This window comes from Mycobacterium heidelbergense, assembly GCF_050205645.1.
GTDB lineage: Bacteria > Actinomycetota > Actinomycetes > Mycobacteriales > Mycobacteriaceae > Mycobacterium > Mycobacterium heidelbergense_A.
The window spans coordinates 110,789-207,658 of record NZ_JBNMQT010000010.1 but is presented as its reverse complement, the minus strand read 5'-3'; the positions used below and the strand labels follow the sequence as shown (position 1 = coordinate 207,658).

At 66.7% G+C, this 96,870-nt stretch carries 93 protein-coding genes, 1 tRNA gene, 1 other RNA gene and 2 pseudogenes (1 of these 97 running past the window's edge); 49 read left to right on the top strand and 48 right to left on the bottom strand.

Going from position 1 to position 96,870, the window contains the following annotated elements; genetic code table 11:
* The 5 genes from sucB to ACQI5H_RS14255 form a co-directional block, all read left to right on the top strand.
* Positions 1-809: 2-oxoglutarate dehydrogenase, E2 component, dihydrolipoamide succinyltransferase (gene sucB / locus ACQI5H_RS14275; protein ID WP_427079995.1), on the top strand; the 809-nt coding region annotated here is incomplete at its 5' end.
* Between the two features lie 4 nt (positions 810-813).
* On the top strand, positions 814-1,737 hold the full coding sequence (locus ACQI5H_RS14270; RefSeq protein ID WP_427079994.1) for a TIGR01777 family oxidoreductase: 924 nt from the start codon (positions 814-816) through the stop codon (positions 1,735-1,737).
* A gap of 61 nt (positions 1,738-1,798) precedes the next feature.
* Complete coding sequence (lipB, locus tag ACQI5H_RS14265) at positions 1,799-2,503, top strand: lipoyl(octanoyl) transferase LipB (RefSeq protein WP_427080013.1); 705 nt, start codon at positions 1,799-1,801, stop codon at positions 2,501-2,503.
* A complete protein-coding gene (lipA, locus tag ACQI5H_RS14260) occupies positions 2,503-3,456 on the top strand; it encodes a lipoyl synthase (protein WP_427079993.1) in 954 nt (317 codons plus the stop codon). The genes lipB and lipA overlap by 1 nt, the downstream gene beginning before the upstream one ends.
* Positions 3,457-3,487: 31 nt before the next feature.
* Complete coding sequence (locus tag ACQI5H_RS14255) at positions 3,488-4,240, top strand: DUF4191 domain-containing protein (RefSeq protein ID WP_427079992.1); 753 nt, start codon at positions 3,488-3,490, stop codon at positions 4,238-4,240.
* Between the two features lie 15 nt (positions 4,241-4,255).
* On the opposite strand, the gene ACQI5H_RS14250 is transcribed toward ACQI5H_RS14255, so the two are convergent.
* The gene (locus ACQI5H_RS14250; protein ID WP_427079991.1) at positions 4,256-4,681 is read right to left on the bottom strand and encodes an RDD family protein; all 426 of its coding nucleotides are present in this window, start codon (positions 4,679-4,681) and stop codon (positions 4,256-4,258) included.
* A gap of 226 nt (positions 4,682-4,907) precedes the next feature.
* Between ACQI5H_RS14250 and glnA (ACQI5H_RS14245) the strand changes: the two genes are divergently transcribed.
* On the top strand, positions 4,908-6,344 hold the full coding sequence (gene glnA / locus ACQI5H_RS14245) for a type I glutamate--ammonia ligase (RefSeq protein ID WP_427079990.1): 1,437 nt from the start codon (positions 4,908-4,910) through the stop codon (positions 6,342-6,344).
* A gap of 143 nt (positions 6,345-6,487) precedes the next feature.
* Positions 6,488-6,895 carry a hypothetical protein gene (locus tag ACQI5H_RS14240; protein ID WP_427079989.1) on the top strand — a complete coding sequence of 136 codons (408 nt, stop codon included), beginning with the start codon at positions 6,488-6,490 and terminating at the stop codon, positions 6,893-6,895.
* A 16-nt stretch (positions 6,896-6,911) separates the two neighbouring features.
* On the opposite strand, the gene ACQI5H_RS14235 is transcribed toward ACQI5H_RS14240, so the two are convergent.
* The 12 genes from ACQI5H_RS14235 to ACQI5H_RS14180 all read right to left on the bottom strand — a co-directional run bounded on the left by ACQI5H_RS14235 (position 6,912) and on the right by ACQI5H_RS14180 (position 20,972).
* On the bottom strand, positions 6,912-7,127 hold the full coding sequence (locus ACQI5H_RS14235) for a hypothetical protein (RefSeq protein WP_427079988.1): 216 nt from the start codon (positions 7,125-7,127) through the stop codon (positions 6,912-6,914).
* A 24-nt stretch (positions 7,128-7,151) separates the two neighbouring features.
* Positions 7,152-8,009 (bottom strand): phytanoyl-CoA dioxygenase family protein, encoded by an 858-nt coding sequence (locus ACQI5H_RS14230; RefSeq protein ID WP_427079987.1) that lies wholly within the window; start codon positions 8,007-8,009, stop codon positions 7,152-7,154.
* A gap of 19 nt (positions 8,010-8,028) precedes the next feature.
* Positions 8,029-9,297, bottom strand: coding sequence for a hypothetical protein (locus ACQI5H_RS14225; protein ID WP_427079986.1), 1,269 nt, complete (start codon positions 9,295-9,297; stop codon positions 8,029-8,031).
* 164 nt (positions 9,298-9,461) lie between these two features.
* Positions 9,462-9,953 (bottom strand): hypothetical protein, encoded by a 492-nt coding sequence (locus ACQI5H_RS14220; RefSeq protein ID WP_427079985.1) that lies wholly within the window; start codon positions 9,951-9,953, stop codon positions 9,462-9,464.
* A 52-nt stretch (positions 9,954-10,005) separates the two neighbouring features.
* Positions 10,006-10,224 (bottom strand): hypothetical protein, encoded by a 219-nt coding sequence (locus ACQI5H_RS14215; RefSeq protein ID WP_076062269.1) that lies wholly within the window; start codon positions 10,222-10,224, stop codon positions 10,006-10,008.
* 33 nt (positions 10,225-10,257) lie between these two features.
* Positions 10,258-11,118, bottom strand: a complete 861-nt coding sequence (locus ACQI5H_RS14210) for a TIGR03619 family F420-dependent LLM class oxidoreductase (RefSeq protein ID WP_427079984.1) — start codon at positions 11,116-11,118, stop codon at positions 10,258-10,260.
* Positions 11,115-11,729: a PaaI family thioesterase gene (locus ACQI5H_RS14205; RefSeq protein ID WP_427080012.1), complete on the bottom strand. Its 615-nt coding sequence runs from the start codon at positions 11,727-11,729 to the stop codon at positions 11,115-11,117. The genes ACQI5H_RS14210 and ACQI5H_RS14205 overlap by 4 nt, the downstream gene beginning before the upstream one ends.
* A gap of 35 nt (positions 11,730-11,764) precedes the next feature.
* Positions 11,765-14,761: a bifunctional [glutamine synthetase] adenylyltransferase/[glutamine synthetase]-adenylyl-L-tyrosine phosphorylase gene (locus ACQI5H_RS14200; protein WP_427079983.1), complete on the bottom strand. Its 2,997-nt coding sequence runs from the start codon at positions 14,759-14,761 to the stop codon at positions 11,765-11,767.
* A gap of 51 nt (positions 14,762-14,812) precedes the next feature.
* Positions 14,813-16,153 carry a type I glutamate--ammonia ligase gene (glnA, locus tag ACQI5H_RS14195; protein WP_076062263.1) on the bottom strand — a complete coding sequence of 447 codons (1,341 nt, stop codon included), beginning with the start codon at positions 16,151-16,153 and terminating at the stop codon, positions 14,813-14,815.
* 105 nt (positions 16,154-16,258) lie between these two features.
* Positions 16,259-17,824, bottom strand: coding sequence for an alpha/beta hydrolase (locus tag ACQI5H_RS14190; RefSeq protein WP_427079982.1), 1,566 nt, complete (start codon positions 17,822-17,824; stop codon positions 16,259-16,261).
* Positions 17,825-17,964: 140 nt separating this feature from the next.
* Positions 17,965-19,521: an alpha/beta hydrolase gene (locus tag ACQI5H_RS14185; RefSeq protein ID WP_427079981.1), complete on the bottom strand. Its 1,557-nt coding sequence runs from the start codon at positions 19,519-19,521 to the stop codon at positions 17,965-17,967.
* Positions 19,522-19,580: 59 nt separating this feature from the next.
* Positions 19,581-20,972 carry a WS/DGAT/MGAT family O-acyltransferase gene (locus ACQI5H_RS14180; protein WP_427079980.1) on the bottom strand — a complete coding sequence of 464 codons (1,392 nt, stop codon included), beginning with the start codon at positions 20,970-20,972 and terminating at the stop codon, positions 19,581-19,583.
* Positions 20,973-21,103: 131 nt separating this feature from the next.
* On the opposite strand from ACQI5H_RS14180, the gene panB reads away from it, so the two are divergent.
* The 3 genes from panB to ACQI5H_RS14165 all read left to right on the top strand — a co-directional run bounded on the left by panB (position 21,104) and on the right by ACQI5H_RS14165 (position 24,940).
* Positions 21,104-21,961, top strand: coding sequence for a 3-methyl-2-oxobutanoate hydroxymethyltransferase (gene panB, locus ACQI5H_RS14175; RefSeq protein ID WP_427079979.1), 858 nt, complete (start codon positions 21,104-21,106; stop codon positions 21,959-21,961).
* Between the two features lie 165 nt (positions 21,962-22,126).
* Complete coding sequence (locus ACQI5H_RS14170; protein ID WP_427079978.1) at positions 22,127-23,290, top strand: 1,4-beta-xylanase; 1,164 nt, start codon at positions 22,127-22,129, stop codon at positions 23,288-23,290.
* A gap of 99 nt (positions 23,291-23,389) precedes the next feature.
* The gene (locus tag ACQI5H_RS14165; protein WP_427079977.1) at positions 23,390-24,940 is read left to right on the top strand and encodes a CHAD domain-containing protein; all 1,551 of its coding nucleotides are present in this window, start codon (positions 23,390-23,392) and stop codon (positions 24,938-24,940) included.
* A 19-nt stretch (positions 24,941-24,959) separates the two neighbouring features.
* Here ACQI5H_RS14165 and ACQI5H_RS14160 read toward each other — a convergent pair whose 3' ends face one another.
* Positions 24,960-25,469, bottom strand: a complete 510-nt coding sequence (locus ACQI5H_RS14160) for a nuclear transport factor 2 family protein (RefSeq protein WP_427079976.1) — start codon at positions 25,467-25,469, stop codon at positions 24,960-24,962.
* Positions 25,470-25,520: 51 nt separating this feature from the next.
* On the opposite strand from ACQI5H_RS14160, the gene ACQI5H_RS14155 reads away from it, so the two are divergent.
* From ACQI5H_RS14155 to ACQI5H_RS14125, 7 genes are all read left to right on the top strand, one after another.
* On the top strand, positions 25,521-26,168 hold the full coding sequence (locus ACQI5H_RS14155) for a winged helix-turn-helix transcriptional regulator (protein ID WP_427079975.1): 648 nt from the start codon (positions 25,521-25,523) through the stop codon (positions 26,166-26,168).
* Positions 26,165-26,896, top strand: a complete 732-nt coding sequence (locus ACQI5H_RS14150; protein ID WP_427079974.1) for a hypothetical protein — start codon at positions 26,165-26,167, stop codon at positions 26,894-26,896. Before ACQI5H_RS14155 ends, ACQI5H_RS14150 begins: the two co-directional genes overlap by 4 nt.
* Before the next feature lie 399 nt (positions 26,897-27,295).
* On the top strand, positions 27,296-27,574 hold the full coding sequence (locus tag ACQI5H_RS14145) for a hypothetical protein (RefSeq protein WP_427079973.1): 279 nt from the start codon (positions 27,296-27,298) through the stop codon (positions 27,572-27,574).
* A gap of 293 nt (positions 27,575-27,867) precedes the next feature.
* On the top strand, positions 27,868-28,602 hold the full coding sequence (locus ACQI5H_RS14140; RefSeq protein WP_427079972.1) for a hypothetical protein: 735 nt from the start codon (positions 27,868-27,870) through the stop codon (positions 28,600-28,602).
* 237 nt (positions 28,603-28,839) lie between these two features.
* Positions 28,840-29,442 carry a recombinase family protein gene (locus ACQI5H_RS14135; RefSeq protein ID WP_427080011.1) on the top strand — a complete coding sequence of 201 codons (603 nt, stop codon included), beginning with the start codon at positions 28,840-28,842 and terminating at the stop codon, positions 29,440-29,442.
* A gap of 37 nt (positions 29,443-29,479) precedes the next feature.
* Positions 29,480-30,187, top strand: coding sequence for a hypothetical protein (locus ACQI5H_RS14130; RefSeq protein ID WP_427079971.1), 708 nt, complete (start codon positions 29,480-29,482; stop codon positions 30,185-30,187).
* Between the two features lie 156 nt (positions 30,188-30,343).
* Entirely contained in the window at positions 30,344-31,507 is a 1,164-nt protein-coding gene (locus ACQI5H_RS14125) for an AlbA family DNA-binding domain-containing protein (RefSeq protein WP_427079970.1), read from the top strand.
* Positions 31,508-31,718: 211 nt separating this feature from the next.
* On the opposite strand, the gene ACQI5H_RS14120 is transcribed toward ACQI5H_RS14125, so the two are convergent.
* The 3 genes from ACQI5H_RS14120 to rnpB form a co-directional block, all read right to left on the bottom strand.
* Complete coding sequence (locus tag ACQI5H_RS14120; RefSeq protein ID WP_427079969.1) at positions 31,719-33,002, bottom strand: hypothetical protein; 1,284 nt, start codon at positions 33,000-33,002, stop codon at positions 31,719-31,721.
* A 611-nt stretch (positions 33,003-33,613) separates the two neighbouring features.
* Positions 33,614-34,861: a tyrosine-type recombinase/integrase gene (locus ACQI5H_RS14115; protein WP_427079968.1), complete on the bottom strand. Its 1,248-nt coding sequence runs from the start codon at positions 34,859-34,861 to the stop codon at positions 33,614-33,616.
* Positions 34,862-34,946: 85 nt separating this feature from the next.
* Positions 34,947-35,347: RNase P RNA component class A (gene rnpB, locus ACQI5H_RS14110), an RNA gene on the bottom strand.
* A gap of 110 nt (positions 35,348-35,457) precedes the next feature.
* On the opposite strand from rnpB, the gene ACQI5H_RS14105 reads away from it, so the two are divergent.
* Positions 35,458-36,627 (top strand): cytochrome P450, encoded by a 1,170-nt coding sequence (locus ACQI5H_RS14105; RefSeq protein ID WP_427079967.1) that lies wholly within the window; start codon positions 35,458-35,460, stop codon positions 36,625-36,627.
* Positions 36,628-36,685: 58 nt separating this feature from the next.
* On the opposite strand, the gene ACQI5H_RS14100 is transcribed toward ACQI5H_RS14105, so the two are convergent.
* Positions 36,686-37,591 carry a hypothetical protein gene (locus ACQI5H_RS14100; RefSeq protein WP_427079966.1) on the bottom strand — a complete coding sequence of 302 codons (906 nt, stop codon included), beginning with the start codon at positions 37,589-37,591 and terminating at the stop codon, positions 36,686-36,688.
* Between the two features lie 176 nt (positions 37,592-37,767).
* Here ACQI5H_RS14100 and tpx point away from each other — a divergent pair, with 176 nt between their 5' ends.
* Positions 37,768-38,262, top strand: a complete 495-nt coding sequence (gene tpx, locus ACQI5H_RS14095; protein ID WP_427079965.1) for a thiol peroxidase — start codon at positions 37,768-37,770, stop codon at positions 38,260-38,262.
* A 331-nt stretch (positions 38,263-38,593) separates the two neighbouring features.
* Positions 38,594-38,788: a ferredoxin gene (locus ACQI5H_RS14090; protein WP_427079964.1), complete on the top strand. Its 195-nt coding sequence runs from the start codon at positions 38,594-38,596 to the stop codon at positions 38,786-38,788.
* Between the two features lie 4 nt (positions 38,789-38,792).
* Here the strand turns inward: ACQI5H_RS14090 and ACQI5H_RS14085 are convergent, their stop codons facing one another.
* Complete coding sequence (locus ACQI5H_RS14085) at positions 38,793-39,875, bottom strand: Zn-dependent alcohol dehydrogenase (protein WP_427079963.1); 1,083 nt, start codon at positions 39,873-39,875, stop codon at positions 38,793-38,795.
* 91 nt (positions 39,876-39,966) lie between these two features.
* On the opposite strand from ACQI5H_RS14085, the gene ACQI5H_RS14080 reads away from it, so the two are divergent.
* A complete protein-coding gene (locus tag ACQI5H_RS14080) occupies positions 39,967-41,460 on the top strand; it encodes an aldehyde dehydrogenase family protein (protein WP_427079962.1) in 1,494 nt (497 codons plus the stop codon).
* 215 nt (positions 41,461-41,675) lie between these two features.
* Here the strand turns inward: ACQI5H_RS14080 and ACQI5H_RS14075 are convergent, their stop codons facing one another.
* Positions 41,676-44,342, bottom strand: coding sequence for an ATP-binding protein (locus tag ACQI5H_RS14075; RefSeq protein WP_427079961.1), 2,667 nt, complete (start codon positions 44,340-44,342; stop codon positions 41,676-41,678).
* Positions 44,343-44,570: 228 nt separating this feature from the next.
* Between ACQI5H_RS14075 and ACQI5H_RS14070 the strand changes: the two genes are divergently transcribed.
* Positions 44,571-46,073 carry a molybdopterin-dependent oxidoreductase gene (locus ACQI5H_RS14070; protein WP_427080010.1) on the top strand — a complete coding sequence of 501 codons (1,503 nt, stop codon included), beginning with the start codon at positions 44,571-44,573 and terminating at the stop codon, positions 46,071-46,073.
* A 3-nt stretch (positions 46,074-46,076) separates the two neighbouring features.
* Here the strand turns inward: ACQI5H_RS14070 and ACQI5H_RS14065 are convergent, their stop codons facing one another.
* The 3 genes from ACQI5H_RS14065 to ACQI5H_RS14055 form a co-directional block, all read right to left on the bottom strand.
* Positions 46,077-46,277 (bottom strand): hypothetical protein, encoded by a 201-nt coding sequence (locus ACQI5H_RS14065; RefSeq protein WP_427079960.1) that lies wholly within the window; start codon positions 46,275-46,277, stop codon positions 46,077-46,079.
* Between the two features lie 22 nt (positions 46,278-46,299).
* Positions 46,300-46,776, bottom strand: a complete 477-nt coding sequence (locus ACQI5H_RS14060) for a CAP domain-containing protein (RefSeq protein WP_427079959.1) — start codon at positions 46,774-46,776, stop codon at positions 46,300-46,302.
* Between the two features lie 93 nt (positions 46,777-46,869).
* On the bottom strand, positions 46,870-47,430 hold the full coding sequence (locus tag ACQI5H_RS14055; protein WP_427079958.1) for a nuclear transport factor 2 family protein: 561 nt from the start codon (positions 47,428-47,430) through the stop codon (positions 46,870-46,872).
* Positions 47,431-47,710: 280 nt separating this feature from the next.
* Here ACQI5H_RS14055 and ACQI5H_RS14050 point away from each other — a divergent pair, with 280 nt between their 5' ends.
* The gene (locus ACQI5H_RS14050) at positions 47,711-48,472 is read left to right on the top strand and encodes an RNA polymerase sigma factor (protein ID WP_427079957.1); all 762 of its coding nucleotides are present in this window, start codon (positions 47,711-47,713) and stop codon (positions 48,470-48,472) included.
* Positions 48,473-48,507: 35 nt separating this feature from the next.
* Here ACQI5H_RS14050 and ACQI5H_RS14045 read toward each other — a convergent pair whose 3' ends face one another.
* Positions 48,508-49,131, bottom strand: a complete 624-nt coding sequence (locus ACQI5H_RS14045; protein WP_427079956.1) for an FHA domain-containing protein — start codon at positions 49,129-49,131, stop codon at positions 48,508-48,510.
* 186 nt (positions 49,132-49,317) lie between these two features.
* Between ACQI5H_RS14045 and ACQI5H_RS14040 the strand changes: the two genes are divergently transcribed.
* The 4 genes from ACQI5H_RS14040 to ACQI5H_RS14025 are packed head-to-tail and all read left to right on the top strand — an operon-like array spanning position 49,318 to position 53,453.
* On the top strand, positions 49,318-50,511 hold the full coding sequence (locus ACQI5H_RS14040) for an amidohydrolase family protein (protein ID WP_427079955.1): 1,194 nt from the start codon (positions 49,318-49,320) through the stop codon (positions 50,509-50,511).
* A gap of 10 nt (positions 50,512-50,521) precedes the next feature.
* Positions 50,522-52,243, top strand: coding sequence for an N-acyl-D-amino-acid deacylase family protein (locus ACQI5H_RS14035; protein ID WP_427079954.1), 1,722 nt, complete (start codon positions 50,522-50,524; stop codon positions 52,241-52,243).
* On the top strand, positions 52,240-53,265 hold the full coding sequence (locus tag ACQI5H_RS14030) for a cytochrome P450 (protein ID WP_427079953.1): 1,026 nt from the start codon (positions 52,240-52,242) through the stop codon (positions 53,263-53,265). The genes ACQI5H_RS14035 and ACQI5H_RS14030 overlap by 4 nt, the downstream gene beginning before the upstream one ends.
* On the top strand, positions 53,154-53,453 hold the full coding sequence (locus ACQI5H_RS14025) for a cytochrome P450 (RefSeq protein WP_427080009.1): 300 nt from the start codon (positions 53,154-53,156) through the stop codon (positions 53,451-53,453). Before ACQI5H_RS14030 ends, ACQI5H_RS14025 begins: the two co-directional genes overlap by 112 nt.
* Positions 53,454-53,459: 6 nt before the next feature.
* Here ACQI5H_RS14025 and ACQI5H_RS14020 read toward each other — a convergent pair whose 3' ends face one another.
* From ACQI5H_RS14020 to cobC, 5 genes are read right to left on the bottom strand one after another with little or no spacing between them, the layout of a single operon-like run.
* Positions 53,460-54,041: a TetR/AcrR family transcriptional regulator C-terminal ligand-binding domain-containing protein gene (locus ACQI5H_RS14020; protein WP_427079952.1), complete on the bottom strand. Its 582-nt coding sequence runs from the start codon at positions 54,039-54,041 to the stop codon at positions 53,460-53,462.
* Between the two features lie 17 nt (positions 54,042-54,058).
* Complete coding sequence (locus ACQI5H_RS14015; RefSeq protein WP_427079951.1) at positions 54,059-55,162, bottom strand: bifunctional RNase H/acid phosphatase; 1,104 nt, start codon at positions 55,160-55,162, stop codon at positions 54,059-54,061.
* Positions 55,159-55,896, bottom strand: a complete 738-nt coding sequence (locus ACQI5H_RS14010) for a zinc ribbon domain-containing protein (RefSeq protein WP_427079950.1) — start codon at positions 55,894-55,896, stop codon at positions 55,159-55,161. Before ACQI5H_RS14010 ends, ACQI5H_RS14015 begins: the two co-directional genes overlap by 4 nt.
* Positions 55,893-57,020: a Nif3-like dinuclear metal center hexameric protein gene (locus ACQI5H_RS14005; RefSeq protein WP_427079949.1), complete on the bottom strand. Its 1,128-nt coding sequence runs from the start codon at positions 57,018-57,020 to the stop codon at positions 55,893-55,895. Before ACQI5H_RS14005 ends, ACQI5H_RS14010 begins: the two co-directional genes overlap by 4 nt.
* Positions 57,017-58,048 (bottom strand): Rv2231c family pyridoxal phosphate-dependent protein CobC, encoded by a 1,032-nt coding sequence (gene cobC, locus ACQI5H_RS14000; protein WP_427079948.1) that lies wholly within the window; start codon positions 58,046-58,048, stop codon positions 57,017-57,019. The genes ACQI5H_RS14005 and cobC overlap by 4 nt, the downstream gene beginning before the upstream one ends.
* 82 nt (positions 58,049-58,130) lie before the next feature.
* On the opposite strand from cobC, the gene ACQI5H_RS13995 reads away from it, so the two are divergent.
* From ACQI5H_RS13995 to ACQI5H_RS13985, 3 genes are read left to right on the top strand one after another with little or no spacing between them, the layout of a single operon-like run.
* Positions 58,131-58,808, top strand: a complete 678-nt coding sequence (locus ACQI5H_RS13995) for an HAD-IA family hydrolase (protein WP_427079947.1) — start codon at positions 58,131-58,133, stop codon at positions 58,806-58,808.
* The gene (locus ACQI5H_RS13990) at positions 58,801-59,292 is read left to right on the top strand and encodes a low molecular weight protein-tyrosine-phosphatase (protein WP_427079946.1); all 492 of its coding nucleotides are present in this window, start codon (positions 58,801-58,803) and stop codon (positions 59,290-59,292) included. The genes ACQI5H_RS13995 and ACQI5H_RS13990 overlap by 8 nt, the downstream gene beginning before the upstream one ends.
* Positions 59,292-60,128, top strand: a complete 837-nt coding sequence (locus ACQI5H_RS13985; protein WP_427079945.1) for an SURF1 family protein — start codon at positions 59,292-59,294, stop codon at positions 60,126-60,128. The genes ACQI5H_RS13990 and ACQI5H_RS13985 overlap by 1 nt, the downstream gene beginning before the upstream one ends.
* On the opposite strand, the gene ACQI5H_RS13980 is transcribed toward ACQI5H_RS13985, so the two are convergent.
* A complete protein-coding gene (locus ACQI5H_RS13980; RefSeq protein WP_427079944.1) occupies positions 60,110-61,120 on the bottom strand; it encodes a cobalamin biosynthesis protein in 1,011 nt (336 codons plus the stop codon). The genes ACQI5H_RS13985 and ACQI5H_RS13980 overlap by 19 nt on opposite strands.
* 52 nt (positions 61,121-61,172) lie before the next feature.
* On the opposite strand from ACQI5H_RS13980, the gene ACQI5H_RS13975 reads away from it, so the two are divergent.
* Both ACQI5H_RS13975 and ACQI5H_RS13970 read left to right on the top strand, forming a co-directional pair.
* Positions 61,173-61,988: an oxygenase MpaB family protein gene (locus tag ACQI5H_RS13975; RefSeq protein ID WP_427079943.1), complete on the top strand. Its 816-nt coding sequence runs from the start codon at positions 61,173-61,175 to the stop codon at positions 61,986-61,988.
* Positions 61,989-62,003: 15 nt separating this feature from the next.
* Positions 62,004-62,400 (top strand): annotated as a pseudogene (locus tag ACQI5H_RS13970) (VOC family protein).
* A gap of 3 nt (positions 62,401-62,403) precedes the next feature.
* Here the strand turns inward: ACQI5H_RS13970 and ACQI5H_RS13965 are convergent.
* The 5 genes from ACQI5H_RS13965 to ACQI5H_RS13945 all read right to left on the bottom strand — a co-directional run bounded on the left by ACQI5H_RS13965 (position 62,404) and on the right by ACQI5H_RS13945 (position 65,242).
* Positions 62,404-63,522 carry an epoxide hydrolase family protein gene (locus ACQI5H_RS13965; RefSeq protein ID WP_427079942.1) on the bottom strand — a complete coding sequence of 373 codons (1,119 nt, stop codon included), beginning with the start codon at positions 63,520-63,522 and terminating at the stop codon, positions 62,404-62,406.
* Between the two features lie 34 nt (positions 63,523-63,556).
* A tRNA-Val gene (locus ACQI5H_RS13960) sits at positions 63,557-63,628 on the bottom strand.
* Between the two features lie 58 nt (positions 63,629-63,686).
* Entirely contained in the window at positions 63,687-64,148 is a 462-nt protein-coding gene (locus ACQI5H_RS13955) for a peroxiredoxin (protein ID WP_076115170.1), read from the bottom strand.
* The gene (locus ACQI5H_RS13950; RefSeq protein ID WP_427079941.1) at positions 64,148-64,570 is read right to left on the bottom strand and encodes a DUF3052 domain-containing protein; all 423 of its coding nucleotides are present in this window, start codon (positions 64,568-64,570) and stop codon (positions 64,148-64,150) included. Before ACQI5H_RS13950 ends, ACQI5H_RS13955 begins: the two co-directional genes overlap by 1 nt.
* Positions 64,571-64,660: 90 nt before the next feature.
* The gene (locus tag ACQI5H_RS13945) at positions 64,661-65,242 is read right to left on the bottom strand and encodes a hypothetical protein (RefSeq protein ID WP_427079940.1); all 582 of its coding nucleotides are present in this window, start codon (positions 65,240-65,242) and stop codon (positions 64,661-64,663) included.
* Between the two features lie 127 nt (positions 65,243-65,369).
* Here ACQI5H_RS13945 and aceE point away from each other — a divergent pair, with 127 nt between their 5' ends.
* The 7 genes from aceE (at position 65,370) to ACQI5H_RS13910 (ending at position 75,085) form a co-directional block, all read left to right on the top strand.
* Positions 65,370-68,159, top strand: a complete 2,790-nt coding sequence (gene aceE / locus ACQI5H_RS13940; RefSeq protein ID WP_427079939.1) for a pyruvate dehydrogenase (acetyl-transferring), homodimeric type — start codon at positions 65,370-65,372, stop codon at positions 68,157-68,159.
* A 128-nt stretch (positions 68,160-68,287) separates the two neighbouring features.
* Positions 68,288-69,613, top strand: coding sequence for a PucR family transcriptional regulator (locus ACQI5H_RS13935; RefSeq protein ID WP_427079938.1), 1,326 nt, complete (start codon positions 68,288-68,290; stop codon positions 69,611-69,613).
* Positions 69,614-69,753: 140 nt separating this feature from the next.
* A complete protein-coding gene (locus ACQI5H_RS13930) occupies positions 69,754-70,662 on the top strand; it encodes an ACP S-malonyltransferase (RefSeq protein ID WP_427079937.1) in 909 nt (302 codons plus the stop codon).
* A gap of 77 nt (positions 70,663-70,739) precedes the next feature.
* Complete coding sequence (gene acpM, locus ACQI5H_RS13925; protein WP_076061171.1) at positions 70,740-71,087, top strand: meromycolate extension acyl carrier protein AcpM; 348 nt, start codon at positions 70,740-70,742, stop codon at positions 71,085-71,087.
* Entirely contained in the window at positions 71,084-72,334 is a 1,251-nt protein-coding gene (gene kasA / locus ACQI5H_RS13920) for a 3-oxoacyl-ACP synthase KasA (RefSeq protein WP_427079936.1), read from the top strand. Before acpM ends, kasA begins: the two co-directional genes overlap by 4 nt.
* 27 nt (positions 72,335-72,361) lie before the next feature.
* Positions 72,362-73,615 (top strand): 3-oxoacyl-ACP synthase KasB, encoded by a 1,254-nt coding sequence (kasB, locus tag ACQI5H_RS13915; RefSeq protein WP_427079935.1) that lies wholly within the window; start codon positions 72,362-72,364, stop codon positions 73,613-73,615.
* Positions 73,616-73,663: 48 nt separating this feature from the next.
* Positions 73,664-75,085, top strand: a complete 1,422-nt coding sequence (locus ACQI5H_RS13910; RefSeq protein ID WP_076115174.1) for an acyl-CoA carboxylase subunit beta — start codon at positions 73,664-73,666, stop codon at positions 75,083-75,085.
* Between the two features lie 40 nt (positions 75,086-75,125).
* Here the strand turns inward: ACQI5H_RS13910 and ACQI5H_RS13905 are convergent, their stop codons facing one another.
* Positions 75,126-76,676 (bottom strand): FAD-dependent monooxygenase, encoded by a 1,551-nt coding sequence (locus ACQI5H_RS13905; protein WP_427079934.1) that lies wholly within the window; start codon positions 76,674-76,676, stop codon positions 75,126-75,128.
* Positions 76,677-76,851: 175 nt separating this feature from the next.
* Here ACQI5H_RS13905 and ACQI5H_RS13900 point away from each other — a divergent pair, with 175 nt between their 5' ends.
* Positions 76,852-77,229 carry a hypothetical protein gene (locus ACQI5H_RS13900; protein ID WP_427079933.1) on the top strand — a complete coding sequence of 126 codons (378 nt, stop codon included), beginning with the start codon at positions 76,852-76,854 and terminating at the stop codon, positions 77,227-77,229.
* Between the two features lie 9 nt (positions 77,230-77,238).
* On the opposite strand, the gene ACQI5H_RS13895 is transcribed toward ACQI5H_RS13900, so the two are convergent.
* Together ACQI5H_RS13895 and ACQI5H_RS13890 are read right to left on the bottom strand one after the other, a co-directional pair.
* Positions 77,239-78,783: a glycerol-3-phosphate dehydrogenase/oxidase gene (locus ACQI5H_RS13895; RefSeq protein ID WP_427080008.1), complete on the bottom strand. Its 1,545-nt coding sequence runs from the start codon at positions 78,781-78,783 to the stop codon at positions 77,239-77,241.
* The gene (locus tag ACQI5H_RS13890) at positions 78,771-79,340 is read right to left on the bottom strand and encodes a TetR/AcrR family transcriptional regulator (protein WP_427079932.1); all 570 of its coding nucleotides are present in this window, start codon (positions 79,338-79,340) and stop codon (positions 78,771-78,773) included. Before ACQI5H_RS13890 ends, ACQI5H_RS13895 begins: the two co-directional genes overlap by 13 nt.
* 47 nt (positions 79,341-79,387) lie before the next feature.
* Here ACQI5H_RS13890 and ACQI5H_RS13885 point away from each other — a divergent pair, with 47 nt between their 5' ends.
* Both ACQI5H_RS13885 and ACQI5H_RS13880 read left to right on the top strand, forming a co-directional pair.
* Positions 79,388-80,965, top strand: a complete 1,578-nt coding sequence (locus tag ACQI5H_RS13885; protein ID WP_427080007.1) for an FAD-binding oxidoreductase — start codon at positions 79,388-79,390, stop codon at positions 80,963-80,965.
* A complete protein-coding gene (locus tag ACQI5H_RS13880; protein WP_427079931.1) occupies positions 80,962-81,879 on the top strand; it encodes a diacylglycerol kinase in 918 nt (305 codons plus the stop codon). The genes ACQI5H_RS13885 and ACQI5H_RS13880 overlap by 4 nt, the downstream gene beginning before the upstream one ends.
* Positions 81,880-81,900: 21 nt before the next feature.
* Here ACQI5H_RS13880 and ACQI5H_RS13875 read toward each other — a convergent pair whose 3' ends face one another.
* Positions 81,901-82,200, bottom strand: coding sequence for a hypothetical protein (locus ACQI5H_RS13875; RefSeq protein WP_427079930.1), 300 nt, complete (start codon positions 82,198-82,200; stop codon positions 81,901-81,903).
* Between the two features lie 21 nt (positions 82,201-82,221).
* Entirely contained in the window at positions 82,222-84,003 is a 1,782-nt protein-coding gene (locus tag ACQI5H_RS13870) for a molybdopterin-dependent oxidoreductase (RefSeq protein ID WP_427079929.1), read from the bottom strand.
* A 211-nt stretch (positions 84,004-84,214) separates the two neighbouring features.
* Here ACQI5H_RS13870 and ACQI5H_RS13865 point away from each other — a divergent pair, with 211 nt between their 5' ends.
* Entirely contained in the window at positions 84,215-84,733 is a 519-nt protein-coding gene (locus tag ACQI5H_RS13865) for a hypothetical protein (protein WP_427079928.1), read from the top strand.
* A gap of 9 nt (positions 84,734-84,742) precedes the next feature.
* Here the strand turns inward: ACQI5H_RS13865 and ACQI5H_RS13860 are convergent, their stop codons facing one another.
* The 3 genes from ACQI5H_RS13860 to ACQI5H_RS13850 form a co-directional block, all read right to left on the bottom strand.
* Positions 84,743-85,255, bottom strand: a complete 513-nt coding sequence (locus ACQI5H_RS13860) for a DUF3145 domain-containing protein (protein ID WP_076122429.1) — start codon at positions 85,253-85,255, stop codon at positions 84,743-84,745.
* Positions 85,256-85,392: 137 nt separating this feature from the next.
* Positions 85,393-86,223: a serine hydrolase domain-containing protein gene (locus ACQI5H_RS13855; protein ID WP_427079927.1), complete on the bottom strand. Its 831-nt coding sequence runs from the start codon at positions 86,221-86,223 to the stop codon at positions 85,393-85,395.
* The gene (locus tag ACQI5H_RS13850; RefSeq protein ID WP_427079926.1) at positions 86,223-87,281 is read right to left on the bottom strand and encodes a class I SAM-dependent methyltransferase; all 1,059 of its coding nucleotides are present in this window, start codon (positions 87,279-87,281) and stop codon (positions 86,223-86,225) included. The genes ACQI5H_RS13855 and ACQI5H_RS13850 overlap by 1 nt, the downstream gene beginning before the upstream one ends.
* A gap of 32 nt (positions 87,282-87,313) precedes the next feature.
* Here ACQI5H_RS13850 and ACQI5H_RS13845 point away from each other — a divergent pair, with 32 nt between their 5' ends.
* Positions 87,314-88,399, top strand: coding sequence for an S-(hydroxymethyl)mycothiol dehydrogenase (locus tag ACQI5H_RS13845; RefSeq protein WP_427079925.1), 1,086 nt, complete (start codon positions 87,314-87,316; stop codon positions 88,397-88,399).
* A complete protein-coding gene (locus ACQI5H_RS13840) occupies positions 88,399-89,022 on the top strand; it encodes an MBL fold metallo-hydrolase (protein WP_427079924.1) in 624 nt (207 codons plus the stop codon). Before ACQI5H_RS13845 ends, ACQI5H_RS13840 begins: the two co-directional genes overlap by 1 nt.
* A 149-nt stretch (positions 89,023-89,171) precedes the next feature.
* On the opposite strand, the gene ACQI5H_RS13835 is transcribed toward ACQI5H_RS13840, so the two are convergent.
* The 3 genes from ACQI5H_RS13835 to lnt are packed head-to-tail and all read right to left on the bottom strand — an operon-like array spanning position 89,172 to position 91,950.
* The gene (locus ACQI5H_RS13835; protein WP_427079923.1) at positions 89,172-89,687 is read right to left on the bottom strand and encodes a methyltransferase family protein; all 516 of its coding nucleotides are present in this window, start codon (positions 89,685-89,687) and stop codon (positions 89,172-89,174) included.
* A gap of 50 nt (positions 89,688-89,737) precedes the next feature.
* Positions 89,738-90,466 carry an SHOCT domain-containing protein gene (locus ACQI5H_RS13830; RefSeq protein WP_427079922.1) on the bottom strand — a complete coding sequence of 243 codons (729 nt, stop codon included), beginning with the start codon at positions 90,464-90,466 and terminating at the stop codon, positions 89,738-89,740.
* Positions 90,463-91,950 (bottom strand): apolipoprotein N-acyltransferase, encoded by a 1,488-nt coding sequence (gene lnt / locus ACQI5H_RS13825; RefSeq protein ID WP_427079921.1) that lies wholly within the window; start codon positions 91,948-91,950, stop codon positions 90,463-90,465. Before lnt ends, ACQI5H_RS13830 begins: the two co-directional genes overlap by 4 nt.
* A 47-nt stretch (positions 91,951-91,997) precedes the next feature.
* Between lnt and ACQI5H_RS13820 the strand changes: the two genes are divergently transcribed.
* The gene (locus ACQI5H_RS13820) at positions 91,998-92,954 is read left to right on the top strand and encodes an SDR family oxidoreductase (RefSeq protein WP_427079920.1); all 957 of its coding nucleotides are present in this window, start codon (positions 91,998-92,000) and stop codon (positions 92,952-92,954) included.
* A gap of 159 nt (positions 92,955-93,113) precedes the next feature.
* Complete coding sequence (locus ACQI5H_RS13815) at positions 93,114-93,563, top strand: hypothetical protein (RefSeq protein ID WP_427079919.1); 450 nt, start codon at positions 93,114-93,116, stop codon at positions 93,561-93,563.
* Between the two features lie 22 nt (positions 93,564-93,585).
* Here the strand turns inward: ACQI5H_RS13815 and ACQI5H_RS13810 are convergent.
* Positions 93,586-94,602 (bottom strand): annotated as a pseudogene (locus ACQI5H_RS13810) (Hsp70 family protein); the annotation flags it as partial.
* Positions 94,599-95,678: a dihydrodipicolinate reductase gene (locus tag ACQI5H_RS13805; RefSeq protein WP_427079918.1), complete on the bottom strand. Its 1,080-nt coding sequence runs from the start codon at positions 95,676-95,678 to the stop codon at positions 94,599-94,601. The gene ACQI5H_RS13805 and the pseudogene ACQI5H_RS13810, both read right to left, overlap by 4 nt.
* 73 nt (positions 95,679-95,751) lie before the next feature.
* On the opposite strand from ACQI5H_RS13805, the gene ACQI5H_RS13800 reads away from it, so the two are divergent.
* Complete coding sequence (locus tag ACQI5H_RS13800; RefSeq protein WP_170874475.1) at positions 95,752-96,099, top strand: MmpS family transport accessory protein; 348 nt, start codon at positions 95,752-95,754, stop codon at positions 96,097-96,099.
* 52 nt (positions 96,100-96,151) lie between these two features.
* Positions 96,152-96,870 carry the 5' portion of a cytochrome P450 gene (locus ACQI5H_RS13795; RefSeq protein WP_427079917.1) on the top strand. The gene runs 592 nt beyond the window's last position, so the window shows 719 of its 1,311 coding nt (coding positions 1-719); its start codon is at positions 96,152-96,154; its stop codon lies beyond the right edge, outside the window.

The following is a 96,870-nucleotide window of genomic DNA, read 5'->3' as shown; positions in this document are numbered from 1 at the left end:
GTACGGCGGCGGGGGCGGCCGCGGCCGCCCCCGCCGCCGTACCGGCCGCGCCGGCCGCACCCACCCCGGCGCCCACGCTGGCACACCTGCGCGGCACTACGCAAAAGGCCAGCCGGATCCGCCAGCTCACCGCCGCCAAGACCCGCGAATCTCTGCAGGCCACAGCGCAACTCACGCAGACCCACGAGGTCGACATGACCAGGATCGTCGGGTTGCGGGCCAGGGCCAAGGCCGCGTTCGCCGAGCGCGAGGGGGTGAACCTGACCTTCCTGCCGTTCATCGCCAAGGCCGTGATCGATGCGCTGAAGATTCACCCCAACATCAACGCCAGCTACAACGAGGACACCAAGGAGATCACCTATTACGACGCCGAGCATTTGGGCTTCGCCGTCGACACCGATCAGGGTCTGCTCTCCCCCGTGATCCACAACGCCGGTGACCTGTCCCTGGCCGGACTGGCGCGGGCGATCGCCGACATCGCCGCGCGCGCCCGGTCGAGCAACCTGAAACCCGACGAGTTGTCCGGTGGCACCTTCACGATCACGAACATCGGCAGCCAGGGCGCCTTATTCGACACCCCGATCCTGGTCCCGCCGCAGGCCGCCATGCTGGGCACCGGCGCCATCGTCAAGCGGCCGCGGGTGGTCGTCGACGAAAGCGGCAACGAGTCGATCGGCGTGCGCTCGGTGTGCTATCTCCCGTTGACCTATGACCACCGGCTGATCGACGGCGCGGATGCCGGACGTTTCCTCACCACGATCAAACACCGGCTCGAAGAGGGAGCGTTCGAGGCAGACCTCGGGTTGTGACGACGTGTCCCGCGCTGGTCATCACGCCGTCATCGCGATAGCGGGTTCTTCCGGCCTGATCGGCTCGGCCCTGGCGGCGGCACTGCGTGCGGCCGATCACACGGTGCTGCGCATCGTGCGCCGGACACCGGCGAATTCCGAGGAACTGCACTGGAATCCGGAAAGCGGCGAGTTCGACGTCGACGCCCTGACCAACGTCGACGCCGTCGTCAACCTCTGCGGCGTCAACGTCGGCCAGCGTCGGTGGTCAGGCGCCTTCAAGCAGAGCCTGCGCGACAGCCGGATCGCCCCCACCGAGGTGCTGGCAAACGCGGTGGTCGACGCCGGGGTCGAAACGCTGATCAACGCCAGCGCGGTCGGTTTCTACGGCGACACCAAAGACCGAGTGGTCGACGAAAACGACCGTGCCGGAAGGGGTTTCCTGGCCCAGCTGTGCGAAGACTGGGAGGCCGCCACGCTGCCGGCCCAATACGGCGGGGTCCGGGTCGTGCTGGCCCGCACCGGCCTGGTGCTGGCCCGCGCGGGCGGTGCGCTGCGCCGGATGCGGCCCCTGTTTTCGGCCGGGCTCGGCGCCCGGCTGGGCAGCGGCCGCCAATACATGTCGTGGATCAGCCTCGAGGACGAGGTGCGGGCGCTGCTGTTCGCACTCTCAAACCCGACCCTGTCCGGCCCGGTGAACATGACCGGGCCGGCGCCCGTCACCAACGCCGAATTCACTACCGCCTTCGGTCGCGCGGTCAACCGCCCAACACCGTTGCAGTTGCCCGGTTTCGCGGTGCGGGCCGCGCTCGGCGAATTCGCCGACGAGGGACTGCTGATCGGCCAGCGGGCCATCCCGTCCGCGCTGGAGCGCGCCGGTTTCCAGTTCCACCACAACACCATCGGCGAAGCGCTCGGCTACGCCACCGCCCGGCGTGAGCGCGATTGAACCGCATCACCCGACCGTCGCGTCGCAAACCGCACCGGGTCCGAGTACCGTCACGAGCGTGATGGATTCCATCCGGTCGACTCCGACCGCGATCGACGTCCGCCAGCTGGGCACGGTCGACTACCGGACCGCGTGGCAACTGCAGCGCGACCTGGCCGACGCCAGGGTCGCCGGCGGGCCGGACACGCTGCTGCTGCTCGAGCACCCGTCCGTCTACACCGCCGGGCGGCGCACCGAACCACATGAACGACCGGTCAGCGACGCTCGCGTCGCAGATGTCATAGATACCGACCGCGGCGGCAAGATCACCTGGCATGGCCCGGGACAGTTGGTCGGCTACCCGATCATCAGGCTGGCCGAACCACTCGACGTCGTCAATTACGTTCGGCGCCTTGAGGAATCGCTCATCATGGTGTGCGGCAACCTCGGTCTGGACACGAACCGAATCGAGGGCAGGTCCGGGGTGTGGGTGCCCGCCGGCGCCGGCCGGCCCGCACGCAAGGTCGCCGCGATCGGGGTACGGGTGGCGCGCGCGACCACCCTGCACGGGTTCGCGCTCAACTGCGATTGCGATCTGAACGCGTTCAAGGCCATCGTGCCGTGCGGCATCAGCGATGCCGGGGTGACGTCATTGTCGGCCGAACTCGGACGCACGATCACCGTCGACGACGTCCGTGCCGCGGTCGCCGAAGCCGTCTGCCACGCGCTGGACGGGCGCCTCGCCCTTACCTGGCGACCGACCCCCGCCCGCGTAGCATCGACATAGTGAGCTCGCCTAACTCTGTGGCGCCCGAAGGGCGCAAGTTGCTGCGCCTCGAAGTGCGCAACGCGCAGACCCCGATCGAGCGCAAACCGCCGTGGATCAAGACCCGGGCCCGGATGGGGCCGGAGTACACCGAGCTGAAGAGCCTGGTCCGGCGGGAGGGCCTGCACACGGTCTGCGAAGAGGCCGGCTGCCCCAACATCTTCGAATGCTGGGAGGACCGCGAGGCCACGTTCCTGATCGGCGGTGACCAGTGCACCCGCCGGTGTGACTTTTGCCAGATCGACACCGGAAAGCCCGCGCCGCTGGACCGCGACGAGCCCCGCCGGGTCGCGGAAAGCGTGCACACCATGGGGCTGCGCTACGCAACCGTCACCGGTGTCGCCCGTGACGACCTGGACGACGGCGGGGCGTGGCTCTACGCCGAGACCGTGCGCGCCATCAAGGAACTCAACCCGTCGACCGGCGTCGAGCTGTTGATCCCGGACTTCAACGGCGAGCCCGCGCGACTCGCGGAGGTCTTCGCGTCGCGCCCAGAAGTGTTGGCGCACAACGTCGAAACCGTGCCCCGAATCTTCAAACGGATTCGGCCCGCCTTCACTTACCAGCGCAGCCTTTCGGTGATCACCACGGCGCGCGATGCCGGCCTGGTCACCAAGAGCAACCTCATCCTCGGCCTCGGCGAAACACCCGACGAGGTGCGCACCGCCCTTGCCGACCTGCGTGACGCCGGCTGCGACATCGTCACCATCACCCAGTACCTGCGGCCGTCGACGCGTCACCATCCGGTCGAGCGCTGGGTGCGGCCCGAGGAGTTCGTCGAGTTCGCCGGGCACGCCGAGGGCCTGGGATTCTCCGGGGTACTGGCCGGGCCGCTGGTGCGGTCGTCGTACCGGGCGGGCCGGCTCTACGAGCAGGCCGCACGCACCCGGGCCTCGGGCGCCTCGGCACGCTAGCCGGCTCCGCACGTACGTATCCTTGGTGACTATGGCTAAACCCCGCACTGCCGCCGAGAACAAGGCCGCCAGGGCGCAGGCGCAGGCCGCGCGCAAAGCGGCCGCGCGGGAGCGCCGGGCCCAGTTGTGGCAGGCGTTCAACATTCAGCGCAAAGAGGACAAGCGCCTGCTGCCGTACATGATCGGCGCGTTCGTGCTGATCGTGGGCGCGTCGGTGGCGGCGGGCATCCTGGTCGGCGGCTTCACCATGATCAGCCTGATCCTGCTCGGCGTCGTGCTGGGCGGCTTGGTCACCTTCATCATCTTCAGCCGCCGCGCGCAGCGGTCGATCTACCGCAAAGCCGAAGGTCAGACCGGCGCCGCGGCGTGGGTACTGGACAATCTGCGCGGCAAGTGGCGAGTGACCCCGGGCGTCGCCGCGACGGGTCACTTCGACGCCGTGCACCGGGTTCTCGGCCGGCCCGGCGTCATCTTGGTCGGCGAGGGAGCGGCGGCCCGGGTCAAACCGCTCGTGGCCCAGGAGAAAAAGCGCACCGCTCGGCTGGTCGGCGACGTGCCGATCTACGACATCATCGTCGGCACCGGCGACGGCGAGATTCCGCTGGGCAAGCTGGAGCGCCACCTGACCCGGCTTCCGGCCAACATCACCGTCAAACAGATGGACAACCTGGAGTCGCGGTTGGCCGCGCTGGGAACGCGGGCCGGTGCCGCCGTCATGCCGAAGGGGCCACTGCCGAACGCCGGCAAGATGCGCGGCGTGCAGCGCACCGTGCGCCGCAAGTAGCGGCCAACATCCAATTCAGCGACGTACGACGGCCGTGCCGGTCAGTCGATCCTGCAGCCCGCGCCCGTCCCAGTCGGTGAACAACGGCGGGACCACCAGCCCGACGAGCAGCCCGCGCACCGCCAGCCGGCCCAGCCCGAGCCGTCCGTCGAGCGCCACCACGCCCAGCCCCAGCACCAACTGTCCGGGTGTGAAACCGAACAGGCGGACGGCGACCACGCCCAGCACCCACCACACGACCAGCACCGAGGTCGCCAACATCTCCGTGGAGATGACACCGAAACCCATCGCCAGGGCCGCCAGGCCGTAGGAGATCAGCCAGTCGATGAGCAGCGCCACCAACCGACGTCCCATCGGCGCCAGCGATCCCGGCCCGCGTTCGGGCAGCCCGAGCGCCTCGCCGGGATAGGCCGGGCGCGATCCCGGTGTCCCCGCCGTCATCGGCCCGCCGTCTCGGTCGGAAAAGGGGACGGCCCAACGCTGCGCTCCGGGGCGAGACCAGTTACGATCTTGCGGTCCATGGGCCCCACAATAGAACCCGACCGGTGCTCCGCTCTCTGTCGTGGGACGCGTGGTCACGTAACCTCCGCGCAACACGTGGTTGACGGGTGAGCAATATCGTCTCCATAGCGTCAGGCCGCGGATTACCAAGGTAAAGGAGCATTCAGTGACGGAAAAGACGCCCGACGACGTCTTCAAGCTCGCCAAGGACGAGAAGGTCGAATACATCGACGTACGGTTCTGTGACCTGCCGGGCATCATGCAGCACTTCACGATTCCGGCGTCGGCATTCGACGAGAAACTCTTCGAGGAGGGCGTCGCCTTCGACGGTTCGTCGATTCGCGGGTTCCAGTCGATCCACGAGTCCGACATGCTGCTGGTTCCGGATGCGGGTACCGCCGTCATCGACCCGTTCCGCGAAGCCAAGACGCTGAACCTGAACTTCTTCGTGCACGACCCGTTCACGCTCGAGCCGTACTCGCGCGACCCCCGCAACATCGCCCGCAAGGCCGAGAACTATCTGATCAGCACCGGCGTCGCCGACACCGCGTACTTCGGCGCCGAGGCCGAGTTCTACATCTTCGACTCGGTGAGCTTCGACTCGCGGGCCAACGGCTCGTTCTACGAGGTGGACGCGATCTCTGGCTGGTGGAACACCGCCGCCGCGACCGAGGCCGACGGCGGACCCAACCGCGGCTACAAGGTCCGCCACAAGGGCGGCTACTTCCCAGTCGCGCCCAACGACCACTACGTCGACCTGCGCGACAAGATGCTCACCCACCTGATCAACGCCGGTTTCATCTTGGAGAAGGGCCACCACGAGGTGGGCTCCGGCGGCCAGGCCGAGATCAACTACCAGTTCAACACGCTGCTGCACGCCGCCGACGACATGCAGCTGTACAAGTACATCGTCAAGAACACGGCGTGGCAGAACGGCAAGACCGTGACGTTCATGCCCAAGCCGCTGTTCGGCGACAACGGCTCCGGCATGCACACCCACCAGTCGCTGTGGAAGGACGGCACCCCGCTGATGTACGACGAGACCGGGTATGCCGGTCTGTCGGACACGGCCCGCCACTACATCGGCGGCCTGCTGCACCACGCGCCGTCACTGCTGGCGTTCACCAACCCGACGGTGAACTCCTACAAGCGGCTGGTTCCCGGCTACGAGGCCCCGATCAACCTGGTGTACAGCCAGCGCAACCGGTCGGCATGCGTGCGTATCCCGATCACCGGCAGCAACCCGAAGGCCAAGCGCCTCGAGTTCCGTTGCCCGGACTCGTCGGGCAACCCGTACCTGGCGTTCTCAGCGATGCTGATGGCAGGCCTGGACGGCATCAAGAACAAGATCGAGCCGCAGGCACCGGTCGACAAGGACCTCTACGAGCTGCCGCCGGAAGAGGCCGCCAACATCCCGCAGGCCCCGACCCAGTTGTCCGCGGTGATCGACCGTCTCGAGGCCGACCACGAATACCTCACCGAGGGAGGCGTCTTCACGCCGGACCTGATCGAGACGTGGATCAGCTTCAAGCGCGAGCAGGAGATCGACCCGGTCAACGTCCGGCCGCATCCCTACGAGTTCGCGCTGTACTACGACGTCTAAAGACGTTTGAGCCCACCCAGCCCCCTGACCCGCGGCCCAGCCACGGGTCAGGGGTGCGCGAGAGCTTGGGATCGGTAGCAGCGCGGGCGGTGTTCACTTGCTTCGAGTCCGACTACGGGCCGATACGAAGCAAAGGGACCACCATGAAGACCGGCGCGGAGAATAATCCCAGGTTTGTGAGGCGAGCCATCGTCGGCCTATCAACGACCGTGCTGCTGTGGGGCGGCGTCGCGGGCGTGGTGGGGATGGGCGCTGGCACCGCCCAGGCCAAGCCTGGCCCTGTGCCGCTGGACAACCATGCCTGGCCGGGCTGCCCCGATGACCACCCCGCGGGGCCATGCCGCTGGTGCCCCGGGATGGCACCGGTGCACACCGGAAATCAGCGCGTGAACCCAGTTATTTGGGACAACAACGTCTGCCACACCTACTGGTATGTCACGCCTGGGCAGGGAAATGTTGCTCAAAACATTTTCGAGGGCGACAGTCCGCCACCACCGCCGCCGGCACCACCGGGCCTCAAGTTCTGCCCGATCCCGCCTTGGTGTCCGTGATCTGGCACGAACCCTGCTAGCCGCAAAGTTGGCCCAGCTGGCCGTGATTGGGGCTCGCATCGCACTGGGTCTGTTCGCGTCTGTTGATGAAGTCGTTGATGCAATCCTGATGGGCAACGGGATCGGTGATGCCGTCACAGGGGTCGCCGGCGTGCGCTTGGGCGGGTGGACTGCAGAGGGGTGCCAGCGCTATCGCCGCTGCCGCCAACACGCGCAATATTGCCCTCGTCATCGGTTCTTCCTTTTCTGACCGGGCCTAAGGGTCCTGTTCTAACAGGCGAAGCGGGTGCAGACCGTCGACCGCGCCGACGAAGGGCGGGTGGATGCTGTAGCCCAGCATGCGCCGAATGTCATCGGATACGTTGCGAGCGATTTCGCGCGATATGGACAACGTGAAGGCCTCCATCGGCCGCAGCCACGGTTGGCAGTACTGCGCGGTGACCGCGAGGCGCTCCCGATCACTGTTGTTGGCGCCCCCGCCGTGCCACAGGGTGCCCACGAAAAAGACGCACGACCCCGCGGGCATGACGACCGGTAGCGCGTGATCGCGCGGGCCGGGCCGGCGCTTACCCCAGCGGTGGCTGCCGGGGTACAGGACCGTCGCGCCATTGTCGGCGGTGAAATCGTCGATCGCCCAAATCGTCGCCGCCGCCAGCGGTTCCCGTGGCCGCGGAATCGGGTAGAAGCCGTCGTCATGGTGAGCCAGCTGCGCGGCCTCGCCGGGCTGAATGTTGATGGCCTGCAAGGCCGAAAGCAGGTAGTTGGGCATCAGCAGCCGGTCGAGCACGGCGAGCACCCGGGGATGATCGACGAGACGATCGCATGCCCGGGTCCTGCTCAGCACGCTGTAGATGCGCTGGGTGCGACGGCCCTCGAACGAGTTGCGTCCGGTGTGCCCGAGCCACGGGCGCACGACCTCCCGGATCTGTGCGCACTGCTCGGCACTGAGCAGCTTCTCCCAGATGACGTAGCCGTCGCGCTCGAGTGCGGCCATGTCGGCATCGGCGATCGAGCCGTCGACCGAGCTCCCGCCGGTCGGTGTCCGCTTGTACCGTTGCGCCAGATCTCCCCGGAGATCCTCCAGCGTGGTCACGGAGTCGTCGTCGAGGTTCATCGGTCCTGGCCCTTCTTCCCTAGGGGCCGGCGGTCGGCTCCGCGTTGCGCCTGCGGCGATTGATCACCCAGGCGACGAGGCCCACGACCAACGCGAAGCCCCCGAACCGCAGCGGAATGGGCCACCACGGTTCGCTGGGCTGGGCGGGGGCATCGTGTTGAGCGGTCAGCGCCACCAGATAGCTGCCGTTGTCGGTCGGACCGACGCCCGGCACTGACTGGGTCTTGGTCACCTTGATCTGGGCGCTGCTGCCAGGATCGTTGATCTGACCCCAGGCCAACGTGGTGTCGTCGAGCAGGAAGGTGTCCTGGCTGCCCGCGGGTTGGCTGGCGTCGTGCCCTACCAGCCCCACCTGGCCGACCTGCACGGTCTGGGCGGCGGCGGGGACCGCTACCGAGACGTCCTGGTACGCCTCCGGCGCCGGGGGCGTGTAGCTCGCCGGCGGCGGACCGCCCCAGCCGTCCGGTGGTATCCAGGCCCCGCCGTAGAAACTGCCCGACGCGACATAGCTGTCGCCGACCGCGGTGAACGGGAACAGGCCCGCGGTGGCGATGTCGAGCACGACGCGGCCGCCGGCCGGCACGTACGCCTCCCGGGCGGCGCCGTTGTAGGTGAAACGGAAGGTCATCGCCTGGTTGAGCGGGTTGTACAGGCTCGGGCGGTGGTAGCTGTCGTAGTCGAGGTAGTCCCAGTGCCGGGGGCGCGCCAGCGTCTGGTTGTCGGCCTTGACGACGTCAACGTTGCCGCCGTGGGCGTTGACCACGTTTTGCACCTGCCGATTGAAGTCCACCAGCTGTTGCATCTGGTGCGCGGTACCGGGATTGACCCTGGTCGCCGGGGCATTCTTGGCGGCGGCGATCGCCTGCGGCGACGCGTCCAGCCCCTTGGGCGGTGTCACCACCGCCGCGCCTCCCGGCACGCCGGTGTTGGGCGGGATCTTCGGGGTCTGCACGGCAACCGTGGTCGGGGACGGCGGACTTGGCGGAACGACCTCCGGGGTAGGCACGGCCGGCACATTCACCGGCACGGGCGGCGCCGGGGCCGCGGGAAGCGGGACCGGCACCCTGCTCGGCGGCGCCTGGGCCGGGCGGGGCGCCGGGTCCTCGCTGCACACACCCCCGTTCGACGTGTGGTACGCGCCAACCAAAAACTGGCAGTACTGGCAGCGTCCGGGGTCAGCCCCGGCGCCGGCACACGGTGCCGCCAGCGCCACACCTGGCGCGGTCGTTATCACCGAGAACGGGGCGAACGCCAGGACGGCTGCCACCGCAATCCCGAGTGCTTTCATCGTGTGACCTTCCGGGAACCGCACCGGCTGGGAGGGCTGCTACCACCGAGAGTTGTGGTGCGGACGGGTAGCGGCGGTTTTACCGCTACTTCAACCAGTGTCGCACTTTTGTTTTCCGGAACTGATCTGGACCACGCCGATGGTCGGGATTCCGTCTCCTCAGATTACCGGCCGCCGCGGCCGCAGTCGGTGTTGGTGGGCTGTGATGGCCATGCGCAGGCGTCGACGTCGGTGGTGCCACCGTAGCCACCGCCGGTGAACACGCCGTAGTTGTTGCCGTTGATGCCGGTCATGCTCGCGCCACCGCCTCCGCCGCTGCCACCCGCACTCTGGACGGACACTGACCACTGCATGCCTTCTAGCGCAGCCTTGTACACACTCATCACATCGCGCGGCGATCCATTGACGAAGAAATGCAGATGGATGCCGTTGTCGTGTATCGAGTCGGGACCGTCGGTCCTCGTCGCGTTGGCAGGTGTGGGTATCAGCGATTTCAGATCCCCGCCCGTGTTCGCGGTCGTCGTAGCCTGTGACACTGACGCCGTGGCCGTCTTGGACGCCGTCGTAGTCGTGGCCGTGTTCGAGTTCGGCGAACTGCTACACCCCGCCACGACCAAGCCCACGGCGATCGTCGCGGCACCGCTTCGGTATTTCATGTTTCCTCCGACCGTCCTTGGACGACACCGACTAGGTTGTGGCGCAAGGTAATTAGGGGTTTTGGCAACCCATTATCCCGCGTGACATTTTGACGGGCTGTCCTTCGGCCATCTCGACGACCTCTAGCCAACCGCCGGGAGCTACATAGTGCCTGCTGACATCCTGGCGCTGCATGCGGATCAGCAAGACGCCCGCGTCGGTGATCTCGAAGCTGTCGAACACGCCATAGTCCCGCGGCACACCGTTTTTGAACACCACCGTGAATGACATGGGTCCGAGTATGGCGTGGTCGAAACTTCGCGTCTAGCCGTCCAGCGCCAAATCCTTACGGAAACGTTGCATCCCGTCGATCTTGTCGGCCAGGGTCGCGTCCGGGCCGGCGTAAAACATCCACGGCATGGTGATGATGCCGGTGATACCGGCATCGGCGGCGCGCCGGTAGTCGGCGGTGGTGAATGCGTCGGTGAGCGGCGTCAGGATGGTGAAATCGTCCAGGGACAAGCCGTTTTCGAGCCGCAGTTCGCGCAGCCGGCCCACCGCCTCGATGGCGCGATCGGTCTTGATCAGGTCCCCGATCCAGCCGTCGTTGCGGGCGGCGCGGCGCAACGCCGCCTCGCTGAGCCCGCCAACATAGACCGGTATCGGCGGTGGCGTGGGCTGCATCTCCAGTCGCGGTGTCGGGTAGAACTGACCCTCGAACTCGGTCCAGCCCGGCTGCCACAGCGCCCGCATCAGATCGATGATTTCGTCGGTGCGTTTGCCTCGGGCGGCGAACTGCTCACCCATCAAAGCGAATTCCTCTTTGCACCAGCCGACCCCGATGCCGAGCTCCACCCGCCCGGCCGCTAAAACCGCCGCCGTGCCAATGGCTTTCGCCGCCGAGTACGGATTGCGCATCGCGGGGATGTACACGGTGGTGACGAACCGCAGCCGGTTGGTGACCTGCGCCAGCGCTCCGACGAGGACCCATGGATCGGGCCAGTCGGTGAAGGGCTGCCAACGCCGTTGGCCGTCTTTGGTGTACGGGTACGGGGTCTCCAGGGTCTCCAGGTTGACGACGTGGTCGGGGATGCCGATGCCGTCGTAGCCGAGTTCGTCGGCGGCCTTGGCGATCTCGACGATCTCCCGGGTGTTCAAAAAGGCACTGCTGATATAGAACTTCATTCGGTTCCCCGTGCCCACGCCGGTTCGATGAAGATGCCTTCGGCCTCCACGGTTACCCCTTCCGCGTCCGAAATGGTGCCGCGCGCAAAGACTTTGACGCCCTCGCTGCGGTCGATCCACGCGTCGCAGCGAAGCGGGCCCAGCGGCGTGCCGCGCAGGTACTTGACGGTGATGGTTCCGGTGAAACGCGCCTTGGACAAGCCGTCGCTGGCCGCCTCGCCGAGCATGTGGTCGAGCACCAGGGCGCTGACGCCGCCGTGCACCCGGCCGGGCGGACCCTCGTACGCGGACCCGAGGACGAACTCGCTCCAGCAGCGCCCGTTGCCGTCGTGACGGACGACGATCGGCGGCGCGATCGGGTTGCACACGCCGACGGCGGCGTTACCCAAGGGCAGCGGGCGATCCTCGACGCGGTAGCTCACGCCGACCGCTCGCGTTCGTTGCCGCAGCGACCGGGTGACGGCCTCGATCGCGGTCCGCGCGCTGGCGACGACGTCGTCGTCGGCCTCGGTCCGGATGGTGGCGTCGACGAGTTCGCGCACGGCGTCGGCCAGCGGCGCGTACAGGCCCGTCACCCGGTCGGCCTCCGCCGCGCTGAGCACCTCGAACATCGCGTCGAAGTTGCCCCCGAACGCACCGGCCTCGCTCAACTCCCGAACACCTTGCGTACCACGGCTTTTGCGCGCCTCGTCACCCTCAGGTAGTTGTCCAGGAACTCACTGCCGTCGTCGGTTCCCCAGCCCGCGGCGACCGCGACCGCGTTGAGCTGGCGTCCGGGCCCGGGCAACTGGTCGGTGGGCTTGCCGCGGACCAGCACCAGCGCGTTGCGGGCCCGGGTCGCGGTCAGCCAGGCGTGGCGCAGCAGCTCCACATCCTCCTCGGGCATCAGATCGGCCGCCGCGGCGGCGTCCAGGGATTCCAGCGTCGAGGTGTTGTGCAGCGCCGGAACCTCGTGCGCGTGCTGCAGTTGGAGCAGCTGCACCGTCCATTCGATGTCGGCCAGTCCCCCGCGGCCCAGCTTGGTGTGCGTGTTGGGATCGGCGCCGCGGGGCAGCCGCTCGGAGTCCACCCGGGCCTTGATGCGGCGGATCTCCCGCACCGCCTCGGCCGACACCCCGTCGGACGGATACCGCGTCCGGTCGGCCATCAGCATGAAGCGCTGGCCCAGGTCCGCGTCGCCGGCGACGGCGTGCGCGCGAAGCAGCGCCTGGATTTCCCACGGCTGCGCCCACTGCTCGTAATAGGCGGCATACGACCCCAACGTGCGGACCAGCGGGCCGTTGCGGCCCTCGGGCCGCAGGTTGGCATCGACTTCCAGCGGCGGGTCGACGCTGGGGGTCCCCAGCAGCGCCCGGATCTGCTCGGCGACTGACGTCGACCATTTCACGGCCTCGGAATCCTCGACACCGTCGGCCGGTTCGCAGACGAACATCACGTCGGCATCCGACCCATAACCCAGCTCGGCACCGCCCAGCCGGCCCATCCCGATCACCGCGATGGCCGCTGGCGCCTTTCCTTTCTGGGAGCCGTCGTCGGGGAGGTTGGCCTTGATCATCGCGTCCAACGCGGCCTGCAGCACGGCCACCCAGACCGACGTGAGGCCCTTGCACACGTCGATGACATCGAGCAGGCCGAGCAAGTCCGCGGAACCGATGCGGGCCAGCTCCCGGCGGCGCAGCGAACGCGCGGCGGCGATCGCCCGCACCGGGTCGGGGTGACGCGCCGCCGAGGCGACCAGCGCGCGGGCCACGGTGTCGGCGTCGGTCTCGAGCAGTTTCGGGCCGGCCGGCCCGTCGCTGTATTCCTGGATCACTCGCGGGGCACGCATCAGCAGGTCGGGCACATACGCGGACGTTCCCAGCACATGCATGAGCCGCCTGGCCACCGCGGGCTTGTCCCGCAGCGTGGACAGGTACCAAGTCTCGGCGGCCAGCGCGTCGGACAGGCGGCGGTAGGCCAACAACCCGCCGTCGGGGTCGGGCGCGTACGACATCCAGTTCAGCAGCCGGGGCAGCAGCACCGACTGCACCCGGCCGCGTCGGCCGCTCTGGTTGACCAACGCCGACATGTGCTTCAGCGCGGTCTGCGGTCCCTCGTAGCCCAGCGCGGCCAGCTGGCGCTCCGCGGCCTCCGGCGTCATGCCGTGCGAGATCTCCAGGCCGGCCGGCCCGACCGACTCCAGCAGCGGCTGATAGAAGAGCTTGGCGTGTAGCTGCGACACCCGCACGTTCTGGTGCTTGAGCTCCTCGCGCAGCACCCCCGCGGCGTCGTGGCGGCCGTCCGGGCGGATGTGCGCCGCGCGGGCCAGCCAGCGCACCGCCTCCTCGTCGTCGACCTCGGGCAGCAGATGGGTGCGCTTGAGCCGTTGCAGCTGCAGCCGGTGCTCGAGCAGGCGCAGAAATTCATAGGAGGCGGTCAGGTTGGCCGCGTCCTCGCGCCCGACGTAGCCGCCGTCGCCCAGTGCGGCCAAGGCGTCGACCGTGGAAGCCACGCGCAGCGATTCGTCGTTGCGGCCGTGCACCAGCTGCAGCAGCTGCACGGCGAACTCCACGTCGCGCAATCCGCCGCTCCCGAGCTTGAGCTCGCGGGCGCGGACATCGGAGGGCACCAGCTGCTCCACCCGCCGCCGCATGGCCTGCACTTCGACCACGAAATCCTCGCGCTCGCAGGCAACCCAGACCATGGGCGTCAGCGCGGTCAGGTAGCGCTCGGCTAGTTCGGGGTCGCCCACCGCGGCCCGGGCTTTCAGCAGCGCCTGGAACTCCCAGGTCTTCGCCCAACGCTGGTAGTAGGCGAGGTGCGACTCGACGGTGCGGACCAGTTCGCCGCTGCGGCCCTCGGGCCGCAGCCCAGCATCGACGGTGAAGAACGCATCGGAGGCCACCCGCATCATCTCGCTGGCCACCCGGGTGCTCAGCGTGTCCGCGTTCTCGGCGACGAAGATGACGTCGACGTCGCTGACGTAGTTCAGTTCGCGTGCACCGCATTTGCCCATCGCGATGACGCTCAGCCGCGGTGGCGTGCGGTCGCCGCACACGGTTGCCTCGGCCACCCGCAGCGCGGCCGCCAGCGCCGCATCGGCGAGGTCCGCCAGCTGCGCGCCGACGACGGGGAACGGCAGCACCGGCTCGTCCTCGACGGTCGCGGCCACGTCGAGCGCCGCCAGCACCAGCAGCTGATCGCGGTAGAGGGTGCGCAATCGCGAAACCGCGGAACCCGGCTCACCCAACGCCTCGTCGGCGCACTCCACGAACGCCCGGTGCAGCTCGTCGCGGGTGGGCAGTTTGTCCTTGCCCCGCAGCAGCTTCCAGGACCGCGGATGGATCGCGAGGTGATCCCCCAGGGCCAGCGACGAACCCAGGACGGCGAAAAGGCGCCCGCGAAGCGGGCGCTCGGTGAGCAGCGCGGCGTTCAGCTCGTCCCAGCCCGCATCGGGGTGCTCCGACATCCGGACCAGGGCGCGCAGCACGGCATCGGGGTCCGGCGCGCGCGACAACGCCCACAATCGGTCGATGTGCGCCTGGTCGTCGTGGTCGTACCAGCCGAGCCGTTCCAGACGTTCACCCGCCGCGGGATCGACCAACCCGAGCCGTCCGACGCTGGGCAGCCGCGGGCGCTGCGTCGCGGGTTTGGTCACGATCAAGACGGTAGCGCAAGCCGGCGATCGCTCGGGCCGACCGGGCGACCCCGTGAGCTACAGCGACAGGTAGGTGCTCAACTCGTACGGCGTGACGTGACTGCGGTAGTTCGCCCACTCCGTGCGCTTGTTGCGCAGGAAGAAGTCAAACACGTGCTCCCCCAACGCTTCCGCGACGAGCTCGGAGGCCTCCATGCTTTTAAGGGCGCTGTCGAGGCTGGTGGGCAGCTCGCGGTAGCCCATCGCGCGGCGTTCCTCCGGCGTGAGGTCCCACACGTTGTCCTCCGCCTGCGGCCCCAGCACGTAGCCCTTCTCCACCCCGCGCAGCCCGGCGGCCAGCAGCACGGCGAACGTCAGATACGGATTGCACGCCGAGTCGGGGCTGCGCACCTCGACCCGTCGCGACGACGTCTTGTGCGGCGTGTACATCGGCACCCGCACCAGGGCCGACCGGTTGGCCGCGCCCCACGACGCCGCGGTGGGCGCCTCACCGCCGACCACCAGCCGCTTGTAGGAGTTGACCCATTGGTTGGTGACCGCACTGATCTCGGAGGCGTGCTCGAGGATTCCGGCGATGAACGACTTGCCCACGTCCGACAGCTGCAGGGGATCGTCGGCGCTGTGGAAGGCGTTGACGTCCCCCTCGAACAGGCTCATGTGGGTGTGCATGGCCGAGCCGGGGTGTTCCGCGAAAGGCTTGGGCATGAACGAGGCCCGCGCACCGTTTTCGATCGCGACTTCTTTGATGACGTAGCGGAAGGTCATGACGTTGTCGGCCATCGAGAGCGCGTCGGCGAAGCGCAGGTCGATCTCCTGCTGGCCGGGCGCACCTTCGTGGTGGCTGAACTCCACCGAGATGCCCATGAATTCGAGGGCGTCGATGGCTTCGCGGCGGAAGTTGGACGCGGAGTCGTGCACCGCCTGGTCGAAGTAGCCGGCATTGTCGACGGGGATGGGCCGCGACCCGTCGTTGGGACCCGGCTCCAGCAGGAAGAACTCGATCTCGGGATGCACGTAGCAGGAGAAGCCCAGATCGTTGGCCTTCTGCAGCTGGCGCCGCAGCACGTGCCGCGGGTCCGCCCAGGATGGCGAACCGTCGGGCATCGTGATGTCGCAGAACATCCGCGCCGAGTGGTGATGTCCGGAGGGGGTGGCCCAGGGCAGCACCTGGAAGGTGGACGGATCCGGGTTGGCCACGGTGTCGGATTCCGAGACGCGCGAGAAGCCCTCGATCGATGATCCGTCGAAGCCGATGCCCTCCTCGAAGGCGCCCTCGAGTTCCGCCGGGGCGATGGCGACCGACTTCAGGTAACCGAGCACGTCAGTGAACCAGAGCCGCACAAAGCGGATGTCCCGTTCCTCCAGCGTGCGGAGGACGAATTCCTTCTGTCGATCCATACTCCGAACAGTAGGCAACAGCTGTTAAATCCGTGTTACCGATGCCCGCTCAGAACCATTGCGGACTGCTCAGACGGGGTGCCGCGGGGCGGCTGGGAGCCGGCCCTAGGACTTGCACCGCAGCGATGCGGGCGGGACCGTCCCCGCGACGAAATAGCGCGTCACCGCGGTATCGACACACTGGTCGCCGTTGAAGACCGCGGTGTGCTGAGTTCCGTCGTATGTGATCAGCGGGGCGCCCAGCTGGCCGGCGAGATTTACCCCGGCCTGATACGGCGTGGCGGGGTCGTGGGTGGTCGAGACCACGACGGCCTTGCCCGGCCCGACCCGCGGCGCACTGTGCGGCGTCGACGTCGCCGGCACCGGCCACAGCGCGCACAGGTCGCGGGGGGCGTTGCCGGTGAACTGTCCGTAGCTCAGGAACGGGGCGGCCCGGCGGATCTGTTGGTCGGCGGATACCCAGCTCGCGGTGTCCGTCGGCGTGGGCGCGTCGACGCATCGGACCGCGTTGAACACGTCCTGGTCGTTGTTGTAGTGGCCGTTTTTATCACGGCCTTCGTAATCGTCGGCGAGGGCGAGCAGGTCGTCCGCATCGGTGCCGCGCTGCAGCCCGAGCAGACCGCTGGTGAGGTACTTCCAGTGCTGCGGGGTGTACAGCGCATTGATGGTGCCGGTGGTCGCGTCGGCGTAGCTCAGGCCACGCGGATCCGACGTGTGGCCGGGCTTGGCGACCAGCGGATCGACCAGCGCGTGGTACCGGTTCACGAATTGGGCCGGGTCGGTGCCCAAGGGGCAGGCCTTCGAACGGGCGCAGTCCGCGGCGTAATCGTTGAAAGCGGTTTGGAATCCCGCCATTTGGTTGACGTTCTCCTGGACCGGCCCGACGGTCGGGTCGATGGCGCCGTCGAGCACCATCGTGCGCACGTGGTCACCGAACTTCTCGAGGTACGCGGTGCCGAGTTCGGTGCCGTAGCTGTAGCCGAGGTAGTTGATCTGATTCTCACCCAGCGCCTGTCGAACCATGTCCATGTCGCGGGCCACGGACGCGGTGCCGATGTTGGCCAGGAAACCGTTGCCCATCCGGGTCGCACACTGTTGGGCCAGCTGCCGGTTGAGCTGTTCGATGTGCGCGACGCCGGCCGGGCTGTAATCAACCATCGGTTCGGTCCGGAAGGCGTCGAACTCGCTGTCGGTGCGGCAGCGCAGCGCCGGGGTTGAGTGACCCACCCCTCGAGGGTCAAACCCCACCAGGTCGAAATCGCGGGTGATGTCGGTGCCTTGCAGGTCGGATGCCATCGCCGCGACCATGTCCACCGCCGACGCGCCCGGCCCGCCGGGATTGATCAACAGCGACCCGATGCGCTGGCCGGTCGCGGGCACCCGGATCACCGCCAGCTTCGCTTGCGCCCCACCGGGATTGGCGTAGTCGACCGGGACCGACACGGTCGTGCACTTGGCGGTGGGGACATCGCTGCTGTCCACGTCGAACTGCTCGCAACCGCCCCAGCCCGGCGCGGCCGCGGCGACCGGCGGCGGTGCCGGGCTCGGCGTCTGTCCCGCACCGGGTTCCGGCGTCGCGCCGGCCACCGGCAGCGCGGATTGCCCCGCGACCAGCAGCCCCAACGACAACAGCGCCGAGCTCAATGGTCTGCGGCGCGACATGGCTGTCATCGTTGCATCCACGAATACCCGTCGCAGCGCGAAACGGTCACGCCTTGATCTCAGGACCTTTTGTCGCCGAACGTGTACTCAGTGCGAATAATCCGCCGGATTCTCGCGCTGAGTACACGCTCGGCGCGACCTCGCAGGCGTCAGCATTTCGCGCCGCTGGGCGGCGTGGCGCCTCCGATCAGATACGCCGTCACGTAGTCGTCGATGCAGCTGTCGCCCTGGAAGACCACCGTGTGCTGGGTTCCGTCGTACGTCAGCAGCGAGCCGCGCAGCTCGTTCGCCAGATCGACGCCGGCCTTGTACGGCGTCGCCGGATCGTGGGTGGTCGACACCACCACGGTCGGCGCCAGGCCGGGCGCCGTGACGGTGTGCGGCTTGGTGGTGGGGGGCACCGGCCAGAACGCGCACGTTCCCAGCGGCGCGTCGCCGGTGAACTTCCCGTAGCTCATGAACGGGGCGATCTCGCGGGAGCGGCGGTCTTCGTCGATCACCTTGGCGCGGTCCGCAATTGGCGGTTGGTCAACGCAATTGATCGCCACGCGCGCGTCGGTGGCATTGGTGTAGTGCCCGTGCGGGTCGCGGCGCATGTACATGTCGGCCAGCGCGAGCAGGGTGTCACCGTGGTGGTTGACCAGTTCGGTCAGGCCGTCGGTCAGGTGATGCCACAGCGTCGGCGAGTACAGCGCCATGATCGTGCCCACGATGGCGTCGCTGTAGCTCAGCCCGCGCGGGTCGTTGGTGGGGATCGGCCTGCCGATCAGCTGGTTGTTCGGGTCGACCATCGGGTCGATCAGGCTGTGGTAGACGTCGACGGCCTTGGCCGGGTCGATGCCCAGCGGGCAGGTCGGCTGCTTGGCGCAGTCCGCGGCGAACGCGTTGAACGCGTCCTGAAATCCCTTGGCCTGACGCAGGTCCGCCTCGATCTGGTCGGCGTTGGGGTCGACGGCGCCGTCGAGGATCATCGCCCGCACGTTCTGCGGGAAGGCCTCGGCGTAGGCGGAGCCGATCCGGGTGCCGTAGGAGTATCCGAGGTAGGTCAGCTTGTCGTCCCCCACCGCCTTGCGGATGGCGTCCAGATCCTTCGCGACGTTGACGGTGCCGACGTTCGCCAGGAAGCTCTTGCCCATCTTGTCCACGCACCGGCCGACGAACTGCTTGGTCTCGTCCTCGATGTGCGCCACGCCCGCCGGGCTGTAGTCGACGTTCGGTTCCGTGCGCAGCCGGTCGTTGTCGGCGTCGGAGTTGCACCACAGCGCCGGTCGCGACGAGCCCACCCCGCGTGGATCGAACCCGATCAGGTCGAACCGCTCGCGCACCCGCTTCGGCAGCGTCTGGACGAGGCCCAGGGCGGCCTCGATGCCCGACTCGCCCGGGCCGCCGGGGTTGATCACCAGCGACGCGAGCTTGTCCCCCGTCGCGGGAAAGCGAATCATCGCCAGGGTCGCCAAGTCGCCGTTGGGATCGTTGTAGTCGACCGGCACGGCCAGCTTGCCGCACAGCGCGCCACTGGGGATCTTGGCTTTCGGGTTCGACGAACGGCACGGCGTCCATTCGATCGGCTGGCCCAACTTTCGCCCGGCCATGAGCGGATGCCCGCCCACGACGCGGACACACCCCGCGAGGAGCAGCGCCACGGCAGCAATCGCCGTCCAGATCAGCAGCAAGCGCGCGATCATGTCGCGGCGAGACGAACCCATGCCAACATATGCTGCCAGAGCAGCACCGAGTGCCTGATCAGCGGCCGGATATCGGCCCGCTACCCGGCGGCCTCGAGCAGCTCTTCCATCCCCACCGCGAACTCGTCGGCCATCTCCCACAAGTCGGGTAGTAACTCCGGGCAGGAGATCAGCCCGACGTCCAAATTTCCGCACAACGACATCACGGTGATGTTGAGACCCGAGCTGTGAAAGATCGGCCCCAACGGGTACATCGCCTTGACGGCGCAGCCGAGCAGGTACAGCGGAACCTGCGGACCCGGCACGTTGGAGACGACGAGGTTGTGCACCGGCATGCTCTCGGTCAGCCGGGAACTGGCATAGAGCCGCATCGCCACGCCGAACACCGCAGGCGCCGCGAACTGCGACCAATCCTGCAACAGGGAAGCACCGATAGCCGAACTATGTTGCTTGGCAACCGAATTCGCTTCGGCGATGGCCTTCAGCCGCTGCACCGGGTCGCCGATCTGGGTGTGCAGACTGGCAAACATGCCCGAAACCTTGTTGCGGCCAGGGCGATCGGACTTGCCGTGCACCGAGACCGGCACCATCGCCACCAGGGACGCGTCGGGGAGGTCGTCGCGCTCGGCCAGGTATTGCCGAAGCACCCCGGAAACCAACGCCAACACCACGTCGTTGACCTTGACGCCGAAACGGTTCTTTACCTTCTTGATGTCGTCGAGATCCAATGTGGCGTAAGCGATGTTGCGCCGGCCATTGATCCGGGCGTTGAAGACGGTCCGCGGCGCGGCGAAGGGACGCGCCATGGTCTGACCCTGGCTGGCCTTGCGCAGCGTCGAGACGAGCGATCCCACCGTGTCGGGCACCGCATTGGCCAAACGCAACGGCCGCGTGGCGAACCGGTACAAGCCGCCCGCGGCGATCTGCCAGGCGCTGGCACTCCCGACCCCGTCCACCGGATCCGGCGGCGCCGCGTCGGCTTCGGTGGCGCACAGCTGCGACATCAGGTTGGCGCCCGTCACGCCATCGACCCCGGAGTGGTGCACCTTCGTCATCACGGCCACGCGGCCGTCGCGATGGCAATCGGTGCCCGCCACGCCTTCGATGACCCACATTTCCCACAGCGGCCGCTGCCGGTCCAGCGGCAGCGACGCGATGTGCCCGCAGATTTGCGACATTTCGTCGCGCCCGCCCGGTGGTGGCAACCCGATCCGGTGCAGGTGGCGGTCGACGTCGAAGTTCTCGTCATCCACCCACACCGGGTGATCCAGGTTCAACGGACTATTGGCGAGCTTTTCGCGGAACTGCGGCATCGCTTTCAGGCGCAGCGACAGCGCGTCGCGCAGCCGGTCGAAGGTGTAGCCGCCGGGCATCGTCGAGGTGTCCAGGTCGACGATCGAGCAAACGTGCATGGGCTGAGATGGGGTCTCCAAGTACAAGAAACTGGCGTCGAGTCCGCTGAGCCGCTGCATGGCCTGAATGGTATGTCTCACACTGCCGCGGCGGTGCAATTGCGCAGCCGAGATGGCAGAATGGCACCGTCAAGCGAACCCGGGGACCCTGCGGGGCCACGAGGATCGACCGACCACTACCAGGGACAACGATGTCTGAGCAGAACGTTTACGGTGCAAACTCATCCGCAAACTCGGCCGCCGACCCCAAGCCGCCGACCAAAATCCGCACTCATCACCTGCAGAAAATGAAGGCCGAGGGCCACAAGTGGGCCATGCTCACGGCCTACGACTACTCGACCGCCCGCATCTTCGACGAGGCCGGCATCCCGGTTCTGCTGGTCGGGGATTCCGCCGCCAACGTCGTGTACGGCTACGACACCACGGTGCCCGTCTCCGTCGACGAACTGATCCCGCTGGTTCGCGGCGTCGTCCGGGGGGCGCAGCACGCGCTGGTCGTGGCCGACCTGCCGTTCGGCAGCTACGAAGCCGGGCCCAACGCCGCCCTGGCCACCGCCACGCGGTTCATGAAGGAGGCCGGCGCGCACGCCGTCAAGCTCGAGGGCGGCGAGCGGGTAGCCGAACAGATCGCCTGCCTGACCGCGGCGGGCATCCCGGTGATGGCGCACGTCGGTTTCACCCCGCAAAGCGTCAACAGCCTCGGCGGTTTCCGGGTGCAGGGCCGCGGTGACGGCGCGGAACAAACCATCGCGGATGCGATCGCCGTCGCGGAAGCCGGAGCGTTCTCCGTCGTGATGGAGATGGTGCCGGCAGAGTTGGCTACCCAGATCACCGGCAAGCTGACCATCCCGACGATCGGGATCGGCGCCGGCCCCAACTGCGACGCGCAGGTCCTGGTCTGGCAGGACATGGCCGGGATGAGCGGCGGCAAGACCGCCCGCTTCGTCAAGCGGTTCGCCGACGTGGGCACCGAATTACGCCGGGCTGCAACGCAATACGCCCAAGAAGTTGCGGGCGGGGTTTTCCCGGCCGACGAACACTGCTTCTAACGTCGGCTGGCCGCCCCGGATTTTCTGCCAGCTTCAACGGTCGAACCCGCCACGACAGCTTCTGCCGAAAATCGTTGTGTTACAACGGTGGTAGGATTTCTTTTATATACATCGCGACTCCGTGGGCGGGGGGTTGAACATATAGTCGGCAATCGTGGTGGCTTCGTGCACCGCCGAACGGTCTTGAAGTTGCCGCTGCTACTGGCAGGAGGCACCGCCCTGGCGCGAGCGCCTCGCGCCGCCGCGCAACCGCCCTTCGACCCGCCGGACTCGAGCCGGTGGTCAACCGACCGCGCCGACCACTGGTATCGAGCCCAAGGCTGGCTCGTCGGCGCTAACTACGTCACGTCGAACGCCGTCAACCAGCTGGAGATGTTCCAGTCCGACACCTTCAACCCCCTGCGCATCTATGTCGAATTGGGCTGGGCCCGGGCCGCCGGATTCAACACCGTGCGGGTGTTCCTCCACGACCAGCTCTGGGCCGAGGATCAGCGCGGGTTCCAGGGCCGGCTGGCCCAGTTCGTCGCCATCGCGGCCGACCGCGGCATCAAACCGCTCTTCGTCTTGCTCGACTCCTGCTGGGACCCGTCCCCTAAAGCGGGCCCGCAGCGCGCCCCGACGCCCGGCGTCCATAACTCGGGCTGGGTGCAAAGCCCGGGCGCCGAACGACTCGGCGACCGCGGCTACCTCGATAAGCTGCGCGCCTACGTGACTGGCGTGCTGACCCAATTCCGCAATGACGACCGGGTTTTGGGTTGGGACCTGTGGAATGAGCCCGACAATCCCTCGCGCCACTATGCGTCCGTCGAGAGGTCGGACAAACTGCAGCTGGTCGCGGACTTGCTTCCGCAGGTTTTCGCGTGGGCACGTTCGGTTGATCCCATTCAACCGCTGACGAGTGCCGTCTGGCAGGGCGAGTGGCCGGACGCCGGAAGTACCAGCGCCATCAGCCGGATCCAGCTCGACAACTCCGACATACTCACATTCCACTCCTACGGCGGACCGGCGGACTTCGAGAGGCGGATCGACGATCTGGCCTCAGGGGACCGACCGATCCTCTGCACGGAGTATCTGGCCCGGCCCCTGGGCAGCACCGTTGCGGAGATCCTGCCAATTGCCAAGCGCTACAAGGTTGGTGCAATCAATTGGGGACTCGTCGCGGGGAAGACTCAGACCTACTTCCCCTGGGACTCGTGGGATCACCCGTATCCGGCGATTCCGGATGTCTGGTTTCATGATCTGCTTCAACCCGATGGACGGCCCTTTCAGGACGACGAAATCCAAGCGATTCGTCAGCTCAACGGCCTGGCGATGCACCTCCGCCCTTAGGGCTGCTGAAGCGCGGCACCGCGGTGTGGCAATCTGTGTGTGCCCGGCCGCGATCGCCGGCGACCTTTGAGAGCGCAGCACCGCGCAACGGAGCCGAAAATGCCTGCAGAAGCGCAAAACACCTCCCGCTATCTGGAGGTGGAGCGCAAGTTCGACGTCGTCGAATCCACGGTGTCGCCATCGTTCGAGGGCATCGCGGCGGTGGCTCACGTCCAGAAATCGCCGACCCAATCCCTGGATGCGGTGTACTTCGACACGCCGTCGCACGACCTGGCCCGCCACAAGATCACGCTGCGGCGCCGCACCGGTGGGCACGACGCGGGCTGGCACCTGAAGTTGCCGGCCGGGCCCGATGCGCGCACCGAGATCCGGGCGCCGCTGGGCACATCGGACCCGACGGCCGAAGACAGCGTGCCGAGCGAGTTGCTCGACGTTGTGCTCGCGATCGTTCGCGACCGCCCGACCGAGCCGGTCGCGCGCATCGCCACCCAGCGGGAAAGCCAGCTCTTGTACAGCGTCGACGGCACCGCGCTGGCGGAGTTCAGCAACGACCACGTCACGGCCTGGTCGGGCGGTGCCGCCGCGGATGCCGGCTCGGTCCCCGCCGAACAGGAGTGGCGCGAGTGGGAACTCGAACTCGTCGCCGGGAATGGTGCCGCCGACGCCGCGTTGTTGAGCCGGCTGAGCAATCGGTTGCTCGACGCGGGTGCCGCGCCGGCCGGTCACGGTTCGAAGTTGGCGCGGGTGCTCGGCGCGACGTTGCCGGCCAACGGCAGCCCGCCGCCCGACGACCCGGTGCACCGCGCGGTGGCCGAGCAGGTTGACGAGCTGTTGGCGTGGGACCGCGCCGTCCGCGCCGACGTCGACGACGCCGTGCACCAGATGCGGGTGACCACCCGCAAGATCCGCAGCCTGCTGCGGGAATCGCCGGAGTCCTTCGGGTTGTCCGACGGCGCCTGGATCCTCGACGAACTGCGCGAGCTGGCCGGTGTCTTGGGCGTGGCGCGCGACGCCGAGGTGCTCGGGCAACGCTACGAGCAGGAGCTGAACCGGTTGGCGCCGGAGCTGGTGCGCGGGCCCATTTGGGAACGTCTGGTCGAGGGCGCCCGCCGCCGCTACCAGACGGGGCTGCGGCGATCGTTGATCGCGATGCGCTCGCAGCGATACTTCCGTCTGCTCGACGCCCTCGACGCAATGGTGGCCGAGGTCCCGGCGCCCGCGTCCGGTGAGGAATCACATGCGATAACCATCGAGCGCGCCTACAAGAAGGTCCGCAAGGCGGCCAACACTGCGGCCGAACTGGACCAAGTCGATCAGACCGACCAGGAGTTCGAGCATCACCGCGACGAGGCACTGCACCGGATCCGCAAGCGCGCCAAGCGACTTCGCTACACCGCGGCGGCCACCGGCGCCGACGACGTGTCCAAGCAGGCCAAGGCCATCCAGACGCTGCTCGGTGATCACCAGGACAGCGTGGTCAGCCGCGAGCACCTGAATCAACAAGCCAACGCCGCTCACGTCGCGGGCGAGGACACGTTCACCTACGGCCTGCTCTATCAGCAGGAGGCCGAGCTGGCCGAGAGTTGCCGCCAGCAGCTCGACGACGCGCTACGCAAGCTCGCCAAGTCGGTGCGCAGAGCCCGCGAATGAGGCCGCGCCCCTAAGGGGGCTACAGGAATGCGGGCACAAAGCGATCGGCGGTGCGAACCGCGAAGGCAAGAGGCCGGGCGAGCACTGTCGCGAGCGCGGCTCTCGCACGGCCACGACGCCGCGCAGAGACCCGGGGCGGGAGCGCCGCGAACAGCGTTGCAAGGCCCGGGAGCGGACGGATGAAGACCGTCATTTCAGCGATCTGTCCCTGTTCGTTGAAGCGCACCAGATTCATGGCTTCGAGTTCTACCCCGCGGACGCGTGCGCGAAATGAGAACGATCGAGTGTCGCCGAGTGCCAGCGGTTCGGTGGTGTCGATGTCCTCGAGGACGGCGAAGATGTCGCGGTACAGCGCCGCAACCTCGTCCTTGCCCTCGAACCGGACGAGATCCGTCATCGGGGAGTGAAAAACGACGTCGGCTGCCAGCAGCGGTATGACGGCATCCGCGTCGCCCCGTTCCCCCGCGGCGCGCAGGGCCGTGATCGCGGTGGCGATCTGCGAGGTGGAAGAGACGCTGGAGACAGACATCGGAACCCCCTAGTGAGACAGCTCGGTCAATGCTTGATAAAATCAAGCGCCATGGAAGAAGTCAAGTCGAGGCCGGGTCGTTCCTATGGGCAGTTCTGCGGTCTAGCGCGCGCGCTTGACGTGGTGGGCGATCGCTGGAGCCTGCTGGTCGTCCGTGAGCTACTTCTCGGCCCGATGCGCTACGGCGAACTCGCGGGCTCGCTGGGCGGCATCGCCACCAATCTGCTGGCCGACCGCCTGCGCAGCTTGGAGTCGAGCGGAGTGATCGAGCGGCAGCTGGACCACCCGAGCGGCGTCGTCTACGCCCTGACTCCCTGGGGCCATCAACTCCGCGAATCGATCGAGGCCCTGATCCGCTGGTCCGAGCCGCTGATGATTAGCGGCCAGGGCGAGGATGCCCTGCAACCTCGTTGGCTGGCTGTCGCGCTTCCGGCGCTGCTCCGCGGACGGACGGCAGAGCCTCCGGTTGAGCTCGGCATCGAGGTCGGCGGTCTACTGATGGCCTTGCGGATCGGCGAGGACGGCCCCCATGTAACCGTCCAACCCGACCGGCGCCCGGACACGATCCTCGAAGCGGAGGCAGCGACGCTCCTCGGACTCGCCGCCGGTGTGCTCACCATTGACCAAGCTCAATCCGGCGCAAGCGTCCACGGGGACCCGAGCGTCCTCGCCATGGTCCTGGGCGCTGCGCCGCCATGAGCGGGCTGCTCGACGAGGTCGTCGCCGCCCATGGCGGCATTGACCGGTGGCGCGCCGTGAAGGCGCTCACCGCGCACGCGAGATTCAGCGGTCTGCTGCGTTCGCGATTCCCGGGGAACCGAATGGCCAACGTGCACGTGCGGATTCAGCTGGCCGAACAGCACACCGTCTTTCACGGTTTCCCACAAGAGGATCAGCGGACGGTGTTCGATCGAGGCGACGTGCGCGTCGAGACCCGGGATGGCGAGCTGATCACCGCCCGGCGCAATGCCCGTGCTGCCTTCGCCGGATTGAGCGGACTACGTCGCAACATCCGCTGGGACGCACTCGATGCCACCTACTTCGCCGGATACGCGTGGTGGAATTACCTCTGCGCGCCGTTGCTGCTGACCCGCGAAGGAGTCACCGTCTCCGAAGGCGCTACCTGGCCGGAGGCGGGTGAGCAGTGGCGGCGCCTCGAGGTGAGCTTCCCTTCGGACATCCACACTCACTCCCGACGACAGACCTTCTACGTGGATGCGGCCGGCCTGATCCGCCGGCACGACTACGTTGCCCGCCCCATCGGGCGATGGGCACGGGCCGTCCACTACTGCAACGACCACCGAAACTTCGAAGGGCTCGTCTTACCCACCCGGCGACAGGCGCGCCCACAGGGACCCAGGGGTCGATCTCTCCCGTATCCGATCCTGGTCGCGCTCGACATCGACCAAATCGAGGTCGAGACATAACGACAAACGCCGGGAAGAGGGCGGACGAGTTGGCCTGTAAGCCGGAAATCGGCTCTCGGCATTTTCCCAGTTCACAATAATTTGGTGCTAGTGGTGGCACGTAGCGGCTAGCTGTCTGACTATGCAGTTCACAGCCTATTTTTCGACCCGCCTCATGCTGCCACCAGTGGGTACAGAGTGGTGCTGTGCGTAGCGCCTGCGTAGTGTAGATGCCTGCTCAGCACTCGATACGCCGAATACACCGTGCAAGCGGCCCCCGCAAGGCAACGAGAATCAACACCAAACCGTGGGGCGCGAGGAAGTACACGGCATGTACTCGCGGTCGTCCCGCCCTGACAGTATGTTTGCGGCCATGACGGATAGATTGATCCGGCGAGGTTGACGCTGATGGAGACCAGCATGAGCATCGTCGGTGAGCAGGTTTGGCTAGTCATTGTCACAACCGAGCCAGCCAAAGAAGAGCTTGGAAATCCCTCGCTTACAGGCTATTTCATCCACGCTAGTGCCGAAGGTGCCGCAAAAGGATTGCGTGACGCACTCGCCGAAGTCGGGAGCAACACGCTAATCCCCGAGTTGATCGCCTTTGAGACCGACGAGACCGGCGGCTACCACGGCAGCATCACAATTGACGGCCAGATCATCAGTTGTAGCGTGGCGTCACTCACCGTGAACGTCTAACCATGGTCGCAACGGCAGTCGGTCGGCTCGCAGTTTCGCGAGCAAATCAGTTGCGTATCGCCGTGGTTCGAGCCGCCGGGAATCGAAGCCGCATATAACGGGGTTGACCTCCGATAGATGGTTCGCGAGTCAGCATGGCACGACATAGGAAAACATGAGCGGCGACGAGAATGTGCTGACCACCGTCAGCACGCTCATTTGTGTCAGCCCTTTCCCCTAACGTCAAGAGTGCAGAACACCTGCAATCGACGCAGGCACCTTCCAACGTTTGACGGATCGCCCAGGAGCACGGCATGAAGGTTGAGCAGTTGTTCGTAGAGACGCTCATCGACATCAGGCAGAAGATTCACAACAACCCCACCGAGTACCAATTGCTCAGAGTCTCTGGCCTCCTACGCCAAATCTTGCTCGAAAACCTTCTCGACGATGCCTGTGCTGCGACCTCGTTGGAGGCCAAGTTCCGGGTCGTCGAGCCGCAGCCACATCAACCCTCGGCGGAGTCAGACGCGGCATGGGCAGCGATGCATGCCGCCCATCCCGAGATTGAGCGCGTAACCGTCGGCGCAGCGATGCGCGGGGGTCTCATGAGTGGCGAACCTTCCCTACCGGGAGATCAAGTGCTCGAACTAACGCGGACGGATTTTCTAGCTCACCCCATCGGCCTCACGTTGAATGATGTTCAATATTCCGTTGAGAGTGTTCTGCGTGTAGCGGCCAATAGTCTTGGCGGCACACACAATGACGGCTTGCCCAACCGAAACAGGGCCGCCGAGCAACTCCGTCAGTACATGGAATCCGGCGAGAACACCTGGTTTGGTCGATCCATGCCTTCGGCATTCATTTTTGAGATAGCCCTCTGCACTCTACGAACATGCCAACCACTGGCGGACGAACTCACTCGGCTCGGTCTGTACTCGCCTGCATCAAGTGAGTGGGCATGGGACGGCACCGGCCAAGCGAGATCAGCCAGCCTTAGTGCGTCACCAGCAGGAACCAACATTGTTGTAGAAGTACACCCCATTCCGTAGGCCAAACCTGGGCCTCCGCCGGACTTGCTGCGACAGGCCTTCAATCGAAGCATGTGAGGCAGCGCTGTCGCGCGCCTTTCTAAATGGTTCACGCGTGTCTCAAATCTAAAGAACTGAGACATACGCGCCGGATAATGGTGCTGTGTGCTAAGTCCCACGTCGCTCTGTCTCAGAAATTGCCTCAAAACATCGGTTGCAAATATTGTGGTTATGAGAGTTTTGAGACAAACTGACGTCATGTCTCAGACCGCAGCTACCACCGCCAGGGTTCAGCTTGGATATGCCCGCGTCAGCACCGGCCACCAAAGCCTTGACCAACAGCTTGACGCGCTCACCGCTGTCGGTGTCGATCCGGCTCGCGTGTACACCGACAAACTGAGTGGCACCTCGACACGCGAGCAGCGGCCCGGCCTTGCCGCTCTGCTGGACTACGCGCGGCCCGGTGACGCCATCGTGGTCGTGGGCATAGATCGGTTGGGCCGCAATGCCGCCGAGGTCATGACGACAATTAGGGAACTTTGTGAGCGCAACATCGTGCTCCGGTCGCTGAGGGAGGGAATCGACACTAGCAACGCTGCTGGCCGGATGATCGCCGGTGTTCTCGCCAGTCTCGCCGAACTGGAATTAGAGCTTGGTCGTGAACGGCGCACAGCAGCGCGTGCGGCTCGCCGGGCACGCGGCCAGCACATCGGACGACCCAAGGCGCTCGACACTGATAAGGCGGAGCTGGCGCGCCGGATGCACACAAGTGGGGAACCGGCCAGCGTCATTGCCACGACCCTCGGAGTCAGCCGCGCCACCGTGTACCGGGTGCTCGCTTGTTCTAGTGATGAAAAGTGACCGACGCTCGTCGGCGTGCTCGGTTACGGTCGGCTCCATGGACAGTGACTGCCGGCTATTCCTTGCTGCAATCGAAGAAGCGCTCGGAGTTCCAGGTCAAAAGGAACTTCCTGAGGAACCGCGAGGTTACGGCAACTCGCTGGCGTTGTGCCTTATTGACTCGATCCAATCCCTGCGAAACGACTACGCGAAAGTGGTTGTTCCAGTCCTCAACAGATACAGGGCCTATAGAGCGCAACACGGCGGGGAAGCAGCAACAGACGGGCTCCGACAGTTTCTCGACGCCTTCGACGAGATGGGCGGGGTGGGCCAGTGGAGCGCTAAGGTCGGCACCTCCCACAAAGCACCCGGTACCACGGTGCTCAAAGGAGAGGCGATGCGCCAAGCGGCAGAGGCTTTGCTCGCCACCGGTGTCGACACGACTACCGACCTGCGAAAGGCCGCCGAAGATGCCGATGCCCTCGAAGCTGTACACAGAGCATGGAACGGTGTGCACGGTCTCGGTAAGGCGTCGTGGGACTACCTCTTGATGCTCGCTGGCCCCGACGGAACTAAGGCCGACACTCTGTTACTCCGTTTCACCACTCGCGCGCTTGCACTGCCAAAGACGGTGGCCCCGAACCGGGCACAAGCCGCGCTTAAATGCGCTGCGGACACACTAGGCGTCACCCAGAAGCGGCTAGATCATGCAATCTGGCTATACGAGTCCGAGGCATCCCGCAAAGCGCGGCGTCGGACGGCTTAGTTTCAGCACCCGTGAGGTCGGTCACCCGACTCTCGATGCCCCCTGGGGGTAGCCCCCATGAACCGAAATCTGATGCCTCGCACAGCCAGCGCCTTCTCTGTCTCGCGTCGGACGCGTGACGCGACGGTGCGAAGGCTTGCGCTCTAGAGTACAAATGTGCGAGGAAAGCGCGTCAAATTTGTATATGACCCACGTATTGTGTCGAACGATTCCCTAGAAGTAGTGGGCGTCGGTTATGCAGAGTTGCTCGACGGCGACTACGCATTTGCGCCGTTCGAGATTCTGCGAGACGCTAACCTGTCCTCTTTACGTGCCGCCATGACCTCCGTATATCGAGGTTATGAGTATGGCAACTCCGAAGACCCGATGAAAGAATACCCCCGTTTTAGAGTCAACTGGACGATGGATGCGCTGGCGGATTTCGATGAAGAAGATTCGCTCACGACTCCGGTGAGCATCGTACTCATGAGAGACCGAAGGCTTCTGATCGAAATAGATGTGCTTAACGGTCCCTTAGTTCGGAGCGAGGAGCAGAGCTGGCCGGAGGGTCAAGCAGTCCTCGCGGACTGGCTCAGTTCACGAAACGGCAAGTTGGTCAGCTTGTCCCCATTTAGCCTTGAATACCGGACCTACTGGGTAGCACGCATCGAGATTCCACTAAGAAATAAAACGCTGGCAGACGCCCATTATCTAGGCGAGGAAGCTGTTGAGATAATTGGAACCTTCGGATCAGGAGACCTATCCGTCGAGTCGATCCTCGGCTTACTCAATGGTGGGCACGCGTCGGCATTAATCGGTCTACCGGAGGGGCAATTACTTGAAGCGAAGGTGGCGGTCCATCTAGAGGCAGCGAAGGAGAAGCTAGAACTCGCAAAAGACGTCTCTGCGATGGCAAACGCAATTACCGGGGGCGTGCTGGTAGTCGGGCTAGCAACAAAAACGCGTCAGGGTCGCGACATCATCACGTCGATACATCCGGTCGCGGACACCGGACAAGCCCGCCGCGTGAGGTCTGTACTCCACCGCCACATCTACCCGCCGATCCAGGGCCTGAGAGTGGCTATGGTGCCAGCGGGCGCCAGTTATAAGCCTGACGATCACCTATTGATGGTCGTCGTTCCGCCTCAACCGAGGGAGCTCACACCGTTTCTCGTCGCGGGCGTCGTAATAGATGGGAACGTCTTCGGTGACTACATCGGACTTTTTGAGCGGCGAGAAGACGACGTCACCGCGCTCACCGCTCCCTCCATCCAAGCTGGACTGTCGGCAGGCTTCGCACTGCTCCGAGGTCGAACTGAATCCGAAGGTCGCCCGCGGTAGTAGGTTCACTTGCACCCCATACACAACATCCAACGTTCCCAGCCCCGAGCACCTGCTGTTAGGTACAGAACGGCGCGGCCAACGGTCGCCAACGCCAATGTGGACGTTTGCATCCGAGCGGCTCATCGCAGCCAATGGGGGTGGGGGGTACCCCGTTAACGTTCGCATCGCCGCCTCGAACGGCCAGCGACACTTCTCTCTCGATGGAATCTCAGCCGGTCAGCTTCCAGCAAGTTCCCTTATAGCCCCTGGTATTAGCCGCAACATACAACTGATTCTTCGTATAACCAGCAGCTTCCCCGGCCTCACGCACATCGGCTCCCACCACGGTGTCGTGCCCCCCGGCGTGAAGCGAAGCAAGATGCTCATCGAACCATTGCTGGCACGACATCTTTGGGGTGTTCGCTTTCCGTGACTTGTGCGTTTCCATCCTTACGACATTGGTCGAGCGTTCACCCTGAACTACCCGTTCACCCGCCTTGACCTGCGGCAGCATCCCCTGAACGGCCTGTTCACCCTGAACCGGTGTCGTGAACTCATAACGGGTGCCGCCAGATACCGACACAGCGATGACACGACTCTCGTCAGCTAACTCTTCAAGAGCCTGCGGAAGCAGCTTGCGACGGTGCAGCTTCCCCATTGCCGAGTTCAGATCGCTGTACGACGCGCTGCCACCTGCCTTGGTCATCGTGGCGATGACGCTGCTCTTCACCGACTCGACCGCATGACGCTCTCGCCCCTCGCTACGGATCATGTCGCGCCGCCCACTCTCGCGGATAGCGTTGTCCCGTAGCTCAGCCTCTCGCTCAAGCAGCATGTCGCGAGTCTGATTCGACACCGCCATTACCGCAGCAGAAAGTTCCCAGTCCCATTCGGTGACTTCGACCCGTTGGTGCAGGATCGCGAGCAGAGCGGCAACCTTGCAGCGCGTCAGCAGGGAGTGTCCGTCAAGCGGATCACCCTCACCGCGCACACGGGCTAGAGCATTGTCCAGAATCGACTGTTCGATCTCGGGCACGCCGTAGACGATCTCAACGACACCATCGTCTCCGGGCGTCCACACCGGCATCGCCGTATTCAACGGCTCGGGCTCCGGAAATCTACCGTCGGGAGTGGTCGGGTCGACTACTGGCACCCAAAGGAACCGTTGCGGAGTTCCGCCAGTCGTGTCTCTGAACAGCACTTGGGTATGACCCGGCTGCGCACCCACCGCAAGACATGCCCGGTATGAATGCTCAGGCACAATCCGGCGGGAATCCTTAGTGGCGTTAGCCTGCCCTAGCTGTTCACCCATTGCCAGACTCTTTAGTGTCGGCAGGAGAATACTGCCTTGCGTGCCGGTCAAGCCCGTAAGCGTGTCGATTTCCGGGATGTCGAAGATAATCGGTTCGATCTCGTCTCTCGCCTTCTTCACGAACATTTCGGCGATGCCTTGACCGGAACCGACGGGCAGCGTGCAAATGTCACGCGGCCACGCTAAGGTCGCCACCTTCATAGCAGCGCCCTTACCATCCCCCGACCTGCCCACAAAAGCGCTAAGCAAGTTAAGGCTGGCCCGGCCACCTCTAATTCCAGGCAACTGCACGTAATGCGGGACGCTGGCCGATACGCGGAGTAACACCCCGAAGAACACTGCCCAGGGTGCCACTACGCGGGCACGCGCCCATCCGTGAACCTTCTCCAACTGGTCACTACCAGAGTTCAGAAAAAACTCATCACCCATGCTCATGGCCGGTCTACGCAGCGAACATTGAGCCGAAGTGCTCCACTATCTCTGCACGTTTCCACACTCGCCTACGGCCAATTTTCGCGGACGGCGGCAATTGGCCTAGCCGCTCCCAATAGCGAATGGTGTCGATGCTCCGACCGCTGTATTTAGCGATACCGGCGGCGTCGATAAAGGGACTCTCAGACATGACTAGCTTTCTTTGTGGCAACGAAAACCCGCCGCCATTAGGTACCCGCTCACTGGTTGAGCACTGGACGCTTGCGGAATCAACCGCCGAAATTTCGTTGCATGTCTGAGTTGCTGTGTGCGTCCACTTGGTGGTGACACGTTAGCACAGGTGTTCGATAGGAGCCGGACAACGGCTCGGCGTGTCGGGGCTACTGCTCGGGGTTACCCAACCTGAGCACTGAGTCAATCGCATCTCGCGTCCGGTCGTCCGAATCAGGCCAGAGGTGCGAGTACGTGTCCAACGTCTCCGCAGCAGACGCATGCCCCAAGCGGGCCTGCACCGTCTTAACAGACTCCCCGTACCGGATGAGCAGGCTTGCGTAGTAGTGCCGAAGCGAATGCAGGCCGCTCCGTGGCGGTAGCTTCGCAGCTCGCGCCGCCGCGTTCCAGTGGTAACCAAACGACGAACGGGGAATAGGTTTGCCGCGCCAGGTGAAAACCAGGCCATCCGGGCCGGGCGCAAACTGTTCCAGGTGTTCCCTAAGGGACGCCACCACCACATCCGGCAACGGTATCGTCCGATAGCTCGCCTTCGTTTTCAGCGGGCCGAACTGTAGCGGGTTTGGTCGGACAAGTTGCTGGTCAACCTTCACCGTGCCGCTACGGTCGCCAGGCTTCTCGGGCAGATGCAGGCGGTCTACAACCAGGCCGAAGCACTCCCCTTTCCGCATTCCGGTACCGGCGGCGAACGTCGCCAGCGCTCGCAGCTCAGCGGGCAACATGCTCCGCACGATCTCGAATTGTTCGGTCGTCGGCGGAACAACCTTCTTTGGTTGCAATTTCGGAAGCTTGGTGCCGTCGCACGGATTAGACGCAATGCACTTGTCGCGCACTGCATCCCGCAGGATGCCGTACACGATCCCGTGCACAACCGCCACGCTCGACGGTGCCAGCTCAACCCCGGAAATCCATGCCTGTATCTCACTCGGGAGAATCGCGGATATCGGGCGGTCGCCGAGCACCGGATAGGCGTGGAGCCGTAAGCGGCTCTCTACGTGCTCCGCTGAGCTGTCTCGGTGGACCTGTCGCTTACGCCATGCCTCCGCGTAGTCGCGGAAGGTGACCTGCCCCGCAGCGGGGTCGATGTAGCTGCCGGTGTGTAAGTCGGAATCGACTCGCCGTTTATGGGCGTCGGCGGTGGCACGCTTCTCATATGAGGCGGTGAGTTCCTTGCCCGTCTCATCGACCCACCGACAACGCCACCTTCGGCCCTTGCCGTGGAGCTTGGTACACACCATCGTGCCTGGGGTTTTGAAGTGGGTGCGGTCGGTGCACCACACCGCGCCCTCTGTGTTGTCGGCGGGGTAGAACACCTGCTCACCCTTACGGCGATCTCGGTGCCATTGATCTTCTACGCGCGCCCCTGGGGAACGACGCTTCACGCCCGGTGCACTCACGGGACGGGATCGTACGCTGCCGTGCGTAGCCCGTGCGTAGCGGCTCGCCGCATTGATCACAAATCACCTGTTAAATAGCGGTGGGCGGACGAGTCGGCCTGTAAGCCGGATTCTGTTCCCCGCCGCCGCGCTTGAGCAACGGCGGCGCGGCGGCGGCCATCCATCTGGACACACCGTTGCCGGGTGCCTCAAGCGGCCTACCCGCAGGCTCGGGCGAGCAACCCTCGGACGCCTGCGCGGCCGCACTTTCGCGCGGCCTTCTTGGCCTTGCTTCGGGTGGGGTTTGCCAAGCCACTCCGGTCACCCGGAATGCTGGTGCGCTCTTACCGCACCGTTTCACCCTTACCACCGCGAGGGTGGCGGTCTGTTTTCTGTGGCACTTTCCCGCGAGTCACCTCGGATTGCCGTTAGCAATCACCCTGCTCTGCGAAGTCCGGACTTTCCTCGAACCGCCTTGCGACGGTCCGCGGCCGCCCGGCCAACTCGTCCGCAGCAACACGGTACTCGCTGCAGAATCTGCTGGCCAGCGGCGTTTGCCCATTACGCAATTTATTCAATCATTGCCTAATTAGCGACGTTGGTGTCACGCTGACCGCATGACAGAAACCGAAGGCTATGTCGACCAGGCGTTCATGGGAATCGCTGAGCCGCAGCCCATGTACAAGGCGTTGCGCGAAACCACCCCGGTGTTCCGAAGCCCGACGGCGGTGGTTCTCAGCCGCCTGGCCGACATCGAGATGGCACTAAAGCACACCGAGCTGTTCTCGTCGAACATGGACGCCGTAGACCTCGGCAACGTCCGACCGATGATTCCGCTGCAAATCGACCCGCCCGACCACGCGAAGTATCGCCGCATCCTCGATCCGCTGTTCACCCCGCGGGAAATGGCCCGGCGCGAGCCCCGCGTCAGCGAGCTGGTCAACGAGATGATCGACCGCTTCGCCGGCCGCGGCGAATGCGACTTCCACGAAGAGTTCGCCGTTCCCCTCCCCTGCACCGTCTTCCTGCAATTGCTCGGCCTGCCGCTTGAGGACCTCGACCAGTTCCTGGAGTGGAAGGACGGCATCATCCGACCGGAGGGCGACTCGGGCTTCGACCGCCGTCACGAGTCTGGCGCGCCCACTGCGGAAAAGATCTACGACTACTTCGACCGCGCCATCGACGACCACATCGCCAGCCCGCGCGACGACGTGCTGTCCGCCATGATCGCTGCCAACGTGGAAGGCAGACCGCTATCGCGCGAGGAGCTGCTCGACATCTGCATCCTGTTCCTCATCGCGGGGCTGGACACGGTGACCGACTCGCTCGACTGCTTTTTCGTGTACCTGGCGTGCCATCCCGACCACCGTCGTCAGCTCGTCGAGCAGCCCGACATCCTGCCGAGCGCAATCGAGGAGTTGTTGCGCTGGGAGACCCCGGTGCCGGGTGTGGCCCGCGTCTGCATCCAGGACACCGAGGTGGGCGGGTGTCCAATCAGCAAGGGCGAACGGATCAGCCCGCTGCTCGGCGCGGCCAACACCGACCCGGCCGAATTCCCGGACCCCGAGCTGGTGGACTTCAACCGCAGCCCGAACCGGCACCGCGCGTTCGGCGGCGGTCCGCACCGCTGCCTCGGATCGCATCTCGCCCGCATGGAGCTACGGGTGGCGCTGCGCGAATTCCACCGGCGCATCCCGGATTACGAGATCAAGCCCGGCGCGCAGCTGACCTACACCGCAGCGCTGCGGTCGGTGGAGTCCCTGCCGCTGGTATTCCCAGTAGCTTAGAGCTACTCGGGCTGGCCTTCCTGCACGAAGGCGGCGTTGTTCGCGGTCACGACGCCGCTCAGACCTTAACCGGCCGAGAAGCGCGGTGCTCTTCACCGGGTCTCTTTGGCAGCCCGTTTTCTTCGCCTGCTCGCTCGGGAGTCGAGAAGCGACTTAGCGGAACTTCGTCGCTGTCGCGCACTGACCCTGAAATGAGGTAGGTGGGTCGCGGTGACGCTGCCGGAAGGAATTCGCGGCGGTAGGCGTCCAGTCGGTCGGCAAGCAATAGATAGTCGAAGATGTGTCGGGCGAGAAACGAGAGGTCGGACTTGCTGAGCTGGTTGGCCTTAAACAATGGGTAGACGAACTCTAATGCTCTGAAATAGCCCTGGCTTTCGATGTCGTTCACAAGGCAGATGACGTCTGATGCGACGAACGCTGAAAGGTCGAGAATCTCCCGATTCACGCTGCGGGCGCGGTCCATATGATAATGAATCGCGTCCAGCACCGGCGTGTGCGCAGCCGGGGTGGCCGACGCAATCAGCATATTGGTAGGCGTTTCTGGTCCAATCTTGCTGCAGGTCTCTTGGACGTTCGCCAACGTATTCTCTCGATGGCTATCGAAGCCGGCCGCTTGATGCAACGTGCCCATGAGGCTAGTCGCCTCGCCGACGGCGCGAGTGATCAGCGGTTCTAGGTTCCCATAGATCTTTCGGCGATCTCGCCGCAACGGTAACCGGACTATTAGCAGGTAGAAGATGAAGGCGTGCACGTAACCGATTGCGATGTCGAAAAGAAGGCTGCCGAGTCGCGCACCACCTCGGAAGACTTCGGGAATGTCGGCGAGCAAAACATGCTCGGCAACGCAGTAGAGCAGTGCAACCCCCGCCAGAGCCCAGAGCGATCGATTGAGTTTGCGTTCGAAAGTGCTGAGATAAGTGAGCTGAGTTGCTCGTTGCCAGCGGCGTTTGAGTCCATCACTCATGTGGTGATTATCCCCTGATACGCCCCCACCGGCTGAATTTTCGCCGGCTTCCTCTTCCGACGACCCGGGGTGAGTGGTTGCGGCCCCTAAGGCGGGTCTACGCCATGTATCCAGTGCCCCACAAGTTCCATTCGGACATCCGATCCTGACTCAAGCGGGCCTGGCAGACTATGCCCATGGCACAGATAACCTTGAATGGAAACCCGGTCAACACTGTCGGCGAGCTGCCTGCCATCGGATGTAAAGCCCCGGACTTCAATTTGACCGGCTCCGACCTGTGGGTGATCGACATCGAGCAGTTCCGCGGCAAGCCCGTGGTGCTGAACATTTTTCCGTCCATCGATATAGCAATTTGCGCGACGACCGTGCGGAACTTCAACGAGCGCGCCGCCGCGACCGGTGTGTCCGTGGTGTGCGTGTCAAAAGACCTGCCGTTCGCGTTTCAACGATTCTGCAGCGCCGAAGGCATCGACAACGTCAAGACAGCTTCGGCGTTCCGTGACAGCTTCGGCGAGGACTACGGTGTCACGATCACAGACGGTCCAATGGCTGGGCTCCTTGCCCGGGCGGTCGTGGTGATTGGCGCCGACGGCAACGTCGCATACACGGAGTTGGTGCCAGAAATCGAGCAGGAGCCAAACTACGACACTGCGATGGCCGTGCTGAGCTGAGCGTTCGGCGCGGGTAACGCCCGGTGGGCGTCAGCGCAAACGGCCGCCAATAGGTACCGGACCAATCTCCGGGACAACCCGCGCGCCAGCCGCGAAAGTCCGCTCCCGGTGGGAGCTTCCGTCACCGCTCGGCACAAGAAAGTCGGATGTGGGGCGGCATCACGATCGTCGGCTCGGAGCGATCGCTGCCAGCGTTCATGAGAGCCCTGCGGGTCGATCAGCCGGCGGAAGCTTGCAACGGGATGCCCAGATGCACCTAAGCTTAGGATGCGTCTGCCATGACGGGCGCCGGCGACGATGCAGAGCGAAGCGATGAGGAGGAGCGGCGCTGATGACCCGAGTCTCGGTCGACGCTGACCGCTGCACAGGGCACGGCCGTTGCTACACCCTGGCGCCCGACGTCTTCGACGCCGACGAGGTGGGTCACTGCGTCGTGCTCGTCGACGAGGTCTCCGGGGAACTCGAGGCGCAGGCCGCCACCGGCGAGCAAAACTGCCCCGAGCAGGCAATCACCCTGTCTCGCTGAGTCTTTAGGCGAAGCAGACCACGCTGCGGGCGCCGCGCCCGGCGGTCATATCGGTGAAGGCCTCCTCGACGTCCTCGATGCCGATCCGCCGCGTCACCAGCGCCTCGAGGTCGAGGCGGCCGCGTTGGGCGAGCTCGGCGAGCACCGGGATGTCGCGGATCGGATCGCTGGCCCCGTAGACGCTGCCCTGAATCGTCTTGCCGTCAGCCATCAACGACAGCGCGGGAAACGTCACCTCCTCCGCGATGCCGGCGGCACCCACCAGGGTGACCCGGCCGCCGCGGCGGGTGGCCTCGTAGGCGGCGCGCATCGTGGCGGGCTTGCCGACCACCTCGATTCCGTGATCGACCCCGTCGCCGCCGGTGAGGTCGCGCACCGCCTTTGGAAGGTCGACGTCACTCGCGTCGACGGTGTCGGTCGCGCCGTTGGCCACGGCGGCTGGAAGCTGGGCGGCCACCCGGTCGGCTGCGATGATCGGCGACGCGCCCGCCAGCCGCGCCCCCTGGATCGCGGCCAAACCCACACCGCCGCAACCGATCACGAGCACACTCTCCCCCGGCCGCACGGCCGCCGTGCGCATCACCGCGCCGACCCCGGTGGTGACACCGCAGCCCAGCAGCGCCGCAAGGTCGAGCGGCAGCGACTCGTCGACCGGCACCACCGCCGCCGCCGGAAGCAGCGTCTGTTCGGCCAGCGACCCCACGCCCATGCCCGGCCACACCGGGCCGCCGGCGCTCTCGGCGTACGGATCGCCGTAGGCATGGTCGTAGCCGTGAGCGCAGAGCTGGGCCTCGCCGCGCAGGCAATGCGGGCATGCCCGGCAGGGCACATTCCAGGTCAGCACGACGTGGTCACCCGGGCTCACGGTGGTGACGTCGTCGCCGACCTCGGCGACGATGCCGGCGCCCTCATGGCCGAGCGTCGACGGCAGCAACGTCGGGATCGACCCGTCGCGCAGCGACAGGTCGCTGTGGCAGACGCCGCTGGCGCGCAGTTGGACCCGCACCTCCTGCTTGCCGAGGGGCCGTAGCGAGAGTTCCTCCACCGCGGTGGGCTGTCCGACCTCGCGCAGCACGACGGCTTTCACGGGACGGCCGCCTTCATCAAACCCATACTGTGATCCACGTCATATCGACTTACGATGGCGGGACATCCGCACCGGGTCAAGGGAGACGGGCATGACGGGATCAACGACGATCACGCGGGAAACCCACGCCGATCAGGCGGTACTGACGATTGGTGGCCAGGCGCAGCCGGGTGCCGCGGGAACCTACCCCGTCCACAACCCGGCCCGGCCGGCCGAGATCGTCGGCCACGCGCCCGCCGCCGACAAGGCCCAGCTCGACGCCGCGGTGTCGGCCGCACGGCGGGCGGCACCCGGATGGCGAGCCCTCGGCGTCACCGAACGCATCGCCGCTTTCACCGCCGCGGCCACCGCCGCCGCCGAACAGTTGGCCGCGCACGATGGCGCGCGCCTGTACACCCGCGAGCACGGCAAGGTGCTCTCCGAAGCGAATTTCGAGATCGACACCGGACCCGGGCTCGCCGCGCTGATCGGGTCGATGGCCGAGGCCGCGCTGGCGCCCGAGCAGATCGACCCGCAGTCGAAATACCCACGGCTGCACCGCGAGCCGTTCGGAGTGGCCGCGCTCGTGCTCCCGTTCAACTGGCCGCTGGCGCTGACGATGACGAAGCTGGCGTCGGCTCTGACCGCCGGTAACACCGCCGTCGTGAAGGTGCCGCCGAGCTGTCCCCTGGCGGCGCTCCAACTCGCCGGGGCGCTGGCGCAGGCACTGCCGCCGGGTGTGGTCAACGTGCTCGCGGGCCCGGGCAGTGAGCTCGCCCAGGCGCTGGTGACCCACCCCGGCATCGACCTGATCTCGCTGACCGGCGGCGTCGCCACCGGGCGGGCCGTCATGGCGGCCGCCGCGCGCCGGCTCACGCCGGTGTTGCTGGAGCTGGGCGGAAACGACGCCGCGATCCTCGCACCCGACATCGCGGTCAGCGACCAGCTGGTCGAGCAGCTGGTGACGGCGACCTACACCACCGGCGGGCAGGTGTGCATGGCGATCAAGCGACTGTATGCGCCCGCCGAACGCGTCGGCGAGCTGGCCGAGGCGGTGCTGGCGCGCTGCGAGCGGGAGGTGCTCGGGGACGGGCTCGCCGACGAGGTGACGCTCGGCCCGCTGCACACTGCCGCCGGCCGCAACCGCGTCACCGCGCTGGTCGCCGACGCCGAGGCGCAGGGCGCGACGGTGCGGACCGCGGGACACATCCGCGACGAGGACGCCGACGCGGGCGGCTACTTCGCGCTGCCGACCGTCGTCACCGATTTGGCGCCGGATTCGAAGTTGGCCACCGAGGAGCAGTTCGGTCCGGTGCTGCCGATCTTCGGCTATAACGCCATCGATGACGCCGTAACCGAGGCCAACGCAACCGAATTCGGCCTCACCGCGTCGGTCTGGACCGGCGACGACGCCCTCGCCGACCGCATCGCCGGGCAACTGGTGGCCGGCACGGTCAGCGTCAACTGCCACGGCCTGGCCGCCCAGGACCCGCGCCTGCCGTTCGGCGGCTGCGGACAGTCCGGCATCGGCCGGGAACTCGGCCTCGACGGCATCCGGGCATTCACCCAGCCGCGCACGTTCGTCCGGCACCCGGCCCCGGGCTAGTTTCGTTGTGCACCAAGGGCTTTAGGTGTGTACCCGAGGCGGAAATTCACGAAGTTCTCGCCTTGGATGCACACTGAAAGCCCAGACAGCACACCACCGTAAGAAAGGACATAGCCGCCTCCCTAGGCCGACAGCGATCTCCCGGTGATCTCGGGGAAAGGCCTACCGCGGGGCGGCCTTTCGGTCCCGACTTCCGCGGAAAGTGAGCGATTGGCCTATTTCGGGATCGCGTTCAGTTCTGTTCGGGCCTGGTCGATTTGGTCGTAGGCGTAGGTCACCATGGCGGCGGTGGTCATCGTCTCACCCTTGCGGGCGAGCGATTCGTAGGTCTGCTCGCCGAGCACATCGCGCAGGTGGGCAATCGCGGTGCTGAATTCGGGGAATGCCGACGCGGTGAAGGGACTGAGCGCGAAACCGGCGATGCTGGCTGCCGGTTCGAGGCATCCGAGGCGGTCGAGGAATACCGCGAGAGTTGCCAGGGCGATAGGGATGTAGGCGACGTTGCCTGAGTCGTAGAAGTTGCGGATCGCGAGAGTGATGTGATCGAGCGCCGCCAGCGGGTCGCCGTGTTCGGGCTCAAGCTGAGACAAAGCGGTCGCCAGCTGTGATTCGAAGAAGCGGTTGCCGCTCTCCTGGGCGATCACCAGGCCCCGGCGCAGGGCCGCCAGCGCCCCGGCGGGATCAGCATCGCCGAAAGCCCGGCCGTAGGCGCGAAGCGCGTTCGCGAGCGCATAGGGGTTGTGGGTGGCCTCGGCGGCGTCGATCAGCCCGTTCGCGGCGGCCCGCGCGTCCTCACCGGCCCCGGCAACCGCCAGTGTGGCGACCAGGGCTGCACGTGTGAGCGTATGGGTGTCGCGGCCGCGCGCGAGCTGGGCGCGGCACCACTCGACGCATCGTTCGGGCTGGCCGATAATCAGGTACACAGCGCCGAGCACCCCCTCGAAACCGAACGGCACCTCGCCGCCGCTGCCGATCACCGTCTGGCCGGCATCGGCGTAGCCGACAGCCTCCTCGATCCGTCCTACGACCCAACACAGCGACGCCAGCACGTACAGAGTCGCGAGCCGGGGATGGTCAACGGCGCGGGCGGGCTCGATGAGTTCCTCGGCCCAAGCGATCAGCTCATAATTGCCGACCAGATAGCCGAGCGGCGCGTAGGTGGCGATGGCGGCGGCATCGTCGAGGTGGCCGTGGTCGGCAGCCCACCGGAATGCGGTGCGCAGGTTGGCCAGTTCGAGGGTGAGCCAGGCGTAGGCCTGTCGCTGGCGAGGGCTGTCCCACAGAGCCAGGATGTCGGCTTCGCGTCCGGCGAAGTAGCGCGCGTGGGCGGCTCGAATCTCGAATGCTTCACCGCGGGCCGCGAGTTGTTCCTCGGCGAACTGGCGGATGGTCTCCAGCATCGAAAACCGGGTCCGCCCCGACGACCGGTCGGCCACCAGCAGCGACTTGCGTACCAGCGCATCAAGCAAATCCAGGGTGGCGAAGTCATCCTCAGAACCCATGACGGCGCAGGCACTTTGGAGGTCGAATCCCCCGACGAACACCGAACATCGCTCCAACAGCGGCCTCTCCGCGTCATCGAGGTGGTCATAGGACCACGCCACCGCATGGCGCAGGGTTTGGTGGCGTGCCAGGCCGCGCCGCGAGCCGACCAGTAGCCGAAACCGCTGATCCAGACGATCACGCACCTCGATCGTTGTCATCGATGCCATTCGCGAGGCTGCCAACTCGATCGCTAACGGGATGCCGTCGAGTCGGCGGCAGATTTCCACGACAGCGTCCGCCTCGCCGGGTTGGACCAACGAGAAGTCAGACACCACACTTTGGGCACGGTCGACAAAAAGGTTCACGGCGGCAGATTCGGTTCCGGAATCGACGTCCAGCGACGGGACTCGCCACGACTGTTCTTCGCTGACCCCTAATCCTTCGCGGCTGGTCGCCAGGATCGTCACGGTCGCCGAGGCGGCGAGGATCGCCTCAACCAGACCGGCTGCGGCGTCGATGACGTGCTCGCAGTTGTCGAACACCAGCAGCCGGATTCTGCCCTCCAGCGCAGCGGCCACGGACTCACTCACGCTCTTGCCGGGCTGTTGGACGATGCCCAGCACCGCCGCAACCGCGTCGGGCACCGCAGCCGGATCGGCGACCGCGGCTAAGTCGAAAAACCAGACTCCGTCCGGGAATTCATCGGCCAGCCGCGCGGCGACTTCGGTGGCCATGCGGGTCTTGCCGACCCCGCCCACGCCGGTCAACGTCATCAGCCGATGAGCCTTCACCGCGGCTCGCAGCTCGGCAACTTGGGATTCGCACCCGACGAAGCTCGTGGTCGGCGCCCGAAGGTTGCCCGGACTCGAATCCAGCGCCCGCAACGCAGGAAATTCCGCCTGTAGGCCCGCCGCTCGGACCTGGAACACATGAACCGGGGTCGGGACATCTCGCAGCCGGCGCAGTCCCAGATCGAGCAGATCAACACCGCTGAGAAGCCCCGCGGTCGAATCGGCCAACAGGACCTGACCACCGTGGCCGGCGGCCATCACCCGGGCAGCGCGATTCAGCACCACACCGAAGTAATCCCCGTCGCGCAACTCGGCTTCGCCGGTTGCCACCCCCATCCGCACCGGCAGCTCCAGCGCCCGCTGGGCGGCCACTGCCGCATCGACCGCGGACCTCGGCGAAGCGAACGCCGCGCATATGCCATCACCGGTGTGCTTGAACAGGAAGCCACCGTGCCCCTCGATCGCGGTGCGCAGCACTTCGTCGTGCGCCAACAGGGCCGCCCTCATCCCGTCCGCGTCTGACTCCCACCGACGGGTCGAACCCTCAATATCGGTGAACAAAAACGTGACTACGCCCGACGGCGGGTGCCCTGCGGACACCTGCACAGGATGTCACACAAGCCCATGTCAACGCTGCCAACCACAACGAACTTCGAGACTTTCGTATCTGTCTACCCCGAGACAAGCTGAGCTGGCCTCGACCGCCGGCATTGTGCCGCGGGTCGCCCCCCGCGTGCAGATGTCACCGGTTCGCCTGCACGGCAACGTGTTTGCCGGACGCGAGCGAAACGCGAGTACAGTGAGTCGATGGTCGTCGCCCCGTCCAATGCGCGGATGCTCGCCGGGCTCGCCGCCGCGTCCGTCTCGCTCGGGGTAGCCGAACTGGTGGGCATCCCGTTCGATGCGCGCGCCGGTGCGCGTGCTGCTATCGGCTCCGCGGCCATCGACCTGACACCGGGACCCATCAAAGAGTGGGCCATTCAGACCCTGGGATCTCAGGACAAATTCTTCGTGGCCGTCGTCGTGCTCGTGGCGATCGCCGCAATCGCCGCAATCGCCGGCACACTCGAGACCCCACGCCGCCCGTTTGGCAGCGCCGTGATCGCCGCGGCGGGGGTCCTCGGATGCATTGCGGTGCTGTCGCGGCCGGGTGCGACCGCGCTCGACACGGTCCCCACCGTCGTAGGCGCCGCCTGCGGCGTAGCGACCCTTCGCTTGCTCATCCGTCGATTCTGGCCAGACGAGAGCGACGCCGACGAGACGGACACCGGCAGGCGCAGGTTGGTGATGTTGGGAGTGCTCGGACTCGGGGTCGTCAGTGGCGTGGCGGGCGCGATCATCACGCGGTTGGCGCATTCGGTGGCAGCTGACCGCACCACCTTCGCATTTCCCCGCCCGCGCATACCCTCGCCGCCGATACCCGCCGACGTGCAACCGAACGGCGTTGCGCTGCCGAGCTTTATCACCGCCAGCGCCGACTTCTACCGGGTGGACACCGCGCTCATTGTTCCCCAACTCAGCCACGGCGACTGGCGGCTGCACATCCACGGCATGGTCGACCACCAAGCGACCTATAGCTTCGACGACCTCGCCCGCTTCGACGTCGTCGAAACGGTGACGACGTTGACCTGCGTGTCGAATCCCGTTGGAGGCAACCTGATTTCGACGGGCGTGTGGACGGGCTACCGGGTGGCCGACCTGCTGGCGGCGGCCGGCGTGCACGCGGACGCCGATATGGTGCTCTCGACGTCCATCGACGGGTTCACCGCGGGCACACCGGTGCAGGCGCTCACCGATGGCCGCGTCGCGCTGCTGGCGGTCGGCCTGAACGGTCAGCCGCTGCCAATCGAGCATGGCTACCCGGCCCGGCTGGTGGTACCCGGGCTCTACGGATACGTGTCGGCCACCAAATGGGTCGTCGACATCGAGCTCACCCGCTTCGACAAGGCGCAGGCGTACTGGACACGGCAGGGCTGGGCACCGCGCGCACCCATCAAGACCGAGTCGCGAATCGACGTGCCGAAAGGCGGCCAGAAGGTGCCGATGGGGCCGGTGGTCTTCGGCGGTGTCGCGTGGGCGCAGAATCGCGGGGTGCGGGCCGTGGAGGTCCGCATCGACGATGGCGCATGGCAGCCCGCGCAACAGGGCGCGAGCTACTCCAACGACACGTGGCGGCTGTGGAGCTTTCCCTGGCAGGCGAAAAGCCTTGGGAGACACACGATCACCGTACGCGCCACCGACAACACCGGAGCGACCCAGACGGAGGAGCTGGCTAGTCCCGTCCCGGACGGCGCCACCGGCTGGCACACGGTGGATTTCACCGTGGCGGCGACATGAGCATTACTTCGACGACAGTCTCCGCCAGCTGAACAACGCAATCACGAGGCCGATCAGCACGGTGATCGGACCGATGATGGACCAGGTCGTGGTGTTGCTCATCGGGCTACCACCAAGCACTCCGAATCCCTGCAACGCCCAGATCAGTCCGAACAGCGCGACGATCAACCCGAACGCGAACGTAACGACGAAAGTCCTTCTCATATACGGATGCTAAGCCCAGGCTTCAAGGACCCGCGAAGTCTCCGACGGCGGTCATCTTGTTGCCGTCCGAGGCGGTGGCGAAGCCGGCCGCGGTGAATGCGCAGTTCAAAATGATCGCTCGGTGCGCGGGACTTTCCATCCACAGGTCCAGCGCCAGGCTCGGGTTCGCCGCGGATCCGGTGCCCCAGTAGACGATCTCACCGGTATAGGTGGGCCGGTAGCCCGCATCCGTGATGCGCGCCTGCGGTGACGAGCCGTCCGATCCGATATGGCCCCCCACACCGCTCTTCAGCATGTCGTCGGCGTGCCGTTGCGCCGCGGCCGTCAAACGCGGGTCATCACCCAGCGCCCCGCATGTCTGGCGAACCCGGCTGACGCCGCTGTACACCGCGGCCCCTGAGTCGTCTGCGCGGGCGGCAGAACCAGCAACCGTGCCGAGGGCCGTAGTGCAGACAGTGCAGATCGAGAAGGCGGCGACGATCGTGACTTTCCTCGTCATGTTGCCTCTTGCCACGCACTCGCTCTGCTATTTAGCAAACAAATGCTATCCACTTTCGACAATGAAATGTCGAGAATCGCCAAGCCGGCGCTTTCAGCGTGCGCCGACGAAATCCCGGAACTTCTGCGGTACCGCGGAGGCCTCGACCTTCGTCAAGAAGTCTGGCGTCGTGACGGCGCTGTAGGTTTCCTCGCCGATGATGAAACCCTCGGCGTCGAACGGCCACACGATCAGCATGCGCAGCATCAGGACGTAGAAGCCGCCTTGATCATCGACGGGAAAGCCTCTCGATGCCGCGTCAGCCCCGTAGTAGAGCGAGCGGAAATAGCCTTCGGTGACGATCGTGTCGTCATCGACGACGATTCGGTCCATATCGAACTCGAGGAGCCACTGGCCACCTTTGACGATGGTGTCCTCGTAAAAGGTGCGAACCGCCTGCCGACCCACGGGGCTCATGTCGGCGGGTGCGCCCCAGGCGACGTAACGCGGGTTCGGGGCCAGCGTCGACATCACGCGGTCGAGATCCTGCTCGGCCTCGCCCTTCGCGTGATCCAGCAGCCGCTTGAGCATCAGCACGTGCCGTGGATTGGTCGTCCTGGCGATCCGCTCTTCGATAAGCCGGAACGTCTTGGTCGGATCGATGAGGTCGGTCATGTCGTTCCTTCCCGCGGGCGACCTGCCGAATTCTTCCACGCCGGCCCCAGGTGCCGGGGCTTTCATCCCACTGGGCGGTCGCACGGCGTGCACCTGCAGGAATGGTGCTCGGGTGTGCGCTGAGGGCGCCCTAGACGCACACTCGAGCCCCAGGCCGCACACTCGACGCCTCGACCGAACGGACCCTTACCAGACGGATAGGAAACCCTTCCCTTTCGGGAGTGGAATCTGGCTTTGCGGGTGATTACCAAACCATCGCGCATCGCCGAGCATTTCAGTCATGACATTGATGACCGCACCGCCGAACACCGACATCCTCAGCGACGCCGAACTGGCCCGCGCTGCCTCAGCCGGCGATCGCGCGGCGTTGGCGGGCCTCTACAACCGCTACGCCGGCCCGCTGCATGCCTATTGCACCGGGATTGTGCGCGATCGCTACGCCGCCTCCGACTGCGTGCAAGAGGTCTTCTGCATCGCGGCAACGGAGTTGCCGAAGCTGCGTGACGCGGACAAGCTGCGGCCGTGGCTCTATGCCATCGCCCGTCGCAGGGCGCTGCGGGTGTTATCCGAACGGCGCCGCGAATCCGCGTTCGACGAGTTGCCCGACAACGCGGCGACCGGCCCGGGGCCATTTACGTTGACGGCGCAGAACGAGCTCGCTCAACTGGTCGCGCAGGCGGCCCGCGGATTGTCCGACCGCGACCGGCACGTGCTGGAGCTTGTCTACCGCCACGGAATGACGGGAATCGACCTCGCACAGACGCTGGGCATCAGCTACGACTCGGCCAAGAAACTCCTACAGCGGCTGCGCGACACCGTCGAACGCTCATTGGGTGCGCTGTTGGTGGCCCGGCGCGCCGCCCAGAACGGGTGCCCGCAGCTCGTCGCGGACCTGGCCGGCTGGGACGAGCAGTTCACGGTCCTGACGCGGAAACGCATTGCGCGCCATATCGACTCGTGCGCCACATGCGACGAATACCGCGGCCGTGTCCTCAACGCCGTCGCCATCCTCGGCGGCGGGATCCTCGAAAAGGTGTCCTGATGACGACGCTGCCCGACGACCCGGCCGACAGCTCACTATCGCCGCGGACGGCGCTCACGCAGCATGGCGCGGTTGACGGCCCCGAGCCGGACGGCCGCGTTGGCCAGCCGGACTCGGCGGTCCCCTTCTGTGTGGATCCCGAATTTGTCGTACAGGTGCTGCAGATGCTGCTTGACCGCTGCTTCGGTCACGTATAGCTCCTGGGCGATCCGACGGACCGACGCAGGCTCAGGAAACGGGTCGTCGGTGACGAAGGGGCGACACAACACCTTCAGGACCTCGAGTTCGCGCGGCGTCATGCGCGGCGGCCGCAGGATGGATTTTCCGGTTTCCGTTTCTTGATCAGGCGGTGCCTCGTCAGCTTCCGCGCTCATCCAGAAGACCAACCGCGAACTGCCGAGCCGCAGTTCATCACCGGACCGCAGGATGCGTTCCGCGGCGATCTTTTCGCCGTTGACGTAGGTGCCGTTGCGGCTACCCAGGTCCCGCACCGACCAAGCCTGCCCGAAATTCTCCAAGACGGCGTGCACGCGTGACACCGTCGCGTCGTGTTCGAGCACCACGGCGTTGGTTAAGGCCTTGCCGAGGGTCACCCGTTGACCACTCAGCGCGATGAGCTCCCGTCCGGACGGTTTCCAGACTTCCAAATGGGAAGACATATAGACCTCCTATCAGCCCATTCTGACGCTCACGAGCTCGTCCATGCGCTAAGGGCGCCAAAAATGGCCGGATCGGCGCCCTAGACGGCGCACGACGGCCAGGCACTCGAGACCCGCAAGGCCAACTTTGCATTGATTGCATAGATAGCATTGACAGCGGGCCAAAACTGACCATAGTCATCAGGTATGGCGCTGCTGCCAGACCCAGATCCACGGCGGCGACAGCACGTGGTGATCTCGGTCGACGACCACGTCATCGAGCCACCCGACATGTTCGTCGGCCGGCTTCCCGCCGCGTTGGCCGACCGTGCGCCGCAAGTCGTCGAGACCGACGACGGGCGACAGGTATGGCGCTACGAGGACCGCGAGTACCCCAACATCGGGCTCAACGCGGTGATCGGACGGCCGCACGAGGAGTGGAGCATGGAGGCCGCCCGCTTCGACGAGATGCGGCGCGGCTGTTGGGATATCGACGCCCGCATCGCCGACATGGACCTCGCGGGCATCTGGGCGTCGGTGAACTTCCCGTCCCTGATCGCCGGGTTCGCCGGAACGGTGTTCTGGAAGAGCGACGATCTGGAGCTGGGGCTGGCAACGCTGCGGGCCTGGAACGACTGGCATCTCGAGGTGTGGGCCGGCAGCTACCCGGAGCGCATCATCCCGCTGCAGCTGCCGTGGCTCGCCGACCCGCAGCTGGCGCCCGAGGAGATACGCCGCAACGCCGCGCGCGGTTTCAAGGCGGTGAGCTTCCCCGAGCTGCCCGCGCAATGCGGCCTCCCCAGCCTGCACAGCGGCGTCTGGGATCCCTTCTTCGCCGCCTGCGAGGAGACGAACACGGTCGTGTGCCTGCATACGGGTTCCGCGCAGTGGGCGCCGATTCCAGCCCCGGACACCCCGTTCGAGACCATCACCACGCTCTTCCCGGTCAACGGGCTGGTTGCCTGCGCCGACATGCTGTGGTCCGGCATACCGGTGCGGTTTCCGCGACTGAACTTCACGCTGGCCGAGGGCGGACTGGGCTGGGCGACCATGCTCGGCGACAGGGCCGATTACGTTCTGGCGCACTCGGCTTCGGGCCACGAGGGCGGAGCCTGGCAGGGCGACCTGCTGCCCAGCGAGGTGCTGCGCCGCAACTTCTGGTTCTGCTCGATCGACGACCCGCACGCGTTCGGCGCGCTCGACGCGATCGGGACCGAGCGGATCCTCGTCGAGAGCGACTATCCGCACGCCGACTCCACCTGGCCCGACACCCAACAAGTCGTGGCGCGCAACGTCGCCGGTCTCTCGGCGGACGACGCGGCCCGGATCACCCATCGCAACGCGGCACAGCTGTTCCGCCACCCGCTTCCCGACGACGGGTGGCTGGCCGCGGCAGTGTAGGAGGCCCCCAATGCTCGACCTGCTGATTCGCGACGCCGAGATCGTCGACGGCACCGGCGCGCCCGCCCACCGCGGCGACGTCGGCGTCAGCAACGGACGGATCGTCGCCGTCGGTGCGGTCGATGAGCTGGCAGCGAAAACCGTTGACGCCCAAGGACAGACGCTCGCCCCCGGCTTCGTCGACCTGCACACCCATTACGACGCGCAGCTGTTCTGGGACCCGACCGCGAGCCCGTCGGTGCAGCACGGAGTCACCACGGTCTTCGGCGGCAACTGCGGATTCACGCTGGCGCCCGCGGCATCCGATCAACACGACTACCTCACCCGCATGCTCGCGCGGGTGGAGGGGATGCCGTTGGACGCGCTGCGGGCCGGGCTCGACTGGGGATGGGCATCTTTCGGCGACTGGCTGGACCGCCTCGACGGACGCATCGCCGTCAATGCCGGCTTCCTGGTCGGTCACTCGGCGCTGCGGCTGGCGGCGATGGGCGACGACGCCGTCGGCGGCGAGGCCACGCCCGAGCAGATCGACAACATGGTCGCGGTGCTGCACGACGCGCTCGCCGCCGGCGCGCTCGGGCTGTCCACCTCGCAGTCCCCCACCCACAACGACGGCTCCGGCCAGCCGGTGCCGTCGCGTGGCGCGTCGCGAGACGAGCTTGTCGCGCTGGCGGCCGGCCTGCGCGACCATCCCGGCACCACGCTCGAGGCCATCATCGCCGGCTGCCTGTCCGGCTTCAGCGACGAGGACATCGCGCTGCTCACCGACATGTCGAAAGCCGCCGACCGGCCGCTGAACTGGAACCTGCTGGGCGTGTCGGCGGCGAACCCGGACGGCCACGAAAGACAGTTGCGGGCCTACGAAGCCGCGGCTCAACGCGGCGGCCGCGTTGTGGCGCTGACACTGCCCCAAGCGATGAAGATCCGGCTGTCGTTCCTGTCCGGCTTCGTGCTCGACGGGCTGCCGGGCTGGCGCGACACGATGCATCTGCCGGTGCCGGAACGCCTTGCCGCACTTGCCGATCCGCAGGTACGCCGCCGCCTCGCCGACGGCGCCGCGTCGAAGGAGGCGGGCATGCTGCGCGGGCTGGCGCAATGGGATCGGCTGATCATCGTCGAGACGTTCGCGCCCGAGAACGCCCACGCGGCGGGTCGCAGCGTCGGTGAGGTGGCCGCCGCCCGGGGCAGCGAGCCCTTCGACACGTTGCTGGACATCGTGATCGCCGACGAGCTGCGCACCGGGCTCAGCCCGCCGCTGACGGGCGACGACGCGGCCGACTGGCGGTTGCGCGCCCAGGTGTGGCGCCACCCGGGTGCGGTGATCGGCGGCTCGGACGCCGGAGCGCACCTCGACATGATGTGCGGCGCGATCTACACGACGGCGCTGCTGGGCCGCGGCGTCCGCGAGCACCAGGTGGTGACCCTCGAGGAAGCCGTTCGGTTGATCACCGACGTGCCGGCCCGGTTCTACGGGCTGACCGAACGCGGCCGCATCGCGCCCGGCTGGCACGCCGACCTGGTGATGTTCGATCCCGCGACCATCGACCATGGACCCGAGCGCACGCGCTACGACCTGCCCTCGGGCGCACCGCGCTTGGTTGCCGACGCCGATGGCATCACCTCGGTGCTCGTCGGCGGTGTGGAGGTATGCCACGACGGCGCCGCCACCGGTGCCATGCCCGGCACCGTGCTGCGCTCCGGACGTGACACGCAGACCGTCACGGCCTCATGAGCCACGCGACCGACGAATTCGACCCGGCCGAGCTGCAAACCGGGCTGCTCATGCAGGTCGAAAACGTGCACGAGCGGCTGCGCGAGGCCCGCGAGCGACACCGCGTGATGTGTGGAAATCCCTTCGGGGAGACCAGTTCCGGGCAGGTTGGCGATCTCGGGGTAACCGTGCTCGGCTACGACGAATGCCAGACGGTGCTCACGCATCCCGACACCTTCTCGTCGTCGGTCTACGACCAGATCATGGGGCCGGTCATGGGCCGCACCCTGCTCGAACTCGAAGGGGCCGAGCATCGGGCCAGCCGGGCGCTGGTCTCGCCGTCGTTCCGCACGGTGTTGCTGGAGCGGTGGCGCGGTGAGCTGGTGGAGGTGGTGGTCCACGAGCTGATCGACCGGTTCGCGCCGCGCGGGCGGGCGGAGCTGGCCCGCGAATTCACCTTCGCGTTTCCCGTCCAGGTCATCGCGCGGATCATGGGCCTGCCGCGGCAGGACTATCTGCGATTTCAGCGACTGTCGATCGAGTTGCTCAACGTGGTCTACGACTGGGATCGCGGGCTCGCCGCATCCGCCTCGCTGAAGGCCTATTTCGGGGAAGTCCTCGCCGAGCGGCGGCGCCGCCCACAGGACGACCTGATCAGCACGCTGGCGGAGTCGGAGATCGACGGCACGCGGCTCACCGACGACGAGATCTTCGCGTTCTTGCTGCTGATCCTGCCCGCGGGCGTCGAAACCACCTACCGGGCGTCGGGCAACCTACTGGTCGCGCTGCTCACGGAGCCGGCGCTGATGGATGCGCTACGGGCGGATCGCGGCATGCTCCGCGGCGCTTTCGAGGAAGCGTTGGCTGGGAGCCGCCGATCACCACGGTGGTGCGACGGTCCATCCGCGCCTGCGAGCTGGGCGGGGTTGCGATCCCGACGGGCACGCATGTCAGCGTCAGTGTCGCGGCCGCCAATCGGGACCCGGCGCGTTACCCGGACCCGGACCGATTCGATCCCACCCGCAGGAACATCGCACACCTGACGTTCGGCGGCGGCCCGCATCTCTGTCTGGGCATGCATCTGGCGCGGATGGAAGCGACGGTGGCCATCAACGCGCTACTGGACCGGCTGCCGGACCTGCGGCTGGATTCCACCGCTCCGGCACCGCGCGTCGTGGGGGTGGCGTTCCGATCGCCGGCGACGCTGCCCGCCGAGTTCACGCCCGCCTAGCGCCGCCTATTTTCGCGCCAGCGCATGCCACGCCATGTCGACGATGGCCTCGCAATAGCGGTCGTCGACGGGCACGTCGGAGTAGAGGGCACGAACGTTGAGCGGCGCCATCACGATCTGCACCGCGGCCAGCGTGTTGACGCCCTCGCGCAGTTCGCCACGTTCCCTGGCACGGTCAATGACGGTGCGGCCGAGTGCAAAACGTGCCCGCCACAACATCCTTCGGGTCTCCTCGTCGTGATGTCCACCATGGTCCATGGCCAGGGCCCGCAGAAACGTGCGGCCCTGCGCGCTGTTGATCCGATCGGTCAGCTTCCGGGCCAACATCAGCAGGTCTCCGCGCAGCGAGCCGGTGTCCGGCACCGAACTGAAGGTCTCCGCATCGGCAAGGGCCGCATCGACGATCAGTCGTTGCCGGTCGCCCCAGTAGCGCTGGATCATTGCGGGATCGAGGTGGTGACGCTCGGCCATGGCCTCGATGCTGAACCGCTCCACACCCCAGCGGGCCAACTCGTCGAGTGCGGCCGGCATCACCCGCGCCCGGATGTCGGCGGGAACAGACTCATCCAGTGATCGAGACGGCTGCATCGATGTCTCCCTACCGCCTAGAGATAGCCCGTCTGGTTGACCAGCCGCACCGACGACGCGCCATCGGAATAAAACTCTGCGATGCTCAACGACGCCAAGTCAAGATGCAGCCGGTACAAAACGCCCGGGCCGGCGTCCAGGGCCAGACGCAGCAGCATCTTGATCGGCGTCACATGCGACACCACCAGCACCGTCGCGCCTTGGTGCGCGGCGACGATCCGTTCCCGCACCCGGCACACCCGATCCAGCACGCCGTCGAAGCTCTCGCCGCCCGGCGGCAGACTGCTGGTGTCACGCAACCAGCGGCGGTGCAGCTCCGGATCATGTTGGGAGGCCTCGGCGAACGTGAGCCCCTCCCAGGCCCCGAAGTCGGTCTCGATCAAATCGTCGTCGACGGTGACATCCAGGCCCAGCGCCTTGGCGGCGGTCGCCGCCGTGTCGTAGGCGCGTTGCAGCGGGGACGACAGCACGGCGGCGATCCCGCCGCGTTCGGCCAAATATCGCGCCGCGGCCTGCGCCTGCTGGCGGCCCACCTCGGTCAGCGCCGGGTTGCCCCGGCCCGAATACCGGCGCTCCACCGACAACTCGGTCTGTCCGTGCCGCAACAACAGCAGGCGGGTCGGGGTGCCGCGGGCACCGGTCCACCCCGGCGCCGTTGGAGTTTGGGCCGCAACGGTTTTCGCGGGTTCGGCAACCGGCGGTTCCTCGGATTCGATACCGGCCGCGGCGTCCATGGCCTCGTTGGCCAGCCGGTCCGCGTGCGTGTTGCGGGCGCGCGGGACCCACGCGTAGGTGATCCGCTCGAACCGCGTTGCCAGCTTTCGGGCCTGGGCGTGCAGCTCGATGAGGTCGGGGTGTTTGACTTTCCACCGACCCGACATCTGCTCGACCACCAGCTTGGAATCCATGAAGACGGCGGCCTCGGTGGCCCCCAGCTTCGCTGCGTCGTCCAAACCGGCTATCAGGGCCCGGTATTCGGCGACGTTGTTGGTCGCCCGGCCGATGGCCTGCTTGGTCTCGGCGAGCACCGCGGAGCGGTCTTCGGCCAGCACCACCGCGCCGTATCCGGCCGGCCCGGGATTGCCACGCGACCCGCCGTCGGCTTCGATGACGACTTTCACTGCTCGAACCCCTTGACCCGCAACAGGATCGCACCGCATTCCGGGCACCGCACCAGTTCGTCCTCGGCGGCGGCCGAGATGCGGGACAGCTCGCCGCGCCCGATCTCGATCCGGCAGGCGCCGCAGCGGTGACCGAGCAACGGCCCGGCACCCGGCCCGCCCCCGGCGCGCTGCCTTTCGTACAGCGCGGACAGGGCGGGGTCGAGCGCCGCGGTCAACGTGTCGCGCCGCGACGAATGTTGCTGGCGGGCCTCGTCTATTTCGGCCAGCTCAGCATCCAATTCCCGCTGGACGCTGACCAGGTCGGCTTGCAACGCTTCGATCGCCCGCTGCTCGGTGGCCAGCTGGGCCTGCAACTCCTCGCGGCGCTCCATCACCTCCAGCAGCGAATCCTCCAGGCTGGTCTGGCGCCGCACCAGCGTCTCCAATTCGTGCTGCAGATCCGACAATTGCTTCGCATCGGCCGCACCCGACTTGAGCAATGCGCGGTCGCGGTCTTCGCGCTGGCGTACGGCGTCGATCTCGGACTCGAGTCGCGAGACCTGGGCGTCCAAGTCCTCCACCGCCATTCGGATAGCGGCCAGCCGGTCACTGGCGGCGTCGTGCTCGGACTGCATCCGCGCATACGCCTCCCGCTGCGGCAGATGGGACGCACGGTGCGCGATGCGGGAGAGCTCGGCGTCCAGCTTCGACAACTCGAGTAGCGAAATCTGCTGCGCTACTTCGGCTTTCATGAACCATCTCCCCCAAGATTCCACGGGTCGGTGCGCAGGGTGCTCACCCGCACCGGCAACTCCGCACCGAAACGGGACCGCAGCAGGTCGGCGGCCTGCTCGCACCACGGGAATTCGCTGGCCCAATGCGCGACGTCGATCAGCGCGACGTCCGAGGCCCGGCGATGCTCGTCGGCCGGATGATGCCGCAGATCGGCGGTGACATAGGCCTGTACGCCCGCGCCCGCCGCGGTGGTCAACAGCGAGTCCCCGGCTCCGCCGCACACGGCGACCCGCGTCACCGCCATCTCGGGGTCCCCCGCGGCGCGCACACCCCAGGACGTCTGGGGCAGCGCCGTGGCGACGCGGGAGACGAAGGCGCGCAACGGTTCCGGTCGCGGCAGCGTGCCGATGCGGCCCAACCCGGCGTCGCCGGGCGGGGGCACCAGCGCGAAGATGTCGAACGCGGGCTCCTCGTACGGGTGGGCGGCGCGCATCGCCGCCAGCACCGCCGCCCGGGCGCGCGCCGGCGCGACGACCTCGAACCGGTCCTCGTCCACCCGCTCGACAGTGCCGACGCTGCCCACCGCGGGCGTCGCCCCGTCGTGGGGCAGGAACTGCCCGATGCCGCTGACGCTCCAGCTGCAGTGCGAGTAGTCGCCGATGTGGCCGGCGCCGGCGTCGAATACGGCCGCCCGCACCGCGTCCGCGTTCTCGCGCGGCACGTAGATGACCCACTTGTCGAGGTCGCCCGTCATGGACAACGGCTCGAGCACCGCCTCGACGGTGAGACCGAGCGCGGCGGCCAGCGCGTCGGACACGCCCGGCGACGCCGAGTCGGCGTTGGTGTGCGCGGTGAACAGCGCACGCCCGCTTCGGATCAGCCGGTGCACGAGCGCGCCCTTCGGGGTGCTGGCCGCGACCGTATCGACCCCGCGCAACAGCAGCGGGTGATGGGCCAGCAGCAGGCCTGCGTCGGGAACTTCGTCGACGACCGCCGGAGTGGCGTCGACGGCGACGGTCACCGAGTCCAGCGCATCGTCGGGGTCACCGCACACCAGGCCAACGGAATCCCACGGCTGGGCAAGGCGCGGCGGGTAGGCGTCGTCCAGCACATCGATGACATCGGCCAGCCGCACACTCACGGCCGCACCTCGTCGATCGTCTCGACCAACCGCGGCCATTCGGGACGCACCGCCGCCCGCAGATACTCCTCGCCCAGGCCCACGAAGGTGTCGCAGCGGCGTATCGCAATCCCCTTGTGCTGCAGATGCTTTCGCAGTGTGACCGCATCGGGCCTACGGAACAGCACGAACGGCGCCCGGCCGTCGACCACCTCGGCGCCCACCGCTGTCAGACCGGCCACCATCTGCGCACGCAGCCGCGCCAGCCGCAGCGCATCGGCCGCCGCGTCGGCGACGGCTTCGGCGGCGCAGCAGGCAGCGATGGCGGTCAATTGCAGCGTGCCCACCGGCCAGTGCGCACGCCGGGCGGTCAGCCGCGCCAACACCTCCGGCGGCCCGAGGGCGTATCCCACCCGCAAGCCGGCCAGGGCCCAGGATTTGGTCAGGCTGCGCAGCACCACCACGTCGGGCAGCGCGTCCCCGGCCAGCGACTCCGGCTCGCCCGGAACCGAGTCGGCGAACGCCTCGTCGACCACCAGAATGCGTCCGGGCCGGCGCAACGCCAGCAGCCGCTCACGGGTGTGCAGCACCGACGTGGGGTTGGTCGGGTTGCCCACCACCACCAGGTCGGCGTCGTCGGGCACGAGGGCTCCCGCCAACCCGAACGGCGGCTCCAGCACGACGTGATGCACCGGCACCCCCGCCGCGGACAGCGCCACGGCCGGCTCGGTGAACGACGGCGCGACGATCACCGCCCGCGCCGGATGCAGGTTGGGCAATAACGCGAACCCCTCCGCCGCACCGGCCAGCGGCAGCACCTCGTCGCGGGCCCGGCCGTGGCGCTCGGCGACGGCGTCCTGCGCCGCGTGCAGGTCCTCGATGCCGGGATAGCGCGCCAGATCCGGCAGCCGCGCGGCAAGCCGCCGTATCAGCCATTCCGGCGGTTGCGCGTGACGAACGTTGACGGCGAAATCCAGCATCCCCGGCGCGACGGCCTGATCACCGTGGTATCGCCCGGCACCAAGCGGGCTCGGATCCAGACTCGCCATCAGTGAAACACTAGTGCGCCGCCGCGGCAGCGTGGCGGGAACACCGTCACACCACGGCATGCCCATCTAGGACAATGGTGACGTGACAGGCACAGTCCCGGCCGATTGCCCGGCGCCGCAGCTGGTGATCTTCGATCTCGACGGCACCCTCACCGACTCCGCGGAAGGGATCGTCGCGAGCTTCCTGCACGCGCTCAGCCACATCGGCGCTCCGGTGCCCGAGGGCGACCTGGCCGCGCAGATCGTCGGCCCGCCGATGGACGACACGTTCCACGCGATGGAACTCGGCGAGCACGCCGACGCGGCGATCGCGGCCTTCCGCGCCGAGTACGGCGCCCGGGGCTGGGCGATGAACACGCTGTTCGACGGGATTGCCACCCTGCTGGCCGATCTGCACGCCGCCGGTGTCCGGCTGGCGGTGGCCACCTCGAAGCTGGAACCGACGGCGCGGCGCATCCTCGCCCATTTCGAGCTCGACCGGTATTTCGACGTCATCGCCGGTGCGAGTCCCGACGGATCCCGCAAGACCAAGGAGGAGGTGCTGGCGCACGCTCTGGAGCAGCTGCGCCCGCTGCCCGACCGGGTGCTGATGGTCGGCGACCGCAGCCACGACGTGGACGGGGCGGCCGCGCATGGGATCGACGCCGTGGTGGTCGGCTGGGGCTACGGGCGGGCCGACTTCACGGAAACAGGCGGGCCCGCCGTTGGCGTGACGCACGCCGCCACCATCACCGAGCTGCGGAGGGCGCTGGGTGTCTAGACCGTTGCACGTGACCTTCGTCTGCACCGGCAACATCTGCCGCTCACCGATGGCCGAGAAGATGTTCGCCGAGCAGCTGCGGCGGCGCGGCCTGGGCGACGCGGTACGGGTGACCAGTGCGGGCACCGGCGACTGGCACATCGGCAGCTGCGCCGACGAGCGCGCCGCCCGGGTGCTGCGCGCGCACGGCTATTCCACCGACCACTGCGCCGCACAATTCGGCACCGACCACTCGGCGGCCGACCTGGTGGTGGCGCTGGGCCGCAACCATGTCTGGATGCTGCAGCAGCTGGGAGTCGACGAGAGCCGGATCCGGCTGCTGCGGTCATTCGACCCGCGCTCGGGGGCCTATGTCCCCGACGTCGACGACCCCTACTACGGCGACCACGCGGACTTCGAAGAAGTCTTTGCGGTCATCGAAGCCGCCCTGCCCGGCCTGCACGAGTGGGTCGACGAGCAACTGGCGCGAAACGGGCACGGTTGATGCCCGGTTTGAAGGGGAGGTTGGCGTTTCTGCTGCGGCCCGGCTGGATCGCGCTGGCCCTGGTGGTGATCGCCTTCACCTACCTGTGCTTCATGGTGCTCGCGCCGTGGCAGCTGGGAAAGAACACCCGCACGTCGCGGGAAAACCGCCAAATCGAGTATTCCCTCAACACCGCACCCGTTCCGCTGAAAACCTTGTTGCCGCAACAGGATTCGTCGGCACGGGATGCGCAATGGCGCAGGGTGACCGCAACCGGCCACTATCTGGCGGATGTTGCGGTGCTGGCCCGGCTGCGGGTCATCGAGGCCGAGCAAGCATTCGAGGTCTTGGTGCCGTTCGTTGTCGACGGCGGACCCACCGTGCTGGTGGACCGCGGCTATGTGCGACCCGAGGAGGGTTCGCATGTGCCGCCGATCCCGCGGCCGCCGGCGGAGACGGTGACCATCACGGCGCGCCTGCGCGATTCGGAGCCCCTCGTGCAGGGCAAAGACCCCTTCACCAGAGACGGCTTCCAGCAGGTGTATTCGATCAACACGCAACAGGTTTCGGCGCTGACCAAAGTCCCGCTGGCCGGCTCCTACCTGCAACTGGTCGACGACCAACCCGGCGGGCTAGGTGTGATCGGCGTGCCGCGCCTGGACGCCGGGCCGTTTTTGTCCTACGGCATTCAATGGATTTTGTTCGGCATCCTGGCGCCGATCGGGCTGGGCTATTTCGCCTATTCCGAGATCCGCGCCCGGCGCGCGGAAAGGCAACAAGCGCCCGTCGCTGAAAGCTCCGAAAGCCCGACCACTGTCGAGGAAAAACTCGCCGACCGCTACGGCCGCCGGCGGTAAACGCTTTCAGTGTGCGCTAAGGGCGCCCTACGCACACACTCGACGCCGCTGACGCACACTCGATGCCAAAACAGACCCACGAGTAGGGCCGCGGCCACCTGCACTGCCCGAGACAGCGTCGCCGCGCGCCGCAGGTCCGCGACCGTAGGCTGCGGGCCGTCGCCCAGGGTCGGGCGGATCTGCAGCTCATGGCGGTACTGGGTGGGCCCGCCGAGCCGCACGCGCAGCGCCCCGGCGAACGCCGCCTCGACCACGCCGGCGTTGGGGCTGGGATGACGGGCCGCGTCCCGGCGCCAGGCTCGTAGTGCACCCGCCGTCGACCCGCTGACGAGCGGCGCGCACAGCGCCACCAACACGGCGGTCACCCGAGCAGCCAAGTAGTTGGCGACGTCGTCCAATCGCGCTGCGGCCCAACCGAACCGGATATACCGCGGTGAGCGGTGGCCGATCATCGAATCCAGGGTATTGACCGCGCGGTACGCCAGCACCGCGGGGGCGCCGCCCACCGCCGCCCACAGCAGCGGCGCCACCTGGGCATCGGACGTGTTTTCCGCGACCGATTCCAGCGCCGCGCGCGTCAGGCCCGGGCCGTCCAGCGCCGCCGGATCGCGCCCGCACAGCGACGGCAACAACCGTCGCGCTCCTTCGATATCGCCGCGTTCCAGCAGCCGCGACATCGCCGTGCCGGTGCGCGCCAACGACGTTCCGCCCAGCGATATCCACGTGGCGGCGGCGGTGGCGGCGATCGGCCACAGCCCACCCAGGCGGACCGCGGCCCGGTCGACCGCCGCGCCGAGCAGCGTTGCGGCGCCGACCGTCAGGCCCACGTGCAGCGCGCCCGCGAGCTTGGTGTCGCGGTACGTGGCGCCTTCCACTCGTGCGGCCGCCGTGCCGAAGAGCGCGACCGGATGCCCCCGCTGGGGGTCGCTCAGCGCGAGGTCGGCCACGTAGCCGGCCAGCACGCCGGTGACGCGGGCCCGGGTCGCAACCATTCCGGCAGCGTCTCACACGTGGTCTACTCGATTGCATGAGGCGAGTTCCGCGATGAAGCGGCCCGCGACCCGGATCGCCGACCTGCTGAATCCGGCGGCGATGCTGTTACCGGCCGCCAACGTGATCATGCAGCTGTCGCTGCCGGGCGTCGGTTACGGCGTGCTGGAAAGCCCGGTGGACAGCGGCAACGTCTACAAGCATCCGTTCAAGCGAGCTCGCACCACCGGCACCTACCTGGCGGTGGCGACCATCGGCACCGAATCCGACCGCGCGCTGATCCGCGGCGCCGTCGACGTCGCACACCGGCAGGTGCGGTCGACGTCGTCAAGCCCGGTGTCCTACAACGCGTTTGACCCCAAGTTGCAGCTGTGGGTGGCCGCGTGTCTGTACCGCTATTTCATCGACCAGCACGAGTTCCTGCACGGGCGGCTCGACGACGCCACCGCCGACGCCGTCTACCGCGACGCCAGGCGGCTGGGCACCACGCTGCAGGTGCCCGAGCGCATGTGGCCGCCGGACCGGGTCGCGTTCGACGAGTACTGGAAACGCTCGCTCGACGAGCTGCACATCGACCCGCCGGTCCGGGAGCATCTGCGTGGGGTGGCGTCGATGGCATTCCTGCCGTGGCCGGTGCGCACGCTGGCTGGGCCCCTCAATTTGTTCGCGACGACGGGATTTCTGGCGCCCGAGTTTCGGGCGATGATGAAGCTGGACTGGTCGGAGAGCCAGCAGCGACGATTCGAATGGCTGCTGGCCGCCCTGCGGCTGGCCGACCGGTTGATTCCGCACCGAGCGTGGATCTTCGGATACCAGCTCTACCTGCGGGACATGCGATCTCGCGCACGACGCGGCCGGCGCATCGTCTAGGGCTAGAGTCAGCCCATGGCCTTCCCCGCACTCAACCATGTCGCGGTCACGGTGCGTGACCTCGAGGTCAGCGGCCCCTGGTATCGAACGCTTTTCGGCGCAGTGCCGGTCCTCGACGAGCACACCGACGCCGGCTTCCGGCATCTGGTGTGGCTGCTGGACGGCGGCACGCTTTTCGGCATCCATCAACATGATCGTCATGCCCCCGACGAAGAGTTCAGCGAGCACCGCGTCGGCCTGGATCACGTCGGCTTCGGCTGCGCCAACCGCGCCGAGCTGGAGAATTGGGTCACCCGGCTGGGCGAGCTGGGCATCGAGCACGGTGGCATTGTCGACGCCCCGTACGGGTCGGGATTGAGTTTCCGCAGACCCCGACGGCGTCGCCCTGGAGTTCTTCGCGCCGCCCGGGTGAGTGTCAGCGCACAGTCGCAAAGAAGGCGCGCAGGTCCTCGACGAACAACTCGGGCTGCTCGAACGCGGCGAAATGCCCGCCGCGCGGCATGTCCGTCCAGTGGGTGATGTTGTAGACCGGCTCGCACCAGCTCCGCGGCGCCTTGAGCAGCTCATGCGGGAAAGCCGCTACGCCGGTTGGCAATTCGACGCGGTCCATTTGCCCCCAGACCCGAAAGCTCTCCCAATACAGCCTCGCCGAGGACGCGGCGGTTTCGGTCACCCAGTACACCATCACGTTGTCGAGTAGCTCGTCGCGGCTGAACGCGTTCTCCGGGTGCCCGTCGCAATCCGACCAGGCCCAAAACTTTTCGACGATCCACGCCAGTTGCCCCGCGGGCGAATCGACCAGCCCGTAGCCCAGCGTCTGCGGCCGGGTCGATTGCTGCTTGGAATAGCCGGTGCCCCACTTGCGGTGCTCGGCTAGCGCGGCCATCGCCGCCTTGTCCTCCTCGGTGGGGTTGGCCATCGCTTCGGCCGTGGGCCTGCCGAGCGGCATGTTCAGGTGAATGGCCGCGCAGTGGCCGCGGTTTCGGCCGATCTGATTGGTGACGGCCGCACCCCAGTCGCCGCCCTGGGCGCCGTAGCGGTCGTAGCCGAGAGTGCCCATCAGCGTCTCCCACGCCGCGGCGATCTTCTCCACACCCCACCCGGTGCGGGTGGGTTTACCCGAGAAGCCGTATCCCGGAAGTGACGGGCAGACAACGTGAAAGGCGTCTTCGGCCCGTCCCGACGCCGGATTGGTCAGCGGCTCAATCACCTTGTGGAACTCCACAATTGAGCCCGGCCAGCCATGCGTGATCACCAGCGGGAAGGCGTCCTCGTGCGGGGACCGTTGGTGGATGAAATGGATGTCCAGCCCGTCGATCTCGGTGACGAACTGATCGAGGCGGTTGAGCGCGGCCTCCCGCGACCGCCAGTCGTATTCGTTGGCCCAGTAGTCAGCGAGCTCGCGGGTGTAGGCCAACGGAATGCCCTGGCTCCAGTCGTCCACGCACTCGGCTTCGGGCCACCGGGTGCGCGCCAAACGCGAGCGCAGATCATCGAGAACGTCATCGGAAACGTCGATGCGAAACGGCTTCACCCGTTCATAGTGCCGCACGCTCACCAAACGCCGGTGGGCGCGGACGGTATCGAACCGCCGACCGCTGGTGTGTAAAACCAGAGCTCTACCACTGAGCTACGCGCCCTTGGAACCAAACGGACCCGCCGCAGGCTACACGTCAACAGCCTAAGCAGCCAAAACGATCAGGACTTCAACGCCGCCAGCGCGTCGGTCCACAGCTTCTGGTCGCGGGCCTCACCGGGCTCCTTCATCTCGGCGAACTGGATGATTCCCGACCGATCGACGACGAAGGTGCCGCGATTGGAGTATCCGGCGGCGTCGTTGAACACGCCGTAGGCCTGGCTGACCTCACCGTGCGGCCAGAAATCCGACAACACCGGGAACGTGAAACCGCTCTCGAGGGACCAAATCTTGTGCGTCGGCGGCGGGCCCACCGAGATCGCCAGCACGGCGCTGTCGTCGTTTTCGAAAACGGGCAAGTGATCCCGCAGCAAGTCGAGTTCACCCTGGCAGATCCCGGTGAATGCGAGCGGGAAGAACACCAACAGGACGTTCTTGGCGCCGCGGTAGGAGCTCAGGGTGACGCGCTGCTGATTCTGGTCGCGCAAGGTGAAGTCCGGGGCGGGCGTTCCGACCGGCAGCATCAACGCTTCCCGGCCCGCGACTTCGGCTGAACCAAGCGGCTGGCGCTCCAGTCGCCGAGGTTGACCGACGAGGTCGGCATCAACCCGGCAGTCGGGGCCGCCTCGGCGATCTCGGCCGGCAGGACGTGACCGGGCTTGCCCGTCTTGGGTGTCAGCACCCAGATCACGCCGTCCTCGGCCAACGGGCTGATCGCGTCCATCAGGGTGTCCACCAGATCGCCGTCCCCATCTCGCCACCACAGCAGGACGACGTCGACCACCTCGTCGGTGTCTTCGTCGAGCAGGTCACTGCCGCAGGCTTCCTCGACCGCGGCACGAATGTCGTCGTCGGTGTCTTCGTCCCAGCCCCACTCCTGGACGACTTGGTCCCGTTGGATGCCCAGCTTGCGAGCGTAGCCCGGGGCGTGATCCTCCGCGACCACCGTGCAGCCTCCTTCAACCATGCGCGCCGTGCGATGGGATTATCGTCGCACAGCCGGAACTCGGTCCATAGCGCCACCTCACGACGCGCCTCAGAACGACGCCAGGCAGAGTTTGAGGGCCTTGGTCTTCGTGTCGTTGAGCTGATTGACCCGCTTGTTGAACTCACCCGTCGGCGCGTGCGTGCCGATGGCGTTCGCCACACCGCGCGCGGCGTCGATGTACGCGTTGAACGCGTCCTTCATCTGGGTCGACAGCGCGTCGCTGAAGCTGTTGGCCACCGTCGACGCGCTGTCGTTGAGCGCGTCGATGGCCGGGCCTTCGGTCGGGCCGGTGTTTTTGCCCGCATTGAACGCCCCGACAAAGGCATTCACCTTGTCGATCGCCGCGCTGCTGGTGGTCGCCAGCGAGTCGCATGAGGTGCGGACCGCCCGCGTCGTCAGGGATTGCTGCCGCTGGGTTTCCCGGATGCTCGACGTCGCCGCCGACGCGGATACCGACGCGGACACGGACTGCCGGTAGGCCGGGGCCACCTTCGTGTCGGGCGTTGCCGTGCCGTTGGTGACGGTGGTACAGCCCACGATGCCCATCACAACCACCGCGACACAGCCGAGCGCCAGAGCGCCTCGCTTTACGGCTTCCCCCGCAAGGACGGCACGCCATCCGATGAGCACAGCTTGACGTTACCGGGTGGACGTTCCCGCCGCCTGCAGCACACCGCGGCTACCCCCCCGGGAGGCCGGTGCGGCACGATAGAAGGCGAAACCGCGGGCAGATAACCCGCCAACCAAGGAGCGGAAGTTGACCACCGAGTTCGCGCGCCACGATCTGGCCCAAAACTCAAGCAACCCAAACGAATCCGATCGGGTGCGGGTGATCCGCGAAGGTGTCGCGTCGTATCTGCCCGACATCGACCCCGAGGAGACCACCGAATGGCTCGAATCGTTCGACGAAATGCTCGAACGCTCCGGGCCCGCCCGCGCCCGGTATCTGATGCTGCGCCTGCTGGAACGCGCCGGTGAGCAGCGGGTCGCGATCCCGGCGCTGACCTCCACCGACTACGTCAACACCATCCCTACGGAGCTCGAACCGTGGTTCCCCGGCGATGAGGACGTCGAGCGCCGCTATCGGGCCTGGATCAGGTGGAACGCGGCGATCATGGTGCACCGCGCGCAGCGACCCGGCGTCGGCGTGGGCGGCCACATCTCGACCTACGCGTCCTCGGCGGCGCTCTACGAGGTCGGGTTCAACCACTTCTTCCGCGGCAAGGCCCATCCCGGCGGCGGGGACCAGATATTCATCCAGGGCCACGCGTCGCCAGGCATCTACGCCCGCGCCTTCCTGGAGGGCCGGCTGACCGCCGACCAGCTGGACGGCTTCCGCCAAGAGCACAGCCATCCCGGCGGCGGACTGCCGTCCTATCCGCACCCGCGGCTGATGCCCGACTTCTGGGAGTTCCCGACGGTGTCGATGGGGCTGGGCCCGATGAACGCGATCTATCAGGCCCGGTTCAACCACTACTTGCACGACCGCGGCATCAAGGACACCTCCGACCAACACGTGTGGGCGTTCCTCGGCGACGGCGAGATGGACGAGCCCGAGAGTCGCGGCCTGGCCCACGTCGCGGCGCTGGAGGCACTGGACAACCTGACCTTCGTCATCAACTGCAACCTGCAGCGCCTCGACGGCCCGGTGCGCGGCAACGGCAAGATCATCCAAGAACTGGAGTCGTTCTTCCGGGGCGCGGGCTGGAACGTCATCAAGGTGGTGTGGGGCCGCGAGTGGGATGCGCTGCTGCACGCCGACAAGGACGGCGCGCTGGTCAACCTGATGAACACCACACCCGACGGCGACTACCAGACCTACAAAGCCAACGACGGGGCCTATGTGCGCAACCACTTCTTCGGTCGCGATCCGCGCACCAAGGCGCTCGTCGAGCACATGACCGATTCCGAGATCTGGAACCTCAAGCGCGGCGGCCACGACTACCGCAAGGTCTACGCCGCCTACCGGGCCGCCGTCGACCACAAGGGCCAGCCCACGGTGATCCTGGCCAAGACGATCAAGGGCTATTCCCTGGGCGCCCACTTCCAGGGCCGCAACGCCACACACCAGATGAAAAAGCTTGCGCTGCAAGACCTCAAGGACTTCCGCGACGCCATCCGGATCCCGATCAGCGACGCGCAGCTGGAAGACGACCCGTACCTGCCGCCGTATTTCCACCCGGGTCCCGAGGCCCCCGAGATCCGCTACCTGCTCGACCGGCGGCGCGCGCTGGGCGGATACGTGCCCGAGCGGCGCACCAAGGCCAAGGCACTGACACTGCCCGGCCGTGACACCTACAAGGCCCTGAAGAAGGGTTCGGGCCAGCAAGAGGTGGCCACCACCATGGCGACGGTGCGCACCTTCAAAGAAGTGTTGCGCGACAAGGAGATCGGGCCGCGCATCGTGCCGATCATTCCCGACGAGGCGCGCACTTTCGGCATGGACTCGTGGTTCCCGAGCCTGAAGATCTACAACCGCAACGGCCAGCTCTACACCGCGGTCGACGCCGAATTGATGTTGGCGTACAAGGAAAGTGAAGTCGGCCAGATCCTGCACGAGGGCATCAACGAGGCCGGTTCGGCGGCGTCGTTCACCGCGGCGGGCACCTCGTATGCGACGCACAACGAGCCGATGATCCCGATCTACATCTTCTATTCGATGTTCGGGTTCCAGCGCACCGGCGACGGCCTGTGGGCCGCGGCCGACCAGATGGCCCGCGGCTTTCTGCTCGGGGCCACCGCCGGGCGGACCACGCTGACCGGCGAGGGCCTGCAGCACGCCGACGGCCATTCGCTGCTGCTGGCGGCCACCAATCCGGCCGTCGTGGCCTACGACCCGGCGTTCGCCTACGAGATCGCCTACATCGTGGAAAGCGGGCTGGCGCGGATGTTCGGCCAGAACCCGGAGAACGTGTTCTTCTACATAACCGTCTACAACGAGCCCTACGTGCAGCCCCCGGAGCCGGACAACTTCGATCCCGAAGGCGTGCTGCGCGGCATTTACCGGTACCACGCGGCCACCGAGCAACGGACCAGCAAGGCGCAGATCCTCGCGTCGGGCGTGGCGATGCCGTCGGCGCTGCAAGCCGCCGAGATGCTAGCCGCGGAGTGGGACGTCGCCGCCGACGTGTGGTCGGTGACCAGCTGGGGCGAATTGAACCGCGACGGCGTGGCCGTCGAGACGGCGAGGCTGCGCCACCCGGACCAGCCCGCCGGCGTTCCCTACCTGACGAAGGCCCTCGAGGGGGCCGTCGGGCCGGTGATCGCCGTATCGGACTGGATGCGCGCGGTCCCCGAGCAGATCCGGCCGTGGGTGCCGGGCACCTACGTCACGCTGGGCACCGACGGGTTCGGCTTCTCCGACACCCGGCCCGCCGCGCGGCGCTTCTTCAACACCGACGCCGAGTCCCAGGTGGTCGCGGTGCTGGAGGCGCTGGCGCGCGACGGCGAGATCGACCCGTCGGTGCCGGTCGCGGCCGCCCGCCAGTACCGGATCGACGACGTGCAGGCCGCCCCGGAGCAGACGTCGGACCCGGGCGTGGCATAACGGCCGACGGCCCGGCCAGCCGGGCATTGGTCGCCGAATGCCCGGCCAGCCGGGCACTCGAGCAAGCACCACCCCTACCAGGGCGTGGCTTTGGCGGAAAGTTCCAAAATCTGGCGTAGGTTTTAGGGGTGAATGACAACCCGTTCGCCGGTCCTTTTGCCAAGCATCCGCGTTCACCGCTGGAACTGCTGGACACCGTCCCCGATTCCCTGCTGCGTCGGTTGAAGCAGTATTCGGGCCGGCTGTCCACCGAAGCGGTGAACGCCATGCAGGATCGGTTGCCGTTCTTCGCCGACCTGGAAGCCTCCCAGCGGGCCAGCGTCGCGCTGGTGGTGCAGACGGCCGTCGTGAATTTCGTCGAATGGATGCACGACCCACACAGCAACGTCAGCTACACCGCCAAGGCCTTCGAACTGGTGCCGAAGGACCTGACCCGACGGATCGCGCTGCGCCACAGCGTGGACATGGTGCGGGTCACGATGGAGTTCTTTGAGGAAGTCGTACCGCTGCTGGCCCGCTCCGACGAGCAACTGACCGCGCTGACGGTGGGGATCTTGAAGTACAGCCGCGACCTCGCCTTCACGTTCGCCGGCGAGTACGCGGACGCGGCCGAGGCGCGGGGCAACTGGGACAGCCGCATGGAGGCCAGCGTCGTCGACGCGGTGGTGCGCGGCGACACCGGCGCGGAGCTGCTATCTCGTGCGGCGGCGTTGAACTGGGACACCACCGCGCCGGCGACGGTGGTCGTCGGGACCCCGGCGCCGGGCCGCGAGGATGCGAACGGGCAGGGTGACAGCGAGCGGGCCAGCCAACACGTCCGCGACGTCGCCGCCGTCCACGGCCGCGCGGCGCTCACCGACGTGCACGGCACCTGGCTCGTGGCGATCGTGTCGGGTCCGTTGTCGCCGACGGAGAAGTTCCTGGGTGACCTGTTGGTCGCGTTCTCGGACGACCCAGTGGTCATCGGACCCACCGCGCCGATGCTCACCGCGGCTTATCACAGCGCCAGCGAGGCGATATCGGGGATGAACGCCGTCGCGGGCTGGAGCGGGGCGCCCCGACCCGTGCTGGCCCGAGAGCTGCTGCCTGAGCGCGCGCTGATGGGAGACGCGTCGGCGATCGTCGCGTTGCATACCGACGTGATGGGGCCGCTGGCCGATGCCGGACCCACCCTCGTGGAGACCCTTGAAGCTTTCTTAGATTCGGGCGGCGCGATTGAGGCTTGCGCCCGCAAGTTGTTCGTTCATCCAAACACCGTGCGGTACCGCCTGAAGCGCATCACGGACTTCACTGGCCGCGACCCCACTCAACCCCGTGATGCGTATGTGCTGCGTGTGGCGGCGACCGTGGGTCAGCTCAACTACCCCACTAGCCCGTCTAGTGTCGGCAGCAACTCCCTGACGCCGGTTCCTCTCCCGCTCAGAGGAGGTGCCGCGGCGCCTTCCGCGAGATAGTGATCCAGGCAACAGATCGCGGCACGATATCAAACATGTTGCTTACGGAGCCGTTTTGTAAGGTGTATACAAAAACCTAAGACGAGGTTCATAATCTGTTACACCCGCCAAAACCGTTTCCACAGTGTTCTCTTAGACACGTGATTGCGTTTCTCGCGCCCGGACAGGGTTCGCAGACCGAGGGGATGCTGTCGCCGTGGCTGGAGTTGTCCGGCGCGGCGGACCAGCTGACCCTGTGGTCGAAGGCCAGCGGCCTGGATCTCGTGCGGCTGGGCACCACCGCCTCGACTGAAGAGATCACCGACACCGCGGTCACCCAGCCCTTGGTCGTCGCGGCCACGCTGCTGGCTCATCAGGAACTGACAAAGCGCGGTCTGCTCGCCGGCGAGGAATTCATCGCGGCCGGTCACTCCGTCGGCGAAATCGCTGCCTACGCGATCGCCGGTGTGATGGGCGCCGACGACGCGGTCGCACTGGCCGCCACCCGGGGCGCCGAGATGGCCAAGGCCTGCGCCCTCGAGCCGACCGGCATGTCCGCCGTACTCGGCGGCGACGAGGCGGAGGTATTGGCCCGCCTCGAGCAGCTCGACCTGACCCCCGCGAACCGCAACGCCGCCGGCCAGATCGTGGCCGCCGGCCCGCTGGCCGCGCTGGAGAAGCTCGCCGAAGACCCGCCGGCCAAGGCCCGGGTGCGCGCACTCGGCGTGGCCGGGGCGTTCCACACCAAGTACATGGCTTCGGCTCTCGACGCATATGCCGCCGCGGCGGCCGCCATCGCGACCTCCGAGCCCACCGCCACGCTGTTGTCCAACCGCGACGGCAAGCCGGTCACCTCGGCGGCCGCGGCGATGGACGCGCTGGTCGCCCAGCTGACCCAACCGGTGCGCTGGGACCTGTGCACCGAGTATCTGCGTGAGCACAATGTCACGGCGATCGTGGAGTTCCCCCCCGCGGGCACCCTCACCGGCATCGCCAAGCGCGAACTTCGGGGGGTTACGGCACGCGCCGTCAAGTCGCCCGCAGACCTGGACGGGTTGACCGACCTCTAACGGCAAATTTGTCCAGTACAACCAAAAAGCACGTCAGTTCGATTTACACACAACACATTACGAAGGGAAGCAAGGCTGTGGCCGTCACTCAGGAAGAAATTATCGCCGGTATTGCGGAGATCATCGAAGAGGTCACCGGTATCGAGCCCTCCGAGGTCACCCCGGAGAAGTCGTTCGTCGACGACCTGGACATCGACTCGCTGTCGATGGTCGAGATCGCCGTTCAGACCGAGGACAAGTACGGCGTGAAGATCCCCGACGAAGACCTTGCCGGTCTGCGCACCGTCGGTGACGTCGTTGCGTACATCCAGAAGCTCGAGGAAGAGGACCCCGAGGCCGCCGCAGCGCTGCGCGCCAAGATCGAGTCCGAGAACCCCGACGCCGTGGCCAACGTCAAGGCGAGGATGGAAGCGGACACCAAGTGACCAAGCCTTCCACTGCTAATGGCGGTTACCCCAGCGTTGTGGTAACCGCCGTCACGGCGACGACAGCAATCGCGCCGGACATCGAGAGCACGTGGAAGGGTTTGTTGGCCGGCGAAAGCGGCATCCACGTACTCGAAGACGAGTTCGTCACCAAGTGGGACCTGCCCGTCAAGATCGGCGGGCACCTCAAGGAACCCGTCGACAACCACATGGGCAGGCTGGACCTGCGGCGCATGTCCTACGTCCAGCGCTTGGCGAAACTGCTGAGCGGCCAGTTGTGGGAGACCGCGGGTACCCCAGAGGTCGATCCCGACCGGTTCACGGTCGTGGTCGGCACCGGTCTGGGCGGCGCCGAGCGGATCGTGGAGAGCTATGACCTGATGAACGAGGGCGGGCCCCGCAAGGTGTCGCCACTCGCCGTTCAGATGATCATGCCCAACGGCGCCGCGGCGGTGGTGGGTCTGCAGCTTGGGGCCCGCGCCGGTGTGATGACGCCGGTGTCGGCCTGCTCGTCGGGCTCGGAGGCAATCGCCCACGCGTGGCGTCAGATCGTCATGGGTGATGCGGATGTCGCCGTGTGCGGCGGTGTCGAAGGCCCCATCGAGGCGCTGCCCATCGCGGCATTCTCGATGATGCGGGCCATGTCGACCCGCAACGACGAGCCCGAGCGTGCGTCGCGGCCGTTCGACAAGGACCGCGACGGCTTCGTGTTCGGCGAGGCCGGAGCGCTGATGCTCATCGAGACCGAGGAGCACGCGAAGGCCCGCGGCGCCAAGCCGTTGGCCCGGTTGCTCGGTGCCGGCATCACCTCGGACGCCTTCCACATGGTGGCGCCCGCGGCGGACGGCGTGCGTGCCGGACGGGCGATGACGCGGTCACTGGAGCTGGCGGGCTTGTCCCCCAAGGACGTCGACCACGTCAACGCACACGGGACCGCAACGCCGATCGGCGACACCGCCGAGGCCAACGCGCTTCGGGTCGCCGGTTGCGAAAAGGCCGCGGTGTATGCGCCGAAATCGGCGCTGGGGCACTCAATCGGCGCAGTCGGGGCGCTCGAGTCGGTGCTCACGGTGCTGACCCTGCGGGACGGGGTCATTCCACCCACCCTCAACTACGAAACCCCCGATCCCGAGATCGATCTGGACATCGTCGCGGGTGAACCCCGCTACGGCGAGTACCAGTACGCGATCAACAACTCGTTCGGGTTCGGAGGGCACAACGTTGCGCTCGCCTTCGGGCGTTACTAAAGCACGGAAGGAACGTTCGCCACTCCCATGACAGAGCTGGTTACGGGGAAAGCTTTCCCCAATGTGGTCGTCACCGGCATTGCCATGACGACTGCCTTGGCACCCGACGCGGAAACCACCTGGAAGTTGCTCCTGGACAGCCAAAGTGGGATCCGTCTCCTCGAGGACCCCTTCGTCGAGGAGTTCGACCTGCCGGTCCGTATCGGCGGGCATCTCGTGGAGGAGTTCGACAGCCAGCTGACGCGCATCGAGTTGCGTCGGACGGGCTACCTGCAAAGGATGTCCACCGTCTTGGGCCGCCGGGTGTGGGAGAACGCCGGTTCACCCGAAGTCGACACCAACCGGTTGGCCGTTTCCATCGGCACCGGCCTGGGTTCGTCCGAGGAGATGGTCTTCAGTTACGACGACATGCGTGCTCGCGGCATGAAGGCGGTCTCTCCGTTAGGCGTGCAGAAGTACATGCCCAACGGAGCGGCCGCCGCGGTCGGGCTGGAACGCCACGCCAAAGCCGGTGTGATGACGCCGGTTTCGGCGTGCGCGTCCGGTTGTGAGGGCATCGCCCGGGCCTGGCAGCAGATCGTGTTGGGTGAGGCGGACATCGCGATCTGCGGTGGCGTGGAAACCCGGATCGAGGCGGTGCCGATCGCGGCGTTCGCGGCGATGCGCATCGTGATGTCGACCAACAATGACGACCCCGCCGGTGCATGTCGCCCGTTCGACCGGGACCGCGACGGTTTCGTGTTCGGCGAAGCCGGCGCACTGATGGTGATCGAGACCGAGGAGCACGCGAAAGCCCGAGGCGCCAACATCCTGGCCCGGATCATGGGTGCCAGCGTCACCTCGGACGGCTTCCACATGGTCGCCCCGGACCCCAACGGTGAACGCGCCGGCCATGCGATGACGCGGGCGATCCAGCTCGCGGGCCTCACTCCTGGCGACATCGACCACGTCAACGCCCACGCCACCGGCACCCAGGTCGGCGACCTGGCTGAAAGCAAGGCCATCAACAACGCCCTGGGCAGCAACAAGCCGGCGGTGTACGCCCCCAAGTCCGCCCTCGGCCACTCGGTCGGTGCGGTCGGCGCGGTGGAGTCGATCTTGACCGTGCTCGCGTTGCGGGATCAGCTGGTCCCCCCGACACTGAATCTTGAAAACCTCGATCCAGAGATCGATTTGGACGTGGTGGCGGGTAAGCCGCGGCACGGTGATTACCGGTACGCGATCAACAACTCGTTCGGATTCGGCGGTCACAACGTGGCGATCGCCTTTGGGCGGTACTAAACCCCGGCGCCATCAAGCCCGAGCAACACCGGAAACAGGAGACCCGCAATGACACTCATGGCCCCCGAGGCGGTCGGCGAATCGCTCGACCCCCGCGACCCGTTGTTGCGTCTGAGCAATTTCTTCGACGACGGCAGCATCCAACTGCTGCACGAGCGTGACCGCTCGGGCGTGCTTTCCGCCGCGGGCACCGTGAACGGTGTGCGCACCATCGCGTTCTGCACGGACGGAACGGTGATGGGCGGTGCTATGGGCATCGAGGGTTGCACGCACATCGTCAACGCCTACGACACCGCCATCGAGGAGCAGAGCCCGATCGTCGGTATCTGGCATTCCGGCGGTGCCCGGCTGGCCGAAGGCGTCAAGGCGCTGCACGCGGTGGGCCTGGTGTTCGAGGCGATGATCCGCGCGTCCGGCTATGTCCCGCAGATCTCGGTCGTCGTGGGCTTCGCCGCCGGCGGCGCCGCCTACGGGCCGGCCCTGACCGATGTCGTGGTGATGGCGCCGGAGAGCCGGGTGTTCGTCACCGGGCCCGACGTGGTGCGCAGTGTCACCGGTGAGGACGTCGACATGGCCGCGCTCGGCGGCCCGGAGACCCACCACAAGAAGTCCGGGGTGTGCCACATCGTCGCCGACGACGAGCTCGACGCCTACGAGCGCGGCCGCCGGTTGGTCGGATTGTTCTGCCAGCAGGGGCATTTCGACCGCACCAAGGCCGAGGCCGGCGACACCGACATTCACGCGTTGCTGCCCGAGTCGTCGCGGCGTGCCTACGACGTGCGCCCGATCGTGACCGCGATCCTCGACGACGAGACACCGTTCGACGAGTTCCAGGCCAACTGGGCGCCGTCGATGGTGATCGGGTTGGGCCGTTTGTCCGGCCGCACCGTCGGCGTGCTGGCCAACAATCCGCTGCGTCTGGGCGGCTGCCTGAACTCCGAAAGCGCCGAGAAGGCGGCACGTTTCGTGCGTCTGTGCGATGCCTTCGGCATTCCGCTGATCGTGGTCGTCGACGTCCCCGGTTATCTGCCCGGCGTCGACCAGGAGTGGGGCGGCGTGGTGCGCCGCGGCGCCAAGCTGCTGCACGCGTTCGGTGAGTGCACGGTTCCGCGGGTCACGCTGGTCACCCGAAAGACCTACGGCGGGGCCTACATTGCGATGAACTCCCGGTCGCTGAACGCCACCAAGGTCTACGCCTGGCCGGACGCCGAGGTCGCCGTGATGGGTGCCAAGGCCGCCGTCGGCATTCTGCACAAGAAGAAGCTGGCCGCCGCGGCCGACCACGAGCGCGAAGCGCTGCATGACGAGCTGGCCGCCGAGCACGAGCGGATCGCCGGCGGCGTGGACAGCGCGATCGAGATCGGCGTGGTCGACGAGAAGATCGACCCGTCGCACACTCGCAGCAAGCTGACCGAGGCACTGGCCCAGGCGCCGGCACGCCGCGGCCGTCACAAGAACATCCCGCTGTAATTCGGCGGGCTCTCACCGCGAGCAGAGCGCTCGCGGGTCCCTAACGGCCCAGGATCGTCGAAAGGGCTTTGCGCAGGGCGCCTTCCGGGTCGCTGGGCAGATCTTCGGCGCGCCAGCCGACGAAGTCGTCCGGGCGGACGAGAAGCGCCCCCTCGGGCTTGAGTCCGGTGGCAGCGGCCCACTCGTCGCCGTCGACACGATGCGCGGCGACCGACGCCGAAGCCGCGGCGGCACACCATCGCTCATCGCCGGTGATTACCGTGAACCCGGGGCCGAGCAGGTCAAGCGTCGACACACCGTCCCGCACCCACACGTGCGGAACCCGGGTTCCGGGCTGGCCGCGCAACTCGTCCACGAGCTGCACCTCGTCCGGATCGACCGGAGGCTCGTCCGTGACGACCGCAGCAGAACGATAGCGGTACCCGACCAGCAGCGGGAACATCGAGGACTCTTCCTCTGGTGGCAACAGCGGCCGGTCATCGTCGAGCCGCAGCAGGCCAATCGTCGGGCCGGACAGCGACTGTCGGGCAGCGAACCGCCCGACCGGATGCCGCTCGGCATGGAAGGTCTCCAGCAGCGCCGGCCCGGCCGTGCCGTCCAGGACCGCCGCCAACTTCCACGCGAGGTTGTGCGCACTCTGGATCGCGGTGTTGGCTCCCCCGGCTTTGAACGGCGGCATGGTGTGTGCCGAATCGCCGACGAGAAAGACTCGCCCACAGCGGAATTGGTCGGCCACCTGCTCGTGGGGCTGCCACGACGCGACCTCGATGATCTCGATGTCGATCTGCTCACCGATCGCCTTGGTGAGCAGATCACGGCAGCGTTGCAGCGTGAACTGCTCCGCCGTCTCGCCCTTGTCGGGGAAATAAGTGGTGATGAACATGCCGAGATCGCCCTCGGCCACGATGAAAATGCCCTGCACGTCAGCGTTTTGAACCTGCACGCCGTCTCCGTCGCCTAGGTGCGGGACAAACTTGCGCCACGGCGCGCGAAAGTAGATGAAGACCACGAAGATCGGCAGCGCACCGTACCCGGAAGTAGTGATGCCGAGCGCGCGGAGCGTCGGGCTGTGCACACCGTCGGCGGCAACGAGATAATCGGCCCGCACCGTCTCCGACTCTCCCGAATCCCGGTCGCGGACAACGGCGGTGACACCGGTCCCGTCTGACTCGAACGACGACAGTTCGGTGCCATAGCGCACCTCACTGCCGCGCCGGCGTGTTTCGGCGAGCAGGATCGGCTCGAGCCTGCTTTGCGGGCAATACTGCACGGTGGGTTCGGGGCTCAACATCTCCAGGCCGCCGAAGAGCGCATCGAGGTCGATGGCCGGCTGTTCCTCCGGGCTGTTGAGCGTTGGCTTGGTAACCAATTCGGAAACCTGCTCGGCGACGGCGTGGACCTCGTCGCCCAAGCCGAGCCCGCGCAGAATCTCCAGGCTGCGGAAGCTCAGATTGCGGGCCTTCGGATAGATGAAGACCTCGTCGCGCTTTTCGACCAGTAGCGAGCGGACGCCATGCTTGGCGAGCGAGGCCGACATGGCCAGCCCGCCCACGCCAGCGCCGACTATCAGCACAGGAACACGGACATTCATCAGGCCTCACCCCCAACTACGGCGCTTCTCTAATTATGACAGTCACTACCATTAAATAGTAGATGTCATAATGGCGGCCCCGCAAGCTTGCCAGAAATTCCACGCGATGGCCGTTCCGGTGCAGCAGGAGTGGGTAGTCAGGTGGAATCAGGTTCGAGACAGAAGGCGGCATCGGATGGTTCGTCAAGAGGGGGGCCGATGGGACGTCGGCACCCAGGACAACGCGGTTTACCTTGAGCGCATCGATGGGAGCGACGAGCGGCTATTCGACGATGTGTTGGCACCTGACGAAGCCCGCGATCTCGCTGGGCTCTTGACGAAGTTCGCAGCCAAGGCCGAGAAGGCTGACGACTCCGACAAGGACGAGCAATCCGAGGACTCCGACGAATCCGATTCCGACAAGTCCAAGGACTCCAAGGACTCCAAGGACTCCGAGGACTCCGAGGACTCCGAGGACTCCGAGGACTCCGAGGACTCCGACGACTCTGACGATTCCAAGGACTCCAGGGACTCCGACAAGGACGAGGAATCCGACGACTCCAAAGACTCGTAAAGGCTTCCGCTAGCCAAGGCAGGCCAGGAGCTCCTCCGCGACCGACACCACCCGCTCGCGATCGCGAGCCACCAGGCCGATCCGCGTCCGCCGGTCCAGGATGTCGTCGACACCCAGCGCGCCCTCGTGGGTCACCGCGAATTCGAACTCCGCGCGAGTCACGTCGATCCCTTCGGCCACCGGATCACCGGGACGCTCGCACGTGGCAGCGGCGATGACATGCGCGGCCTCCGCCCCGTACCGCAGGATCAGCGACTCGGGCAGGCCGGCCATCGGCGGCACCGTCGAACCGGGGTTGGCCGGGGCGCCGACGAGCGGCAGATTGCGCGTTCGGCAATTGCCAGCATGCAGGTGCCGCAGTTCGACGGCGCGGTCCACGACATCCTCTGCCATGTAACGGTATTCGGTCAGCTTTCCCCCGATCACGCTGATGACGCCGGAGGGCGACTCGGCGACGGCGTGCTCGCGCGAAACGTCCGCGGTGCGACCTCCGCCGGTGTCGATCAGTGGCCGCAAACCGGCGTAGGCGCCGATCACATCGCCAGCCTGCAGCGCGGTCCCCAGCGCGGTGTTCACCGTGTCTAACAGGAACGTGATCTCCTCCGACGACGGTTGTGGCACATCGGGAATCGGGCCGGGAGCGTCTTCGTCGGTCAGCCCGAGGTACACGCGGCCCAGTTGCTCCGGCATGGCGAACACGAAGCGGTTGAGCTCACCGGGGATCGGAATCGTCAGCGCGGCAACAGGATTCCCGAAGGCACCGGCGTCGAACACCAGGTGGGTTCCGCGGCTGGGCCGCAACCGCAACGATCCGTCGATCTCCCCGGCCCACACCCCGGCCGCGTTGACGACGGCGCCAGCGGTCACGTCGAACGACTCGCCCGTGCGTTGGTCGGTCAGGCGCACCGATCCGCCGGTGGCCTCGGACGCCGCGACATAGGTGAGGATCCGGGCGCCGTGCTGCGCGGCGGTGCGCGCCACCGCCGTGACCAGACGGGCGTCGTCGATCAACTGCCCGTCGTAGGCCAGCAGGCCACCGTCCAGGCCGTCGCGCCGCACCGTCGGTGCCATTTCCACCACGCGATCGGCCGAAACCCTGCTCGATCGGGGCAGCACCGACGACGGCGTCCCCGCCAGCAGCCGTAGCGCATCACCGGCGAGGAACCCCGCGCGCACCAACGCGCGCTTGCCGCGACTCATCGACGGCAGCAACGGGACCAGCTGCGGCATCGCGCGCACCAGGTGAGGGGCGTTGCGCGTCATCAGGATTCCGCGCTCGATCGCGCTGCGCCGCGCGATCCCCACATTGCCCGTCGCGAGATACCGCAGGCCACCGTGGACCAATTTCGAACTCCACCGGCTGGTGCCGAACGCGAGGTCGTGCTTTTCCACCAACGCCACCCGCAGACCCCGTGAGGCGGCGTCCAAGGCAATCCCGACGCCGGTGATGCCACCACCGATCACCAGGACGTCCAACGGCTCGCCGTCGGCGAGGGCATTCAGGTCGGCCGCACGACGGGCCGCGTTCAAAGCTGTGGGATTCACGACAGGTATCCGTTCAGCGAGTAAGTGAGCTCGGCGGCCAGCGCATCGGAATCAAGAATCGGCCGGACGATCCGCTCCGACTGGATCGTCGACTGGGCGATCAGCAACACCATGGTGGCCATCTGCAGCGGGTCGCCGGCGCGGACGCTGCCGTGACGCTGGGCGGCGCGCAACCGATCGGCCAGGGCGTCGATCAACATCTGCTGGCTGGACCCCAGGCGCTCGGTGATGTAGATCGGCGCCAGCTCCGAATGCATCACCGACATGACCAAGTCATCGCGACGCAGCAGATTGGCCACCGTAACAATCTGTCGCACAAGGGATTCCCGGTCTTCGCCAAGCAATGGCGCGTTGCGCATCACCCCAACGATGCGTTGGGTCAGCAGCGCCGCCACGATCGAGCGGGTATCCGGCCAGCGGCGGTAGACGGTCGGCCGGCTCACGCCCGCGCGCCGGGCGATCTCGGCCAGGGTCACCCGGTCCACCCCGAAATCGACCACACAGCTCGCGGCCGCCGTGAGGATCCGTTCTCGGGTGTCGACTGGTGCGTTACTGATTGACAGCATGTGTAATACTGTAACGCATGACGCACCTCGAGGAGCTCCTCCCACCGATGAAATGGAACGCGTGGGGAGATCCCGCCGCGGCCAAGCCCCTGTCCGAGGGGATCCGGGCGCTGCTGAAGCAGACCGTGGGCCTGGATGACTCGGCAGAGGCCGAACTGGATGCCGATGACGTCGAGCTGCGCCCGTCCGCGCTGACAGCCGAGGATCGAGACGCGTTGACCGCGATCGTCGGCGACGGCTATTGCCGCACCACCGACCGCGATCGGTTGTTGCACGCGGGTGGCAAGTCGACCATCGACATGCTGCGGCGCAAGGAGAAAGCCCAGGACGCGCCCGACGCCATCCTGCTGCCCGGCGACGAAGACGCCGTGGCCGCGATCCTGCGCTACTGCTCGGAGCGTGGCATCGCCGTCATTCCCTTCGGCGGCGGCACCAGCGTCACCGGCGGCCTGAATCCCACCCGCGCCGACTTCGACGCGGTGGTCTCCCTCGATTTGCGCCGCTTTGACCAGCTGATCGAGCTCGACGAGGTTTCCGGGCAGGCGGTGTTCGGTGCCGGCGTCACCGGCCCGGACGCCGAGCGTCTGCTCGGCGAACGCGGGTTCTCTCTCGGGCATTTCCCGCAGAGCTTCGAGTACGCCACCATCGGCGGCTTCGCGGCAACCCGCTCCTCGGGCCAGGATTCGGCCGGCTATGGCCGGTTCAACGACATGGTTCGCGGGCTCCGGGTGATCACGCCGGTCGGCACGCTGGATCTGGGCCGCGCGCCGGAGTCGGCCGCCGGTCCCGACCTTCGTCAGCTGCTGATCGGCTCGGAGGGCACCTTCGGCGTCATCACCCAGGTGCGGCTGCGTGTGCACCGCACGCCGGAAGCCGTCCGCTACGAGGCGTGGTCGTTCCCGGATTTCGCGACCGGGGCCGCGGCCCTGCGCGCGGTCACCCAAAATGCCACGGGCCCCACCGTCATTCGGCTCTCCGACGAAGCGGAGACCGGAGTCAACCTCGCCACCACCGAGGCGATCGGCGAAAACCAAATCACCGGCGGCTGCTTAGGGATCACGGTGTTCGAGGGCACCACCGAACACGTCGAAAGCCGGCATGCCGAGACCCGCGCACTGCTGGCGGCGCAGGGCGGCACGTCGCTCGGCGAAGCGCCGGCCCAAGCCTGGGAACGCGGCCGGTTCGCCGCGCCGTACCTGCGCGACTCGCTGCTGTCCGCGGGCGCGCTCTGCGAAACGCTCGAAACGGCCACCGATTGGTCCAACATTCCCGCCCTCAAGGCCGCGGTCACCGAAGCGCTCACCGGCGCATTAGCCGAGACCGGCACGCCGGCCCTCGTGATGTGCCACATTTCGCACGTCTACCCCACTGGCGCCTCGCTGTACTTCACCGTCGTCGCCGGGCAACGCGGCAATGCGATCGCACAGTGGCAGAAGGCCAAAAAGGCGGCGTCCGATGCGATGATCGCCAACGGCGCGACCATCACCCACCACCACGCCGTCGGCGCCGACCACCGACCCTGGATGCGCGACGAGGTCGGGGATCTCGGTGTGCAGGTGCTGCGCGCGGTCAAGGCGGCATTGGACCCGGCCGGAATCCTCAACCCCGGCAAGCTGATTCCGTGAGTCCGCGTGAAATCGCCAAAGTCACCGCGCTGACCAATCCCGCGTCGGGGCATGGCGCCGCGATCCGCGCCGCGCAAATCGCGATCGCCCGGCTGCACGATCGGGGCGTACAGGTCACCGAGATCATCGGTGACGACGCCGAAGACGCGCGCCACCTCGTCGGCGCCGAACTCGAGCGAGGAACCGACGCGGTCATGGCCACCGGCGGCGACGGCGTCGTCTCCAATGCCCTACAGGTGTTGGCGGGCACAGACATCCCGCTCGGAATCATCCCGGCGGGCACCGGCAACGATCACGCCCGCGAATTCGGCATTCCCACAAGGGATCCCGAGGCGGCCGCCGACATCATCGTCGACGGCTGGACGGAAACGATTGACCTGGGCCGGATTCGCGACAGCGACGGCACAGAGAAGTGGTTCGGCACCGTCGCCGCGACGGGATTCGATTCGCTCGTGACCGATCGCGCCAACCAGATGACCTGGCCGCACGGGCGGGCGCGCTACTACATCGCGATGCTCGCCGAGCTTTCGAGGCTGCGGTTGTTGCCGTTCCGGCTGGTCCTCGACGGGACGAAAGAGATCGACGCGGACATCACGCTGGCGGCCTTCGGCAATACCCGCAGCTACGGCGGCGGACTGCTGATCTGTCCCAACGCCGACCCCACCGACGGTCTACTCGACATCACGATGGCGCATTCGGCATCCAGGACCAAGCTGGTCCGCCTGTTCCCCACCGTCATGAAGGGCACCCACGTCCGCCTGGACGAGGTGACCACCGCACGCGCCACATCAATCCACGTCGAGTGCCCGGGCATCAACGTGTACGCCGACGGCGACTTCGCCTGCGCGCTGCCCGCCGAGATCTCCGCGGTCCCCGCCGCGCTGCAGATTCTTCGTCCCGCGCGGCAAGCATGAGCGTCGTGTGGTGATGGCCGTTCATCGCAGACTGCAGATCTGGTCGTGGAGCTCGTCGAGGTAACCGTCGTAGGCGGCGATGATGTCGTCGAGGTCGAGTTGCTCAGGTAGGTCATCGGGGCGCTGCCGCGCAATCAGGTAGGCGATGGTAGCGGCGACAACACGGGTTTCGTCGGCGTCGGGTCCGGCGATGCGCGCGACGACCTCTGGCGTGGCTCGCATCCGGATGGCGACGGGCTCCTCGCCCTGGTCGACACGCACGAGGTACTCGTGATCGCCGAGTGCTTCGATTCGGGGCGTTTCAATATTTTTCGTTGCCATGACGTACGCACCTCCACGCCACTAGATGGTCTGGTGTCGCCCGAAGTATTCGTGGTCTTCGTTGTAACCGCCGTAACCGCTACCCAACTCGGAGTAGTGTGCGATGAACTCAATGCCCTTGAGCCACTTCACATGCCGGAAGCCGTGCTGCAATTCATTGCGCAGCCGCAGTGGCGCCCCGTGACCGTAGCTCACCGGTTCGCCGTTCATGTCGTAGGCCAGCATCGTCAGATGGTTGCTCATCTGGTCGATCGGGTGCGCGACGTAGTAGATCCCGCCGTCCGCGCCGGGGCCCAGCGAGTAGAACACCACCCATTTCGCAGCGGGCAGCGGTTTGACGACGTCCATGATCGTCTTCATTTGCACGCCACCCCATTTGGCAACACCAGACCAGCCCTGGATGCAGAAGTGTTGGGTGATCTGTTCGTGGTACGGCAAGTCATGCAAGTCGGCCAGCGAGAACTCGGTGGGGTTCTCGACGAGGCCGTAGACCCGCAGCCGCCAATCCACGAAGTTGTTCTTTTCCAACTCCTTGTACTCAACGGTTTCCGGGTAGGTGCCGTTGTGCCAGAAGTACGGCGAGATATCTTTTTCGGTGAACGCACCGGGCTTCGGGTTGGCGTACTCGAACAGCCGCTGCAGCGGCCCGACAAGCGCGTAGCCGACCCGCTGCACAATCCTGGGGTGGCGATAAGTGAACGGGGTGGCGACCACCCAGCCGACGGTTACCACCACCATGGCCGCGGCAAAGACCCAGAAACCTACCCAGCTGTTGTCCTCGCGGGCGCCGAACATGTGGTTGAGGTTGCGCACCGCATCCGTGGCAAAAACCATCGTGACGTGCATAACGATGAACACGATGAAATACACCAAGACCAGGAAGTGCAGTGAGCGCGCATGCTGAATGTTCAGCCGTTTGCTGATCACGGTGAGTCGCATCGAAAGGGCCGGCGACATCCCGAGCGCGGTGATGACCGCGAGCGGTGCGGCGATGAAGACCGTCGTGAAGTACGTCAACAACTGCAGCGCGTTGTAGGCCACCCAGGTGTTGTCGGTCGGCCAGTCCAGCGACAGGTATTGGACCGCAACCGATACGGCATTGGGAAAGACGTCCCAGCTGGTCGGCACGATGTGTCGCCATTGACCGGTAGCGAACAGCAGCACATAGAAGACCGCGCCGTTGAGGAGCCACAGAACGTCGACGCCGAGGTGCCACCATCGCGCCAATCCGATGGAATGACGAATTCCGGGCAATCCCAACTGACCGGGCAGGCCAACGGAGTCGTCCTTGGCCGTCCACAGCGGGTCATCCGGCACCGGCTTGGCCACTCGCAGCCACTCGTCCTTGCCCGGCGTGGCGTTGCGACTGAAGTACAGCCGCGGATGATCGCAGAGGATCTGAATACCGGAACGGACGATGAACGTCATCAGGAACAGGTTGAAGAAGTGGCTCCATCCGACCCACGCCGGGATGCCGGGGCTGACGCCGGAAGGCACATGGGTTCCGGGATAACGCTGGATGAATGCCTGGACCGCCGGGATGTTGTGCAGGCTTTTGGCCACGGCGACCGCCACGACGAGTACCGCGAACCCGACGGGAATCAGCCACAGGACGTTTAACCACTTGTCGCGACCCACCCGCAGTCGCGGCACCATGGCCCGCTTGTCTTCTATGCCGCCGGCCCATGTCTCCGGATTGACGACGTTCTCGGCAAGGCGCAGCTCTGTGCGGTACCCCGCGCCGTGATACGGGCCAGCATCGCCACTTTTGGCCTGGCGGACGCGGAGTTCGTTGTCGGCCATGCCGTCCCGCACCTAACCTAGTTTTTACAATCGCTTATGTATAAACATTAGCCCGTAGGTGCCTGATCAGGAAGGGTCGCTCCTAGTGACTCGCCTCACCACGCGCTGCCGCGCTGCAGATTCTGCGCCTCGCCAAATAGGGATCACGGCGGTGTAACGAATCGGCCACCCCGGCCGATATCTTGGCGTCGGCTCTGCAGCAGGGGGAGATATGTCGGGACACCGAAAGATCGCACTGGGCGTGTTGGCTGCCGCGGCGCTGGGCTGCGCAGTCTGGCTTTCGCCGGTGGCCTTCGCGATTCAACCGTCGGCCTGGAACGGGCCCTACCTGCTGACTTTCGCCGCCAACCAGAAGACCGGCACCAGCATGGCGGCACGTCAGCCCGAGACCTCCCAGCGGGCCAGCTACTCGTTCACGTCGAACTGCTCGACGGGCGTCTGCGTCGCCACGGTCAATAACCCGCCGGCACCCAAAAGCCCGTACGAGCAGCGATCGGTCCAGTTCGCCTGGAACGGGGCTCAGTGGGTCCAGCAAATCAACCGGACATGGGATTGCCCGCTGCTCGGCGGCCGCGTGGAACGCGACCCCGCGAGGTCCATCACCGCGTTGACGCCGGCCGCCGACGGCACCCTGACCGGCGTATTTCACATCGACATCGTCAGCGGCGCGTGCGCCGGCAGCATGGAGATGCCGGTGACGGCCACCCCGGTGAGCCCGCCGGTTATCTAGCGACGTTATCTAGCCGACGCCCCGGCTGAGCCAGGTCACCTCACCGGCGTCGCCGCCGTCGCGGTACACCTCGAGCGCCTCGTCCCAGGCCGTCCCCAGCACCGAATCCAGTTCCGCGGCCAGCGTGTCGGCGCCCTGCGCCATCATCGCCCGCAGCCGCATCTCCCCGACCATGATGTCGCCATTGGCGCTCATCGCTCCGCTCCACAAGCCGAGCTGCGGGGTGTGGCTGAATCGGTGGCCGTCGACTCCCGGGCTGGGATCTTCGGTGACCTCGAACCGTAGGACGGACCAGGAGCGCAACGCGTTGGCCAACCGGGCGCCTGTGCCCACCGGTCCGACCCAGTTGGTGACAGCGCGCAGCTGTCCGGGCATCGCCGGCTGCGGGGTCCACACCAAGTTGGCCTTGGACTGCAGGGTCGACGACAGCGCCCATTCGACATGCGGGCAGACCGCCGCGGGCGAGGCATGGACGTAGACCACGCCAGCCGTCACGTCGGCGAATTGGTTCGACGCACGCATCTCCTGCTCCTTCGGTTCCACGAGGGACGTCTTCCCCAACGACCTGGTGGATCCGCGAGCAGCGGAAATGCTGATGTTTTTGTGTCCTGCGTGTCTATTGTGCCCTGTGATACCCGTGTTGCGCTAGTCTTCGACGCCTATTTGGTGTATTCGGATATCGACGCGTCGGAAATCGCGGGCCACAAGTCCAGCGCCCACTCGCCGAAATCGCGGTCCGTGAGCGCCACCAGCGCCAGCTCCGCGTCGGGATCCGCCCAGATGAAACCGCCCGCCTGGCCGAAATGGCCGTACGTTCGCACCGAGTTGCGTCCGCCCGTCCAGTGCGGCGATTTCGAATCCCTGATCTCGAAACCCAGCCCCCAATCGTTGGGCCGCTGCACCCCGTACCCGGGCAGCACGCCGTCCAGGCCGGGAAATTGCACCGTCGTCGCCTCGTCGTGCAGCTGCGCCGACACCGTCGCCGGGCGCAGCAGGTCACCGGCGAAGGCGGCCAGATCCGCCACCGTGGACGTCGCCCCGAACCCGGCCTCCACGGCCCCGCCGTCCAACCGGGTCGCCCCCATCGCCAGCGGCTCGCACACCGCCTCGGTCAGGTAGCGGCCGAACTCGATCCCCGACTCCCGCTCCACGGTCTCGGCCAGCACGGTGAAGCCGTAGTTGGAGTAGATGCGCCGGGCGCCGGGTTTCGCCAGCGCGCGGTCGGTGTGCATCGCCAGGCCCGACGCGTGCGCCAGCAGGTGGCGAACCGTGGACCCGGGTGGCCCAGCCGGGGTCTCCAGGTCGACGACGCCCTCCTCGATGGCGACATGCACGGCCCGGGCCACCAACGGTTTGGTCACCGACGCCAGCACGAACACCTGCTTGGTGTCGCCGTGCGTGGCCAGCACCCCGTCGGGTCCGACCACCGCCGCGGCGGCATTGGCCACCGGCCAATCGGCGAGGAGGCCGAGAGCGTCGAGGGCCGCCATCACTTCCTGGCGATGTAGTAGTTGTTCAGCGGGTCGCCCTCGATCTCGGTCACCCGCACGTCGCCGAAACCGGCGTCGGCGAGCATCGCGGTGGCCAGCTGCGTGCCCCACGCCGTGCCCAGCCCGGCGCCATCCAGCGCCAGTGACACCGTCATGCAGTGCATCAGCGAGACGGTGTAGAGGTAGGTGCTCATCGGGACGTCGACGTTCTCCTCGAGCCGGCTCGATGCCTTGACGTCGGCCATCAAAAAGACGCCGCCGGGCCGCAGCGCCCGGTAGATGTTCTCCAGCACGCGCGCGGGCTGCGCCTGGTCGTGGATGGCGTCGAACACGGTGATGACGTCGTAGGCCTCGTGCTTGTCCAGCCGCGCCAGATCGTGGCTTTCGAAGGTCGCGTTCGCCAGGCCCAGGCGAGCCGCCTCGGCGACACCGGTGGCGATGGCCTCGCCGGAAAAGTCGATGCCGGTGAACCGGCTCGCCGGAAAGGCCTGCGCCATCACGTTTATCGCGTGACCGCTCCCGCAGCCGAAATCCGCTACGTCGGCCCCGGCGCGCAGGCGGTCCGTCAGGCCGTCGACCAACGGCAGCACGACGTCGACGAGCGCGATGTCGAACACGGCGGCGCTCTGCTCGGCCATCAGCGCGTGGAAGCGGGGGAATTCGCTATACGGCAGCCCGCCGCCCTCGCGAAAGCAGCCGACGATTTTCTGCTCGATCTCGCCGAGTTGCGGAACGAACAGCGCAACCAGGGCGAGGTTGTGCGGTCCGGCGGCACGGGTGAGGGTCGCCGCGCGGTGGGCGGGGAGCGAGTAGGTGGCGGTGGCGGCGTCGAAGTCGACGACGTGCCCGGTGGTCATGCCCGCCAGCCACTCCCGGACGTAGCGCTCGTTGAGCCCGGCGGCCTCGGCGATCTGCGCGCTGCTCGCGGGCGGCAGCCCGGCCATGGTGTCCAGCAGTCCGGTCTGATGCCCGATGCTCAGCAGGATGGTGAGACTGGCGCCGTCGATGGCCGCAACCATTCGCTCGGCGAAGTCTTCGGCGGTCTCGGGTGCCGTCATGGTCAGCGACGCTACACCGTAGGTTGGACGCCATGAGTCAGACAGTGCGCGGCGTGATTTCACGAAAAAAGGGCGAACCCGTCGAGCTGGTGGACATCGTCGTTCCGGACCCCGGGCCCGGTGAGGCCGTGGTCGACGTCATCGCCTGCGGCGTGTGCCACACCGACCTGACTTACCGCGAGGGCGGCATCAACGACGAGTACCCGTTCCTGCTCGGCCATGAGGCCGCGGGCAAGGTCGAGGCGGTCGGGGCGGGCGTGACCGGGGTCGAGCCCGGCGACTTCGTGATCCTGAATTGGCGTGCGGTGTGCGGGCAGTGCCGGGCCTGCAAGCGTGGCCGGCCCAGCCTGTGCTTCGACACCTTCAACGCCGAGCAGAAGATGACGCTGACCGACGGCACCGAGCTGACCCCGGCGCTGGGCATCGGGGCGTTCGCCGACAAGACGCTGGTGGCGGCGGGTCAATGCACGAAGGTCGATCCTCAGGCCGATCCGGCGGTCGCGGGCCTTTTGGGTTGCGGGGTGATGGCCGGCATTGGCGCGGCGATCAATACGGGTGCGGTGGATCGTAACGACACCGTCGCTGTGATCGGCTGCGGCGGCGTGGGCGACGCCGCGATCGCCGGCGCCGCGCTGGTCGGCGCCCGGCGCATCATCGCCGTCGACACCGACAACACGAAGCTGGACTGGGCGCGCAAGTTCGGCGCCACGCACACCGTCAACGCCCGCGAATTCGACGTCGTCAAGACCATCCAGGACCTCACCGACGGCTTCGGCGCCAACGTGGTGATCGACGCGGTCGGTCGGCCCGAGACGTGGAAGCAGGCGTTCTACGCCCGCGACCTCGCGGGCACCGTGGTGCTGGTGGGTGTGCCCACTCCCGACATGCTTTTGGAGATGCCTCTGGTGGACTTCTTCTCGCACGGCGGGTCGCTGAAGTCGTCGTGGTACGGCGATTGCCTGCCCGAGCGCGACTTCCCCGCCCTGATCGACCTCTACCTGCAGGGCCGACTTCCCTTGGAGCAGTTCGTCTCCGAGCGCATCGGGCTGGGCGACATAGAGGAGGCGTTCCACAAGATGCACGAAGGCAAGGTGCTGCGCTCGGTGGTGATGCTCTGATGGTGGGCATCGAGCGCGTGGTGACGTCGGGTGTGTTCGAACTCGACGGCGGCAGTTGGGAAGTCGACAACAACATCTGGCTCGTTGGCGACAATTCCAATGTCGTGGTGTTCGACGCCGCGCACGACGCGGCGCCGATCATCGAGGCCGTAGCGGGCCGCCATGTCGTGGCGGTGGTGTGCACGCATGGCCACAACGACCACGTGACGGTCGCTCCCGAGCTCGGCAACAGACTCGATGCACCGGTGCTGCTGCATCCCGCCGACGAAGTGCTGTGGCGAATGACCCACCCGGACAAAGCCTTCCGTTCGATATGCGACGGCGAGACCTTGGCCGTGGGTGGCACGGAATTACGGGCGATGCACACGCCGGGCCACTCCCCCGGATCGGTGTGTTGGTATGCGCATGACCTCGGCGTGGTGTTCAGCGGCGACACCCTGTTCTCCGGCGGCCCCGGCGCGACCGGGCGCTCGTACTCCGACTTCCCGACGATTCTGCAGTCGATCTCCGAGCGGCTGGGCAAGCTGCCCGGCGAGACCGTCGTGCACACCGGCCATGGCGACAGCACCACCGTCGGCGACGAGATCGTCCACTACGAGGAGTGGGTGGCGCGCGGGCACTAGGTGTTTGGCCGCGCCGTCGTCACATCTGCCACAGAAGTCCCTCCGCCAGGCGAGGCTCTCTGTGCCCACCTCATAGCGACAATCTCGCGCCCTCGACCGATTGTCGCTGTGAGGCGGGCACAAAGCATGTCCCCTTCTCCAGGCACGGCTTATGCATATCGCCTCACGCGCCGGCAGTACCGGAGGTATTCCTCGCCGTAGTGGTTGCGCATGAACTCTTCCTCACGCAGTACCTGGCGGTGGAACAGCGCGAGCCCGCCGGCGAGGTAGGCCAACGGTATCCAGTTGGGGAAGGCGAGAAACTCACCGATCAAGACCAGCGCGCCGCCGACATAGATCGGGTTGCGGCTGACCGAAAAGATGCCCGTGGTGACCAGCTCGTCGGGGTGATCAACGTCGATGCCGACGCGAAAGCTGCGGCCGAACGAGACCAGGCTGGCCACCAGGACCGACAATCCGCCGAGGCATAGCGCGACCCCTGCCCATGCCGCGGCATCCGAATGAAAGAACCGCTGCCCGCTCACGATCGGCCAACCGAAGGCGGCGGCGAAGACCGTATAGAAGTAAAACAGCGCGATGGGCGGAATCAGAAAGTCCGTCTTGTCCATGTTTCCGAAATGCATTGCCTGCGTTCCGGTTCGGCGCAGCAGGAGGACTCTCGTCATCACTATGGCAAGCAAGGCCACGAGGGCCGACGCAGCGAAATATCCCGGCATTAGTGGCCCTCGAGGATCCGGCGCTTCTCGGTCTCGAACTCCTCCGCAGTCAATGCCCCGGAATCTCGCAGTGCCGCTAGCGTTTTGAGTCGCTCGAGGCGGACGCCCTCATCGGTGGGCTCATGCGCCGTAGGAGGCGGCGCTATTACCGGATAGTGCGGCGCCCCCGCCACGAAAGCCGCCGCCGCCTTGCGCCGGGTTCGCGATAACCACAGCCCGGACATGATCGAGTCGACCAGTCCCACAACGAACACGGCGACGAACACCCACACCAGATAGCCGTAGGAGCTCTTGTGCCCGAAGGCAAGCCGCGGCTCGATGAAGCCGTTGACCTTGCCATCCGTCGTGACGTTGTAGGTGCCGGCGGCGGGAATCTGAGCCACCCACACCCGCACATGTGCATCATTGTTGACCGTCGTTGTGCTGCCGATGTTTTCCGCCACCACCGGCTGTGCCACACCCTCGGGCGGCGTGATCGTGACGCCGAGCGGCGGCACCGGCAGACCACCGTTGGGCCCGCCGATCACCACGGTGTGGAAGCTGACCGTGACTTCGCCGGCGGGCAGGCTCAGGCTGCTCGACCCCGGGATCGCGACCTCGCCGTAGGCGTCGTATTTGTCCAGGAAGAACGCGTTGAGCACCAGCGAGACGATGAAGCCGGCCACCGCGACGACCATCATCACGATTGCCCCGGCGAGCGAGATCTTTGCGAGCCGCCTGCTGCTCATTCAGGCAGTGTGTCACCGCGGGCCACGCGGTGCCAGCGAAACACCGCGACCCCGACAATCACGAACGCCGCCACCAGCACCCAATCACCCAGCCGTTGGTACGGCGTCGCACTGGACCCCAGCGGCACGCCGACGACTGCCACGCCCCGAAAGCCCGACGGAAGCCACGCCAGCCGGCGGCCGCGCGCGTCGAACGCCGAACTGTCCCCGGACAATCCGGCGTGCACGGCCGGGCGGCCCACCTCGACGGCGCGGACCGCCGGCTGCGCGGCCAGCTGCGGCTGCGCCCAACTTCCCTGGAACGACGAGGTCGAGCTTTGATACACCAGCAGCCCGGCACCCAGTGCAGCCTCGCGCCGCGCGAGGTCGGAGAACGTTGCCTCGTAACTGATCAACGGTCCGATCGACACGGCGCCCGCGTGCAGCACCACCGGCCCGGTCCCGCGCTGCCGGTCCTCACCGGCGGCCTTGCTGTGCCGGGTAGCCCAACCGAAAAGCGTTCGCAGCGGCACATATTCGCCGAACGGCACCAGCCGGGTCTTCCGGTAGCATCCCAACGATCCGTGCTCTGAAATGAGCACGGCCGACTTGTAGATCCCCCCGCCCGGAGCGGGCGCATCGACGTTGACCAATAGGTCCGCCCCCACTCGCCGGGACAGCTCCGCAAGCCGGGCCAGCAGCTCGGGATGGCTGACGAGGTCTTGTCCCACGCTGCTTTCGCCCCAGACCACCAAGTCGGGTCGCTGGCCGGCTACCGCCGCGGTGAGCGCCTCGCTGGCCGCCAGCCGGGCATCGGAGTCGGCGATGTCGCCGGGCTGCACCAAAGCCACCCGCAGCGTCGAACCGCCGGCCGGCGCGGGCCCGAGCAGGTACCACAAGGGGCCCACCGCCGCACACGTCAGCGCGGCTGCCACCGCGACGAGCCGGCCCGACACCTCCCGGTGCACGATCGCGGCACCGATAGCGGTATTACAAGCAACCAGAAGGAAACTCGTCAGCCACACCCCGCCCAACGACGCCGACGCGAGCGTGACCGGCTGGCCGGATTGCGAGGCGCCCAGCGATGCCCACGGACCGCCCAGCCACGGCAGCGACCGCACCGCCTCGGCCGCCACCCACGCGCTGGGCAACACGACCACGGCGGCGGCCGTGCGACCCACAGTGGCGGGCGCCGCCAACAAGCGGTGCGCGAACCACCCCCACGGCAGCCAGAGCGCGCCGAACCCGACGGCCAACGGCGCCAGGAGCGGACCGATGCTGGTCACCAGCCAGTACTGGTTCATCAGGACGAACCCGCCGAGGCCCCACCACGCCCGCACGGACGCCTGCCACGCCGAGGGAGCCGCCCGCACCAGCAAGAGCAGCGGAACCACACCGAACCAGGCCAGCCACCACCACGACGGCGCCGGAAAAGCGAGCGCGGGCAGCGCGCCGGCGGCCAACGAGGCGGCCCAGCCGCGAACGCGCTGTCGACAAGGCGACACAAAGAGCACACTAAGACGGGGCTCATACCGAGTAAGGAGTGATACGCATGGCCAAGGATCTCGTCGCCACCGTGCCAGACCTCACGGGGAAGCTGGCGATCATCACCGGGGCCAATAGCGGTCTGGGGTTCGGGCTGGCCAGGCGGCTGTCCGCGGCCGGCGCCGACGTCGTCATGGCGATCCGCAACCGCGCCAAAGGGGAAAAGGCGATCGAAGAAATCCGCGCCACGGTTCCCGACGCCAAATTGACCATCAAACCTCTCGACCTGTCGTCGCTGGCGTCCGTCGCCACGTTGGGCGAACAGCTCAACGCCGAGGGCCGCCCGATCGACATCCTGATCAACAACGCCGGGGTGATGACGCCGCCGGAACGCGATACCACCGTCGACGGCTTCGAATTGCAGTTCGGCAGTAACCATCTCGGGCACTTCGCGCTCACCGCGCGCCTGCTGCCGCTGCTGCGCGCCGCCCAGAAAGCCCGCGTCGTCTCGCTGAGCAGCCTCGCGGCCCGGCAGAGCGGCAAGATCCACTTCGACGACCTGCAGTTTGAGAAGTCCTACGCGGCGATGTCGGCATACGGGCAGTCCAAGCTGGCGGTGTTGATGTTCGCCCGCGAGCTGGACAAGCGCAGTCGCGCGGGCGGCTGGGGCATCGTGTCCAATGCCGCGCACCCCGGCCTGACCAAGACCAATCTGCAGATCGCCGGCCCGTCGCATGGTCGCGAAAAGCCGGCCCTGATGGAGCGGTTGTACAAGCTGTCCTGGCGTTTTACGCCGTTCCTGTGGCAAGAGATCGACGAGGGAATCCTGCCCGCCCTGTACGCGGCCGCCGCGCCGCACGCCGAGGGCGGTGCGTTCTACGGGCCCAGCGGTTTCTATGAGGCCGCTGGGGGCGGTGTGGCGCTGGCGAAGGTCCCCGCAAACGCCAAGAACGACGACGACAGCGCGCGGCTATGGGAGATTTCCGAACAACTCACCGGCGTGAGCTTTCCGAATCCGAACTGACAACTGGCACAACGCTTTTCGCTTGCATCCGACGGCACCAAACCCACCTGGCGCTGATCAGGCGGCAAACAATCGCGTTGCCGAGAGTTTCGGCACGATGCTGCGAGGGGAACCCCCATCAGAACCGTCGAGACTGCAACTCGGAAGGGGGTAGCCGCCATGAGCGTGCAGGACGACAAAGACGCTGGTCAAGAAGAGGGCCAGCAGATGACTGAGAAACCGGAGCCCGACGAGGAGCAAAAAGAGAAGGCCGCCGAAATGATGACGGCCTACGAAGACCGGCCCACCCTGGTGCTGCCCGGCACTAGTGGAATGGTGTCCGGCACGGCGGTCAACGACTGGCTGGACGACGAGGGCAACCCTAAGGGCGGGGAAGGCGCCGAGGACGAGGGCACCAGCGACAAAGCCGCCGAGGACCAGGGCACGAACGACAAAGGCGCCGAGGCTCGAGCAGAGAATCAGGGCCAGGACCAAGGCAACGAAGACCAAGGCGACGAAGACCAAGGCACCGAGAACCTCGGCAAGGAAGAGCAGATCGAGAAGGATAAAGCCTTCAACGAGGAACTCCGGGAAGCCGCAAAACAGGAGAACAAAGGCGAAAAGCGCTGAGCTAGGTTAGAGCGCCCGCTCCGGCCGCGCGCAGCGCCGCGCCGGTGGCCGCCGTCAGGTGCGGCCGCGGCGTGGTGACAACCGGCACCCCGAGATGTCCCGACAGCGTGGTGGTGACGGCCGGGATGTGCGCCCCGCCCCCGACTGAGATCACCGCGACCAGCTCGCGAATTCCGTTGTGTGCCAAGGTTTCATCCACAACCGAAACGAAATCGTCGAGCGAGTCGCGGATCGCGCCGTCGAGTTCGGCCCTGGTGAACCGGACCTCATCGCTCACCCCGGGCAACCCCAGCGCGATCACCGTGTGCGACGAGAGCCGCTCCTTGGCGCCTCGGCAGGCGGCGCGCAGTCGGCTGAGCGAGCCGACCGCCGACGTGCCGGGCGGGTCGAAGAAACCCGCTTCCGGCAAGTTCGCCATGACTGCGGTCAGCACCGCCTGATCGATCAGGTCGCCGGAAAAATCGGGGTGCCGCACGGCCGCGCCCACCACGTGGTCGTCGCCGGCGTCCAGCACGGTGATGCTGGTCCCGCTGCCGCCGAAATCGCAGACCGCCACCGTTCCGCGGGCCGGTATGCCCGGGTTGGCCCGCACGGCAGACAAGACCGCTGCGGCATCGGGGATCAAGGTCAGCGGCCGGTTCGACCATTCGGCCAGCCGGCTCAGCGCCGAGCCCAACGCGTCCACCGCCGGGGCTTCCCAGTGCGCGGGATACGTGACCGCGACGTTCTCGGGCAAGGCGCGCCCGCGGGTGGCGGCGTAGGCCAGCGCGCGCAACCCGTCGGCGAGCAATGCCTCGCTGCGATGTGTTGAGCCGTCGGCCGCGACGATTCCGTCCGGGTCCCCGACCCGCTGGACGAAGTCGGTGATCACCAGGCCCCGCTCGCCCAGCTGAGGGTTTTCCGACGGGACGCCGACCTCCGGTGAGCGTTGCCGGTACAGGGTCAGGACGGGCTTGCGGGTGAGAGCGTGGTCGGCGCTGACGGCCGCCAGGTTGGTGGCGCCGACCGACAATCCCAGCGCGGGACTTGCCTCGGTCACCGGATGTTTCCGGCGCCCGCGATCAGCGGCAGGTCGAGCGGCGTGACCCAGCCGGGCCGTAGGTCGTTGACCGCCGGCACCGCATTCAATGCCCGCATCCCGGTCGCCAGGCATCCGGCCGTCGCCGCGTCGCGGCCCGAGCCGTCGGTGAACCGGAACGCGGTCTCCTGGAAGATGCTCGGGGTTCCCTCGATATCGACCCGGTAGACGTCGTTGTCGTGGCCCGTCGGCCAGTCGGGCGCCGCGTCGAGCCCGATGCGGTTGACGTGTTCGAGCTGGATGCGCGTCTCGCCCTGGTAGACGCCGTTGATCGTGAACCGGACGGCGGCGACGTGGCCGGCCTTGATGACGCCCCGCGCAGAGTGCCGCTCGGTCGGGGTCACCCACTTGTCCCAGGTGGTGGTGATCTCGTCGAGCATGATGCCGGCGGCGTGGGCGATCATCGGGACCGTGGCCCCCCACGCGAAGATCAACACGTCGCTGTTCTCCAGCATCGGGCTGTATTCGGGCTCGCGGCCGATGCCCATCTCGACTTCGTAGTCGCCCTCGTAGTTGGTGTAGTCCAGCAATTCCGACGCGCGGACCCGCCGCACCTCCGAGCACAGGCCCATCAGCGTCATCGGGAACAGGTCGTTGGCGAATCCCGGATCGATGCCGGTGGTGAAGCAGGACGACTCGCCCAGCTCGCAGGCTTCGGTGATGGGCGCGATCCAGTTGGGCGGGTTGAGGTGCATCGTCGGCCAGACCCACGGCGTCATCGCCGTCGAGCACACGTCGATGCCCGCGCGCAGGAAGCGGGTGATCAGCGCGATGTTGTCCTTGGCATGCATCGCCGTGGGGCCGTAGTGCACCAACGCGTCGGGCTTCAACGCGATCAGGGCATCGACGTCGTCGGTGGCGAGGATGCCCACCGGCTCGGGCAACCCGCAGATGTCGCCGACGTCGCGGCCGACCTTGTCCGGGTTGCTGACGCCGACGCCCACCAACTCGAACACCGGATGCTTGACGATCTCCGCGATCACCATCCTGCCGACGAAGCCAGTGCCCCAAACCACCACACGCTTCGAATCCGCCATGCGCACCTTCCGATCGTCAGCCCCGGGTTCACCCTATAGACCAGGCGATGCCCGTGATGACACGATGACATCCATGACGAAGCATCTGCGCGGACCGACGCTCGTGTTCGCCATCGGGATCGGGGTCGCCAACGCGTGCGGCGTAGCCAACGCCATTCCCCAAAACCCCAAGGTCCAGTACGAGGTCAGCGGCCCCGGCGTCGCGCAATACATCTCCTACCAAACCGACGCCGGGCAGCAACGCCAAGTGAATGCGCCACTGCCGTGGTCGACGCAGTTCACCGCATTCGGGGGCCAGGTGTTCGTCATCAGCGCACAGGGGCCGGGCCCCCTGACCTGCAGGATCCTGCTTGACGGCAATGAAGTGAGCAAGGCGACGGCGACGGTGGGCTCGCCCACCAGAACGCTCTGTACGCACTGACGACGGTCTAGGCTCGCCAGTGTCACCTCTTCAACGGCGAAGGAGGGCCTAGGTGAGCCTTACGACGGGTCCCAAAAAGGGCTTAGCGACGCGACAAAACGGGACGCCACCGCCTGACATTCCGCTTGCCGACATTCATCTCGACTCGCTCGACTTCTGGTCTCTCGACGACGACGTTCGCGACGGCACTTTCGCCACCCTGCGCCGCGAGGCCCCGATCTCGTTCTGGCCCGCGATCGAACTGCCCGGATTCCCGGCGGGCGAGGGGTATTGGTCATTGACCAAGCTCGACGACGTGCACTACGCCAGCCGGCATCCGGACGTCTTCAGCTCGGCGCCCGGCATCACCATCAACGATCAGAACCCTGAGGTCGCCGAATACTTCGGCTCGATGATCGTCCTCGACGATCCGCGACACCAGCGGTTGCGCTCGATTGTCAGCCGGGCGTTCACGCCGAAAGTGGTGGCCCGCATCGAGGCGTCGGTGCGGGAGAGGGCGCACCGATTGGTCGCGTCGCTGATCGCCAATCATCCCAACGGAGAAGCCGAACTGGTCAGCGAGCTCGCCGGGCCGCTGCCGCTGCAGGTGATCTGCGACATGATGGGGATCCCCGAGGAGGACCATCAGCGTGTATTCCACTGGACGAACGTGATTTTGGGTGTTGGCGATCCTGACCTGACAACTGATCCCGAGGTGTTCATTCAGGTTTCGATGGAGATCGGTGCCTATGCGACCGCGCTGGCGGAGGACCGTCGCGTCAACCACCACGA

Coding starts and splice junctions, on each gene's coding strand:
- ACQI5H_RS14080 (WP_427079962.1), top strand. CDS start 39,967: ATGACGGGATCAACGACGATCACGCGGGAAACCCACGCCGATCAGGCG.
- ACQI5H_RS14215 (WP_076062269.1), bottom strand. CDS start 10,224: ATGTCATTCACGGTGGTGTTCAAAAACGGTGTGCCGCGGGACTATGGC.
- ACQI5H_RS14185 (WP_427079981.1), bottom strand. CDS start 19,521: ATGGGTTCGTCTCGCCGCGACATGATCGCGCGCTTGCTGCTGATCTGG.
- tpx (WP_427079965.1), top strand. CDS start 37,768: ATGGCACAGATAACCTTGAATGGAAACCCGGTCAACACTGTCGGCGAG.
- panB (WP_427079979.1), top strand. CDS start 21,104: ATGTCTGAGCAGAACGTTTACGGTGCAAACTCATCCGCAAACTCGGCC.
- ACQI5H_RS13975 (WP_427079943.1), top strand. CDS start 61,173: ATGAAGCGGCCCGCGACCCGGATCGCCGACCTGCTGAATCCGGCGGCG.
- ACQI5H_RS14120 (WP_427079969.1), bottom strand. CDS start 33,002: ATGAAGGTGGCGACCTTAGCGTGGCCGCGTGACATTTGCACGCTGCCC.
- ACQI5H_RS13820 (WP_427079920.1), top strand. CDS start 91,998: ATGGCCAAGGATCTCGTCGCCACCGTGCCAGACCTCACGGGGAAGCTG.
- ACQI5H_RS13860 (WP_076122429.1), bottom strand. CDS start 85,255: ATGCGTGCGTCGAACCAATTCGCCGACGTGACGGCTGGCGTGGTCTAC.
- ACQI5H_RS13870 (WP_427079929.1), bottom strand. CDS start 84,003: ATGGCCGACAACGAACTCCGCGTCCGCCAGGCCAAAAGTGGCGATGCT.
- cobC (WP_427079948.1), bottom strand. CDS start 58,048: ATGGCGAGTCTGGATCCGAGCCCGCTTGGTGCCGGGCGATACCACGGT.
- ACQI5H_RS13875 (WP_427079930.1), bottom strand. CDS start 82,200: ATGGCAACGAAAAATATTGAAACGCCCCGAATCGAAGCACTCGGCGAT.
- ACQI5H_RS14250 (WP_427079991.1), bottom strand. CDS start 4,681: ATGACGGCGGGGACACCGGGATCGCGCCCGGCCTATCCCGGCGAGGCG.
- ACQI5H_RS14070 (WP_427080010.1), top strand. CDS start 44,571: ATGCTCGCCGGGCTCGCCGCCGCGTCCGTCTCGCTCGGGGTAGCCGAA.
- ACQI5H_RS14100 (WP_427079966.1), bottom strand. CDS start 37,591: ATGAGTGATGGACTCAAACGCCGCTGGCAACGAGCAACTCAGCTCACT.
- ACQI5H_RS13885 (WP_427080007.1), top strand. CDS start 79,388: ATGAAATGGAACGCGTGGGGAGATCCCGCCGCGGCCAAGCCCCTGTCC.
- ACQI5H_RS14040 (WP_427079955.1), top strand. CDS start 49,318: ATGGCGCTGCTGCCAGACCCAGATCCACGGCGGCGACAGCACGTGGTG.
- ACQI5H_RS14155 (WP_427079975.1), top strand. CDS start 25,521: ATGGAAGAAGTCAAGTCGAGGCCGGGTCGTTCCTATGGGCAGTTCTGC.
- ACQI5H_RS14180 (WP_427079980.1), bottom strand. CDS start 20,972: ATGCAGCGGCTCAGCGGACTCGACGCCAGTTTCTTGTACTTGGAGACC.
- ACQI5H_RS13830 (WP_427079922.1), bottom strand. CDS start 90,466: ATGAGCAGCAGGCGGCTCGCAAAGATCTCGCTCGCCGGGGCAATCGTG.
- ACQI5H_RS14055 (WP_427079958.1), bottom strand. CDS start 47,430: ATGACCGACCTCATCGATCCGACCAAGACGTTCCGGCTTATCGAAGAG.
- ACQI5H_RS14090 (WP_427079964.1), top strand. CDS start 38,594: ATGACCCGAGTCTCGGTCGACGCTGACCGCTGCACAGGGCACGGCCGT.
- ACQI5H_RS14190 (WP_427079982.1), bottom strand. CDS start 17,824: ATGACAGCCATGTCGCGCCGCAGACCATTGAGCTCGGCGCTGTTGTCG.
- ACQI5H_RS14160 (WP_427079976.1), bottom strand. CDS start 25,469: ATGTCTGTCTCCAGCGTCTCTTCCACCTCGCAGATCGCCACCGCGATC.
- ACQI5H_RS14060 (WP_427079959.1), bottom strand. CDS start 46,776: ATGACGAGGAAAGTCACGATCGTCGCCGCCTTCTCGATCTGCACTGTC.
- ACQI5H_RS14225 (WP_427079986.1), bottom strand. CDS start 9,297: ATGAAAGCACTCGGGATTGCGGTGGCAGCCGTCCTGGCGTTCGCCCCG.
- ACQI5H_RS14050 (WP_427079957.1), top strand. CDS start 47,711: ATGACATTGATGACCGCACCGCCGAACACCGACATCCTCAGCGACGCC.
- ACQI5H_RS13865 (WP_427079928.1), top strand. CDS start 84,215: ATGTCGGGACACCGAAAGATCGCACTGGGCGTGTTGGCTGCCGCGGCG.
- ACQI5H_RS13890 (WP_427079932.1), bottom strand. CDS start 79,340: ATGCTGTCAATCAGTAACGCACCAGTCGACACCCGAGAACGGATCCTC.
- ACQI5H_RS14130 (WP_427079971.1), top strand. CDS start 29,480: ATGGACAGTGACTGCCGGCTATTCCTTGCTGCAATCGAAGAAGCGCTC.
- ACQI5H_RS13985 (WP_427079945.1), top strand. CDS start 59,292: ATGCCCGGTTTGAAGGGGAGGTTGGCGTTTCTGCTGCGGCCCGGCTGG.
- ACQI5H_RS13980 (WP_427079944.1), bottom strand. CDS start 61,120: ATGGTTGCGACCCGGGCCCGCGTCACCGGCGTGCTGGCCGGCTACGTG.
- ACQI5H_RS13910 (WP_076115174.1), top strand. CDS start 73,664: ATGACACTCATGGCCCCCGAGGCGGTCGGCGAATCGCTCGACCCCCGC.
- ACQI5H_RS14240 (WP_427079989.1), top strand. CDS start 6,488: ATGAAGACCGGCGCGGAGAATAATCCCAGGTTTGTGAGGCGAGCCATC.
- ACQI5H_RS13855 (WP_427079927.1), bottom strand. CDS start 86,223: ATGGCGGCCCTCGACGCTCTCGGCCTCCTCGCCGATTGGCCGGTGGCC.
- ACQI5H_RS13805 (WP_427079918.1), bottom strand. CDS start 95,678: ATGGCGGATTCGAAGCGTGTGGTGGTTTGGGGCACTGGCTTCGTCGGC.
- lipB (WP_427080013.1), top strand. CDS start 1,799: ATGGATTCCATCCGGTCGACTCCGACCGCGATCGACGTCCGCCAGCTG.
- ACQI5H_RS14165 (WP_427079977.1), top strand. CDS start 23,390: ATGCCTGCAGAAGCGCAAAACACCTCCCGCTATCTGGAGGTGGAGCGC.
- ACQI5H_RS14030 (WP_427079953.1), top strand. CDS start 52,240: ATGAGCCACGCGACCGACGAATTCGACCCGGCCGAGCTGCAAACCGGG.
- glnA (WP_076062263.1), bottom strand. CDS start 16,153: ATGGATCGACAGAAGGAATTCGTCCTCCGCACGCTGGAGGAACGGGAC.
- ACQI5H_RS14210 (WP_427079984.1), bottom strand. CDS start 11,118: ATGAAGTTCTATATCAGCAGTGCCTTTTTGAACACCCGGGAGATCGTC.
- ACQI5H_RS14235 (WP_427079988.1), bottom strand. CDS start 7,127: ATGACGAGGGCAATATTGCGCGTGTTGGCGGCAGCGGCGATAGCGCTG.
- ACQI5H_RS14230 (WP_427079987.1), bottom strand. CDS start 8,009: ATGAACCTCGACGACGACTCCGTGACCACGCTGGAGGATCTCCGGGGA.
- ACQI5H_RS14010 (WP_427079950.1), bottom strand. CDS start 55,896: ATGAAAGCCGAAGTAGCGCAGCAGATTTCGCTACTCGAGTTGTCGAAG.
- ACQI5H_RS14105 (WP_427079967.1), top strand. CDS start 35,458: ATGACAGAAACCGAAGGCTATGTCGACCAGGCGTTCATGGGAATCGCT.
- kasB (WP_427079935.1), top strand. CDS start 72,362: ATGACAGAGCTGGTTACGGGGAAAGCTTTCCCCAATGTGGTCGTCACC.
- ACQI5H_RS14135 (WP_427080011.1), top strand. CDS start 28,840: ATGTCTCAGACCGCAGCTACCACCGCCAGGGTTCAGCTTGGATATGCC.
- ACQI5H_RS13955 (WP_076115170.1), bottom strand. CDS start 64,148: ATGCTGCCGGTCGGAACGCCCGCCCCGGACTTCACCTTGCGCGACCAG.
- ACQI5H_RS13815 (WP_427079919.1), top strand. CDS start 93,114: ATGAGCGTGCAGGACGACAAAGACGCTGGTCAAGAAGAGGGCCAGCAG.
- ACQI5H_RS13800 (WP_170874475.1), top strand. CDS start 95,752: ATGACGAAGCATCTGCGCGGACCGACGCTCGTGTTCGCCATCGGGATC.
- ACQI5H_RS14035 (WP_427079954.1), top strand. CDS start 50,522: ATGCTCGACCTGCTGATTCGCGACGCCGAGATCGTCGACGGCACCGGC.
- ACQI5H_RS14205 (WP_427080012.1), bottom strand. CDS start 11,729: ATGTTCGAGGTGCTCAGCGCGGCGGAGGCCGACCGGGTGACGGGCCTG.
- ACQI5H_RS13845 (WP_427079925.1), top strand. CDS start 87,314: ATGAGTCAGACAGTGCGCGGCGTGATTTCACGAAAAAAGGGCGAACCC.
- ACQI5H_RS13850 (WP_427079926.1), bottom strand. CDS start 87,281: ATGACGGCACCCGAGACCGCCGAAGACTTCGCCGAGCGAATGGTTGCG.
- ACQI5H_RS14020 (WP_427079952.1), bottom strand. CDS start 54,041: ATGCAGCCGTCTCGATCACTGGATGAGTCTGTTCCCGCCGACATCCGG.
- ACQI5H_RS14065 (WP_427079960.1), bottom strand. CDS start 46,277: ATGAGAAGGACTTTCGTCGTTACGTTCGCGTTCGGGTTGATCGTCGCG.
- ACQI5H_RS13905 (WP_427079934.1), bottom strand. CDS start 76,676: ATGAATGTCCGTGTTCCTGTGCTGATAGTCGGCGCTGGCGTGGGCGGG.
- ACQI5H_RS14150 (WP_427079974.1), top strand. CDS start 26,165: ATGAGCGGGCTGCTCGACGAGGTCGTCGCCGCCCATGGCGGCATTGAC.
- ACQI5H_RS13835 (WP_427079923.1), bottom strand. CDS start 89,687: ATGACGAGAGTCCTCCTGCTGCGCCGAACCGGAACGCAGGCAATGCAT.
- ACQI5H_RS14255 (WP_427079992.1), top strand. CDS start 3,488: ATGGCTAAACCCCGCACTGCCGCCGAGAACAAGGCCGCCAGGGCGCAG.
- ACQI5H_RS13900 (WP_427079933.1), top strand. CDS start 76,852: ATGGTTCGTCAAGAGGGGGGCCGATGGGACGTCGGCACCCAGGACAAC.
- ACQI5H_RS14145 (WP_427079973.1), top strand. CDS start 27,296: ATGAGCATCGTCGGTGAGCAGGTTTGGCTAGTCATTGTCACAACCGAG.
- ACQI5H_RS14140 (WP_427079972.1), top strand. CDS start 27,868: ATGAAGGTTGAGCAGTTGTTCGTAGAGACGCTCATCGACATCAGGCAG.
- ACQI5H_RS14220 (WP_427079985.1), bottom strand. CDS start 9,953: ATGAAATACCGAAGCGGTGCCGCGACGATCGCCGTGGGCTTGGTCGTG.
- ACQI5H_RS14045 (WP_427079956.1), bottom strand. CDS start 49,131: ATGTCTTCCCATTTGGAAGTCTGGAAACCGTCCGGACGGGAGCTCATC.
- ACQI5H_RS13840 (WP_427079924.1), top strand. CDS start 88,399: ATGGTGGGCATCGAGCGCGTGGTGACGTCGGGTGTGTTCGAACTCGAC.